Raw genomic sequence first — 91,303 nt, forward strand, 5'->3', positions numbered from 1 at the left:
TTACACCGGCTCCGTTCAGGGCAGCGAGCCCGCTGCCACGTCGCCGGGCGCGCCAGCCGCCAATGCGCAGCCCGCTTCGCAGGCGCGTCCATCGAGCTTGCAGCAGTTGCTGGCGCTGAAGAATCGTGTGCTGATGGAGTTGCAGAAGCACGGCATCGGCAAGCAGCCGGGCACGAATGAGAATCCCGCGGCGGGAACGGGCGCGACGCAGCCCTCGAACGCGGCTCCCGGCGCCAGCGCACCGGCTCACGCCGCGCCGTCGGCGGCCCCGTCCGCCAGTCCGGCAACGGGAATCCCGCAGGAATATCTGGGCGCTGCTGCTATCGCCGGCGCTGCGCTCGTGGCGCTGCTGGCCGGTTTGACGATGCGCCGACGCCGTAAGGCCAGGCGCGCGCAGGAAGCGGCGAGCGCGGAAATGGCGCACGAGGATGAAACACCGTCCGTCGCGCCGGTTGCCACTGAGCCGCGTGCGTTCGCACCGCGCGACGAAGTACCGTCGACGGAGAAGGAAGAGTCGGAAGCGCCCTCGCACGACGGCAGTGCGGCTGCCGGTGCTGCGGCTGCATACGAGGCTACCGCAAGCTCGCATGCAACCGAACACGAGGCCGAATCCAGAGCCGAGCCGGAAACGTTCCATGCCGCGTCCGCCGAAGCCGCACTCGATGCCGCTGCGACGCTCGGCGCCGACGCGCTGCCGCGCGAATCGCTCGATCCGGCGCGTGAAGAAGCACGTGCTGCCGAAGCCGCGGAGCTGGAACAGACCGCCCGCGAACAGGAACTGACGCCGGACGAAACCGCTGCCGACACACCCGTCGCCGATCTGTCGCTCGACGAAACGCCGATCCACGAGCCGGTCGAGCCGCATTTCGCCGAGCCGATCGAAGCCCCGCACGACGAATCGGAGGCAAAGCCCACGCCGTTCATGCTCAACCTCGGGCCGGCGCACGGTTCGGCGCAGATCGAGCCGACCTTCGAGCAGCCCATTGCGTCTGCCGCGCCGCCGATCCAGCTGAGCCACGTCGAGCCCGCTGCGCAGCACGAGCAACTGATCGAGCCGCTGCCCGAGGCGGTCGACGAAGCGCGTGCGGACTTCGAAGAAGACGAGGCGGAACAGAACATCCCGGCCTCGCTGCCGCTCGGCGCACCGCCGCCGCTTGAACCGGCCGTGCCGCACGAATTCCCACGCGAGGCCATGCGTGCGCTCGACAGCATCGACGACTTCGCGTTGCCGCCGCGCACCGAGTCGCATGCGTCGGCTGAATCAGCCGTGACGTCGCCGGGTTCACTGGCGACGCAACCCGTCGTCGCGCCCGAAATCACCGCGCAGCAGGCGGTGCCTTCGCATCTGCCGCAATCGCCTGCCGTCGCCGATCAGATCATCGCCGGCACAGCGGGCGCGGCGGCCGTCGCCGGGTTGGGTGCGTCGCGCTTCGGCGCGTTGAAGCTCGATTTCGATCTCGAACTGCCGCCGTCGCCGGCGCAGGTCGTGCCGTCGTTCTCGCCGGACGAGATCGCGCGCATCGCTCGCAACAAGCTCGATCTCGCGGCGGAGTACATCGATCTCGGCGACGTCGTCGGTGCACGGACGCTGATCAACGAAGTCATCGAATCGAACGATGCCGACACGCGCGCCGACGCACGCGCGTTGCTGTCGACGCTCGCGCCGCTTTCGTGATGACGCGGATCGCGCTTGGCATCCAGTACGACGGCGCTGCGTTTTGCGGCTGGCAGTCGCAGCCGCACGGCAAGACGGTTCAGGACGAACTCGAGCGGGCGCTGCGAAAGTTCGCGCTGACGCCGCTGCAGACGGTCGTGGCGGGACGTACGGATACGGGCGTGCACGGTCTCGGGCAAGTCGTGCATTTCGATACGGAACTCGACCGTGCGGAATTTTCGTGGGTGCGGGGTACCAACGCGTTCCTGCCGTCGACGGTCGCCGTGCAATGGGCCAAGCCGATGCCGGAAGCGTTCAACGCGCGCTTTTCGGCCTTCGAGCGCACGTACTACTACGCGCTGTACGTGCATCCCGTGCGCTCGCCGATGCTCGCGTCCCGCGCCGGCTGGATTCACACGCCGCTCGACGTCGACGCGATGCGCGAGGCGGCCGCCTGCCTGATCGGCGAGCACGATTTTTCGGCGTTCCGCTCGTCGGAATGCCAGGCCAAGACGCCCGTCAAGCACCTGTATCAGATCGACATCCGGCCGCAGGGCGATTTCATCCACTTCCGCTTCCGGGCCAACGCGTTCCTGCACCATATGGTGCGCAACCTGATGGGCTGCCTCGTGGCCGTGGGCCGCGGACGCTATCCGGCCGCCTGGCTCGCGGAAGTCCTGCAGGGCCGCGACCGGAAGCAAGCGGCGCCCACCTTCATGCCCGACGGGCTGTATCTTGCTCAAGTGGGCTATCCTGAGACGTTTGCCGTGCCTGCGCCGCAGGCGGGCAGCGTTCCGTGGAGCACCGTTTGGACCGACTCATGACTTCCGCCGACACACAAGCCGAAAGCGTTTCGTCCGCCGCCGACGCCTTGCCGCGCCGCACCCGCATCAAGCTGTGCGGGCTCGGCAATGCCGCCGACGTCGCCCATGCCATCGATCTCGGCGCCGATGCGATCGGCCTCGTGTTCTACCCGCCGAGCCCGCGCGCACTGAGCGTGGCGCAGGCGGTCGAGATGACGCGCGACGTGCCGCCGTTCGTGTCGGTGGTCGGCCTGTTCGTGAATCCCTCACCCGAGTGGTTCAGCGAAGTCATCTGCAACGTGCCGCTGACGATGCTCCAGTTCCACGGCGACGAAACGCCCGAGCAGTGCGAGAAACTGGCGGGCGTTGCGGGTTTGCCTTGGTTGCGCGCGTTGCGCGTTGCGGCTGATACTGAGCCGGCCGATTTGGTAAAATCGGCGCTTAACTATTCGGCCGCCAGTGGTCTCCTGTTCGACACGCATGTCGAAGGCTACGGCGGCGGCGGGAAGGTCTTCGATTGGTCACTTATTCCAGAAGAGCTCGCGCGTCGGGCCGTTTTGAGTGGTGGGTTGAACACGCAAAACGTCAGTGATGCGATTCATCGCGTGCGTCCGTACGCGGTCGATGTCTCGAGCGGCATCGAAGTGTCGGGCGCAAAGGGCGTGAAGGATCACGCCCGGATGGCGGCGTTCGTGCGCGCGGTGCGCGAAGCGGACGCCCGATGATTCCCTGGCCGCGCTGCGCATTCACGTGCGGGGCGGCAAGCTGAGAAGAGTGACGGAATATGTACAACTTACCCGATGAACGTGGCCATTTCGGCCAATATGGCGGCGTGTTCGTCGCTGAAACGCTTATGCATGCGCTGGATGAACTGCGCGAAGCGTACGAGAAATACTCCCAAGACCCGGACTTCATCGCCGAATACGAGCGCGAACTGAAGTATTTCGTCGGTCGTCCTTCCCCGGTTTATCACGCGCAACGCTGGAGCGAACTGCTCGGCGGCGCGCAGGTTTATCTGAAGCGCGAAGATCTGAACCACACGGGCGCGCATAAGGTGAACAACGTGATCGGCCAGGCGCTGCTGGCGAAGCGCATGGGCAAGCCGCGCGTGATCGCGGAGACGGGCGCGGGCCAGCACGGCGTGGCGACGGCGACCATCGCGGCGCGCTTCGGCATGGAGTGCATCGTGTACATGGGCGCGGAAGACGTGCGCCGCCAGGCCGCGAACGTCTACCGGATGAAGCTGCTCGGCGCGACCGTCGTGCCCGTCGAATCCGGCTCGCGCACGCTGAAGGACGCGCTGAACGAAGCAATGCGCGACTGGGTCACGAACGTGGAAAACACGTTCTACATCATCGGCACGGTGGCGGGTCCGCATCCGTATCCGATGATGGTGCGCGATTTCCAGCGCGTGATCGGCGACGAATGCAAGGTGCAGATGCCGGAACTGACGGGGCGTCAGCCGGATGCTGTGATCGCATGCGTTGGCGGTGGTTCGAATGCGATGGGGATCTTTTACCCGTACATTGACGACAAATCGGTGAAGCTGATCGGCGTAGAAGCGGCCGGCGACGGCATCGACACGGGCCGCCACGCGGCGTCCCTGATCGGCGGCAGCCCGGGTGTATTGCACGGCAACCGCACGTATCTGCTGCAGGACGAAAACGGCCAGATCATCGAGACGCACTCGGTGTCGGCGGGTCTCGACTATCCTGGCGTCGGTCCTGAGCACGCGTGGCTCAAGGACAGCGGCCGCGCCGAATACGTCGGCATCACTGACGAGGAAGCGCTCAAGGCGTTCCACGATTGCTGCCGCATCGAGGGCATCATTCCCGCGCTGGAGTCGAGCCACGCGCTCGCGTACGCGGCGAAGCTCGCGCCGACCTTGCCGAAGGACAAAATCCTTCTGGTGAACCTGTCGGGCCGCGGCGACAAGGACATGCACACGGTCGCCGAGCGATCGGGCATCCAGTTCTGAGCGCCGCGACGATGCGCGACGAGTTCGAGGAGCCGCAGCCGCCCGCGCTGAAGGGCGACGCCGAAGCCGGCGTCGCCGAGGCATTGCAACGGGCGGAAGCCGCGCCGTTGCTGGCCGTGCCGGCCGGCATACAGCTCCTGAACCGCGATTTTCTGACCGATGCAGCGAATCTGCCGGACGGCTCGATCGATCTGATCGTCGCCGATCCGCCTTACGGCCTCGGCAAGGACTACGGCAACGATTCCGACATGCGCTCGGGCGAGGATTTTCTCGCCTGGACGCGTGCCTGGCTCGATCTCGCTATTCCGAAGCTGAAGCCGTCGGGTTCGCTGTATATCTTCTGCACATGGCAGTACGCGCCGGAAATCTTCGTCTTTCTGAAGAGCAGGCTCATGATGATCAACGAGATCATCTGGGACCGGCGCGTGCCGAGCATGGGCGGCACGACGCGCCGTTTCACGTCGGTGCACGACAACATCGGTTATTTCGCGGTGTCGAAAGACTATTATTTCGACCTCGATCCCGTCCGCATCCCGTACGATGCCGTCACGAAGAAGGCGCGTTCGCGTAAGTTGTTCGAAGGAAGCAAGTGGCTGGAGCTCGGCTACAACCCGAAGGACGTCTGGTCGGTCTCCCGTCTGCACCGGCAGCACGCGGAGCGGGTTGATCATCCCACCCAGAAACCGCTCGAAATCGTCGAGCGGATGGTCCTTGCAAGTTGTCCGCCGGGCGGCCGCGTGCTCGATCCCTTCATGGGAAGCGGCACGACGGCGGTCGCTTGCGCCCGTCAGAAACGCGAATTCGTCGGCTATGAGATCAACGAAAGTTACTGCGCGATAGCGCGAGAACGCGTGAGTTTGGCGGCAAATCCGCCGCCGCCCGTTCCTCGTCGCAGCAAGGCCATCATTGCCGATCCAACGGCGCAGGCCTGATTGGCGCAGTCATCGACTTCGAGAAAAATTCCATGTCCCGTATTCAATCCACGTTCGCGGCGCTGGCCGCGCAAGGTAAGAAAGGTCTGATCCCGTTCATGACCGCCGGCGATCCCGATCCGGCGCGCACGGTCGAGTTCATGCATGCGCTCGCCGAGGGCGGCGCCGATGTCATCGAACTCGGCGTGCCGTTCTCCGATCCGATGGCCGATGGTCCGGTGATCCAGCAATCGTCGGAACGCGCGCTGGCGAAGGGCGTGTCGCTGAAACACGTGCTGGCCGACGTCAAGCGCTTCCGCGAAACGGACGACAAGACGCCTGTCGTGCTGATGGGCTATGCCAACCCGATCGAGCGCATGGGCGCCGATGCTTTCGCCGCGGCTGCGAAGGACGCCGGTGTCGACGGCGTGCTGGTCGTCGACTATCCGCCCGAAGAATCGGCGAACTTCGCCGAAACGATGAAGGCGGCGGGGATCGATCCGATTTTCCTGCTTGCGCCGACATCGACGGACGAGCGCATCGCGGAGGTTGGTAAAATCGCGTCCGGTTACGTCTACTATGTGTCGCTGAAGGGCGTCACGGGCGCTGCAAATCTGGACGTTTTGAGCATCGCGGGTAAAATCCCGGCCATCAAGTCGCGCGTACCGCTGCCGGTGGGCGTCGGTTTCGGCATTCGCGACGCGCAATCTGCGCGCGCGGTGGCCGAAGTGTCCGATGCCGTCGTGATCGGCAGCCGTATCGTGCAATTGCTCGAAGAAGCAGCACCCGAGTCCGCTGCCGGCAAACTGACGAATTTCATCAGCGAGATTCGCCAGGCGCTCGACAGCATCGGCGCGACTGCCCGATAAACAACATTTTTGTCGCGGTTAGCATGGCGACGCAGTATCTGCTGCGCCGTCGTGCGTATCGCGAATCCTGGAAGGAATCATCATGAGCTGGCTCGACAAACTGTTGCCGCCGAAAATCAAGCAAACCGACCCGAAGAGCCGCAAGGGCATTCCGGAAGGGCTGTGGATCAAGTGCCCGTCGTGCGAAGCGGTTCTGTACCGCAACGACGTCGAGGCTAATCTGCACGTCTGCCCGAAGTGCGACCACCATATGCGGATCGGCGCGCGCGAACGGCTCGACGGCTTGCTCGATCCGGAAGGTCGCTATGAGATCGGCCAGGAAATCCTGCCCGTCGACGCGCTCAAGTTCAAGGACAGCCGCAAGTATCCCGATCGTCTGAAAGAGGCGATGGACGAGACCGACGAAACCGACGCGATGGTGGTGATGGGCGGCGCGATCCACACGCTGCCTGTCGTCGTGGCGTGCTTCGAGTTCGCGTTCATGGGCGGCTCGATGGGTTCGGTGGTCGGCGAGCGCTTCGCGCGCGGCGCACAGAACGCGATCGAGCAAAATGTGCCGTTCATCTGCTTCACGGCGTCGGGCGGTGCGCGGATGCAGGAAAGCCTGTTGTCGCTGATGCAGATGGCGAAGACCACGGCCATGCTGACCAAGCTGTCCGAAGCCAAGCTGCCGTTCATTTCCGTGCTGACCGATCCGACGATGGGCGGTGTGTCGGCGAGTTTCGCTTTTCTCGGCGACGTCGTGATCGCCGAGCCGAAGGCGCTGATCGGCTTCGCCGGCCCGCGCGTGATCGAGCAGACCGTGCGCGAAAAGCTGCCGGAAGGCTTCCAGCGTGCCGAATTCCTGCTGCAAAAGGGCGCGATCGACATGATCGTCGACCGTCGCAAGCTGCGCGAAGAACTCGCGCAGCTGATGGCGCTGCTGACGCGCCAGCCGGCCGACGCCGTCGCCTGACACCGCTTTGGGCCGTGATGAACCATACGGCCAGCAGAAAAAGCCAACGCGCCGCGAGAGGTAATCAAGCGGCGCGTTGTCATTTCTAGGATAATTCCGGTCCGCACTGCCAGTTTTTCAGATGACCACTTTCCCCACTCTCGACGCGTGGCTCACGCACCTCGAATCCGCCCATCCTGTCGGAATCGACATGGGCCTTGCGCGCATCAGCAAGGTGCGCGACGCGTTGCAACTATCGTTCGCGTGCCCGGTGATTACGGTCGGCGGGACGAACGGCAAGGGTTCCACCTGCGCGATCCTCGAATCCGTCCTGCTGCGCGCGGGCTACAACGTCGGCTGCCACACGTCGCCGCATCTGCTGTCGTTCAACGAACGCGCGCGGATCAACGGCGAAATGGCGACGGACGCGGACTTGCTGCCGCATTTCGAAGCCGTCGAAAAGGCGCGCCAGTCGCTGCCTGAGCCCGTTTCGCTGACGTATTTCGAGTTCACGACGCTCGCGATCATGCATCTGTTCGCAGAGCGCGGCCTCGACGCGGTGATCTTCGAAGTGGGTCTGGGCGGCCGCCTCGACGCCGTGAACATCCTCGATACCGATTGCGCGATCATCACTAGCATCGACATCGATCACACCGACTTCCTCGGCGATACACGCGACAAAATTGCCTTCGAGAAAGCGGGCATCTTCCGCGCCGGCAAGCCGGCAATTTGCGCCGACCCGATTCCGCCGCAGACGCTGATCGACCATGCCGAGAAAATTGGCGCCGATTTGTGGCTATTTGGACGAGATTTCCGTTACGAAGCGCAACCGGGCAACGAGCGCCAGCAGTGGAGCTACATCGGCCCGACCATGCGCCGCTCCGCGCTGGCCTATCCCGCACTGCGCGGCGCGAATCAGTTGATCAATACGACTGCGGCGCTCGCCGGGCTCGAGGCATTGCGCGACCGTCTCCCCGTGTCGGCGCAGGACATCCGTCTCGGGCTCGCGAACGTCGAACTGGCGGGGCGCTTCCAGGTACTGCCGGGCAAGCCGTCGATCGTGCTGGACGTCGGCCACAATCCGCACGCTGCCGCCGTGCTGGGCCAGAACCTCGGCAACATGGGCTATTTTCCGTACACGTACGCGGTATTTGGCTCGATGCGAGACAAGGACATCGCGGGTGTACTGAGCCATCTGAAGGGCGAAATCGATCACTGGAACGTGACCGATCTGCCGACGCCGCGCGCCGCCAGCGCTGAAGAACTGGAAGCCGCGCTGCGTGATGCGGACGTCACCGATGGGCCGGACAGCGGCGTCAAGCGTTTCGCTACCCCGGCAGAAGCTTTCCAGGATGCGCTAAAACGAGCCTCCGACAATGATAGAATCGTGGTTTTCGGCAGTTTCTATACGGTTGCAGGCGTGATGGCCTACCGTAAATCGCAGCAACACTGAACGCGCGGGCCTCGAACCAAGCCATTCATGGGTATTTTCTCGTTCGGCAAGAAAGACGACGCACCTACGCGGCGCGGCGCAAACTCCAGTTCCAGTCGCAGTAGTCGTGCCGAGCGCGCTGAACGCGCGGAGCGGGTCGAACGGCGAAGCCGTCGCACGGAGCGTTCCGGCGACGCCGACGCGATGCTGCTCGATCCGACGCTTCCTGAAAAGCAGCGCGCGCGTCGCCGCCTCGTTGGCGCGATTGCGCTGGTGATCGCCGCCGTCGTGATTCTGCCGATGGTGCTGGATTCGCATCCGAAGCCCGTCACCGACGACATTTCCATCGACATTCCGAATCGCCCCGTGTCGAAATCGCGCGCGGCTGAAGACACCGATACACAAGCAGGCGTCGCGCCGGACAATCCGGCTGCGCCGGATGCCGCGCTGGCGGCTTCGGGTCTGGCTGCTACGGCATCGGGCACGGCGGCATCGGGTGCCGTGGCGTCGCAACGCGGCAGCGATAGCAAGAACGCGCCGATCGCGATGACGCCGGCCAAGCCGCAGGCGCCCGCCATCGTTGCAAACGACGCGCCCGCCAAGCCCGCGGCGAAACCGCAGGCCGAAGCAAAGCCCGCAGCAAAACCGGAACAGAAACCCGCAGCGGCTCAATCGACGCAGACTGCGCAGGCGGCCGCCTCCGGCACGGAAACGGGCACGCCCGCGACGCCTCCCGGCAGCCGGTTCGCGGTCCAGCTCGGCGCGTTCCAGGACGATGCGAGCGCGCACACGTGGGCGAACAAGTTGAAAGCGGCGGGCGTGCCCGCATATACGGAGCGTCGCAAGCAGGCTGACGGCTCTACCCGCACCCTGTTGCGCGCCGGTCCGTTTGCGGATCGTGCGGCGGCGTCGGCGGCCATCGCGAAGGTGCGCGAGGCCGGTCTGTCGTCGGGTGCGAACAACGGCACTGCGCAGTAATCCGGCGATGTTCACCGCGTTCGACTACGCTGTAATGGCGGTGATCGCGCTGTCGGCACTGCGCGGCGGCTGGCGCGGCTTTTTGTCCGAAGTGTTCGGGCTGATCGGCTGGGTGGTCGCGTTTCTGGTGGCGGCGCGCTTCGTGGGCCTGCTGGTGCCCTTTGTACCGGCGAACTGGCCGGGCGGCGCGCTGACGCAGTGGCTGATCGCGTTCGCAGCCATCGTCATCGGCGTGATTCTGGTGGCGAGCGTGGCAAACGCTTTGCTGCACCGGCTGGTGCAGGTGTCCGGCCTGGGCGGTGTGGATCGCTCGCTTGGACTGATGTTCGGCCTCGTACGCGGGGTCATATTGGTGCTGGTTCTGGTCGCCCTCTCTGGCTTGACCGAACTGCCCAAACAGGAATTCTGGCGCAACGCGCTGCTGCGGCCCTACGCCGAGCAGGGCGTGCGAGAGTTGAAGCCTCTGCTTCCCGAAACGCTCGCCGCCTACGTCCACGTGTAACGATCGCGTTGCACGCAAGGGGCGAAGGCGGATGACAAGGCGGGCCGTTGGTGAAGCATGCAGAACCACGGCGCGCGCGGCTGTCTCCCAGGCAGGCCGCACTGATCGAATTTCGTACCCTTTGAAGGACATGCCATGTGCGGCATCGTAGGCGTAGTTTCCCAGTCTCCCGTCAACCAGCTGCTGTATGACAGCCTGCTGCTGTTGCAGCACCGCGGCCAGGACGCAGCCGGCATCGCCACGGCGAACGGCAGCACTTTCCACATGCACAAGGCGAACGGCATGGTGCGCGACGTGTTCCGCACGCGCAACATGCGCAGCCTGCCCGGCACGAGCGGCATCGGCCAGGTGCGTTACCCGACGGCGGGTTCCGCGTCGAGCGAAGAGGAAGCCCAGCCGTTCTACGTGAACGCGCCGTTCGGCATCATCCTCGCGCACAACGGCAACCTGACCAACTGGCAGCAGCTGAAAGACGAGATGTTCCGCGTCGACCGCCGCCACATCAACACGAATTCCGACACCGAAGTCATGCTCAACGTGCTCGCGCACGAAGTGCAGACGGCAAGCTCGGGCCTGCAACTCGATCCGGCGGCGATGTTCAGGGCCGTGTCCGGCGTGCACCGCCGCGTGCGCGGCTCGTACGCGATCGTGTCGCTGATCTCCGGCTACGGTCTGCTTGGTTTCCGCGACCCGTTCGGCATTCGTCCGCTGTGTATCGGCAAGCTGGAAACGGCGTCGGGCACGGAATGGATGCTGGCGTCGGAATCGGTGGCGCTGGAAGGCATCGGATTCGAATTCGTGCGCGACGTTGCGCCGGGCGAAGCGATTTTCATCGACTTCGACGGCAACTTCCACGCGCAGCAGTGCGCGCAGAATGCGAGCCTGAACCCGTGCATTTTCGAGCTCGTGTATCTGGCCCGTCCGGATTCCGTGCTCGATGGCGTGCCCGTCTACAACGCTCGTCTGCGCATGGGCGACTATCTGGCCGAGAAGATCCTGCGCGAACTGCCGGAAGGCGTGAAGATCGACGTCGTGATGCCGATTCCGGACTCGTCGCGTCCCGCCGCGATGCAGGTCGCCGCGAAGCTCGGTGTCGAGTACCGCGAAGGCTTCTTCAAGAACCGTTACGTGGGCCGCACCTTTATCATGCCGGGGCAGGCGGTGCGCAAGAAGTCGGTGCGCCAGAAGCTGAACGCGATGGGCATCGAGTTCAAGGGCAAGAACGTGCTGATCGTCGACGACTCGATCGTGCGCGGCACCACCTCGCACGAAATCGTGCAGATGGCGCGCGATGCGGGCGCGAGCAAGGTGATCTTCGCTTCGGCGGCGCCGCCCGTGAAGTTCCCGAACGTGTACGGCATCGACATGCCGACGCGCAGCGAACTCGTCGCGCATGACCGCTCGGATGAAGAAGTGGCGCGCCTGATCGGCGCCGACTTCCTTGTCTATCAAGACGTCGACGCGCTGAAGAATGCAGTGCGCGACATCAACCCGGCGCTGAAGGACTTCGAGGCATCGTGCTTCGACGGCAACTACATCACGGGCGATGTGACGTCGGAATACCTCGACCGTATCGAATCCGCGCGTCTCGCGCCGTCCGCGCAATCGGACCGCGACGCTGCGAGTGAAGCGATCGATGGTGGCGCTGCACGTTCGCAACTGCACTTGCAGTTGTCGGTCGAGTAAGGCCGGAAGCATCGCGCGAAATACGGCTCAGCCGATTTCGCGCACACAAAGCCCGCTTATGCCGACGCAAAGCGGGCTTTTTTATTGCTCACGCGCGGACCTGAAAACGGAATAGAACGAACATGGACGACTCTCTCAACTTCGACACACTCGCGGTCCGCTCGGGCACGTTGCGCAGCGATTTCGGCGAACATTCCGAGGCACTCTTTTTGACGTCGAGTTTCGTCTTTGCGAGTGCCGCAGAAGCCGCCGAGCGCTTTAAGAATTCCGAAGACTATTACACGTACTCGCGCTTCACGAATCCGACCGTGACGATGTTCCAGGAACGTCTTGCGGCGCTCGAAGGCGGTGAGGCGTGCATGGCGACGGCGTCGGGGATGAGCGCGATCATGTCGGTGGTGATGTCCGCGTTGCAGGCGGGCGATCACCTCGTTAGTTCGCAGAGCCTGTTCGGCTCGACGCTCGGCATGTTCTCGCAGATATTCACCAGGTTCGGCATTACGACGACCTTCGTCGATCCGACCGATCTCGACGCTTGGAAGAACGCCGTGCGTCCCGAGACGAAGATGTTTTTCCTTGAAACGCCGTCGAACCCGCTGACGGAGATTGCGGATATCGAGGCGATCAGCAAGATCGCGAAGTCCGCGAATGCGCTGTTCGTCGTCGACAACTGTTTTTGCAGCCCGGCGCTGCAACAGCCGTTGAAACTGGGCGCGGACGTTGTGATGCACTCGGCGACCAAGTTCCTCGACGGACAAGGACGAGTGCTTGGCGGCGCGCTGGTCGGCTCGAAGCAGTTCATTATGGAAAAGGTGTTTCCGTTCGTGCGCAGCGCGGGTCCGACGCTGTCCGCGTTCAACGCGTGGATTTTGTTGAAGGGCATGGAGACGCTGTCGCTGCGTGTCGAGCGTCAGTCGGCGAATGCGCTCGAAATCGCGCGCTGGCTCGATCAGCATCCGGCTGTGAAGCGCGTGTTCTATCCGGGGCTCGAATCGCATCCGCAGTATGAGATCGCGAAGCGTCAGCAGAAGGCGGGTGGTGCGATCGTGTCGTTCGAAATGAAGGGCGACACGCCGGAGCAGATGCGCGCGAATGCGTGGCGTGTGATCGATGGCACGAAGATCTGTTCGATCACCGGAAACCTCGGCGACACGCGGACGACGATTACGCATCCTGCTACTACCACGCATGGGCGTCTTAGCGAGGAGGCCCGCGCGGCGGCGGGTATTACCGAAGGGTTGATTCGGCTTGCTGTTGGTTTGGAAGATCCTTCGGATATTCGCGGGGATCTCGCTAAGGGTTTGTAGTTTTGTCTGCGACGCAGTCGCCATGTTTGCCTTCTCGGCGCGGGCTACGCCTTTTGGCTCTTGCTCTGCGGTTTTGGTTTTGGTTTTGCTTTTGCTTTTGCTTTTGCTTTCGCTTTCGCTTTCGCTGGCATCCGCGTTGTGCTTCTGGTTTGCTGGCGTTGCCCCTGTGCGGGGCGGCACCTACTTTTCTTTGCAGCGGCAAAGAAAAGTAGGCAAAAGAAAGCCGCTCACACCGCCAGTGCTAGTTGTTGCCTGCGGGCCCTCAACGGGTCCTGCACTCCACGCGGCAATGTTCTATTTCAGGCGCGTTGCCAACGCCTTGAACCGGCGCATCACCCACTCCACTCACCCGTAGCACAACCAACGGCAGCGACTCGTCTACGCCGCCCAGGTGGCAAACTGTGTGTAGGCCGTCTCGACATAGATGCACCACTCCGGACTGAAAAGCGGATCGGTGTCGTAGGATCGCGAACGCATGCGGTGCGACACCCTACACACAGTTTGCCACCTGGGCGGCCGCGAACGTCTGGTAACGCGGTCCGTGACGTGGGAGTGTGAAGTGGGGGATGCGCGCAGTTAGCACGCTGGCAACGAGCGCAAACAAATGCGTTGCCGCGTGAAGTGTAAGAACTGTTGGGGGCCCGCAGGCAACGACTAGCACTGGCGGTGTGAGCCCGCTTTCTTTGCTTACTTTCTTTGCGGCGGCAAAGAAAGTGAGTGCCGCCCCGCACAGGGGCAACGCATGAAGCACAAAGGCAAAGCGCGGATGCCAGCGCAGACGCTAGCCAACCACGACAACCTTCACCGCATACGACCTTCCCGCCACTGCCCCGGCGCGACCCCGAACCGCCGCGTAAAAGCATGCGTAAAAGCGCTTTGATCACCGAACCCGACCGAGAGTGCAACATCGGTCAAAGACCGACGCGAATCGGCAAGCAAACTAACTGAAGTATCGAGCCGCAGCCGCTGCAAATACCGATGCGGCGTCTCACCGAACGCCTCGATAAACAACTGATGAAACCGCCGCATACCAAACCCGCAATGCGCAGCGAGATCCGCAATGCGCAGCGGCTCGCACAAATGCGCCCGCAACCATGCGTCGATCCGTGCGAAATCGAGACCGGCGCCCGGCACAGCATCCGCCGTGCCCATATCCTCGACGATCGCAGCACACAGCCTCGCAGCCGCATCCCAGTTGAAGCGCCGCCACGCGGCATCTCCATCGATATGCCCCGTCGCACGCCCCGCGATATGCGAAACGAGTTGCGTGAGCGACTCATCGATCAAGACCGCGCGCGCCCGATCGAACAAACGCTGCGGCACCGCCACGGAGGACGCCGGCAGATCGAGCACGAGCTGCCGGTTCTCGCCGACACCCGCATAGTCGTGCCGCGAACCCGCTGGAATGAGCCATGCGGCCGCCCGGTCGATTTCGTGTGCCACACCGTCCACGGCCATCACCATCGAGCCGTCCAGACCGAGCACGATCTGATGGAAATCGTGCACGTCCGACGCTTCCACCGCGCCGTAACGGCGCAGGGACACACTAGGCGCGTCGATAACGGCGTGGCTCATATCACAAAACGTCGATAAAACGCGGAAACGCTCAGACGCCGAGCAATTCGACTTCGAACACGAGCGTCGCATTCGGCGGAATCACGCCGCCTGCACCGCGCACGCCGTAGCCGAGTTGCGGCGGAATGGTCAGCTTGCGCACGCCACCGACCTTCATGCCCTGCACGCCTTCGTCCCAGCCCTTGATGACCATGCCGCCGCCCAGCACGAACGCAAACGGGTCGTTACGGTCCTTGCTCGAATCGAACTTCTGGCCGTCCGTCAGCCAGCCCGTGTAATGAACGCTGACGGTCTGGCCAGCCTTCGCTTCCGCACCCGTGCCTTCCTTCAGGTCTTCGTACTTGAGGCCCGACTCAGTGGTGACAGTAGTCATGCGCTTCTCCTTGTAATCGTTCGAAACCACTATTGTAGGCTGCTTGTCATACCTTCGCGAAGATTGGCCGAACGGCCATGCCTATAATGTCCAGACCGCAATCAACGATGAACCGTCAACAAGGATGTCGATCGTGACCCCGTCTACCCCGTCTTCTTCCGGCAGCAACGAGGAGATGCCTGCCGTCACCGAGCGAACCGCGCGACGCAGCGTCGAAACGGCGCTCTTCATGCGAGATCACGTGCTGTCGCTGGTGTCGCACGACTTGCGCAGCCCGTTGAACGCCATTCATAGCTGGGCTTATGTGCTCGACCGCAAGATCGATGCAAACGACGCCACCGCGCAACGCGCGCTCGAAGGCATCCGCAACGGTGTCGAGCAGCAGGTGAAGCTGCTCGAATCGATCGTCGATACGACCCGCGCCGAGACGAAGTCACTCGCACTGAAGCGCACGCCGTTCGCGTTGCGTCCTTTGCTCGACGAAACCACCAGCGATGTGCGCGAAGGACTCGCGGCGCAGCGGGGCGTCACGCTCGCACTGAACACGCCGCTCGCCGCGCAGCAGATGCACGGTGATCGCGAGCGTCTTGCCGCCGCGCTGTGGCTGCTCGTCACGTTCGCCGTGGAAGCGAGCGCGAGCGGCACAACGGTCACGCTCGACGCGGACGCCGATACGTCGACGTTCCGCGCCGCCGTTTCCTGGCAAGCAACGCCTGCCGCGCTGACCGACGCGGCGCTGCCTCATGTGCTCGAAAATTTTGCGCGTGCGCAAGCCATGCACCCGCGCGAAGCCGGCCGCATTTCGTGGGTGCTGGCGCTCTGCAAGCGCGTTGCGGAAGCGCACGACGGCGCGTTCGAGCAGGGCGAATTTGCCGACGGCCAACCTTCCACGCTCAAGCTGCGCGTGTCGCTCGCGGGCGCGTGAGCGCACATGTCAAAGCGCGCGTGACCTGGCCGGATGGCCAGTTCATGTGCGCACACCTCTTTCGCGTGCCTTTCGCACTCTATACTGACGGCTTTTGTTGCCGGAGTCCTTCGCTTTGATCCAGGTCGTCGCCCTCATTGGCGCGTTGTTCCTCGTTGCCCTCAACGGTTTCTTTGTCGCCGCCGAATTCGGTCTCGTGAAGCTGCGGCAGACGCGCGTGCAAACGCTCGCGGAGAAGCATGGCTTGCGCGGCAAGCTGCTTGCAAAGGTGCATGGCCGGCTCGATGCGTATCTATCTGCGTGTCAACTGGGCATTACGCTCGCGTCGCTGGGGCTTGGCTGGATCGGCGAGCCGGCATTTGCCGAACTGCTGAACCCGGTGTTCCATCTGCTCGGCATCCAGAACGAGCAGTTGATCCACGGCATTTCGCTGTTCTTCGCGTTCTCGTGCATTTCGTTCCTGCACATCGTGGTCGGCGAACTCGCGCCGAAGTCGCTGGCCATCCGTCAGGCCGAGCAGATTTCGCTGTGGTGCGCGATGCCGCTCTACGGTTTCTACTGGGCGATGTATCCCGCCATCTGGGTGCTCAACACGAGTGCAAACGCAGTGCTGCGCGTCGCGGGTCTGGCAGCCGATCACGGCGGCGACACGCATTACTCGACGGACGAACTCAAGCTGATTCTGCGTGGCCGCCACGCGAGCGTCACGAACGAACTCGACGCACCCAAGAACGCCTATTCGCAAGACGAATGGAACACGATCGCGCATTCGCTGGACTTCTCGCGCATGACTGTGTCGGATCTGATGCGGCCGGCGCATGAGCTCGTGAGCCTGCGCCGTGATCTGTCCTGGCGCGACAATATGCAGATCGTCGCGCGCCATCGTTTCAGCCGTTATCCGTTGCTCGAAGATGCGACGGGCGAACGCGTCGCGGGTACGATCCACCTGAAGGACCTGCTGCTCGCGCGCCATGCGGGCAGCACGCTCGACGACCTGTCGCGCTACGTGCGTCCCGTGCAGTACGTGAAGCCCGACATGCCCGCTCTCGAACTGTTCCGGCGCTTCCGCAAAGGCGCGCCGCATCTCGCGCTGGTCGGCAAGAAGAACGCGAAGCCGATCGGCTTTCTGACGCTCGACAACCTGCTTGGCGCGCTTGTCGGCCAGATTCACGACGAATTCCGCCAGGGCGATGCGGACTGGACGCGCATGGACGACGGCACGTTGATGGGCAAGGGCAGCCTGCCCGTCGTGTCGCTGGAACGCGCGCTCGGTATCGACATCGACGAAGGCAGCGCCGAGTCGGTCGGCGGTCTCGTGATCAACGCGCTCGCCGATTTGCCCGAAGAAGGGCAGCGCGTGGAGTTCGACCGTTTCGACGTGGTCGTCAAACGAATGAAGGGGCCGCGTATCGTGCTCGTACGCGTTTATCCGAAGACCTTCGACGACGAAGGCGGTTGACCCTCACGATTGACCTTCAAACACGCGGCACGCCGTCCTCGACGAGCACCGCGACGGGCATCGTCGTCAGTGCTTCGCGCAAATAAAGCAGCCCCGTATCCTCGACCTTCGGCGCGGCAGGGCTCAGCCAGTCGAATAACGCGCGCCCGAACAGCTCTTCGGGCATCTGCACAGCCGTGTCGTCCCACGCAATCGGATCGACCAGCGGCACATCGTTGGCGGGATCGAGCAGCGCCATCGAAAGCCGCGTCGCAATCAACACCGCCCAGCAGTTGCCCTGACGCCGCGCGAACGCGATCACATGCTCCGCGTGCTTGCCTTGCACCGTGAGCGGCAGATAGCTGCCGTTGCTCAGCAATTCCGGAATCTGCATCCGCAGCGCGAGCATTCGCTGGATGATCGCGAGCTTCACGCGGCCGTCGTGCCATTTGGCGAGATAGTCGGAAGGCCGGGCTTCGCCGAGCATCTTCTGACGCTGCGCGAAATCGACGGGCCGCCGGTTGTCGGGATCGACGAGGCTGAAGTCCCATAGTTCGGTGCCCTGATAGAGATCGGGCACGCCGGGCGACGCGAGACGCAACACCGTTTGCAGAAGACTGTTCACCACTCCCGCCCGGCCGATGCGCGCAACGAACTCGCTTAGCTCGCGCAGAAATCCGTCGCGACGCTGCGGCGCAAGAATGTCGAACAGAAACTCGCGGCAGCCGTTTTCGAAGGCTTCGTCGGGCGCGAGCCAGGTGGTGCGCAGCTTCGCTTCGCGCAGCGCCTTCAGCTGCCATTGCGCGACACGCTCCGCGAGCGCTTTGACGCCCGCTTCGTCGTCGGGCGAAAGTCCGGGCGGCCAGCAGCCGACCAGCGTTTGATACAGCATCGCCTCGGCGCCGGGGCCGGGCGCCCAGTCGTCGGCGTTGCCGTTCAGCGCGCGCCGGTGCGGTGTGTTCAACGTCGTCCATGCGCGCAGCGTCGCGATCCAGTCATCGGCGATTTCGCTGAGCACGGCAAGCCGCGCGCGCGTGTCCTCGCCGCGTTTGTGATCGTGGGTCGCCGTCGCCAGCATCGCGTGCGGAAAGCGTCGCGCGCGCTCCTGATTGCACGCGTGAAACTGCTCGACCGTCAGCGCGAATTCGCCCGGATCCGCGCCCACTTCGCAACGCGACAGCAGACGCCCATAGCGATAGCACGCCGTGTCTTCGATCGCCTTTGCGGCGACGGGCGCCGTCAGTTGCGAGAACAGTGTCTGCACCGTGCGGCGCGCCGACGCCGTGTGATTGAACGGATTCGCATTGCCGTTCTGCTGTGCGCTATACGCGGCGCCGCGTCCGTTGCCGTTCTCGTCCGCGCCGCTGCCGAGCCACGCATCGACGCGCGCGAGCGTGCCATGATCCGCTCGCGAAACCGTCTGCCTTGCGGCTTCCAGAGCGATGTCGAAATACACGTTGTCGGCCGCACTGCGCAAGCCGTTCTGCGGATAGATGCGATACACGGGAAAGTGCGCGGCAAGCTCATTGGTCACGCGGCGGATCGCGGTGTAAGTGAAATCGCGCGTGGTGATGCTGTCGCGCGCGAGCCGATGCAGCGCGCGCGACACGCGATCCAGTTCGGCGGGCAGATTCTCGGCGAGAATCTTGCGACGTGCGGGCTGTGCTTCGTCGGCGAAATTCGCGGCCCGGCCGCTCAGTTCGGCCCACGCTTCGGCGAGCGGCGCGGCGCCAGCCGGATCGTGCAGCAACGCGCCCGCATCGTTCATGAAGTCGTAGCCCGTCGTGCCGTCCACTGGCCAGTCGTCGCGCAGCGCTTCGCCGCGTCCGAGAATTTTCTCGACGACGATATACGGCGTCGTGCCCTCGCGCAGTTCTGCCAGCCGCTGACGCAACCGCTGCGTGTATTCGCGCGGCTCCGCGAGCCCGTCGACATGATCGACCCGCAAGCCGTCGATCACGCCTTCCGCATAGAGCCGGAAGACCAGCGCATGCACGGCGTCGAACACTTCGGCGCGCTCGACGCGCACAGCCGCGAGCGTGCTGATGTCGAAGAAGCGCCGCCAGTTCACTTCGTCCGATGCGGTGCGCCACCACGCGAGCCGGACATGCTGGCGCTCGATCAGCCGATGCAGGCGGTCGCGCGTGACGGGGTCGTTCGGCGAATACGCTTCGAGCACGAACTCGATGGCCGATGCGCCGTTCTGCCGCACGAATTCGCGCAGCGCTTCGCGGCCTTCGGCGGCGCGCGGATGATCGGCGGGCTGCGTCGTGACGGGCGCGAAGCGGTCGGCGAGCGCGCTCAGATCGGCACGATCCGCCGATTGCAGAATGGCCGCGTAATCGATCGGGCACACCGGGCACTCGTGCTCTGCATAGACGATATTGAAGCGACCGTTGTCGGCATCGAAGCGCAACGCGATGCGGCCCGCGAACAGCTCGTCGCCATACGGCGCGCCGAGCACGGGCATCAGCACCTTGCCGCGCAGTGCCGGGTCGGGCGAGTGCCAGTCGACATCGAAGTACCGCGCAAAGGCACTATGGCGGCCCCATTCGAGGATGTCCTGCCACCACGCGTTGTGTTTGCTCACGCCCATGTGGTTCGGCACGATGTCGACGATCAGACCCATGCCGAGTTCGTGAAGCTTGTCGGCGAGGCGTCGCAAGCCATGCTCGCCGCCGCATTCGGCGCTCACCTGGCCGTAATCGACCGTGTCATAGCCGTGCGTCGAGCCCGGCGTGGCTGTCGTGATCGGCGATGCATACAGATGGCTCACGCCGAGCGCGGCGAAATAGTCGACGTGCGCAAGCGCATCGTCGAACGTGAAGTCGCGATGAAACTGGAGTCGGAGCGTGGCGCGCGGAACGGTCATGGCGTATCGGACAACGAGGAAGCTGAGGTTGAGTCGGTGCGTGCCCGCTCGATCGCGAGCAGACGGTCGCAAAACGTTTCGTCGGCGAACAGCGCGTCGACGGGCTGGATCACGCGGCGGCGCCAGTTCGGATGCTCGTCGATCGAGCCAGGCAGATTCGGCTGATCCGCGAGACCGAGCAGGTCTTCGAGCGGATACGTGACGAGCGGCGACGGCGTGGCCGCGACGAACGCGAGCGCTTCGTCGACGGGTGCGTTGTCGGTTGGCGGCGGTTCGACATCGGGCGCGGCGATGCCTGCCTGCTGGAACGCACGCCACAACGCGGCGCGGTCGTCGTCGCGCTCGGCCTGCGCGAGCGCGACGGGATCGCGTCCGTCGGCCCGCGCCGCCGTTTGCCCGACGCGATTGCGCCACACGATGTCCTCGCCGCGCCACCAGCCGGTGACGGTCGGAAGATCATGCGTGGTCGTCGTGGCGACGGCGCCGCTGTCCCATTCGGACGGCGCCTTGAAGCCCTCGCCGTCCTTCGTGCGTTCGAACCACAGCACGCGGATGCCCGCGAGCCCATGTTCGCTGAGCCGCTCGCGGAAGCCCGGCGGTACGGTGCCGAGGTCTTCGCCGATCACGATCGCGCGATGCCGCCACGATTCGAGTGCGATGAGCCGCAGCATGTCTTCGAGCGGATAGCGCAGGTACGCGCCGTTCTTCGCGGGCTCGCCTTCGGGCACGAGCCACAGACGCCGCAACCCGAGAATGTGATCGATGCGGATGCCGCCCGCGCACGCGAATGCGGCGCGCAGCATGTCGATGAACGCCGAGAAGCCCTGGGTGCGCATCGCGCGCGGCGAAAAGGTAGTGAGGCCCCACGCCTGGCCCGCCTGGTTGAACAGATCGGGCGGCGCGCCGACGGACACGCCGTGCAGCATGTCGTCGCGATACGACCATGCATGCGAGCCCGCGCTATCGCAACCGACGGCGAGATCCGCGATCAGGCCGATCGCCATGCCCGCATCGCGCGCCGCATGCTGTGCGTGCGACAGTCCCTTCGATGCGAGCCATTGCAGGAACAGATGAAACTCGACTTCATGCCGATGCTCGTTCGCGAAGGCCTCGACTTCCGGGCTGCGCGGGTCTTGCAGCGCGTCGGGCCACTTGCGCCAGTAGCCTTCCCCGTCGTGCTGCAACTGGAACGCGTGCAATGCTTCGAAGCGCGCATGATCTTCCAGCGCGCGACCGCCGCGCTCGCAGAAGCCGTGGAATTCCAGCGCACGCGGCGAGTCCTGCGCGCGGTCGTTTGCGCAGAAGCGCTCGAACAGCACACGCAGCGTCTTGAGCTTCAACGGCGTGGCCGTCTTCCAGTCGATCAGCGGCTCTGCTTCGAGCTTCGTCCATGCCTCGATGCCACCCGCTGCATCGAGCGCGGCCTGTGCGGCTTGGGCACCGAACACGGCGGCGGGATCGATGTGCGCGACGTTGAGCCACAGACGCGACGACGGCGAATACGGACTGAACGATCCCGGCAACGCGCTGAACATCGCGTGCGTCGGGCTGATTGCGAGTGCATGCGCGCCGCGTTTCGCGCTTTCGATCGCGAGCGTGGTCAGGGCGGTGTAATCGCCGATGCCGCCGTCACCCACGCGCCGCAAGCCGTAGATCTGCGCGGCGATGCCCCATAGCGGCGGCGGCTGCTTGCCGTCGCCGTGCATTGCGTGCCACGCATCCGCGACGGTGTAGCACTTCGCGGGCGCGACGGCGAGCGTCATCCGGTGATCGTTGAGCACGAGCGTGTGATAGCCCGGTTCGTCGATCGGCGAGAGCAGGGCCGCTTCGCCTTTGGGCGCAGTGAAACGTCCGTCGATCAGCGAGCCGCCTTCCAGTTCGATCCGGTAATGACTACCCGATTTGATCGCGGCGGCAGGCAGCGCGATGCCGCGTCCGCATTCGACCGTCATCAACGGCGGCAGCCTGCGGCCGGACAGTTCGGCTTCGAGAGCCGCGGCGCTCTGGCGGATCTGCGTGGCGTTGCCGCACGGCAGGCCCATCCGTTCGAGCAGCGCGGCAAGCGTGCTGTCGGGCACGCGCTTCTTGTTGTGATGCGCGTCTTCCCATTCGACTTCGAAGCCCGCGCGCGCGGCGAGCGTGTCGATGGAAATACCGGGGCGTCGAGTGGTGGCCACGCGTGTCACTCCTCTTGAACGTGCTTGCGCGCGTCATGACCGACCGCGTATTCGCTGACGTCGCCCGTCAGCCACGCGACGAATGCGGTCGACGGCAACTCGCCCGTGTCCACGCGATCTCGCACACGCGGCGGCGTCTCGAAGATCACCTTGCCTGCGGGACGCTCGTCGAGCCGCACGGTGTCCTTGCCGAGATTCAGCGCGATCGACAGCGTCTCGCCGTCGGCGAGTTTCCAGCGCGCGACGAGCGCGTTAGTGTGCTGTGGGCCGGAGGCCTCCAGCACGCTCGCACCGAGCGGCTTGGCGTGCTTGAGACGCGGCGCGATCAGCTTGGCGCGCACGGCGAGCGCCGACTTGTAGAAATGCATCCAGTCGAGCGCGTCCTTGTACTCGGGCGAATCGCCGTGACGTTCGACAGGCGACGATTTGACGAGCGTCTGCGGATCGTTCGGATCGGGAATCAATGCGCGGCGTTTCTCGTCCGCGAACGCGGAAAAGCGCGCGAATTCCTTGCGGCGTCCTTCGCGCACGGCATTCGCGAGATCGCCGGTGTAGTCGGTGAAGAACAGGAACGGCTGTGTCGAGCCGTACTCTTCGTCCATGAACAGCAGCGGTATTTGCGGCGACAGCAGCAACAGGCCCGTCGCAGCGCGCAGTGCATCGTCGGAGCAGAGCGAGCGCAGACGCTCGCCCATTGCACGATTGCCGATCTGGTCGTGGTTCTGCAGAAACGCCACGAACGAAGCCGGTGACAGATGGCCGCTGGGCTGGCCGCGCGGCTTGCCGTCGTGGATCGGCGAAGGGTCGCCCTGATAGCCGAAACCGCTGCCGAGAATTTTCGCGAGCTTCTGTATCGGCTGGTCGGCGTAGGCGGCGTAATAGCCCTCGTGTTCGCCCGTCAGCAGCACGTGCAGCGTGTTGTGCGCGTCGTCGTTCCATTGCGCGGTGAAATGCGTGTCGAGCAGGTTCGCCGTGTTGCGCTCGTTTTCCAGCACGAGATGCACATGACGGCCATGTTGCACATGCGCGCGCACGTGATCGGAAAAACTGCGCAGCCAGTCGTCGTTGTCGATCGCATGCACGGCGTCGAGGCGCAGACCGTCGAAACGATACTCGTTGAGCCAGTACAGCGCGTTGTCGCAGAAGAACTCGCTTACCTCGCTGCGCGCGAAGTCGATTGCGGGCCCCCACGGCGTATGCGTGCCCTCGCGGAAGAAGGGCTTCGCGTACTGCTGCAGATAGTTGCCGTCCGGGCCGAAGTGGTTGTAGACGACGTCGAGAAACACCGCGAGACCATGACCGTGCGCGGCGTCGATCAGCGCTTTCAGATCGTCGGGGCGTCCGTATGCGGAATCGGGCGCATACGGCAGCACGCCGTCGTAGCCCCAGTTACGCGTGCCGGAGAAATCGTTGAGCGGCATCAGTTCGATTGCGGTGACGCCGAGCGCGGCGATCGCGGGCAGACGCTTCATCACGCCTGTATAACCGCCCAGCGCGCCGACGTGCAGCTCATACAGCACCGTTTCTTCCCACGGCCGGCCGCACCAGTTCGTGTGTTGCCACGTGTACGTGCGCGGATCGATCACTTCGCTCGGTCCGTGCACGTCTTGCGGCTGGAAGCGCGACGCGGGGTCGGGTATCAGCAGTGCCCCGTCGAGCTTGTAGCGATACAACGTGCCCGCGTTGCAGTCGATTTCTGCCTCGAACCAGCCATTGCCCGTCGGGCTCATGTCGTGCGTGCCGGATGCCTGCTGGCTCGGGCTGCTTTCGACGGCGACCTGCGCCTTCGCGCACGAAGGCGCCCACAGCCGGAAGCGCGTGCGCGGCTTCGCGCTCGCCGCGCCGAGCAACTGCGCGCCGAACGGCAGGCAGTGCGCGTAATGATGCGCGTGAGGGTCGATCGGACGTTCATGCATGTTTGTCACCATTCGTCGGCATGCTGACGGGTGTACTCATTCGTACAATCAGCATCGGCATTCATTCGATAGTCGGACGCACGCGCCTAGCCGGACTGCTCCGGATCCGGCATCGACGTGCCCGGGTCCGGCGGCAGCGCCGTCAACAGACGTGGACCGTACTGCGCGCCCGCGCGCCAGCTTGCCTGCCAATCCGCATCGCCCGTCGGCTGCGCGGCGAGCACGACCATGCTGTGCGCGGCAACTTCCAGATCGGGCGTCGCGAGCGGCGCGGGCGGCGCCTCCGGGTCCGCCGTATCCAGCAGCACATGCCATTCCAGGTGCGGCGGAGGCGGCGTAAAACGCAGCGCCGTCGCCGCTGCGTTCAACATCATCAACAATACTTCCGTTTCTCCATTGAGGCCTGCGCCTGCGCGCCGCAGCGTGAACGCCCGGCCTTCCGGGTCCTGCCAGGCTTCGATGGTCAGCGCTTCGCCGTGCTCGTCGAACCAGCCGACGTCGTAGAGGCCGGGCAACACTTCGCGATCGCCGAACAGGAAGCGGTTTTCGCGCAACAGTGGGTGCTGTTTTCGCAACGCGATGATGCGCGCGAAGAACATAGACATTTTGCGCCCGTGTGGGAGCGCGGCACGCTCCCAATCTACCCACGAAATTTCGTTGTCCTGGCAGTACGCGTTGTTGTTGCCGCGCTGCGTGCGGCCCATTTCGTCGCCGGCGAGCATCATCGGGGTGCCGAGCGCGACGAACAGCGTCGCGATCAGCGAACGCGACACGCGCTCGCGCGTTTCGGCGATGGCGGGTTCGTCGGTCGGGCCTTCGATGCCCCAGTTCGAGCCGAAATTCTCGTTGTGGCCGTCGTTATTGTTTTCGTTGTTGATCTCGTTGTGCTTCTGCGAGTACGACACGAGATCGGCCAGCGTGAAGCCGTCGTGCGAGGTGACGAAGTTGATCGACGCCGTGGGCTTGCGAAAGCGGCGGTTGAACAGATCCGCTGAGCCCGTCAGGCGCGCGGCGAGATCGGGCCGCATACCGGCATCGCCGCGCCAGAAGCGCCGCACGGAATCGCGGAAACGGTCGTTCCATTCGCTCACGCCGGGCGGATGATTGCCGAGCTGATAGCCGCCAGGGCCGATGTCCCACGGCTCGGAGATCAGCTTGCGCTGCGACAGGACAGGGTCTTGCCGGAGCGCGTCGAAGAAACCCGAACCGGGATCGAAGCCGGAATGCTCGCGCCCGAGCGTGACGCCGAGATCGAAACGGAAGCCGTCGATATTGAACGCCGTCGACCAGTAGCGCAGCGAGTCCATCACCATTTGCAGCACGCGCGGGTGGGGCACGTTGAGCGTATTGCCGCAGCCGGTGTCGTTGATGTGATGGCGTTCATCGCCTGGAATGAGGCGGTAATAGCTGGCGTTGTCGAGTCCTCGCCACGACACGGTGGGGCCCATTTCATTGCCTTCGCACGTGTGGTTGTAGACGACGTCGAGTATCACCTCGATTCCTGCCGCGTGCAGTTGACGGACGGCGATGCGCATTTCATCGAGCCGGTGTGCGGACAGATACGACGGCTCGGGTGCAAAGAACGCGGCCGTGTTGTAGCCCCAGTAGTTGCGCAGTCCGCGCTCGACGAGGAAGCGGTCGTTCAGGAATGCGTGCACGGGCAGCAGTTCGACGGCCGTGACGCCGAGTTTCAGCAGATGCTCGATGAATTCCGGCGATGCGAGTGCGGCGAACGTGCCGCGTTCGGGCGCGCGGAGATCCTTGCGCAACATCGATGCACCGCGCACGTGTGTCTCGTAGATAACGGTTTCGTTCCACGGCACGTTGGGGCGTGTGTCGTGCGACCAGTCGAAGGCTTCGTCGACGACGACGCATTTGGGCATGGCGGGTGCCGAGTCGCGACGGTCGATCGACAGATCCATTCTGTTCGAATGCACGCGATAGCTGAACAGCGCATCGGACCATCGGAACTGTCCGACGAGTTTTCGAGCGTACGGGTCGAGCAGCAGCTTGTGCGGATTGAAGCGATGCCCGTGTTGCGGTTGGTACGGGCCGTGGGCCCTGAAGGCGTAGACCGTGCCGGGATGCGCGTGCGGCAGGTAGCCGTGCCAGACTTCGTCGGTGCATTCGGGAAGCGCATAGCGCTTCAGTTCTTTTCTGCCTGTCGGTTCGAAGAGGCAGAGTTCTATACGGTGGGCGTTCGCCGAGAAGACGGCGAAGTTTACGCCTAAGCCGTCCCAGCTTGAACCCAGCGGGTAAGGGTTGCCCGGCAACAAACGGTCTGGAAGTACGTGCGGCATGGCAAATCCTGTTTTGTTTTTTAAGCTTTGCAAGCGGTCTTTTACTTTGCCCTCCTAGAGTTGGTTTGCCTTCTCGGCGCGGGCTACGCCTTTTGGCTCTTGCTCTGTGGTTTTGGTTTTGGTTTCGCTTTCGCTGGCATCCGCGTTTTGCCTTCGTACTTCATGCGTCGCCCCTGTGCGGGGCAGCACCTACTTTTCTTTGCAGCGGCAAAGAAAAGTAGGCAAAAGAAAGCCGCTCACACCGCCAGCACTTGTGCTTGCCTGCGGGCCCCCAACGGGTCCCGCACTTCACACGGCATCGCACTATCTTCCGCCGTTGCCATCGTGCTAACTGATGCATCACCCGCTTCACACTCCCGCGTCACGGCCTGAGTTACCAGAATTCGACCGCCGCCCAGGTGGCAAACTGTGTGTAGGTAGTCGCGCCGCATGCGTGGCGCTCTTACGACACCGATCCCGCTTTTCAGTCCGGAGTGGTGCACTTCGATCGGGACGGCCTACACACAGTTTGCCACCTGGGCTGCACAGACGAATCGCTGGCGCTGCTGCACTATGGGTGCGTGGAGCGGGTGATGCGCTTGCTCAGCGCGTTGGCAACGCGCACAAAACAATGTGTTGCCGTGTGGAGTGCGGGACCGGTTGGGGGCCCGCAGGCAAGCACAAGTGCTGGCGGTGTTAGCGGCTTTCTTTTGCCTACTTTTCTTTGCCGCTGCAAAGAAAAGTAGGTGCTGCCCCGCACAGGGGCGACGCCTGAACACCGACATGCAATCGCGGATGCCAGCGACAACAACAGCCAACCACACCCACCCACACCCACCCACACCCAACCTCAATCAGCCCTGAGCACAACAGTCCCTAAAGGCGGCAAAACCAAAGCGGCCGACTGCGGACGCCCATGCACCGCCACCTCATCTGTATAGATGACACCACCGTTACCAACATTAGATCCACCATAAACCCCGGCATCGGTATTAACAACTTCGACCCACCGCCCCGGCCGGGGCATCCCAACCCGATAGCCATGCCGTGGCACCGGCGTAAAGTTGCACACGGTGATCAACTCGCGCCCCGCGCCATCCACGCGCCGCCAGGCAAAAACGGAATTCGCGCTGTCGTCGCCGATGATCCACTCGAACCCGCCCGGCTCCGTATCGAGCCGATGCAACGCCGGTTCCTCGCGATACAGCCGGTTCAAATCGCGCACCAGACGTTGCACCCCATGGTGCAACTCATCGTCGAGCAGATGCCAATGCGGCGATCCGTCGTGATCGAACTCGGCCATCTGCCCGAACTCGCCGCCCATGAACATCAGCTTCTTGCCAGGATGCGTCCACATGAACGCAAAGTACGCACGCAGATTCGCAAACTTCTGCCAGCGATCGCCCGGCATCTTGCCCAGCAGCGATCCCTTTCCATGCACGACTTCATCGTGCGACAAAGGCAGCACGAACTTCTCCGAATACGCATACACCATCGCAAACGTCATGTTGTGGTGATGCCATTGCCGATTGATCGGGTCTTCATGCATGTAGTGCAGCGTGTCGTGCATCCAGCCCATGTTCCACTTGAACTGGAAGCCCAGTCCGCCATCCTCCGTGCGCGCCGTCACGCCCGGCCATGCGGTCGATTCCTCCGCGATCGTGATCGCGCCGTGCACGTCCGGCATGTGCTGCACTTCGTGATTCAGGCGCTTGAGGAACGCGATCGACTCGAGATTCTCGCGCCCGCCATACACGTTCGGCACCCACTCGCCCGCCGCGCGTGAATAGTCGCGATAAAGCATCGATGCGACAGCATCCACACGCAAGCCGTCGACGTGATAGCGCTTCAACCAGGCCAGCGCCGAAGCGATCAGGAACGCACTCACCTCGTTGCGGCCGAGGTTGTAGATCATCGTGTTCCAGTCCTGGTGATAGCCCTCGCGCGGATCGGCATGCTCGTAAAGCGGCGTGCCGTCGAACTCCACCAGCCCGTGCGAATCGTTCGGGAAGTGCGCGGGCACCCAGTCGAGAATCACGCCGAGTCCCGCTTCGTGCGCGCGGTTCACGAAGCCCGCGAACTGCTCCGGCGTGCCGAAGCGCGCGGACGGCGCGAACTGCGACAGCGGTTGATAACCCCATGATCCGCCGAACGGATGCTCGGCCACCGGCATGAACTCGATATGCGTGAAGCCCATTTCTTTCGCATATGGAATCAGGCGATCCGCCAGTTCCGACCAGTTCAGGCCGCGATGCCCTTCCTCCGCGATGCGCAGCCACGATTCCGCGTGTACCTCGTAAATCGAAATCGCCGATTGCGCCGTCTGCTTGCCCGCGCGCGTCTGCATCCAGTCGCCGTCCGTCCACGGGAAATGTTCGACCTCTTCCACATGCGCGACGATGGACGCCGTCGCGGGCGGCTTCTCCGTCTGCATCGCGCAAGGGTCGGCCTTGAGCGGCAACGGATGCCCGTCGCGCGTCAGCATCTCGTACTTGTATCGCGTGCCCGCACCGATGCGCGGCACGAACAGTTCCCACACACCCGCCTGATGACGCAGACGCATCGGATGCCGGCGGCCGTCCCACGAGTTGAAGTCGCCCACCACCGACACGCGCCGCGCATTCGGCGCCCACACGGCGAAGCGCACGCCCGGTACGCCGTCGGCCGTGTAGGGCCGCGAACCGAGGCATTCGAGCACCGCATACGGATCGCCCCACGCGACGCGCTGCAACGGCTCATCGCCGAGCACCGGACCGAACGAATAGGTGTCTTCGATCTCCTGAACGGAGCCATGCCAGTCGATCCGCAAGCGATAAGCCACGGCCTCGCTCACGGGCCCCGCGAACAGGCCGCCCGGATGCAGCTGTTCCAGTTCGCCGAGCAGCCGGCCATTGTCGCGCGCGATCACCGAGACGCGCGTCGCGTTCGGCAACATCACGCGAACGACGGGACCCGCGTCCGTCTGGTGCATGCCCAGTTGCGAAAACGGATCGTGATGGCGCGCATCGACGAGCGCATCCAGATCCACGCGATTCAGACCGGCAGCCTCAAGTTGAACGTTGTGATGCTCACTCATAGTCACCCTCTGATCCTTCTGGCGGCGTCGAGGCAGCCGATGGCGAATGCGGTGCGGCGCCCGTGTCGCCGAGCAGCCGGCTCGTCAGCGCGGCGAGTCCGCGCACCGGCAAGCTGAGCCACGTCGGCCGGTTGGCTGCCTCATAGCGGATTTCATAGGCGGCCTTCTCGATCAGGAACAGATCGAGCAGCGCCTGTTCGTGCTCAGGCGCGACGAGCGGCTGCGCTGCCGCCTGCGTCGCGGTGCGGTACTGATCGAGGAACGCCTCGGCGGCGGCGGCACGGAAGCGCTCGAACAACGCGCGCTTGCGGTCGGCCGTCATTTGCGGCGCGGCTTCCATCGTCGATTGCGCGGCGGCGCTTGCATACGACAGCGAACGCAGCAGCCCCGCGACGTCGCGCAGCGGGCTCGATTTCGCGCGCCGTTCTTCGAGTTCGCGCGCGGGCTCGCCTTCGAAGTCGATCAGGAACGCGTCGCCTTGCGACACCAGCACCTGGCCCAGATGGAAGTCGCCGTGAATGCGCGTGCGCAGCGCATGCGCATCGGGCGTCACAAGCTTCGACACCGCTTCGACGAGCTTGCCCTTGCGATCGAGAATGCTGTGTCCGAGCAGCGCCGCATCCTCGCCGAGGTGATCGACGTTCTTTGCGAGCAGTTCGAGCGCGGTGGCGAGCAACTTCTGCGTGCCGTCGATCCACGCCTGCACCTGCTTCGCGTCGGCGGGTTCGGGATCGAACGCGGGATTGTCCGAAGGCGTCGAGAGCGCCACGTGCAGCTCGCCGAGCCGCTTGCCGATGATGCCCATGTACGACGCGTAACCTTCGATCGCCTCTTCCTCGTTCACGCGATCCTGGTTCGCCTGGTTCGCATCGCTGCCGTCCATCACGAGCGCGAGCTCGTCGATCGAACGGCGCAGCGTGTCGAGCGCCCAGTTCCACGCATCGCCCTGGTTGTCGACGAAGCCTTGCAGGATGCACAGCGTATGCGGCACGTTCTCCGGATCGACGCGTACCACTTCGCCGATCAGCGGCGCCGTGTTCGCGTAGCCGAGCTGCGTCAGATAGCGGGTCATTTCCGCTTCCGGATGCACGCCCTTCAGCAGGCGCCGCACGAGCTTCAGCACCACCTTGTCGGCGATCACGAGCGAACTGTTGCTCTGCTCGGCTGCGAGCCAGCGGATTTCGGGCTGATCGTCCAGTTCGAGTTCGGCGAAACGGTCCGTCGGAATGAAGTGGATCGTGCTCTTCTGCACCGTCGGCACGGCGGCGCGCTCGCGCAGCTTGCGCAACGTGCCGTACGCGAACAGCGGCAGTGCGAACGCGTCCGTCAGATGCCCGACGTTGCGGCCGCGGCGCACGCGCGCGAGCGCGAGCTGCATGAAGAGCGGGGTGGTCGTGTCGGCACCCCACGAGATCGCAATGGGCAGCACATAACGTTCGGTGTGGCTGCCCACGTCCGCTTCGATTTCCGTGAAAGCAAAGCCCGCTTCGGGAATCGTGGTGAGCGCGGCGAGCCGCACGGCATGCATCTTCTGATCCTTCGATGCAAACCAGCGGCGGCGTCCCAGCCAAGACGGCAGCACTTCCGATTCGAGCAGCCGCACGTTCTCGGGCGTCGGACCCGTCTGGCCTTCGCGGATCACGATGGTCACGAAATCGGGCAGCGGCTCGGAAGGCGGCTGGCTCCATGTCGGACGGTCCTGGCCTTCGCAGAGAAGGAACCACAGGAAGCCATACGGCGGGAACGTCAGCAGATACGTCAACTGGCCGATGCGCGGGAAGATGGAATCGGCCGTCATTTCGATCGGCGTGGCGCCGTTGAATTCGGACAGATCGAGTTCGACCGCCTGCGGCGCGCGCGACAGGTTCGCGACGCACAGAATGGGCGGCTCGCCGGGCAGCTCGCGCAGATACGCGAGGATCTTGCGGTTGCTCGGCTTCAGGAAGCGGATCGTGCCGCGCCCGAACGTGTGCTTCGAGCGGCGCGTCGCGAGCATGCGGCGCGTCCAGTTCAGCAGCGAATGCGGATCGCGGCTCTGCGCTTCGACGTTGACGGCGTCGAAGCCGTACAGTGCGCCCATCACGGGCGGCAGCACGAGCTGCTCGGGGTCGGCGCGCGAGAAGCCGCCGTTCCGGTCCGACGACCACTGCATCGGCGTGCGCACGCCGTCGCGGTCGCCGAGGTGGATGTTGTCGCCCATGCCGAGTTCGTCGCCGTAATAGATGACGGGCGTGCCCGGCATCGACAGCAGCAGCGAATTGATCAGTTCGATGCGGCGGCGGTCGCGTTCCATCAGCGGTGCGAGGCGTCGGCGGATGCCGAGATTCAGGCGCGCGCGGCGGTCGCTCGCATAGGTGTTCCACAAGTAGTCGCGCTCGGAGTCGGTGACCATTTCGAGCGTGAGTTCATCGTGATTGCGCAGGAAGATCGCCCACTGATTCGTTTCGGGGAGATCCGGCGTCTGCTTCATGATGTCGGTGATCGGGAAGCGGTCCTCGCTCGCGATCGACATGTAGATGCGCGGCATCAGCGGGAAGTGGAACGCCATATGGCATTCGTCTTCGTTGCCGAAATATTCCTGCACGTCTTCCGGCCACTGGTTCGCCTCGGCGAGCAGCATCCGGTTCGGATACTCGGCGTCGATGGTCGCGCGAATCTTCTTCAAAATAGCGTGCGTTTCCGGCAGGTTCTCGTTGTTCGTGCCTTCGCGTTCGACGAGGTACGGCACGGCATCGAGCCGCAGACCGTCGATACCCATGTCGAGCCAGAAGCGCATCACCTGCAGCACTTCGCGCATCACGGCGGGGTTGTCGAAGTTCAGGTCGGGCTGATGCGAATAGAAGCGGTGCCAATAGTACTGACCCGCGACGGGATCGTGGGTCCAGTTCGACGGCTCCGTGTCGATGAAGATGATGCGCGTCTGTTCGTACTTCTTGTCTGTGTCCGACCACACGTAGTAGTTGCGATGATTCGAGCCCGGCTTCGCGCGCCGCGCGCGCTGGAACCACGGATGCTGATCCGACGTGTGGTTGATGACGAGCTCCGTGATCACATGCAACCCGCGTGCGTGCGCTTCCTGAATGAAGCGCTTGACGTCGCCGAGCGAGCCGTAGTCCGGGTGTACGTTGCGATAGTCGGCGATGTCGTAGCCGTCGTCGCGGCGCGGCGACGGATAGAACGGCAGCAGCCAGATCGCGCTCACGCCCAGTTCCGCGATGTAGTCGAGCTTCGCGATCAAGCCGGGGAAATCGCCGACGCCGTCGTTGTTCGCATCGAAGAACGACTTGATGTGCACCTGGTAGATGATCGCGTCCTTGTACCAGAGCGGATCGTCCGAGAGCGTCGACACTTTGCCGCGCCGTGCCGCATGCGGCTTCGATGGCGCGGCTGCCGTCGTGTCGGTGATATGGGCCTGCGACGTGCTTTCTGCGGGATCGTCACGTTTCATATCGCACCTTCATTCATTGAATGTCGTGTCATGGGCGGCCCGATGAGCGTCGGCTTCGTCGGGAACGGCCTCGCGCGGCAGCCCGCCCGCGGGCGCAATGCGCCAGATCGCGAACGGCCGCGTGCCGGGATCGAGCCGCACGTGTTGCCATCGGCTCTGCCATTGAAACCGCTCGCCCGTCATCTGGTCGATCACGTCGATGGTGCTGTGATCGTGCAGCCCCCAGCGGTTGAACGTCGACCACGACAACTCGATATCCGCGCCCTGCTCGTTGTGCGGATCGAGATTGATCGCGACGATGATTACGTTGTCGCGCGCTTCCGTGGCCTTTTCGAAGAACAGGATGTGATCGTTGTGCGCCGGCAGGAACGTGAGGTTCAGATGCGTGTGCAGCGCCGGATTCGTGCGGCGGATGCGGTTCAGCTCCGTGATCTCGCGCACGATGTTGCCGGGCCGGTTCCAGTCCCACGCTCGGATCTGATACTTCTCCGAATCCAGATACTCTTCGCTGTTCGGCAACGCGGCGGCTTCGCACAGTTCGAAACCGCTATACACGCCCCACAGTCCCGACAGCATCGTCGCGAGCGCCGCGCGAATCAGGAAACCCGGACGTCCTTGCCTTTGCAGATGACGCGGGTTGATGTCCGGCGTGTTCACGAAGAAGTTAGGCCGGAAGAAGTCGCGCAGATTGGTCTGCGTGAGTTCCGTCAGATACTCGGTGAAGTCGCGCTTCGATTCGCGCCACGTGAAGTACGTGTACGACTGCGAGAAACCGAGCTTCGCGAGCCGCGCCATCACGCGCGGACGCGTGAACGCTTCCGACAGGAAGATCACGTCGGGGTGCCGCGCGCGCACGTCGTTGATCATCCATTCCCAGAACGGGAAGGGTTTCGTATGCGGATTGTCGACGCGGAAAATGCGCACGCCCGCGTCGATCCAGAACAGGATCACGTCGCGCAGCGAGATCCACAACTCGGGCTTCGCGTCGCGCGCATAGAAGTCCGGATTCACGATGTCCTGATACTTCTTCGGCGGATTCTCCGCGTAGCGCAGCGTGCCGTCGGGGCGCCATGCGAACCATGTCGGGTGCTGCTTCAGCCATGGGTGATCGGGCGAACATTGAATCGCGAAGTCGAGTGCGATTTCCAGGCCATGATCGTGCGCGGCGGCGAGCATGCGTTTGAAGTCGTCGAGCGTGCCGAGCTGCGGATGCACTGCATCGTGGCCGCCTGCTGCGCCGCCGATCGCATACGGACTGCCCACGTCATCCGGTCCCGGCGTGAGCGTGTTGTTGCGGCCCTTGCGGTTGGCAATGCCGATGGGATGAATGGGCGGGAAGTACAGCACGTCGAAACCCATGTCGCGGATGCGCGGCAGTTTGGCCGTAACGTCGTCGAAGTTGCCGTGCCGATGCTCGTCGTCGCTCATCGAGCGCGGGAAGATCTCGTACCAGCTGCCGAAGCGCGCGCCCGCGCGTTCGGCGTCGATGCGATAGACGATCGGATCGCGCGACAGCCCCGGACGATGGCGCGCGGCGGCGAACGCTTCAGCCGTGGTCGGCGCGAGAACGATCGCGAGACGCTCGCCGATGTCGGCTTTCATGAACTCCTTGACGATCGCTTCGAGCTGCTGCGGCTCCGAACCTTCGGCGGTTTCCGCTTCGGCCAGTGCGAGCGCGAACAGATGCTTCGCCTCCTCGACTTCGAGATCGACCGATTGATCCGCCTTCAGCTTCTTCTGCATGTGATCGACCAGCGACGCGAAATCGTCGCGCCACGCGATCACAGTGAACTCGTGACGCCCGAGGCGTTCGAGCGCAATGCGTGCCTCCCAGATGTCGTTGCCGGCCGGCTGCGCGGGCGTCATCGGCGTTTCGTGCCACGCGGTTTCGTCGGCGGCGCGCCAGATCACCGCAGCCGCGATCTTGTCGTGGCCTTCCGCGAACACGGAGGCCGTCACGTGCACCCGTTCGCCGACGATGCGCTTGGCGGGAAAGCGCCCGTGATCGACGGAAGGCGACACGCTTTCGATCGCCACGCGCGAAGTCGCGATCGCATCGAGCACGCTCTTGTGGCCGGAGGTCTTCGTGTTCTGCTTGTCGATGGGCGGTGCGAGCACGACCGGCTTTTCGGCGACCGCGCGGAACAGGCGGCATGCGCCCGGCGGCAGCGTGAACGGCGTGAGCGGTTGCGGCGCGCTGTGCGTTTCCGTGCCGAGCGCGACGAAGCGCGTGAAGCCGCCCGGCACGCCGTCGAGAAAGCGCGCGGGATCGATACGCACGGGCGTGCCCAGTTCGGGATTGATCGCGATCAGCACGGCTTCGTCCGCATCGCGCAGATCGCGCTGGTCGCCGCGCAGCAGCAGCGCGGCATGCGTGTCGGGACCGGACAGCGAACGCAGCTCGCCATTCGTTTGCAACGACCACGTGTCGCGCGCAATCGCATTTGCATGACGAACGCGCTCGGTGAGATCGAAGCGCGCCGCGCCACGCAGGCTCGCGTAATGGCCGGCGTCGCCGAGCGTATGCGAGATCGGCTCGGCGATACCGTATTCGAAGCCCATCGGCATCAGCCAACCTGTGCCCGTCGACACGGCCGTCAGCAACGCACGGCGATACGCGCGCTCGACGATGGCGGAGTCGTGCACCTGTTCGAGGTCCGCCGCGAGGCGCGTGCCGTACGGCGCTTCGGGAAAGGCGATGGGCGAGCCGGCGCACGTCAGCGCGGTACGCTCGTCGAGCATCCACGGCGCGCGGAAGTCCCACCAGCGCGACGACGAGAACACGGCATCGAAGCCCACGCCTTCGAGCGCAACGATGTCCGAACGCACCAGACCGGGGGTGGCGGCGAGAAAGCGCGTCGACGGATGGCGCGACGCGCGCACGGTATCCAGCAGCCGCCGCCACGCGAACACGGGTACGCGATGCGGCGAGTCGAACCGGAAGCCGCCGATGCCCGCGTCGGCGAGCGCATCGAGCGTGTGCGCCCACCAGTCGATCAACGGCGCAGCCACATGCTCGGTGCTGAAATTCGCATACGCGACGTTGTCTTCATGACGCGCATGACGCGGATCGAGCCGCGCTTCTTCCGGCTCGAACGGATGAAACCAGTCGCGATGCTCGCGATAGAGCTGACCGTCGGCGGCGGCGCGGTCGATCACGAGATCGACGAGCAAGGTGAGGCCATGCTGACTCGCTGTTTCGGCGAGACGTTGCAGCACGTCGTGCGCGGGTTGGTCGGTGGCGAGCGCGGGATGCAGCCGCGCATGATCGCTGACGATCTGCGCATGGCCTGCCTGCCCCGGCTGGAACAGCCCGCCGATCAACACATGATCGAAACCGAGCGCGGCCGCATGCGCGAATTGCGCGGGCCACGCATCCAACCGTCCGACGAGGGGAGAATGAACGAAGTAAATCCGCGGCGCATAGGCGTGAGGAGCTTCCATCGGTCGTTTCCAGATTCGTCCTGCTTTGCGGCGTGGATGCATATTCATGCGATCACGACCGCCTATTAGGCTTCAGAGCCGGATGCCGCGCGATGCGTCCTGCGACGGCGCGTACTGCTCAATGTAGTGCATTGATCGACATGCGGCGCGTCAGTTCAAAGTCAGTTCAAACTGTCTGCGAACTGTCCGATAAGGACGACGGTTCGGGCGGGTTCGCGCTGCATGTCATCGGTCAGAAACCAGGTCGACAGGCGGGTAAGGAGCAAGCGTTATGCCAGAAGGTAAGACAGGACAGGCTCAACTGAAACGCAGACATGCGGACGGCGACGGCTGGCTAGCCCGATACGGCACGATGCAGCGGATGCATACGCGGCGTCGTTCATACGAATGACGCCGCGAAAAGAGAGGAAGACGTGTAATTCGGGCGTGTCGCCGGGCGGCTGTTACATGGCATGTTGCCATAGCCGCGCATCGGAGGCAGCAAAGCGTTGGGCTAGGACCCGAGCAGGCCCGCGGCCATGTTGATGCACAGCCCGAGCACGGCCACGTTGAAGTAGAACGACAGCACCGACTGCGCGAGCGCCGCGCGGCGCACCTCGCGTGAGCGCAGCACGACGTCCGACGTCTGCGACGCGACGGCGATCGTGAACGAGAAATACAGAAAGTCCCAGTAGTTCGGATCGAGCTTGTGGTCGGGAAACTTGAGCGCCGTTTCCTGCTGGCCCGCGGCGAAGTGCAGGCGGGCGTAGTGCAGCGTGAAGATGGTCGGTATCAGGAACCACGCGCCGATCAACGTGACGCCCGTCACGACGTAGTGCGACAGGCCCGTACTGCCTTTCGACGACGCCAGTTCCAGCACGATTGCGACGATGCTCGCCACCGTCGCGAGACAGACGATGGCCAGTACGACGACGGCATTTTCGTCTTCACGCTGGGCGATGTCGCGCACGCGTTCGTGATCGGCGCGCGCCATCTCGATCCACATCAGCGCGAGATAGGTCCACACGGCGAAGTCCCACGAGACGAGCACGCGGATCATCGGACGCATGTGCACGCCGGCGAGCAGCACGCCCATCAGCACGCCGATGAAGAGTCCGGTGACCATGCGCGGGCGGTTGCGCAGTACCTGCGGATAGACACTCATTGGCGCGCGCTCCTGGCAGCATGTTGTGACAACGGTATGTCGCGATGCGACTCGGAAGGTTGCGGCGATTCTACGTCTGTATGCTGCATGATTTGTCGAAATGGGTGCCTGGACGTTATAGTTTTCCCGCAGTTTTGCTCATTGGCCTTGCATGCGGCTTTCACGGTTGCTTCGTTCTCGCGCGTGGCACCCGGCGAGCATGCAAGAGCGGCAGGACTTTCGACAACCGGGCTTCGACGGTCGTGCGGCGCAACCGCTGGCGCCGCGCACGTGCCGCGCCCGCAGACTAGAGACCGCAAGACAGCGGCGCAAGACCAGTATTGGGGCGGACGCCCCGCGTGCTCGCATGGTCCTGCCAACAGCCGGACGCGAGACGCGCAGGGCGAATACAAACATCATCTGGAGCCCCCATGACAGATGTTGATCGACACGCTGCGCGCACCGATGCCGCGCACGCCGGCAATGCCGCTCACGAGGCGGCATACGCGGCGGGCATCGACGAAGCGCGAGCCGGCGTGCCGTCGGATGGCGCATGCCAGGATAGTCGGCCCGACATGCGATGCCGCGCGCGTCTGCCACGCCGCCGGGCATGGATGCTTGGCGCGTTTGCTTCGGCAGCCGGCCTCGCGTTTGCGTCGGCGGCACGCTACCGCGCGCTACCGGATCTCTTCGCCCGTGTCGCGGGTATTGCGCCCGCGTTCGCCGACACACCGCCGCCCACCGGCGGCGGATTCGACGCGTTTCTCGCGCTCTCGGGCAAGCTCACGGGACACACCAGCTTCGACACGGTGCAGGGCAAGCGCGCCTATGACGCGCTGTCACGGGCGGATAACCAGTTCGCGCAGAACGTCGCCGCGCTCAACAGCTGGATTCAGACGCACGGCGGCGTGCCGTCCGACATCGTCACGCAGGCCTTGCAGGCCGAGCAGCCGCATCTCGCGAAGACCGTCAGCGCGATCACGCGCGCGTGGTATCTCGGGGTCGTCGGCGAGATGCCGAACGTGCAGGTGATCGCGTACGAGCGCGCGCTGATGTTCGAGCCTGTGAAAGACATTCTCACGATCCCGTCGTATTGCCGCGACGTGCCGTTTTACTGGACCCGAAAGCCTGCGAATGCATAGCCGCTGCGCGCGCGGCGCGGCTGGTCGTCGATGCGCGATGCAGTGCATGAAGAGCACAAAAGAAGGCGCAAAGCCTGGGGCAAACAAGAGGCAAGAATGGCAAACGCAAATTCCGCCGACGTCGTCGTAGTCGGCTCGGGCGTGGCGGGCAGCCTCGTCGCGCATCAGATGGCGCTCGCGGGCGCGTCGGTGATCCTGCTCGAAGCAGGGCCGCGCATGCAGCGCGGACAGATCGTCGAGAACTTCCGCAATTCGCCGGCGAAAGCGGACTTCGCGACGCCGTATCCGTCGACGCCTTACGCGCCGCATCCGCAGTACTCGCCCGCGAACAACTATCTGATTCAGAAGGGCGACTATCCGTACAACTCGCAGTACGTGCGGCTGGTCGGAGGCACGACATGGCACTGGGCAGCGGCGACGTGGCGTCTGTTGCCGTCGGACTTCCAGTTGAAGAAGCTGTACGGCGTGGGCCGCGACTGGCCTTATCCGTACGAGACGCTCGAGCCGTGGTACTACGCGGCGGAAGTGCAGCTGGGCGTGTCCGGGCCCGATGCGCCCGTCGATCTGGGCTCGCCGCGCTCGAAGCCGTATCCGATGAAAGGGCTGCCGCTGTCGTACATGGATCAACGCTTCTCCGATGTGCTGAACGCGAACGGCTTCAAGGTCGTGCCCGAGCCCGTCGCGCGCAACAGCCGTTCCTACGATGCGCGACCCACCTGCTGCGGCAACAACAACTGCATGCCGATCTGCCCGATCGGCGCGATGTACAACGGCATCGTGCATGTCGACAAGGCCGAGCGCGCGGGCGCGAAGCTGATTGCGCAGGCCGTCGTCTACCGGATCGAAGCGGACAACAAAGGGCTCGTCACGGCCGTTCACTACAAGGATCCGAACGGCAACAGCACGCGCGTGACGGCCAAGCTGTTCGTGCTCGCGGCGAACGGCATCGAGACGCCAAAGCTGATGCTGATGTCGACCTCCGACGTGTTTCCACACGGCATCGGCAACCGCTCCGATCAGGTGGGGCGCAATCTGATGGATCATCCCGGCACGGGCATCGCGTTTCTCGCGAACGAATCGTTGTGGCCGGGACGCGGGCCGATGGAGATGACGTCGGTGGTGAACTTCCGCGATGGCGCGTTCCGCTCGGAGTACGCGGCGAAGAAGCTGCATGTGTCGAACGGCGTGCAGACGATGGCGATCGCGTCCGCGCTGCTCAGGAGCGGGATGACGGGCGCCGAACTCGACCGGCAGATTCGCGACCGCGCCGCGCGCATGGTGGTGATCAACAGCTTCCACGAGCATTTGCCCGAGCCGCAGAACCGCATCGTGCCTTCCGCCGATCACAAGGACGCGCTGGGCATTCCACAACCCGAGATCTACTACTCGATCAACGACTACGTGAAGAAAAGCGCCGCGCACACGCACGAACTCTACGCGCAGATCGCCGGTCTGTTCGAAGGCACGGAGGTGTCGTTCGACGACAACTTCGCACCGAACAACCACATCATGGGCACGACGATCATGGGCACCGACGCCGCCGATTCCGTCGTCGATGCCGACTGCCGCACGCACGATCATCAGAACCTGTTCATCGCGGGCAGCAGCGTGATGCCGGGCGCGGCGTCGGTGAACTGCACGCTGACCATCGCGGCGCTGTCGCTGAAGCTTGCCGACAAGCTCAAGAGCGAGATCTGACGATGAACGAGCACATGTCCCGCGCGAAACGGTCGGACGGACACGGCGGCAATCTCGATGCGACGGTGTTCGCGACGAGCCGGCGTCTGGCGCTCAAGAGCCGCCGGCGCGTCTGGAAGATGGCGGCGCTTGCGGCGGTGTTTTCGATGTTCGCGCTGTATCTCGCGTGGCTCGAAGCGTACGACGCCGAGCCGCATCACAACGACGAATCGCCGCTGGGCGAAGCCATTGCGCAGGCCACGTCGGTTGCCGGCGGCGTCCCGGGACCGGGTCCCGATCTCGTCAAGCGAGGCGAGTACCTGGCGCGAGCGGGCGACTGCATTGCCTGCCACACGTCGGACAAGGGGCGTCCGTTCGCGGGCGGCCTCGCGATCGACACGCCGTTCGGCACGATCTATACGCCGAACATCACGCCCGATCCGGACACGGGCATCGGCCGCTGGACGGACGCCGACTTCATGCGCGCGATGCACGAAGGCATTGGCAAGGAAGGCGAGCGGCTTTATCCGGCGTTTCCGTATGTCGAGTACACGAAGGTCACCGATCAGGACGTGCAGGCGATCCGCGCCTACCTGAACACGGTGGTGCCCGTGCATTACACGCCGCCGTCGAACAAGCTGCGCTTCCCGTTCAACCAGCGCTGGCTGATGGTCTTCTGGAACATGTTCAACTTCGACGAAGGGCGCTTCGTACCCGATCCGAAGCAGAGCGCCGAATGGAATCGCGGTGCGTATCTGGTCGAAGGGCTCGCGCATTGCGAGGAGTGCCATACGCCGCGCAATTTCACACAGGGCCTCAAAACCAGCGAACGATTCTCAGGTGCAATTCAGTCTGGGTGGCATGCGTATAACATCACGCCGCACAAGACGAGCGGCATCGGCAATTGGTCCGATCAGGATGTGATCGGCTATCTGTCGACGGGCGTTGTGCATGGGCGCGCGAATGCGGCTGGACCGATGGCCGACGTGGTATCCGACAGCACGCAGTATCTGAACCGTGAAGACTTGCGGTCGATCGCGACGTATCTGCGTTCCTTGAAGGCGATCGACCGGGGCGAGTCGCGGATGCGGGCCGATTGGGGCTCGCCTGCCAGCGATGTCGTTGCGATGCGGGGCATGCGGGTGAGTGGCGTCAATGGTGCGCAGCTGTTTCTCGCGAACTGTGCGAGTTGTCATCACTGGACGGGTGAGGGTGTCGGTGCCAGCGCGCCCGGGGCTTATCCGTCGTTGATACATAACAGTGTCGTGGGTGCCAGCGATGCGAATAATCTCGCGATGGTGATTTTGCATGGCGTGCGCCGCACGACTCAGGATGTCGATGTGCTGATGCCCGCGTTCGAGGGGGATTTGAGCGATGAACAGATCGCTGCTGTTGCCAACTACGTGACGACCCAGTTTGGGAACCCGCGTGCGCGGGTGAGTGTTGAAGAGGTGAGTCGGTTACGGGGTGTGCCGCAGTGAGCGGTGTTGGCTGTTGCTGTTGCTGCTTTGCTGCTTTGCTGCTGTTGTTTATCGCTGGCATCCGCGTTTTGGTGTTGGTCGTTCATGCGTTGCCCCTGTGCGGGGCGGCACCTACTTTTCTTTGCAGCGGCAAAGAAAAGTAGGCAAAAGAAAGCCGCTCACACCGCTAGCTTTTGTATTTGCCTGCGGGCCCCCAACGGGTCCCGCACTCCACACGGCAACACATTGTTTTGCGCCCGTTGCCAGCGCCTCGAACAGGCGCATCACCCACTCCAGTCACCCGCAGCCCAGCCAGCGGCAGCGATCCGTCTGCGCCGCCCAGGTGGCAAACGGTGTGTAGGTTGTCGCACCCTATGCGTTCGCGCCCCTACGACACCGATCCGCTTTTCAGTCCGGAGTGGTGCACTTCCGTCGCGATGGCCTACACACCGTTTGCCACCTGGGCGGCGGTGGACTTTCGGTAACGCGATCCGTGACGTGGGAGTGTGAAGCGGGTGATGCGTGAGTTAGCACGCTGGCAACGGGCGCAAAACAATGTGTTGCCGTGTGGAGTGCGGGACCCGTTGGGGGCCCGCAGGCAACGACTAGCACTGGCGGTGTGAGCCCGCTTTCTTTGCTTACTTTCTTTGCGGCGGCAAAGAAAGTAAGTGCCGCCCCGCACAGGGGCAACGCATGAAGTACGAAGGCAAAACGCGGATGCCGACGACAAGCAAAGCAGACCGAAGAAGCACGACGCGAACGTAAGTGCCGCCCCGCACAGGGGCAACGCCTACGAACCGATTACAAACCGCGGATGCCAGCAGCGCAGCAAAGCAGACCGAAGAAGCACAACGCAAACCGCAAAACACCAAAACCAACACCAAAACAAAAAAACCGCCAACCATTTGGCGCCCAAACGCGAGATGCCCCGCATACAGCGCTTGCGGACCCGCACTATCATGCAGTTATGGATTCCACACTTTTCACCCTCGTCCAACATCATCCCGCGAATCGCGCGGGACGCGACTTCGTCGTCGGCGATCTGCACGGCTGCCTCGATGCGTTGCGCTTCCTGTTGCGCGAGATCGAATTCGATCCTTCACGCGATCGGCTGTTCTCGGTCGGCGATCTCGTCGATCGCGGCTCGCAGTCGGAAGAAGCCCTGGCCTTGCTCGACAAGCCCTGGTTCCACGCGGTGCTCGGCAATCACGAGGACACGCTCTGCGCCGTTGCTGAAGGCAAGCTTAAGAAGCAATGGTGGTACGGCATAGGTGGATTGTGGAGCGCGCATCTGCCGGCCGAAAAGCTGCGCGAATACGCGCAGCGTCTGCGCACACTGCCGCTCGTGCGCGTCATCGGCTCGGGCAGCGAGCGCTTCAACGTGCTGCACGCAGAGTTTCTCGGCACAGACGTCGAACTCGACGCCGACGATTTCTCCGCCGACATGCGCCAGCAACTGCTGTGGGGCCGCAGCCTCGCAATGGGCACAGGCGACCCGATGTCCCAACTCGGTCTCTCGCTGACGTATTGCGGACACACGCCGATGCGCGAAGTGCAGCAGATCGGCGCGCAAGTGTTCATCGATACGGGCGCGTTCGGCCCCGGCGGCAAGCTGACGATCGTCGAGGCGCGCACGACGAACCGCTGGTCGGTGACCGTCGACGTCGCGCGCGCGGTCGGCGCCTCAGCAATGGCCCTTCCGTAGACGCCGCAACCATCAGCCCACCTGATTCAACTCGAAGACCATATCGACGGCGCTGCCGTTCCAGTTGTATTCCAGATACGCCGCGTGATGACAGTCGCGCAATAGCGTCGTCTTGAACGCGGCGAGGCATTCGCCAGCCGTGTCCCGCACCGACGGATACACGATGCCCGGCGCACCCGCCTCGCGCGCCGCACGGCCGAGCGCCTGGCCGGGCGCGTAGTCGTTCGGCGACAGCACCGAGGCATCGACCGAATCCGCGCCGCGCAGATCCACCACGTCACCATGCGCCATCACCGTGTAGAGACGCATCTGCTGACGCATCGGCGGCTCTTGCGTTGCGGCGAGGAACAGACCCGAGTGATAACGCGTCTCGGCGATCGCAGTTTCGCGTGAACGCGCGCAGTAGAACACGCCATACGTGCCGTCCGAGAAGCGGCTGCCCTGCGGATTCAGATGCGTGAGCGCGGCCATGATCGGCCCGTAGCCCGAACCGAAACGCCTTTCTTCGCGCGGCACGAGATCGAGATCGCCGACTTCGGTGCGCACCCGGTCATTGGTCATCGCCTCGAGCGCGTACAGCGCCTCGAAGTCTTCGGGCGACGCCACGCGGTCGAACAGATTGACGGCGGGAAAGCGAGTGGGAATCACACGATACGCCGGCGTCCAGGCCAGCGACGTCACGCGCCAATTGTCTTGCCATTGCGGTTCCGTCACGCCCAGCCGCCTCGCATTGCATCGAGATACTGGCGCACGGCCACGAGGTCGCTGATGTTGCCCGCCAGCATGCGGTCGAGCGCGCGACGGCCGCCGAACGGCGGAGCGCTGTTGGGGCGCTTCACCCACGCGTCCGCGGCGGCGGATTGCGGCAGCAGGATTTGCAGCGCCTTGTAGATGCCGAGCAAAAGCGAGAGCCGCTCCAGCGTATCGCGGCCGAGGCGCGCGGTTTGCGGCTCCTGCTTCCATTTGAAGAAGGTGGATCGGCCGGGCGAGCCGAGCAGGGTGATCTGCTCGTCAGTGCTCAACTCCCAGTCGCGCGCGATGTTGAAGAACGCGCGCAGACCGGCGGCGGACATGTCCGCCACGGAAGGTTCGGCGGGAGGGCGTCGCAGCGGTCGTTCAGCGCTCGAATAGTGGGCAGCGGAAGACATGATGTGAGTCCTTAGTTGAACTTTTTCAAAATATTAGTCTATCTATGGATTAATGCAAGTGCAGTTGTATAATCCGCGCCTCGAGTTTTTGCACGGAGACTGCGGTGTCGCTGCGTTCCAAGGTGTGGGTGACGGTGGGCTTGTTGTGCGCGTCGATGGCGGCGCAGGCAGAGTACAAGGAAGTGTGGAATCCGCCCGAGGCGGCGCGCGGCGCTCAGCACGCCCATCACGCGCAGCATGCGAAAGCGGCAGCGCCGCACGCAAAGGTTGCTGCGGCGAAGCCCGTTGCTCCTGTGAAGGCGAAAGCGAAGGTAAAGGCGAGCGCGCCGCACGGCGTTGCCACCCAAACGGCACACGCGACGGGCGCCAAAACGGCGCACGCCAAACCGGCTGAAGCGGCAGCGAAACCTGGTCCGGCGGCAGCGAAACCGGCGCAGGCCCAGGCAAGTCCGGCCGTTCAAGCTGGTAACGGCTCGACCCCGCGCGAACTCCCGCCCATCCTCCACTAAACCTGCAGCGGTGCGCTCACTGGGCGCACAGTCCGTTCGTCACGAGCCGCAGCGACTCGATCGAGCGCGCGTCGCGCACCCGTGAATGCAGCGTTACACGCGATTCCGGCAACGCCGGCAATCCGAACCGCGCGCCTGAATCCACGAGGCCGCGCGGGGCAACGCGCCTTGCCAGCGGCGCCACGGCCAGTCCAGCCGCCGCCGCTGCCCCCACTGCCTGCACGCCACCGCCGACGAATGCCTCGCGCCAGGCGATGCCCGCGCCGTCTAGCGTGCGCAGCGCAATCGAGCGCACGTTGCAGGGCGCAGCGAGCAGCGCGAGCGGCAAAGGTTCGCCCGGGCGTGGCTGCCATTCGGGCGTGGCGAGCCATGACAGCGGTTCGGTAAAGAGGAGCGCGCCGTCGTCGCGCGGCACGTCGTCCGGTTCGTAGCGCACGACCACGGCGTCGAGCCGCCGTTCGTCGAACTGTTGCAGCAGCGCCGCCGACAGCCCCATGTGCAACTCCAGCACCAGCGCGGGATCGTGCGCATTCACGCGCGCAAGCAGCGCCGCGAGATCGGTTCCTGCTACATGCTCGCTCAAACCCAGCGCGAGCCGCCGCTTTTCCGCCGATAACGCGCCGAGCGCCCGGTCGTGCGCGCTCAGCAAGTCGCGCGCGCCGTCGAGAAACGCGTCGCCATCCGCCGACAGCCGCACGACGCGCGGCGTGCGCTCCAGCAACTGCTTGCCGATATGCGCTTCCAGCCGCTTCAGCTTGAGGCTGACGGCGGATTGCGTGGTATCGAGCGCATCGGCGGCGCGCGTGAAACTGCGCAGGTCGGCGACGAGCACGAACGCGCGCACGGCATCGAGATCTAGCACTTTCATTTCAGATGAAAATAGATGAAATATCCAGCCATATCTGTTCAATATGATAGTCGCGAACTAATCTGAATGCACTGCCTCTTCATTCACAGGAGTTCGACATGCCGTTCACACGCATCGCACTTCGCGCCGGCAAGCCGGCCGCTTATCGTCAGGCGCTCACGGAAGGCATCCAGCGCGCGCTGGTCGCCGAGTTCAACGTGCCCGAGGACGACATCTTCATGGTCATCACCGAGCACGACGAGAGCAACTTCGTCTACAACCGCAACTATCTCGGCATCGAGCGCAGCGACGATTTCGTGCTGATCCAGCTCACCGTGACCAACTCGCGCACGCAGGAGCAGAAGAAGGCGCTCTACAAGCACATCGTGGACAACCTCGCCGAACATCCGGGCGTGCGGCGAGAGGACGTGTTCATCAATCTCGTCGAGGTGCTGAAGGAGAACTGGTCGTTCGGCAACGGGATCGCGCAGTACGCGTCATGAGCGTTTGCGCGAGGGGGGTGAAGGTAGCGGAAAGTGGCGTCGCTATAATGGCCCACACCTTCATCCGTTCGTCAGTCGACGCGCACGCGAGCCATGACATCCGATAACAACGACACATCCCACGACCCTTTGCAGTTTGGCGGCTCCGTCTGGTTCCGCTCCGGCGAGCAGGCGCTCGGCGGCGCGCAGCGCATCGCGCTGCTGGCGGCGATCGGCGAGACGGGCTCGATCACGGCAGGCGCAAAAGCTGTCGGCATGAGCTACAAGGCCGCGTGGGATGCCGTCGATGCGATGAACAACCTCGCGGGCGAAACGCTCGTCGTCCGTTCGACGGGCGGCAAGGGTGGCGGCGGCACGACGCTGACGCCGCGCGCGTTGACGCTGATCGACACGTTTCGCGCGGTCGACCGCGAGCATCGGCTGTTTCTGGAGCGCGCGGGCGCGGCGATCGCCGGTTTTTCCGCCGACTGGCAACTGATCGGCCGCATCGGCATGAAGACGAGTGCGCGCAACCAGCTGTACGGCAAGGTCAGCGCGATCCAGCGCGGCACCGTCAACGACGAGATCGCGCTGGCGCTGCCGGGCGGACAGAGCGTTGTGGCCATCGTCACGCATGAAAGCACGGAGACGCTCGGGCTGGCGGTCGGCGCGGAGGCCGTGGCGCTCGTGAAGGCATCGTCGGTGCTGCTGGTTGCCGACGACGGCACATCGGACCGGCTATCGACGCGTAACCGCCTGCGCGGAACCGTGTCGGCCGTGCAGCGTGGCGCGGTGAATGCGGAGGTGTCGTTGACACTGGAAGGCGGCGCCGTCGTGACAGCCGTGGTCACGAACGAAAGCGTCGCTGAACTGGGCATTGCCGAGGGACAGGCGCTCGTGGCCGCGTTCAAGGCATCAAGCGTGATTCTGGGCGTCACCGCCTGAGAGCCTGATGGCCTGAGAACCGCTACGAAACCGTGCGCGGATAGCCTTTGAACGGCACGTTCTGACGCACGCTGCCGTCATACACCTGCACGACCTGATCGCCGAACGCGGCGACATCGTCGGGATCGTGCGTGATCAACAGCATCGGAATATCGAGCCGCGTCTGCAGGTCCGACAGTTCGCGCCGCATGCGCGCGCGCAGCGCGTGATCGAGCGCGGAAAACGGCTCGTCGAGCAGCAGCAGGCGCGGCTGCGCGACCAGCGCCCGCGCGAGCGCGACGCGCTGCTTCTGTCCGCCCGAAAGCTGCGCCGGATGATGACCCGCAACGGTCTTCAGATCGAGCGCATCGAGCCAGTAGTCGATCTGCGGATGCGAAAAGCGCCGCCCCGGATTCAGCCAGCCCGTGTGCATCCCGAAACCGATGTTCTGCCGCACGTTCAGATGCGGAAACAGCGCGTAGTCCTGAAACAGATACGCGAGACGGCGCGCCTGCGGCTTCTGGTCGATGCCGCGCGCGCTGTCGAACAGCGCGTCGCCGTGCAGCAGAATCTGGCCTTCGTCGGGACGCAGCAGCCCGGCGATTGCCTGCAGCGTCAGGCTCTTGCCCGCGCCCGACGGGCCGAACAGCACCATGCGCTGCGAGTTTGCCGTGAACGACACGTCGAGCCGGAACTCGCGTTCGGCGGTGCGCAGCGTTTTGCGGATATCGACGGTGAGCGGCATGTCAGCGGGACGTCATCAGCGAATGTTGCGGCACGAGCCGGCCGGCGAGCACCAGGATCACGACGCAGGTGACCGAGGTCACGAGCACGAGGAAATTGGCCGTGCTGTCGTCGCCCGCCTGCACGGCGGCGTAGACCGCCACGGAAAGCGTCTGCGTGCGGCCGGGCAGATTGCCCGCGATCATCAGCGTCGCGCCGAATTCGCCGAGCGCACGCGCAAACGCGAGCAGAGCGCCCGCGAGAATGCCGCGCGACGCGAGCGGCAGCGTCACGCGAAAGAAGATTGCCATTTCGCTGACGCCGAGCGTGCGAGCGGCGCGCTCCAGTTGAGGATCGACGGATTCGAACGCGGCCCGTGCGGACTTCAGCACGAGCGGAAACGCGACGACCATCGACGCGATCACCGCGCCTTGCCAGGTGAACACCAGCTGGATATCGAAACGGTCGAGCCACGCGCCGAACACGCCGCGCCGGCCGAGCAGCACCAGCAGGTAATAGCCGAGCACCGTCGGCGGCATCACGAGCGGCAGCGTCAGCAGCGAGTCGATCAGATCGCGCGCGCCCGAGCGCCAGCGCGACAGGCCGAAGCCCGCCGCGACGCCGAACACGATGTTCAGCGCGGTCGCCCAGCCCGCGACTTTCAGCGACAGCATCAACGGGATCCAGGCCTGTTCCATGTTGGCGATCGTGCGCGTAGGTCGGCGAACGGCTTAGTGCGCCGGCTTGAAGCCGTACTTCGCCAGCACGGCCTGGCCAGCCGGCGACAGCACGAAGCTGATGAACGATTGCGCGTCGGCGGCGTGCTTGCTGCCTTCGACCTGCGCGATCGGGTAGCTGATCGGCGTCGTCGTCGGCACGGTCAGCGCGACCTTGACCTTGTCGGGCATCACGGCGGCATCGGTGCCGAACACGAAGCCGGCGTCGACTTCGCCGCGCGACACATAATCGAGGCTCTGGCGCACGTTCGACGCGAGCACGCCCTTGGTGCTGACGGCATCCCACACGCCCGCTGCCTTCAGCGCGCCTTCGGTGTAGCGGCCGACGGGCACGGATGCCGGGTCGCCGTACGCAATACGCTTGACGCTCGCCGAAGTCAGCTCGCTCAGGTTCGACGGCGCGAGCTTGCTGTCCGCCGGCACGATCAGCACGAGCGAGTTCGCGGCGAAGTCCTTGCGCGTCGACGGCACGATCACTTTCTGCTCGGCGGCCTTGTCCATCGCTTTCTGGTCGGCGGACGCGAAGACGTCAGCGGGCGCGCCCTTCACGATCTGCTGCATCAGCACGTCGGACGCGCCGAAGTTGAACAGCAGCCTGGTACCCGGATGTTCCTTCTCATACGCATCGCCGACGGCCTTGAACGCGTTGGTCAGGCTGGCGGCCGCCGACACGACGAGCTCGCCGGCGCGTGCCTGCGCGCCGAAGGCAAACGAAATCGCGCTCGCGACGAGCAGGGCAGGTTTCAGAAAGCGAAGCATCGACGGAAGAGACATGGGAAGGTGGCGCCGGATCGACCGGAAGGAAGTTGAAAACGCCATCGTAATATATGTAGGGTTACAGCGGTCGACATGTTGAACATGTGGCACGCAAGATTGCCTGTTTCGTGTGATTTATGCGTCGGAATCGGGCAACGGCACCGCGACGTTGCGTGTTTTCTGCAACGGCGCGACGGGTGAAGCAGGTGAAGCCGGAGTCTTGTTGTCGTGCAGCACCTTCCAGCGTGCGCGGACATACGGCCGGTCGTGGCCGGACACTTTCAGCGCGATGTGCGTGACCCAGCGCTGGGTCGGCAGGTGCAGCTTGTGGAGGCCGAGCATAAGAATCATCAGGCTCAGCACGACGGGCGCGACGGGCAGGCGCCCCGGCGGCGTGGCGTTCCACGCGATGCGAACGAAGACGAGCGCCGCCAGCGCACCGACGATGCAGCCGGTAATCGCTTCCGAAGGCGAATGCGCCTCGATGATGACGCGCGAAAGACCGACTGCCGCGCCGCCCAGCAGCGCGAGCACCACGCCGGCGATGCGCACGGCAGGCGGTGCGGACAGCAGCACGAGAAATGCTGCCACCGGGAAGACGGCCGTTGCGAACATCGCGTGTCCGCTCAGGCCTGTGAAATCCCAGACGCGCACGCCGATGCCCCAGCCGAGGAAGGCGATCTTCGTCGCCGTGACCAGAGCGACCGCTACGCCGAGCAAAAACAGCCAGCCAGCCGCGAGCCGCCACGAATAGCCGACGGCCAGCCACAGGGCGATTGCAAAGGCGAGCGGCAGCGTCAGTCCGGCACCGCCGAAGTTCGTAATCAGATACCAGAGGTGAGAGGGCAGGTGAGACATGGGCAATTCGATTGACGACGTGTGCTGGATGCGATCGTGTTCGACTCGCGCGTATTCTATAAGTATAGGGGTAGCGGTTCCGTCGCAGACGCCAACCAAAAGCGCGAAAACTGACAGATGCTAGGACAATTCGGAAATCGTCAGATGGAACGCCCGTTGCGGCGGGCTTTCTCTGAAATCGGGCTCTGTTGATGTCAGCATCGCATGGAGATTGATGTTATTGTGCATTGCACAAGTCTGCCGAAAGGGCAGAGAGCATCGATCCCTATTTGCGAGAAAATCCTATGCCAAAAAGTCTCACGAAGATCTGGCTAGGCGGCCTGAAACGCCTGTTTGCGATTCAATCGGAACACGTCCAGGCGACGCTGAAGCGCAAGCCCAAGCGATCTTCGACCCGCAACGCGACGCGCCCGGCGCAGACGGTCGCGAAGCCGTCTGCGAAGGTCCGTCCAACGGTCACCCGCGACGTGCCGCAGCGCGGCGCGCGCGAATCGCGCGTGCGGCCGCGCGCCGCCGCCTGGGCGAGCGGTTCGTGGACGCGTTCGTTCCACTCCGCGCCCGCAGCGCCGGGCAGCCTCGTCAATCACCTGCAATACGGGCTGTATCTGCCCGCCGGCAAGCCCGTGAAACATGCGCCGCTGATCGTGATGCTGCACGGCTGTACGCAATCCATCGACGAATTCGCCGAAGGCACGCGCATGAACCTGCTGGCCGACCGCTATGGTTTTGCCGTCGTATATCCGGAGCAGTCGAAGCACGCGCACGCGCATCGCTGCTGGCATTGGTACGACGATACCGACCGCGCGGGCCGTGCGGAAGCGCGCGCCGTGGTGTCGCTCGTCGATGCGCTCGTCGAAACGTATGGATTCGACCGCGAGCGCATTTATGTAGCGGGCATTTCGGCTGGCGCGGGGCTCACGTCGCTACTGGCGCTGCACTTCCCGGAGCACTTCGCGGCTGTCGCGCTGCATTCGGGGCCGGCATTCGGCGAAGCGCACTCCGGCATCACCGCCATGGACGTAATGCGGCGCGGCACGCGACAGGACCCTGTTTCGCTCGTCGATACCGTGGCGGACGTCACCGCCTATCCCGGTATGCCGGCCATCATTCTGCAAGGCGAGGCGGATCGCGTGGTGGCGCCCGTCAACGCCGAGCAGTTGACCGAACAGTTCCTGCGGCTGAACGGTATCGTCGATGCGCAAGGCGTGCGCAAAGTCGGCGACGTCAAGGAAGACCGCAAGGCAACCGTCACGACCCGCGATTACACGCGCGGCGGACGGCGCGTCGTGCGCCTTTGCCGCGTACAGGGGCTCGGCCACGCATGGAGCGGCGGCGATGACGCAGTACCGTTCCACTCGTCGAAGGGGCCGGATGCGTCGAGTTTGTTGTGGGACTTTTTCCGGCATCAGCGCCGGACCGAGTCGGCGCGGCCCGCTTCACGCACGACAGAAAGCGCCCGGCAACGCGCCAGTTGACAAATTGCCACACTTCGAATTTAGCGCTGGTGCTAGCCTAGGGTTTTCCCTATAATAGGGGTTATCCCTAGGTGTCAGTCGCCTAACGCCAAATCCGAGGTTCACCATGTATCTGATCAGCCGCTTTTTCCTGTTTCTGACGAAGTCCTACGACGAGCGCGTCAAAGCACACAATGACGCCTACCTGGCCGAAGCGACGGACCTGTACGACTTGGAATTCCGCATGCGCAAGATCGACCGCGAAGCGCAACTGCGTCAGCCGTCGTGGATGAGCCAGCACTAATCGGCAGTAAGGGCCGGCGTTCCAGCCGGCCATGAAAGTCGCTCAACGCGAGCGCAACACGCCGTAGCGCGCCAGTGCCTGCTGGCGCGCTACGGCGTGATCGACGACAGGCTGCGGGTAATCCTGTCCCAGCACGACGCCCCAATCCTTCAGGTCGTCGGGATCCGCCTGCCACGGCGCGTGAATCCACTTCGCGGGCACCGTCTCCAGCTCTGGCAAGAAGCGCTTGATAAAGAGCCCTTGCGGATCGAACTTCTCCGATTGCGTTACCGGGTTGAAAATCCGGAACCACGGTTGCGCGTCGCAGCCCGTCGATGCCGCCCATTGCCAGCCGCCGTTATTCGCCGAAAAGTCGAAGTCGTTGAGCTTTTCCTCGAAGTAGCGCTCGCCGCGCCGCCAGTCGATGCCCAGATCCTTCGCCAGAAAGCTGGCCGTCACCATCCGCAGACGGTTGTGCATGAAGCCGGTCCGGTTCAGTTGCAGCATTGCGGCGTCGACGAGCGGATAGCCCGTGCGTCCTTCGCACCACGCTGCGAACAGCGCGTCGGCGTCTTTGCCTGTTTCCCAGCGCAACCTGTCGAACTCGCGCCTGAACGACTCGCCCTTCGCGATATGCGGATGATGCGCGAGGATCATGAAGTAGAAGTCCCGCCAGATCAGTTCCGACAGCCACGTCGCCGCGCCCTGTCCGTCGGGTTGCAGCGACGTTTCATGCGCGAGCCGTGCGAGCGTGCGGATCGAAACCGTGCCGAAGCGCAAATGCACCGAAAGGTGACTCGTGCCGCGCGCGGCGGGAAAGTCGCGCCGCTCGGCGTAGCTGTCGATGCGAGTCAGAAAATCTTCGAGTCGCGCCTGCGCGCCGCTCATGCCTGCCTGTAGTTCCGTCTCGGCCAGCTTGCCGGGCGCGAAGCCCATTTTTGCGAGTGTCGGCCATGCGTGATCGAGCGTGCGCGGCGGTCGCGCGAGACTTTCCGAATAGCGTTCGACGGGATAGGGCTTGAGATCGAACGGCGTCAGCTGCTTGAGCCACGCGTTCTTGTACGGCGTAAACACGGCGAAAGGCTTGCGCTGGCCGTTGAGCAGTTCGTCGCGCTCGAAAATCACCTGATCCTTGAACGTAAGCAAACGGCGTCCATCGTCGCGCAGATGATCGGCGACCGTCTCATCGCGCTCGATGGCGACCGGCTCGTAGTCGTGATTGGTGAAAATCGCGTCGACTTCGAGTTGCGCGGCAAGCTTCGGGATCGCGTCGACGGGATCGTCGTGCAGCACGATCAGTCCGCCGCCGCCTTCCTTCAGCGACCGGTCGAGTTCCTCGAGCGACGCGAGAATGAACTCGATCCGCGCGTCCTGCACCTTGCCCACGTGCGGATCGCGCTGGTGTGCCCAATCGATCAGCGGCTGAAGAATGGTCGTGTCGAACACGAACACGCACCAGACCCGCTCGCAATGCCGAAGCGCGTAATACAGCGCCGCGTTGTCGCCTGTGCGCAGATCGCGGCGAAACCAGACGAGTCCGTTCTTGAAGTGTGCGTCGAGTGGGTAGGCGCGGGTCATGTGATGGCGGCGAGGACGAAGGACCGTCGATGATAGTGTCCGTGGGCCGCAAACCCAATGCCCGGCGCGTCGTGAATCGACGCAAAAATGAAGCAGCGACCGCCTTTCGCGCGAAAGGCGGTCGCTGCTCCAGAACTAACAGAAAGTCGAGGCCGGGAATATCAGACGATCTTCACGCGCACGTCGACATTACCGCGCGTCGCGTTCGAGTACGGGCAGACCTGATGCGCGGCGCTGACGAGATCCTGTGCGGCTGCCGCATCGAGGCCCGGCAGTGAGACGCGCAGTTCGACGTCCAGCGCGAAGCCGCCCTTGTCGTTCGGACCGACGCCGACGTCGGCCGTCACGGTCGTTTCGGCGGGCACGGGCTGCTTGCGCTGGCCCGCGACGAACTTCATCGCGCTCAGAAAACACGCCGAGTAGCCAGCCGCGAACAGCTGTTCCGGGTTTGTGCCTTGCGCGCCGTTGCCGCCGAGTTCGCGCGGCGCGGCCAGCTTCACGTCGAGCGCGTTATCCGACGACACCGCGCGACCATCGCGACCGCCGTTGCTCGTTGCCGTTGCCTTGTACAGTACGTTCATCTTGACGCTCCTTGATCGGATCCAGTGATTGGTTCAGTGCTTGCCAGTGCTTGCCAGTGCTTGCCAGTGCTTCGCGCAATCGCTGTCGAACTGGCATGGACGTAAATGTATCGCACTAATTATTAGTGTGCAAACTAAATTGCAAGTCGATGCGCCAGGCGCGAACGCACGCGATTCAGTCTCGTTCGAGGTAGTCGTTCAGCGTGCCGCGCAATTGCTGGAGATCGTCGCGCAGCCGCACGAGAAATTCATGCGGTTGCTGGGTTGCACAGAAGATTTCTTTCGGCACGTCGCGGGCGGTGCGCTTGAGCGTGACGCCCGATTTCGTCAGCCGGATGAACACGAGCCGCTCGTCTTCGGTGCCGCGCACGCGCTCGATATAACCCTGCGCTTCGAGCCGCTTCAGCAGCGGCGTCACCGTGGCCGAATCGAGGTTCAGGCGCGCGGCGATGTCCTTCACCGTGACGTCGTCGCTTTCCCACAGGATGAGCATCGTCAGATACTGCGGGTAGGTGAGGCCGAGCCGGTCCAGAATCGGCTTGTAGGCTTTCGTCATCGCAAGGGACGTCGAATAGAGCGCGAAGCAGAGTTGCTGGTCGAGCGTGACGGGAAAGGCGGTGCGCTGGGTCATGGGCGTCCCCTTGAAGCGATGCGTGCGAATGGATTGCGTGCAAACTATTGTGCCGAAAAACTCGGCGCGTGGCATCTATGCTTCACCTCGTCGTGCGCGAAGCGCGCGCCGCCTGCACGGCGCGGACCCAACTGACGTAGCCGGCGCAGCCGCTCAGGGCGAGGGTGACGAGGATGAGTCGGAAGTGAGCGGCTGACCAGGCGATTGCACGCCGAAGCAGCCGCGGTATGTGGCGTAGAACGAGCAATAGAGCATCGTGGTGACGATGATCGACGCGGGCATGAGAATCACGAGCGCGAGATCGCCCGCGCCCAGTGCCTGAAGCAGCGCGGACAGTCCGATCGAAACCGTGGTTGCGACGGCGAACCACAATGCGCCGTAGACGAGGAACGCGCCGCGATTGCGCCAGCAACTGACGATGCTGAAGAACATCGCCTTGATGGTCGGCACGTCGTGCCACGCGGTGAGAACGGGCGCGAACCAGAACAGCATCGCGACGGGCACGTAGAACGCCAGCGCTGTCAGCACGGCAAGCGGAATGTCGCTATTGGCGACGGCTTCCGGCTGCATCGACTCGCCGCTGATCATCAGATGCAGCAGCATGCCGCCGTCCGCGAGCGCGGAGCCTGTCAATACGACGGCCATCGCGATGATGTACAGCACGCCGAGCAGCAGCAGGCGCTTCGCGACCTGGCTGCCGTAAGAGCGGAAGCCGTCGACGAGAATGGTGGGCAGCACCGGCTTGCCCGCGATCGTGTCGCGGCACGCCGCCATGAAGCCGACGGCGACGCCCGGAATCAGCATGAGCGGCAGCACGCCGCCGATGATGGGAATCAGCGAGATTGCCGTCATCGCGAGCAGGTACGCGAAGAACAGCGTCAGAAACGCGAGCGGATTCCTGCGAAAAAGCCAGATGCCTTGCCGGAACCACACGTAGCCGGTTTTCGCCGGAACTTCGATCAGTTGCATGAGCTGTGAGTGCTTAGAGTGCGGCGCTCGCGAGACGCTCGCGGAGAATGCGCTCGAAATGACCGGGGTCGTGTGGCTTGAGCAGTTCGGCGGCGCGCGGCATATGGAAATCATACAGGCGCGAGACCCAGAAACGATACGCGCCCGCGCGCAACATGTCGCCCCAGTGCCGGGTTTCGGCGGGCGTGAACGGACGAACCGTCTGATAGGCGCGCAACATGCCTTCGACGCGCGCTTCGTCGAGCTTGCCCGTGGCCAGGTCGACGCACCAGTCGTTCACGGTGACGGCGACGTCGAACAGCCACTTGTCGCAGCCCGCGAAGTAGAAATCGAAGAAGCCGCCCAGTTCGACTTCATGATGCGTGCCGGGCGCCGCGTGCGCGAACAGCACGTTGTCGCGGAACAGGTCGCAATGGCACGGGCCTTCGGGCAGCGACGCGTAATCGGCCGACGCGAAGAACGCTTGCTGATGCGCGAGTTCTTCTGTGAGCAGCGCGCGCTGCGCGTTCGACAGAAACGGCACGATGCTCGGCACCGTGTCCTGCCACCACGGCAGGCTGCGCAGATTCGGCTGATGATGCGCGAAGTCGCGTCCAGCAAGGTGCAGGCGCGCGAGCATCTGCCCCACTTCGACGCAGTGCGCGACGCCTGGCGCCAGCTCAGGCGCGCCGTCGAGCTTCGTGACGATGGTCGCGGGCTTGCCGTTGAGCATGCCGAACAGCGCGCCGTCGTCGCGCGGCATCGGGTCCGGCACGGGCACGCGGTGCGAGGCCAGATGGCGCATCAGATCGAGATAGAAAGGCAACTGCTGCGCAGTCAGCTTTTCGAAGATCGTGAGGACGTACTCGCCGCGCGTGGTCGTCAGAAAGAAATTGCTGTTCTCGATACCGGATGTAATGCCGCGAAATTCGACGACTTCGCCGAGATCGTAGTGGCGCATCCAATCTGCGAGTTGGGCTTCGGTGACAGCGGTGAAAACGGCCATGCGTGGGGACGTCGAATCAGGTTGATCGGCTGGCGTAATGCCAGTGGCAAGTGGAACCAAGCGGGTTGAAAGCGTCGTGAGGGCGCTTCGGCTTGACGCAAAACCGGCGCGCGTCTTGCGACGGCGCGCCGGCTCGGGTGGATCAGTAATGCAGGTTCACGGACGGCAGTCGCGCGGGCGGCTTGCCGGATTCGTAGACGCGCGGCGACGTGTCGGCGGGCGCGCTCATCTGGTAGCGCGTGCCGAAGTTCGAGCGCACGTCGATTTCGACGGGCTTGCCCTTGTCGCGGTATTCGGTGATTTCGGTGCCGTTGCCGCTGCGTTCGTAGTAGCTCGGCGTGCGCGGCTGGTTGATCTCGACTTTCGAGCTGACTTCGGCCGCGGGACGGTTGATCGCTCTCAGATCCGGCAGGCCGGCCCGTTCGTTGGCTTCGGCTTGAGCGTCTGCGGCTGCCTTGTCTTGTGCGGACGGGGCAGGCTGGGCAGCCATCGCGACGCCGCTGACGGCCAGCATCAGCGCAACTGCGACGGGGAAGAGCGGCTTCATGGTGTTTCTCCGATTAGGTGGCCCAATTCTAGCAAATCCACTGCTGCCCACGGGCATGAGTCACGGGCGATCGCCTTATTTTGCGCGCTTCCCGCGCGGCCTGCAGAAAGCGCGCTGCTGCGTGGGAGCCACCGCGCAAAAACTGTCGATACGTGGGCACCACGTCATCGGCAGGCAGGGGTTCCGTGGTAATGTCGTTGCATCAATCGAGGCGAACGAAGATGAACTACGAGACCAATCAACGCGCGGTGCACGTGCCCGCCAATGCGTTCCCGACCGAGGCCTTCGACGACGCAGCTGACGCCGTCACGCGCCTGTCCGCCATCTATGAAGCGAACACGTCGTTCCTGCGCGACGCGTTCGCGCGCTACCGCCGCAACGAGCCGTTCGACCGGCGCGTGCGCGCGTGCTATCCGTTCGTGCGGGTGCGCACGGAGACCAACACGCATGTCGACTCGCGCCGCTCGTATGGCTTCGTCGCGGGTCCGGGCGTGTTCGAGACGACGGTCACGCGGCCCGATCTGTTCGGCAATTACTATCGCGAGCAACTGCGCCTGCTGGTGAAGAACCATCATGTGTCGGTGGAAGTGGGTGTGTCCGACCAGCCCATTCCCATTCACTTCGCATTCGCGGAAGGCATTCACCTCGAAGGCGATCTGGACCGCGAGCGCCTGCTCGCGATGCGCGACGTGTTCGATGCGCCCGATCTCGCGCTGCTCGACGACCGCATCGTCAACGGCACGTACGAGCCGCTGCCGGGCGAGCCGCATCCGCTCGCGCTGTTCACGGCGGCGCGCGTCGACTTCTCGCTGCACCGGCTCAAGCACTACACGGCGACGTCGCCGACGCATTGCCAGAACTACGTGCTGTACACGAACTATCAGTTCTATATCGACGAATTCGTGAAGCTCGGTCGCACGATGATGACGAAGACCGACGACGCCGATCTGCGCGCGTACCGCAGCGAGTACACGTCGTTCGTCGAACCGGGCGACGTGATCACGTACAACGCGAATCTCGGCGAGCAGGAAGACGAGGGCCACGCGCCGCCGCGCCTGCCGCAGATGCCCGCGTATCACCTGAAGCGCGCGGACGGCAGCGGCATCACGATGGTCAACATCGGCGTCGGTCCGTCGAATGCGAAGACGATCACCGATCACATCGCGGTGCTGCGTCCGCATGCGTGGATCATGCTCGGCCACTGCGCGGGGCTGCGCAATACGCAACGTCTCGGCGACTACGTGCTGGCGCACGGCTATGTGCGCGAGGATCACGTGCTCGACGACGATTTGCCGTTGTGGGTGCCGATTCCGGCGCTCGCCGAAGTGCAGGTCGCGCTCGAGCGGGCCGTGGCGCAGGTCACGCAGCTCGACGGCGCCGAACTCAAGCGCGTGATGCGCACGGGCACGGTCGCGAGCGTCGATAACCGCAACTGGGAGCTGCGCGATCATCGCGAGCCGGTGCTGCGTCTGTCGCAAAGCCGCGCCATCGCGCTCGACATGGAAAGCGCGACCATCGCGGCGAACGGCTTCCGGTTTCGCGTGCCGTACGGCACGCTGCTATGCGTGTCGGACAAGCCCTTGCACGGCGAGTTGAAGTTGCCGGGCATGGCGGACCAGTTCTATCGCGCGCAAGTCGATCAGCATCTGCAGATCGGCGTGAAAGCGATGGAGATTCTGCGCACCAACGGCTTGCATAAGCTGCATAGCCGGAAGCTGCGCAGCTTTGCAGAGGTAGCGTTCCAGTAAGCGTTCGGGCACGTTAAACGTACGGGAGTGCGACAAGCCCCGCCAACGCTCCGCCTCCCAGCAGCCACAACGGGTGAATGCGCGTCTTGAATCCAAGCGCCGCGCACGCACCCGTGATCGCCCACGCGAGCCACGACGCATCCGACGACAGAGCGATCAGCAATGCGCTCGATGCGACGAGCCCGGCCGTCACGGGCACGAGCCCTTTCTGCGCGACGCGCCGCCACGGGCGATCCTTGAAGCGGTTCCACGCATGCATCGCGAGTATCGTGACGACGGACGACGGTCCGAATTTCGCCAGCGACGTCACCAGCATCCCCGCCCAGCCGGCCACGTGCCAGCCGACCAGTGTGACGACCATCATGTTCGGTCCGGGCGCGGCCTGCGCCAGCGCGAAGAGCGCGCTGAACTCGCTGGCGGGCATCCAGTGATGCACTTCGACGACCTGCCGCTGCATCTCCGGCAGGATCGTATTGCCGCCGCCGAAGGCGAGCAGCGAGAGCTGGCTGAAAATGACGGCGAGCGCGATCAGCGTTTCGATCATTTCGACACCTCGTTTTGACGCGCATTCGCGCTTGCCGCCTTCGTCCGTTCCACACGCGATGCAACGAAGATGCTGAGCGGCGTCAGCACGAGCATCGTCGGCAATAGCGGGAAGCGCAGCAGCGCAATCGCGACGAAACCGAGCGCGGCGATCGTCGCGGCGCGCGGGTCGTGGCGCAGCGGCATCAGAATCTTGATGGCCATCGCGACCAGCAGCCCCGCCGCCGCGGCGGCCAGGCCGGCGAACAGATGCTTGATGTGCGGATCGTTCTGCGTGTGTTCGTACAGCACGCCGAGTGCGATCACGACCAGCGAAGGCCCGGCGATCAGGCCGAGTATGCCCGCCAGCGCGCCGCGCAAACCGCGAAACTTCATGCCGAGCGCCACGGACAGATTGATCACGTTGCCGCCCGGCAGGAATTGGCACAGGCCGAGCAGATCGGTGAATTCGGCGGCGCTCAGCCAGCGCCGCTGGTCGACGATGGTTCGCCGCGCCAGCGGCAGCGCGCCGCCGAACGACGTGAGCCCCAGGCCCAGAAAGCCCATGAAGATTTCGCGCGTGGTCGGAGCGGGCGTGTGCTCCGGCGCGTCGGGGTGCTGATCCATGACGTTCACTATCCGGTACAAGGCGTGAAGATTAGCGCTGTTCGACCCGCGTTCAAAACGATTTCTTGGGCAAGTCTTTGTGATCTAGAATCACAAGGATGAACCGCAAGCTTCCTCCCTTTCCGGCGCTGCGCGCCTTCGAAGCCGCGGCGCGGCACGACAGCTTCACGGCCGCCGCCGACGAACTCCATGTGACGCACGGTGCAATCAGCCGGCAGGTTGCCGCGTTCGAGGCGTGGGTCGGCGTGCAGGTGTTTCATCGCAACGGCAAGCGCGTGCGGCTCACGGAAGACGGCCGGCGTTATCTGTCGAAGATTCAGGCCGCGTTCGACAGCATCGCGGCCGCGACCGATCAGCTGCGCGACACGGGCGTCGTGCATGTGCTGCGCGTCAATGCGCTGCCTACGTTCGCGATGAAGTGGCTGCTGCCGAGGCTGTCGCAGTTTCAGCGGATGGCGCCGAACGTCGAGTTGCGGCTCGCGACCTCGAATGCGCCCGTCGAGACATTGGAGAGCTTCGACGTCGCCGTGCGACGCGGGCCCGCGCACTGGCCCAATTGCGTGAGCGGACAGTTTCTGGAAGAAATCGAAATTCCGGTGTGCAGTCCGGCGCTGCTGCAACGCATGCCGATTCATAACGCTGACGATCTCGCGCGGCACGTATTGCTGCATTCGGATACGCGCCCCGATGCATGGCATCACTGGCTGCAGGCCGCGGGCGTCAAGGCGAAGTGCCGCAAGAAACAGTCGTTCGACCATTTCTATCTGGCGTTGCAGGCAGCCGTGGACGGATTGGGCGTCGCGCTCGGTCCGTTGCCGCTCGTCGACGAGGAGTTGAAATCCGGGCGGCTCGTCACGCCGCTCGATGGGCCGCGCATCGACGTGCGTGGCTATTGGTGGGTCGCGCGGCGCGAAGTAGCGAATGCGCCGCTCGTCGAGCAGTTCTGCCGCTGGCTCGAAGCGCAGGCGGCGAACGATGCGCGTGCACCGTTCGCCGCCCGCCCATCAGATAGTCACAGATAGAACATCCGGTCTTCGTCCGACTTCGACGGATGCGCTTCCGGCTCTTCGCGCTCTTCGTAGAACGCGAGCACCGCTTCGAGCACCTGGTCGGGATCGTCGATCACCTGCATCAGGTTCATGTCGTCGGGATTGATGAGGCCCATCGGCACCAGTTGCGATTCGAACCACGCGAGCAGGCCCTTCCAGAACTCCGCGCCGACGAGAATGATGGGCACATGGCGCGACTTCTTCGTCTGAATGAGCGTGAGCACTTCGGCCAGTTCGTCGAGCGTGCCGAAGCCGCCCGGCATCACGATCACGGCATCCGAGTTCTTCACGAACGTGACTTTGCGCGTGAAGAAGTGACGGAAGCGCAACGAGATATCTTGCCACTGGTTGCCCGATTGCTCGTGCGGCAGCTCGATGTTCAGACCGACGGACGGCGCCTTGCCGGCATGCGCGCCTTTATTGGCCGCTTCCATGATGCCGGGGCCGCCGCCGGAGATCACGGCGAAGCCCGCGTCGGAGAGCTTGCGCGCGATCGTCGTGGCCAGTTTGTAGTACGGCGAGTTCGGTTTCAGACGCGCCGAACCATAGATGCTCACGGCCGGGCGGATCTCCGACAGGTACTCGGTCGCCTCGATAAACTCTGCCATAATCGTGAACATCTGCCACGATGCGCGGGCCTTCTTGGCTGTTGCGCGCTCTTGATCTGCGAGCGATCGCAGACTCGGAATCACTTTTCTCTTAGTCATAATGCCTGAAGAACAGAACCTGGAAGGTAAGACCCTGCTATTGGTTGACGGTTCGAGTTATCTGTACCGGGCCTACCATGCGATGCCTGATTTGCGCGGTCCCGATGGCGGGCCAACCGGGGCGCTCTACGGGATCATCAACATGCTGCGCCGTATGCGCAAGGAGGTTACGGCAGAGTATAGCGCGTGCGTGTTCGATGCCAAAGGCAAGACGTTTCGCGACGACTGGTATCCGCAGTACAAGGCGAACCGTCCGTCGATGCCCGAAGATCTCGCGAAGCAGATCGAGCCGATTCACGTCGCCGTGCGCTCGCTCGGCTGGCCGCTCCTGATGATCGACGGCGTCGAGGCCGACGACGTGATCGGCACGCTTGCCAAGCGCGCCGAGGCGCGTGGCATGAACGTGATCGTATCCACAGGGGACAAGGATCTGGCTCAGCTCGTGACGGATCATGTCACCCTCATCAATACGATGACGAACGAGAAGCTCGACCGCGAAGGCGTCGTGGCGAAGTTCGGCGTGCCGCCCGAGCGCATCGTCGATTATCTGTCGCTGATCGGCGATACCGTCGACAACGTGCCCGGCGTCGAGAAATGCGGCCCGAAAACGGCGATCAAATGGCTCACGCAATTTGACACCCTCGATGGCATCGTCGCACACGCAGACGAGATCAAAGGTGCGGTAGGAGACAATCTGCGACGTGCGCTCGACTTTCTGCCGATGGCGCGAAAGCTCGTCACGGTCGAAACGGATTGCGACCTGACGGAGCACGTGATCTCGTTCGAGGACACGCTTCCCACCCGGCCCGAAGCGCGCGAAGAACTGCGCGACGTGTTCACGCGTCATGGCTTCAAGACGTGGCTGCGCGAAGTCGAAATCGCAGATGCGGTCGAAGGGCCCGAAACCGACGTGCCGCCCGCGCCCACTGTCGAAGGCGACGGCGCGCGCGAGTACGACACCGTGCAGACGTGGGAGCAGTTCGACGCATGGCTCGCGAAGATCGACGCGGCCGGGATCACGTCGTTCGATACGGAAACGACGTCACTCGATCCGATGGTCGCGCAGATCGTCGGCATTTCGATTGCGGTCGAAGCGGGCAAGGCGGCCTATATTCCCGTCGCGCATCGCGGGCCGGACGCACCCGTTCAGTTGCCGCGCGACGAAGTGCTCGCAAAGCTCAAACCGTGGCTCGAAAGCCGCGACAAAAAGAAAGTCGGCCAGCATCTGAAGTACGACGAGCAGGTGCTCGCGAACTACGGCATTACGATGGACGGCATCGAGCACGACACGCTGTTGCAGTCGTACGTGCTCGAATCGCATCGTCCGCACGACATGGACAACCTCGCGCTGCGTCATCTCGGCCTGAAGACGATCAAGTACGAGGACGTGGCGGGCAAGGGCGCATCGCAGATCGGTTTCGATGAAGTGGCGCTGGACAAGGCCTCCGAATACGCAGCCGAAGATGCCGACATCACGTTGCGCCTGCATCAGGCGCTGTATCCGCAGATCGCTGCCGAAGTGCCGCTCGATCACGTGTACCGCAACATCGAAGTGCCGACGTCGCGTGTCCTGCGCAAGATGGAGCGCAACGGCGTGCTGATCGACGTCGAAAAGCTGCGCGTGCAAAGCAACGAGATCGCGACGCGTCTCGTCGAACTGGAACGCGAGGCGTATGAACTCGCGGGCGGCGAATTCAATCTCGGCTCGCCCAAACAGATCGGCCAGATTTTCTTCGAGAAGCTCGAACTGCCCGTCGTCAAGAAGACGCCGAGCGGCGCGCCATCCACTGATGAAGAGGTGTTGCAGAAGCTCGCCGAAGACTATCCGCTGCCGAAGACGATTCTCGAGCATCGCGGTCTGTCGAAGCTGAAGTCGACCTACACCGACAAGTTGCCGCGCATGGTCAACGCGAGCACAGGCCGCGTGCATACGAACTATGCGCAGGCCGTCGCGGTGACGGGGCGTCTCGCATCGAACGATCCGAATCTGCAGAACATTCCCGTGCGCACGGGCGAAGGCCGGCGCATTCGCGAGGCGTTCATCGCGCCGCCGGGACATAAGCTCGTGTCGGCGGATTACTCGCAGATCGAGTTGCGCATCATGGCGCATATTTCCGGCGACGAAGCGCTCCTGCGCGCGTTCAAGCAGGGCGAGGACATTCACCGCGCCACGGCTTCGGAAGTGTTCAGCGTGACGCCGCTCGAAGTGTCGAACGATCAGCGGCGCATTGCGAAGGTGATCAACTTCGGGCTGATCTATGGCATGAGTTCGTTCGGCCTCGCGTCGAACCTGGGCATCACGCGCGATGCCGCGAAGCTGTACATCGACCGCTATTTCGCGCGTTATCCGGGCGTTGCCGCGTATATGGAGAACACCCGCACCAGCGCGAAGATGAAGGGCTACGTCGAAACCGTGTTCGGCCGCCGCCTGTGGCTGCCCGAGATCAACGGCGGCAACGGTCCGCGCCGCCAGGCCGCGGAGCGTGCAGCGATCAACGCGCCGATGCAGGGCACGGCCGCCGACCTGATCAAGCTGTCGATGATCGCGGTGCAGAAGTGGATCGAAGAGTCGCGCATCGGCACGCGCATGATCATGCAGGTGCACGACGAACTGATCCTCGAAGTGCCGGACGACGAACTCTCCGATGTACGCAAACGCTTGCCGGAACTGATGTGCGGCGTTGCGCAGTTGAAGGTGCCGCTCGTCGCCGAAGTGGGCGCGGGTGCGAACTGGGAGGAAGCGCATTAAGAAAGCGCGCTGAGCTGGCGACAGGCGTCAGCGAGGCGCTCGCTGGCATGTCAGTTGGGTATGTCATGCCACACTGACACAGCATTGTTGCTTCTTCAGGTCAATGGGATAACGTCGCTCGCATGTCACAGTTTGGTTTTGACAGGCTTGTGACTTGTCCCCTTGCTCGCCGACAATCGACAGAACGCGAATAAAAACAAAAAAGCGGCCGCACTCGCGCGACGCGTGCCGCATCGACGCACAACTTTATCGGTCAATACGGAGAGTTCTGATGCATCGTTTTGTCGTCGTAGGTGGAGGCGCGGGAGGCCTGGAACTGGCCACGCGGCTCGGCGATCGTTACGCACGCAGGAAGAGCGACGGCGCGCCGCTCGCGCAGGTGACGCTGGTCGATCGTTATCCGACCCATATCTGGAAGCCGTTGTTGCACGAAGTCGCGGCGGGCAGCATGGACCCCTTTACGCAAGAACTCGAATACGCGGCGCAAGCGCGCTGGCATGGCTTCGAATTCCAGCAGGGCGAACTGACCGGCATCGACCGTACGGCGAAGACCATCACGCTCGGCCGCGTGCTCGACGACGACGGCGCCGAACTGCTGCCCGAACGTGTTCTGGAATACGACACGCTCGTCGTCGCGATCGGCAGTACGACGCATTTCTTCGGCGTCAAAGGCGCGCCGGAATATTCGCTTGCGCTCGATACCGTGCAACAGGCCGAGCGCTTTCGCAAACGTCTGATCGCTGCCTGCATGCGTGCCGAGCATCAGGCACACGAGCCCGTCGAATCGAATCCTGGCGTGGCGTCGACTGAGCCGCGCATTCAGGTCGCGATTGTCGGCGGCGGCGCGACGGGCGTCGAACTATCGGCCGAACTGCGCAATACCGCGCAGGTGTTGTCCGCATATGGGCTGCACAAGCTCGATCCGCGCCATGACGTGGGCATCGTGCTGATCGAAGCGGGGCCGCGCATTCTGCCGGCGCTTCAGGAGCGTGTGTCGACCGCGACGGCGGAGCTGCTGCAGAAGCTCGGCGTCAAGCTGATGGTCGGCGAGACGGTTGCGGAGGTCGCGCCGGGCGTGGTTCGCACGGCGAGCGGCAAGGCCGTGCGTGCCGACCTGACCGTGTGGGCGGCGGGCATCAAGGCGCCGCCCGTGCTTGGTCAGCTCGACGGCTTGCCTGTGAACCGGCTTGGCCAGCTCGAAGTGCGGCGCACGCTGCAAACCACCCTCGACGACAACGTCTTCGCGCTCGGCGATTGCGCTGCTTGCCCGTGGCCCGGCAACGAACGCAACGTGCCGCCGCGCGCGCAGGCCGCGCACCAGCAGGCGAGCTTCCTGTTGCGGGCGCTGAGCAACCGACTCGAAGGCCGGCCGCTGCCGGAGTTCACCTATCGCGACTTCGGTTCGCTCGTGTCGCTCGGGCACTTCAGCGCCGTCGGCAATTTGATGGGCGGCGTGATCGGCGGCAACATGCTGATCGAAGGGCTGTTTGCGCGCTTCATGTACATGTCGCTGTACCGGCTGCATATTGCGGCGCTGCACGGCTATGCGCGGATGGTGCTCGATACCTTCGCGCACTGGCTGCGGCGCACGACGCTGCCGCGTGTCAAATTGCACTGATCGATTTCGATGCTTCTGCAACAGGATGCGCTTTGCGCGTATCCTGTGGCCTTCCTTGCCGTTCACCCTTGTCATTTCTCCAAGGAGCAGCGCATGTTGAAGCCTGAAGTCGACAGTCTCGTTCCCCATGTTCCTTTCGACCGGCGCACGTTCATCAAGGCGACGCTCGGCAGCGGCTTCGCGGCGTGCGTGCTGCCTGTGTCCGCGCAGACCATCCACACGGACAGCGATGGACTCGAGGCTGGCGAGGTCAGCATCAAGTCGGGCGATACGCAGGTGCCGGCTTACCGTGCGCAGCCGAAGGGCAAGAAGCATCTTCCTGTGATCCTTGTGGTTCACGAGATTTTCGGTGTGCACGAGCATATCGCCGACGTGTGCCGGCGCTTCGCGAAGCAGGGCTATCTGGCGATCGCGCCGAATCTTTACGTGCGGCAGGGCGATCCGACCAAATATCAGTCGATGCAGCAGCTCAACGAGGAGCTCGTAAGCAAGGTGCCCGATTCACAGGTGCTCGCCGATCTCGACGCGACGTTCAAGTGGGCGGGCGAGCATGGTGGCGACGTGAACAAGGTGGGGATCAACGGTTTCTGCTGGGGCGGGCGGATCACGTGGCTGTATGCGGAGCACAATCCGCGGCTGAAGGCGGCTGTCGCGTGGTACGGGCGCGTGGTTGGCAATCAGACGCCGATGACGCCGGCCAATCCGATCGATCGTGTGTCCGATCTTCAAGTGCCTGTGTTGGGGTTGTATGGTCGGCAGGACCAGAGCATTCCGCAGGATTCGCTCGAACAGATGAAGCAGGCGATTGCGCAGGGTCCGCAGGCGGGGCGCGGGGCGCAGTTCGTCGTGTATGACGATGCGGGGCATGCGTTTTTTGCCGATTATCGGCCGAGTTATCGGCAGGCCGATGCCGAAGATGGATGGAGGCGGGCGCTCGCGTGGTTTCGCGAGCATGGGGTGAGGTAGTTTTTTTGTCTGCGACGTAGTCGTCATTCTTGCCTTCTCGGCGCGGGCTTCGCCTTTTGGTTTTCGCTCTGCGTTTTCGCTGGCATCCGCGCTTTCGTAGTGGTTGTTCAGGCGTTGCCCCTGTGCGGGGCGGCACTTACTTTCTTTGCCGCCGCAAAGAAAGTAAGCAAAGAAAGCGGGCTCACACCGCCAGCCCGTGTTCTTGCCTGCGGGCCCCCAACGGGTCCCGCACTCCACACGGCATCACGCTGATTTGCGCCCGTTGCCAGCGCCTTGAACAGACGCATCACCCACTCCAATCACCCGCAGGCAGCCCGCGGCAGCGACTCGTCTGCGCCGCCCAGGTGGCAAACGGTGTGTAGCTTGTCGCACCCTATGCGTTGACGATCCTACGACACCGATCCCGCTTTTAGTCCGGAGTGGTGCATTTCCGTCCAGACGGCCTACACACAGTTTGCCACCTGGGCGGCAGTCGAATTCTGGCAACGCGATCGATGACGCGGGAGTGTGAAGTGGGTGATGCGTGCCTTAGCGCGTTGGCAACGCGCGAAAACGAGTGCGTTGCCGCGTGAAGCGTAAGAACTGTTGGGGGCCCGCAGGCAAGAACAAGGATTGGCGGTGTGAGCCCGCTTTCTTTGCTTACTTTCTTTGCGGCGGCAAAGAAAGTAAGTGCCGCCCCGCACAGGGGCAACGCATGAGCAACCACTACGAAAGCGCGGATGCCAGCGACCACAAGGCGCTCGCCAGTAAAAAAAACCAGGATGGCGACTGCGTCGCAGACAAAAAAACCCGCACCCGCAGAACAAATAGGGTTTCCCCTCATAACCAAAGCCGAAGGCAAATTTGTATGATGACCCTATCACATGGCAACTCGCGAAGCGAAAAAGCACACCCATGTTTGAAAAAATCCCAAACAAAGCGCTCAGCGACACCGTCGCGCAACAGCTGCTGGCGCAGATCGACAAAGGCACCTTCGCCCGAGGCGGCAAGCTGCCGACAGAAGCCGTGCTGGCGCAAGAATTCGGCGTCAGCAGAACCGTCATCCGCGAGGCGATCTCGCGTCTGAAGAACGAAGGCGTCGTCGAGCCGCGTCAGGGCAGTGGCGTCTACGTCGCTGCTCACGGCGCGATCCGCCCGCTGCGTATCGACTACGCCGAAGCGATGGAAGGCGGCTCCGTGCTGCAAATCCTCGCGGTGCGCCGCGCAATCGAAGCCGAAGTCGCCGCGGAAGCCGCCATGCGCCGCACCGACGCCGACATGATGTCGATCGACGCCGCGCTCAGGAAGATCGACGAAGCCGTCGCCGAAGGCCGCGACGGCGTCGCCGAGGACGTCGCGTTTCATCGCGCGATTGCCGCCGTGACGGGCAATCCGTACTTCCTGAAGACGCTGTCGTTCCTCAACCAGTATCTCGAAGCGGGCACCGTCGTCACGCGCCGCAACGAGGCGCTGCGCGAAGACTTCTCGCGCCAGGTGCGCGACGAGCACGCCGCCATCGCCGCGGCGATTCGCGCGGGCGATCCGATGGCCGCGCGCAACGCCGCGCAGACCCACATGTACAACGCGGCGCGTCGGCTGGGCGAAGCGGGAATCTGCTGATCCCCGTCGCGCAAGTCACCGCCTGAAGCACTGTTCGTAGAGGAAAGGTATGTCCAGAAATGTCGGAGTGATCGGTCTTGGCGCGATGGGAATGGGCGTCGCGCGCTCGCTGCTACGCGGTGGCTTCAACGTGCATGCGTGCGACGTGCGGCGCGACGTGCTCGACCAGTTCGTCGCCGATGGCGGCAAGGCCTGCGCAAATCCCGCCGAACTCGGCGCGCAGTGCGATGTGGTCGTCACGCTCGTCGTCAACGCGGCGCAGACGGAAACCGTACTGTTCGGTGAACAGGGCGCCGTCAAGTCGATGAAGCCGGGCGGCGTCGTGATCGCCTGTGCGACCGTTGCGCCCGATTTCGCCATCGACCTCGGCCGCCGCATCGAATCAGCCGGCCTGCAAATGCTCGATGCGCCCGTATCGGGTGGCGCAGCGCGCGCGGCATCGGGTGAGATGACGATGATGACGTCCGGTCCCGCTGCCACCTATGCCGCATGCGAAGACGTGCTCGCGGCGATGGCGGGCAAGGTGTATCGCCTCGGTGACGCGCACGGCGCGGGCTCGAAGGTGAAGATCATCAACCAGCTGCTCGCGGGCGTGCACATCGCGGCCGCCGCGGAAGCGATGGCGCTCGGGCTGCGCGAAGGCGTCGACGCCGATGCGCTCTACGACGTGATCACGCACAGCGCAGGCAACTCGTGGATGTTCGAGAACCGTGTGCCGCACATTCTCAATGGCGATTACACGCCGCTGTCCGCCGTCGATATCTTCGTCAAGGATCTGGGGCTCGTGCTCGATACCGCGCGACGTTCGAAGTTTCCACTGCCGTTGTCGGCGGCTGCGCATCAGATGTTCATGATGGCGTCGACGGCCGGACACGGCGGTGAAGACGATTCCGCCGTCATCAAGATTTTCCCCGGCATCGACGTGCCGGCGAAGCGCTAAAACAGAGGAGCACGACCACATGACGACCTCTGCGAGCAAACCGCTGCTCGGCTGCATTGCGGACGACTTCACGGGCGCGACCGATCTCGCGAACATGCTGGTGCGCGGCGGCATGCGCACCGTCCAGACCATCGGCGTGCCCGCTGCCGATACGCGCATCGAAGCCGACGCGTTGGTGGTTGCGCTGAAGTCGCGCACCATCGATGCCGCCGATGCCGTCGCACAATCGCTCGCCGCGCTCGAATGGCTGCGCGCGCAAGGCTGTCGCCAGTTCTTCTTCAAGTACTGTTCGACCTTCGATTCGACCGACAAGGGCAACATCGGCCCCGTCGCCGATGCGCTGCTCAATGCGCTGTCGCCGATCGGCGGCGGCACGCCGTTCACGATCGCGTGTCCGGCGTTTCCGGAGAATGGCCGCACGATCTATCGCGGGCATCTATTCGTCGGTGACGTGCTGTTGAACGAGTCAGGCATGGAGCATCATCCGCTCACACCGATGACGGACGCGAACCTCGTGCGCGTGCTGCAACGGCAGACGCGCTCGACGGTCGGTCTCGTGCGCTACGACGCGGTTGCGCGCGGCGCCGAAGCCGTGCGCGCGTCGATCGATGCATTGCGCCATGACGGCGTGCGCATGGCGATCGCCGATGCCGTATCGGATGCCGATCTCTATACGCTCGGCGAAGCGTGCGCCGATCTGCCGCTGATCACGGGCGGCTCGGGTGTCGCGCTCGGCTTGCCGGCCAATTTCCGCCGCGCCGGTCTGCTCGCGGATTCGGCCGATGCAGGCGAGTTGCCCCGAATCGAAGGCGCGTCGGTGGTGCTGGCGGGCAGTGCATCGAAGGCGACCAATGCACAGGTTGCCGCGTGGCGCGAAACGCGGCCCGCGTTTCGTATCGATCCATTAGCGGCGGCGCGCGGCGAGCCCGTCGTCGAACAGGCGCTCGCGTTTGCTCGCGAGCATATGAACGCGAGCGTGCATTTGAAAACGGCGCAACCCGTGCTGATCTACGCAACGGCATCGCCGGACGAAGTGAAGGCGACGCAACGCGAACTCGGCGTCGCACAAGCCGGCGAACTCGTCGAACGCACGCTGGCTGCGATCGCGCGAGGGCTGCGTGAGATGGGCGTGCGCAAGTTCGTCGTCGCGGGCGGCGAGACGTCGGGTGCCGTCGTGCAGGCACTCGATGTCCGCATGCTGCGCATCGGCAAACAGATCGATCCCGGCGTGCCCGCGACCGCGACAATCGGTGCCGAGCCGCTCGCGCTTGCCCTCAAGTCCGGCAACTTCGGCACCGTCGATTTCTTCGAGAAAGCGCTGCGTCATCTCGAAGGAGACGCGCAATGACGCTCGCCATCCACACAAGCAGCGAAGCGAAAATCCGTGAAGAAATCTGCGTGACGGGCGCGAGTCTGTACGAGCGCGGTTACACCGTCGGCAGCGCGGGCAACATCAGCGCGCGGCTCGACGACGGCTGGCTGATCACGCCAACTGACGCATGTCTCGGCCGGCTCGATCCCGCGCAGATCGCGAAGGTCGATCTCGACGGCAACGCTGTATCAGGCGGCAAACCGTCGAAGACGCTCGCACTGCATCGCGGTGTCTACGAACGCAACCGCGACGCGCGCGGCATCGTGCATACGCATTCGACGCATCTCGTCGCGCTGACGCTCGCGGGCGTCTGGCACGACGCCGACGTGCTGCCGCCCATCACGCCGTACTACGTGATGAAGGTCGGCCATATTCCGCTGATTCGCTACAAGCGTCCCGGCGATCCGCAAGTCGCACAACAGATCGCATCGCTCGCCGACAGCGTGCGCGGCGTGCTGCTCGAGCGTCTTGGCCCCGTCGTGTGGGAGCGTTCCGTGTCGCAGGCTTCGTACGTGATCGAAGAACTGGAAGAGACGGCGCGCTTGTGGCTGATGACAAACCCGCGTCCCGCACCGCTCGATGCGGCCGCGCTCGACGAGTTGCGCACCGTGTTCGGCGCGCGCTGGTAAGTCGCCCGCCATCCGTATCACCAACCCAGGCCAAAAAGCCGGAGGACCGTCCGATATGAAACGGACGGTCTACAACCGGCGCCATTCGAAGGAGACAATGCATGAGTAGCTATCAGGCGACATCCGCTCGCCCTGCATCCACCGCTGACGCCGCCGGGCAACCCGGCGCGGCCGAAATCGAACGCACCTACGGCAAGGTGTTCTGGCGCATCGTGCCGTTCCTGATGCTGTGCTACGTGGTCGCTTATCTGGATCGCGTGAACGTCGGCTTTGCCAAGTTGCAGATGTCGCAAGACCTCGCGTTCAGCGAGACCGTGTTCGGCCTCGGCGCGGGCGTGTTCTTCGTCGGTTACTTCCTGTTCGAATTGCCGAGCAACATCCTGATGCACAAACTCGGCGCGCGCATCTGGATCGCGCGGATCATGATCACGTGGGGCGTGATGTCCGCGCTGTTCGTGTTCGTGCAGACGCCCATGCAGTTCTATGCGCTGCGCTTTCTGCTCGGTCTCGCCGAAGCGGGCTTCTATCCGGGCGTGATTCTGTACCTGACCTACTGGTTTCCGTCGCATCGCCGCGCGAAGATCATCGCGGTGTTCATGTCGGCGATTCCCGTGTCGGGCATCTTCGGCAATCCGCTGTCGGGCTGGATCATGCAGACCTTCGATGCGCATCACGGCTTCGCCGGCTGGCAATGGATGTTCGTGATCGAAGCGGTGCCCGCGATCGCCGTCGGCATTGCGACGATCCTGTATCTCGACAACGGCATCGCCGGCGCGAAGTGGCTGACGCCGCGCGAAAAGAAACTGCTCGCCGACGAAATCGCTGCACAGCCGCAAGAAAAGACGCAGTCGCATTCGCTGGGCGCCGTGTTCCGCGATCCGCGCACGTGGTGGATGTCGCTGATCTACTTCGCGTTTGTCACGGGCCAGTACGGCCTCACGTTCTGGATGCCGACCCTCGTCAAGTCGACGGGCGTGACGGGTGCATTCCAGATCGGTCTGCTGAGCGCGATTCCGTTCCTCGTAGCGATCGTCGTGATGAACGTGATGGGCCACAGCGCGGACAAGCGCCGCGAGCGCCGCTGGCATCTGATCGGGCCGGCGCTGGCGGGCGCCGTCGGCTTCAGCGTCGCGGCTTCGTACGCGAACAACACGGCCGTATCGATCGCGTTTCTGTCGATCGCCGCAGCGGGCGTGCTGACCTGCGCGCCGCTCTTCTGGTCGCTGCCGACAGCCTTCATGTCGGGCGCGACGGCGGCCGCGGGCATCGCGATCATCAATTCGATCGGCAATCTGGCGGGCTTCGCGAGCCCGTACATGATCGGCTATCTTAAGGATCTCACGCACAGCACGCAGTCCGGCATGTACGTGCTCGCCGCGATGCTCGTGATCGGCGCGCTTGCCGTCTGGCTGACGCCCGCGCGGCTCGTGAACCGCTAAACGCGTTATTAAGGAGTTGCTTCGATGCCTCGCTTCGCCGCCAATCTGACGATGATGTACAACGAACACACGTTCCTCGACCGTTTCGCGGCCGCTGCGCGCGACGGCTTCCAGGCCGTGGAGTTTCTGTTCCCTTATGACTTTCCTGCCGCTGACCTGAAGTCGCGTCTGACGGAACACGGCCTCACGCAGGCGCTCTTCAATGCGCCGCCGGGCGACTGGGCGGCGGGCGAGCGCGGCATCGCGTCGTTGCCGGGTCGCGAAGAAGAGTTTCGCCGCAGCGTCGACACCGCACTCGAGTACGCGCGCGTGCTCGGCAACGACAAGTTGCATGTGATGGCCGGTCTGATCAAGCCCGAGCAGTCGCGTGCCGCGCATCGCGAGGTGTATCTGAAGAACCTGGCGTATGCCGCGCAGACTGCGCAGGCTGAAGGCATCACCGTCGTCATCGAGCCGATCAATACACGCGACATCCCCGCCTTCTTTCTGAACCGGCAAGACGACGCACAGGCGATCTGCGCGGAAGTGGGCGCACCGAATCTGAAAGTGCAGTTCGATCTTTACCACTGCCAGATCGTCGAAGGCGATCTCGCCGTGAAGCTCAAGCGCGACATGAAGGGCATCGGCCATATCCAGATCGCCGGCGTGCCGGAGCGGCACGAGCCCGATATCGGCGAAGTGAACTATCCGTATCTGTTCGCGCTGATCGACGAGCTTGGCTATGACGGCTGGATCGGTTGCGAATACCGGCCGCGCGCGGGCACGTCGGACGGGCTGGGATGGATCAGGCCGTATGTGAAGGCGCGTGCTTGAGCGTATTCGACAGACACACTGAGGAACACGGAAACATGAAAGTACTGATCACGGGCGGCGCGGGATTTCTCGGCCAGCGTCTCGCGCGCGAACTGCTCGCGCGCGGTGAATTGAAGGGCGCGGACGGACAGCGTCAGCCGATCACCGAACTGGTGCTGCTCGACGTCGTCGCGGCGCCCGGTCCGCAAGACGATCGCGTGCGCGTCGAAGTCGGCGACATTGCCGAGCGTAGCGTGCTCGAACGTTTGATCGACGAGAAGACGGCGGCGATCTTCCATCTCGCGGCGATCGTCAGCGGCCAGGCAGAGGCGGACTTCGAGCTGGGCATGCGCATCAATCTCGATGCGTCGCGCCTGCTGCTCGATGTGTGCCGTGCGCGCGGGCATCGTCCGCGCGTCGTGTTCACGAGTTCCGTCGCCGTGTATGGCGGCGACTTGCCCGATACCGTGCTCGATGAAACGGCGCTGAATCCGCAATCGTCGTATGGTGCGCAGAAGGCGATCGCCGAATTGCTGCTCAACGATTATGCGCGGCGCGGTTTCGTCGACGGCCGCGTGCTGCGCTTGCCGACCATCAGCGTGCGGCCGGGCAAGCCGAATGCAGCGGCGTCGTCGTTCGCGAGCGGCATCATTCGCGAGCCGCTCAATGGCGAGCCGTCCGTGTGTCCCGTGAATGGCTCGATGCGTCTGTGGCTGCTGTCGCCGCGCAAGGCAATCGAGTGTCTCGTTGCGGGATGCGAGATCGACAGCGCCGCGCTCGGCAACAAGCGGACGATCAATCTGCCGGGCGTGTCGGTGACGGTCGACGAGATGATCGCCGCGCTCCGCGAAGTGGCGGGCGATGCCGTTGCGGCGCGGATCGAATGGAAGGCGGACGAGCGGGTCGAGAAAATCGTCGGCAGTTGGCCTGCGCAGTGGGACGTCGCGCGCGCGAAGCAGCTCGGGTTGCAGGGCGACGCGACGTTCGCGGACATCGTGCGTGCGTTTATCGACGATGAATTGGGTGGGAAAATTCCGCAGCGCTGATCCGCTGTATTGAACGGGAGCGTGCGTTCGCTCCCGTTTTGCGCGTGCGCCGGCTTCTATAATCGGACGATCCATCCGTCATCGAGGGGACGTCATGCGGCGCAGCGCGATTCTCCTGATCGTTTGTCTTGCCGGTTGCGGCGCGACCGTGAAGCCGACGCCCATGACGAACGGTCGCGATGGCGCCGTGATTTCCTGCGACGGGCTGCTCTACAACTGGAAGATCTGCGACAGGGCGGCCCGAAAGACATGCCCTAACGGCTACGACGTGGTGGATCGCCAGGAAAAGAAGAACTACACCGACTACGGCAGCTACACCACGCGCAAGCTCGTGGTGAGTTGCAGGTAGTGTCGTGTCGCGTTATGCGTCGTTCGATTGCTGCTGGTTCGTCAGAGCGCCCGCACGCACCGGAAGCCCGCATACACGTGCTGATACCTGGGCTGAAACCAGTTGCGGAACGTCGGCCGCAGCATGCATTGCGCGGTGCGCGCCGAGCCGCCCTTTAGCACGTAATGCTGACCGTCAAAGAAGTTGGCCGAGTAGCCGAGATAGAACGGGAACGCATCGAAGCCAGGCAGCGCTTCGAATAGCGACGACGTCCATTCCCAGCCATTGCCGTAAAGTCCTTCGACGCCGAACGCGCTGACATTGTCGGGTGCGGCATCGACGGCCTGCGGATCCCAACTGCGGAAATCGTAGTTGCCCGATGGCCCGTGCGGTACGCCTTGCGCGGCGTGCTGCCATTGCGCTTCCGTCGGTAACGTCTTGCCGGTCCAGCGCGCGTACGCGGATGCTTCGGCGTGGCTCACATAGACGGGCCAGTCGGGCGGCAGCGGGATGTCGTCGAACATGGTGCGCAACATCCACTTGCCATCGGCATCGTGCGACCACGTGACAGGATGCGCGACGTTCTCCGCTTCCTTCCACGCCCAGTCCTTGTCGTTCCAGTACGCGCGATTCCCGTAGCCTCCGGCGTCGATGAACGCCTGGAACTGCGCGTTCGTCACCATATAGCGGTCGATCTCGAACGCATCGACCTGCACGCGTTGCTCGCCGAATTCGTTGTCCCAACCGAAGCGCCCGTCTTCCTTCTTCATGCCGAGCACTGCCTCGCCTGCGGGCACGGGCATCATCGGCGAGGTTTCGACATTGCGTGCCGATCCCGCTTTCGATATCGCGTCCTGAGGCGCGGCCTTCATCTCGAGCGGCAACTGATGCAGCATGTACGCGAGCGTTTCCGCATGCATCAGCCGGTGTTCGATGGCCACGTGCATCAGCTGCTCGGGCGAGCCCGTCGACATGCCGCCGCTGCCGAATTCGAATTCGGCGAGACGCTCGTCGATCTGCTCGCGCGCCTTCTTTGCGTAGTCGTGCACGGCGTCGAGCGAGGGCCAGTCGGAAGGTTGATCCGTCGGAAAGCCGCCGTCGACGGGGTCGATGCCGAACGCGAAGAGTTGGTCGAGTTCCGGCGCGAACGCGGGCAGCGGACAGAGCCGCTCGTCGAAAAGATTGCGGTCGAAGGCTTCGAGATGGCCGATGTAGAACACGATCCGGTGACGTTCGCGGATCGGACGCTCATACAGGTATTCGGGTTTGACGACCGAGAACAGGGCGTCGGTGACGCGGCGCGCGTCGATGAGCCGTTGAACCAGCGGGTGGTGCGGAGCAGGGTCGCGATTCATTCGCCGGGTCTCCTCGTGAGGCTGCAAGCTTCTTGCATGGAACGGGACAGTCTTAAACTGTACCGCAGCCGCAGGAGACGTGCCAGGCGGATGCGCATCGGCGTCGCACGATGCGACGCCGCGCTTCAGACCTCGAGAGATAGACAGAATCAGGCGTTCGTAGCCGCGCCGACCTGGCGCAAGGCGTCGGCATCGACGATGTGAATGAAGCGGCCTTGTGCGTCGATCAGTCCGCGCTTTTGAAATCTTGACAGGGTGCGGCTCACGGTTTCGAGCGTCATGCCGAGATAGCTGCCCATGTCTTCGCGCGTCATCCGCAGATTGAATTCCGCCGATGAATAGCCGCGCTGCGCGTTGCGTTCGGAGATGTCGAGCAGGAATGCCGCGACGCGCTCGTCGGCGCTCAGCGAGCCGAGCACCATCATCTGGCCGGCTTCGCGGACGATCTGCTCGCCCATCAGCTTGTGCAGCCGATCCTGCATCGAGCTGATTTCGCGGCACAGATGCTTGAGCGCCGGGTAGGGAATGATGCACACCGAGCTGTCTTCGAGCGCCACCGCGCTGCACGCGTGCTGGTCGCTGCTGATACCGTCGAGTCCCAGCGCTTCGCCCGCGAGCCGCAGCCCCGTGACCTGTTCGCGACCATCGCGATGGGCCATTACCGTCTTCAGCGATCCCGACCGTACGGCGTACAGATTGTCGAAGGAATCGCCCGCGCGGTAGAGCGACTCGCCGCGACGCACCGCGCGCGCCGAGCAGATGAGCGCTTCGAGCTGCGGCATTTCATTGGCGGCGACGCCTTGCGGCATGCACAGATGGCGCATGGCGCAGGACGAACAGCGCGCGGTGCTGCGCGCGCCGCGCTGCGTGGAAGAGACCGGCGTGCGGCGGGTGCCGCGAACGGGAGCAACAGCGGTGGGATTGAGCATGGTACCAACCGGCGTAAAAGAGGTGACAACCGATTGTCCCACTCGATGCGCGCGCAACCTGGCGACAAAATGACGCGTCGACCCGAAAGTTGCCGTTGAGCGACGTCATCTTTCGCTCACCCGCGCCGTTCGGGCGCATGGACGGCTCAGGCCTTCGCCTCGCCTGCCTCATCACCGCCGCCTGCCGCGGACGGAATCAGCAACACAGGCAGCGTCGACTGGCGCACGCAGCGCTCGGCCACGCTGCCGAGAATCAGCCGCTGCATGCCGCGTCGGCCATGCGTGCCCATCACGATCAGGTCTGCGTTGAAATCGGCGGCGGCGCGCAGCACGAGCGTCGGCACGTCGTCGAGCGAGGACGCTTCGCCCACCGCGATATCGCCCGACACGCCGCGCTCGCGCATCGCCGCCGACAGCTCCGCCGTCAGTTCCTTGCCCTGCTCGACCAGCCGGTTGCGCAGGACGGATGGATCGTAGCCCGGCGCGTCGAAGTACATCGGCGTGTTTTCGACCGCGTAGAACGCGCGCAGTGTCGCGCCGAGCTTGCTGGCCATATTCAGGGCGCCGTCGAACGCGCGGCGCGAGGTGTTGCTGCCGTCGACTGCAACGAGGATGCGTGTGTACATGAAGCCTCCGTGCCGTGGAGCGCGGTGCGCCGCCGTATTCCGCCTGCGCGGGCCGCGGGTGATGAGCGGTAAATTCGTCCGGATTGCGCTTGCAGCTTAAATGATCGTCGAAAAATGCGGGTTTTCGTCGGCAAACGCACAGATGTCAATCAATGATTTGTCAAATTTTGCTGTTGGGCGCGCGGTCGTTCATACTGGCGGCACGCTCGACAAATCGGCGTTTCGGACCAGAAAATGGTCGCGATTTCGTCCGGTTGAGCGCATTATTTGCCTTACAATTCAAATCTATTCTGACAAGCCGCTTTTCTCGACGATGAACGAGCGCAAACCGACCGGTCTGCCGGACAAGATCTACGGCGACATCCTCAACCGCATTCTCGAAGGCGAGTACAAGGAAGGCGAGCGTTTGCCGACCGAGCATGCGCTAGCCGAACGTTTCGAGACGTCGCGGCCCACGGTGCGCGAGGCGCTCGCGCGGCTGCGCGCGGACGGCATCATCGTCACGCGGCATGGCTCGGGCACGACCGTCGCGCGCCGTCCCGACCCGGACGTGCGCCGCTTCGCGCCGCTGGAAACGCTGTCCGACATTCGCCGCTGCTACGACTTCCGGATTGTGACGGAATCGGGCGCAGCGGAACTGGCCGCGCAGATGGCCGAGGCCGACGACATCGCTGCGATCCAGCACGCGTGGGACGAACTGGAACGCATCATCGAAACCCAGGGCATCGGCGCGAAGGATGACTTCGCGTTCCACCTTGCTGTCGCGCGCGCGTCGAAGAACCAGTTCTTCATCACGATGATGTCGTTCATCGAAGAGCAGATCGTGTTCAGCATGAATCTGTCGCGCAACCTGTCGCTGGTGAAGACGCTCGAACGTCAGCGGCTCGTGCAGGCGGAGCATCTGGCCGTGCTCGAAGCGATTCGCCGCAAGGACGCGGCGGCCGCCGGGCAGGCCATGCGCCTGCATCTTGAGCACGCGCGCGACCGGATGTTCGGGTCCTGACGTTTTTTCCTGCCTTGCCGGGCCGCGTTGCTTCACTCGCGGCCCTGTTCGTTTTTCCCCTCATCTGACAATGCGGCGCGCCACGCGCCGTCTCGCAAAGAAGTGAATCCTTCCCGTCCTCTGCCTTTTCGCGACGCACTCCTGGCCATGCTCGGCATCGGTCTCGTCAACATGCTGGTCGCGCTCGACCAGACGGTGGTCAGCACGGCGTTGCCGTCGATCGTCGTCGAACTGCATGGTTTCGAGTACTACGCGTGGATCGCGAGCGCGTATCTGCTCGCTTCCGTGGTCACGGTGCCCGTCTTCGGGCGGCTCGGCGATTACTTCGGCCGCAAGTATTTCGTGATCACCGCTGTGATTGTCTTCACTGTCGCGTCGGCGCTGTGCGGCCTCGCGAGCAGCATGCCGTTTCTGGTGTTCGCGCGCGGGCTGCAGGGTGTCGGCGGCGGCATGATGGTCGGCACGGCGTTCGCGTCGATTCCCGATCTTTTTCCCGATCCGCGCACGCGCGTGCGCTGGCAGGTCGTGCTGGCGGCAGCGTACGGGATCGGCACGGCAGCGGGACCGTCGCTGGGCGGCTGGCTGAGCCAGAACTTCGGCTGGCGCTCGACGTTTCTCGTGAATCTGCCCGTCGGCGCGCTCGCGCTGTACTTCATCTGGGCGCATCTGCCGTATTACCGGCGCGAGCGCACGGGCGACGTGCGCATCGACTGGGCGGGCGCAGCGCTCGTCGCGCTGGTGCTCGGCGGCTTGCAGACCTTCATCGAAGCGGTGCCGAAGGACGGTCTGACGACGGCCAACCTGATACTCGCCGCGCTGGTGGTGGTCGGTGCGGCGGCGCTGCTGATATGCGAGCGGCGCGCGACGCATCCCATCGTGCCGCTCGATCTGTTCAAGGACCCGCAGCTCGTCACGCTTTTCACGTTGTCGGTGCTGTCGGGTTTCGTGATGTTTTCGCTGATTTTTTTCGCGCCGCTGCTCCTGCAGGGCGGTTTCGGGCTGTCGCCTCAGCAGGCCGGACTGCTCGCGACGCCGATCGCCGCCTGCATCGCGCTCGGCAGCCTGATCAACACGCGCATCGTGATCCACATGTCGCGGCCGACCGCGATTCTGACGATCGGCTTCAGCCTGCTCGTGGCCGCGTCGGCCGGTCTCGCGCTCGCGACGCCCGCGACGCCGCACCTCTATCTCGAACTGTCGATGGCGGCCGTCGGTATCGGCCTCGGCTTCATTCTCAACAACCTGAACGTGTTCGGGCAGGAGATCGCCGGCCGCGAACGCTTCGGCATCACGACGGCGTTGCTCCAGTCGACGCGGATGGTGGGCGGCATGCTTGGCACCAGCATCGTCGCGACGATCGTGAACCGCCGCTACGCGTCGGGCGTCGAGGAGTCGCTGCGCGTGCTCGGCGAATCCGTCTCATCGACGTGGCGTCCAAAGCTCGCCGATCCGCGCATTCTCGTCGACGAAAGTTTGCGCGACTCGCTGTTGATCGAAATGAAGCGCGCGGGCCTCGAAGGCCCGGCGCTGTTCGACGCCGCGCGTCACGTGCTCGTGCAATCGATTCACATCGGCGTCGTGCTGACGGGCTGCGCCGCGCTGGCGGCCGCGCTTCTCGTGCGCCGGATTTCGCACATCACGTTCCGGCGCGGTTAAAGCGCTTCGCCTCGCCGTGCGCGGCGCGGACCGTCAGGCCGCCACGGGCATCGGCTTGCACACCGCCGCGCGGATCGCGTCGACGGTGATGTCGAGCGCAATGGTCCGCTCGACGCCGATCTTCACGGGCGGCCCCAGCCGCGTCACTTCGATGCCCGCGCGCCGCAGCATCCGCTCGATCGCCGTCGTCGTGACCGTCACGTAGCGGGTAATGCCCATCCGGTCCGCGAAAGTCACCAGTTCGTGAATCGCGTGCATCGTCAGATCTGCAAAGCCAAACGTTTGCGTGCCATCCGTTTCGATAGCGAAGCGGCTCAATTCCCAAATATGCCGTCCGAGTGGCGCCTCTTGCCCGTCGAGCAACTGCGGGAAGGTGTCCTTCAGCATGTTCGGGCCTTCCGTCGGCATCAGCCGCCAGCAGCCGCGCACCTGCCGATCGCCGTCCTGAATGAGCATGTAGTACGGCCCGAGCGCGTCGTAGCCGTCGATCTCCATGCCCGCGATGGTCGGAACGTCCCAACCCATCCGGTCCCGAAAGACCCGGGCGCGCAGTCGATACATCTCGTTGATGTGCGTGTTGTCGAACTCTTGCCGTGTGCCAATCCGAATCGCCGTATGCATGGTGTGCTCCTTACGTGGTCGCGGTACGCAGGAAAACGTATGCATTGCGGATAAAAAAAACACCTACTCACCTGGATAGGTGGCGTTTGCGTCTGAAGATTACAAAATTGAGATGAGGGCAGCCAATCACAGGAAAACATCATGGAACTTCAAAATCATTGGCAAGCGGGCGTTCACGCAAACGTTCAACCTAACGCGCAGAGCCGCAATCCGGACATGTCGTCCGGGGTGGATCGCGTTCTGATCATCGCGTACCGCAAGAAAAAGAAGGAAAGCCAGCGTCAGTTCTGGGCGCGTTTCGGCGTGACGCAGTCGCGCGGCAGCCGCTTCGAATCGGGCGCGGAGATTCCGGCACCTGTTTCGATCCTGCTGGGCCTCTACTTCACGAAGACGGTCACGGACGGCGATCTGGGCAGGGCAGAGAAGGTGCTGCACAACCCGGAAGCGCGTGAGCTCATCAACCTGGATCAATAAGGCCGAGCTGCGTTGCAATCACGGCGGCTGCGCGCCGTGAGTTCACGCCGAATTTCGTGCGAATGTTCTTGAGGTGGAAGTTCACCACGGCTTCGGAGCAATTGAGAATGTGCGAAATTTCCCACGTGGATTTACCGCGCGCGGTCCATTTCAGGCACTCCTGCTCTCGCGGCGTGAGCTTTGGCACCAAAGCCTGCGTGTGCGTATTCAGGTGAGGCTGGCTCGTGTCGATGACGAGGTCGCGCAACAGCACCAGGTTGGGCAGCACGACATCGAGATGACGCCAGAAGTCATCGCTCGGGTTGTGATCGTTGACGAAGCAGATCAGACCCGATTCCTGTCTCGGCCCGTGAATGGGCAGGCTCACACCTGCGCGCAAGCCATGCGCGCGGGCTTCCTCATACATGGTTTGCGCCGGATTGGTGTCGAACAGATCCGGCGACCAGATCAGCGGTGACGACTTCGTCATGCAGTGCGTGACGGTCGGATCGATGTGCGCGAACCCCTGCTCGTTGTAGAACTGCCGCCAGGTGGGCGAATACGTGCTGCGGATGAACGCGTCTTCGAGCCGCATCCCCGGCCGCGGCAGAATGCCGACCAGCACGCGATCAAAGCCCCAGCCGTCTGCCAGTCGGGCGACTTCGCGGAACCAGGTGACATCGTTCTCCGCTTCCAGCAACGGCGACATCTGCTCAATGAAATGTTGCGGCAAGGTGCTATCTCTCGAGGTTCGCAGCGGAGCGGGCGATGGCCATGCCGATGCTGCGGTGACTCATTATCCTGTTTGCGCATCAATCTATCACTATTATTCGCCGGATAATACGAAATGGCGAGACAGAATTTTTGCCTGTTTCATTTTCTGGCTCAAAATCGAGGCGCGCCGGCCAGCTATTTAATTGCATTCGCGCAATTCTGCACCAAATGCCGCAAATCCGCTCCTGCTCTGCCAGGCAGCGCTTCAATTAAACCTGCGTTTCGAAAGGTTATTGTGCGATTTTGAATCGGTATTAAATACGGCTGGGTCTTGAAAATCGGAATGGATTACGAAACGTTTGATTCAAACCGATCGCTTTTCGATTCGTTGTCATACGAGCTTTTTTAAAAGCGCGATTCGCAGCGCAGCACGCCGCGCCTTCATTCATATGAAGAAAATCGTTTTCATGCGTGCTGCATCGACTGACGCAGCACGTCAGGTTGTTTGACAACATTGGCGGCGCGGTGCTAACTTGCCTGAGTGGTCGTGACGAGGCTCACGACGTTCGAACGTGTCGCGAGAAGGGCACGCTGGTTGCTGCGAGGTACGCGGTCGCGCTGCGTCCTTGCGCGCGTTCCGTCATCGTCTCGTTCCGTGCGGCCAAAGCGAACGGCGGCGCAGCGAACGAAGGGCAGATCATGCGAAGATCAACGTAGCGACGCCGGCTTTGCTCGAGTGCGAGCACCGTCTCGCGGAATCGTCCGCCCATTTGTGACGTCGCACATTACTCATTATTTGGATTCCAGGCCGCGCGACGCAACGGCGTTCCGCACGGCCATCGACAGGAGCTGGACATGCAGATTACCGGAGACATGTTGATCGGTGCGTCCGAGGTGCGTGGCACCAAAGGCACGCTGCGCGCGTTCGACCCGGCGCACAACATGGAAATCGAACCGGAGTTCGGCGCCGGCGGTGCGGTTGAAGTGGACCGCGCGTGCACGCTGGCCGCGCTTGCGTTCGACGCATATCGTCAAACGCCGCTCGAAATCCGCGCGCATTTTCTCGAAACCATCGCAGAGAACATTCTCGGCCTCGGCGATACGTTGATCGAGCGCGCCCAGGCTGAATCGGCGCTGCCGAAGGCACGCCTCGAAGGCGAACGCGCGCGCACGGTCGGGCAACTCAAGCTATTCGCTTCGCTGGTGCGCGAAGGCCGCTGGCTCGACGCGACACTCGATTCCGCTCAGCCGGATCGTAAGCCGCTGCCGCGTCCCGATCTGCGTTTGCAGAAGATTCCCGTTGGTCCCGTCGGTGTGTTCGGCGCGAGCAATTTTCCGCTGGCCTTTTCCGTGGCGGGCGGCGATACGGCGTCGGCGCTCGCAGCGGGTTGTCCTGTAGTCGTGAAGGCGCATCCGGCCCATCTGGGTACGTCCGAACTGGTAGGCCGCGCCATTCAGAAAGCGGTTGCCGATTGCGGTCTGCACGAAGGCGTGTTCTCGCTCGTGGTCGGCGCGGGCAATGAGATCGGCGAAGCGCTGGTCCAGCATCCCGCCATCAAATCGGTCGGATTCACCGGTTCGCGCGCGGGCGGTCTCGCGCTCGTGAATCTCGCGCAGAAGCGACGCGAGCCGATTCCCGTGTTCGCCGAGATGAGCAGCGTCAATCCGTTCTTCGTGTTGCCCGGCGCGCTCGCGAAGCGAGCGGAGCAGATCGCGACGGGCTTCGTCGAATCGGTGACGCTCGGCGTCGGACAGTTCTGTACGAATCCCGGCATCGTGCTGATTCTCGACGGACCGAACAAGCAGACGTTCATCGACACCGCCGCAAAGGCGCTCGCGCAAAAGAGCGCGCAGACGATGCTGACGCCTGGCATCGCCAACGCCTATCAGGACGGCATTTCCCGTCGCACCGAACAGCGCGGCGTGCAGAGCATTGCACGCGGCACGTCGTCGGATGCGACCTGCGCGGCGCTGCCCGCGTTGTTCCAGACTTCCGCGATACAGTTCCTGACTTCCGCCGAACTCGAAGACGAGATTTTCGGCCCGACGTCGCTGATCGTGACGTGTGCCGATATCGACGAAATGGTGAAGGTGGCCGAATACCTCGAAGGCCAGTTGACGGCGACGCTGCAGATCGAACCCGAAGACTACGACATCGCGCGTCGCCTGCTGCCTACGCTCGAACGCAAGGCGGGCCGCATTCTGGCCAACGGGTTTCCGACGGGCGTCGAAGTGTCGTACGCGATGGTGCACGGCGGCCCGTTTCCGGCTACTTCGGATCCACGCGCGACGTCGGTCGGCGCGACGGCGATCGAGCGTTTCCTGCGCCCCGTCTGCTACCAGGACTTGCCCGCCGATCTGCTGCCGCAGTCGCTGCGCGACGAGAATCCGTTGAAGCTCTGGCGTCTGAGCGACGGCAAGCCTGCGCAGGCTTGACGCTCGTGTCACGAGCAGCGCCTATAACAGCGTAACCAACAATAACCAGTAACGACAGCAACACGCCGGACGTCGATCGAATCGACGCCCGGCGTTTGCACTGACAGCGCCATGACCGAACTCAGCCACCTGAACCCGAGACGCTACCCCGATCCCGCCATTCGCAGTTTCGATCCACGCTTCGATGCATTGCGCCTCGCCTCGGCTTCCGTCGAATGCCTGTATCAGGGCGCGCGCTGGTCAGAAGGGCCCATCTGGTTCGGCGACGGCCGCTATGTGCTGTGGAGCGACATCCCGAACAACCGCATCCTGCGCTGGGACGAGGAGACGGGCACGGTGACGCCGTTTCGCCGTCCATCGAACAACGCGAACGGCAATACGCGCGATCGCGAAGGCCGGCTCGTGACCTGCGAGCATTTGACGCGGCGTGTCACACGCACCGAATACGATGGTTCGATCACGGTGATCGCCGACCGTTACCAGGGCAAGCGCTTCAATTCGCCGAACGACATCGTCGTCAAATCGGATGGCTCGATCTGGTTCACCGATCCGTCGTTCGGCATCGACAGCTTCTACGAGGGCGAGAAGCAGGAGCCGGAACTGCCGCAAAACGTATATCGCGTGGACGGGCAGACGGGCGAAGTCACGATGGTGTGCGACGAGGTGATCGGACCGAACGGGCTGGCGTTCTCGCCGGATGAATCCGTGCTGTACATCGTCGAGTCGCGTTCGAAGCCGCGCACGATCCGCGCATTCGATGTCGCCGGCGACGGGCGGTCGTTGACGAACAACCGCGTGCTGATCGATGCCCAGCAGGGCACGCCTGACGGCTTTCGGGTCGATATCCACGGCAACCTGTGGTGCGGCTGGGGCATGGGCACCGACGAACTCGACGGCGTGCGCGTGTTTTCGCCGCAAGGCGAGGCGCTCGGCCATATCGCCTTGCCGGAGCGCTGCGCGAACGTATGCTTCGGCGGCAGGCATCGCAATCGTCTTTTCATGGCAGCGAGCCACGGCCTGTATTCGCTCTATGTGAACACGCAAGGCGTGCGCGGCGGTTGACACCGGATACGGGAAAGTTGCCTAACAAGTGGGCTCTCGGTGTTCTCCCCAGGGCGCGCGGGCGGAGCAGGAAAAATCGCTGAAATCCTTACCATAAAAGGACTTGAGGAATCTGAAAGGCCACATCACAATGTGCGCGCCGCACCAGAATTTGCTTGACATCATGTGCGCCCGTTCGTTATGTTTCAGTCACTAGCAGCCCGTAGTGCGTCACCGCCGCATCCCGTCGGCGGACGTTCCATACCAAGAGGCGAGGAGACGAAATGGCTTTTTCTGGCAAGTTGTCAGTAAGGGTAGCGGCAGTGTGCGTGGCAGTCGGTGCTGCCGTCGCAGGGTTCGCACAAACGGCACGAGCGGCCGATCCAGTCACGCTCAATATCGTCGACGTCGCCGGCGATCTTCAATTGACGCAAAAGGGCTTTGAAGCCTTCAAGGCCAAATACCCGACTCTCGTCTCCAATATCACTTTCACGAACGCGCCCGCGCCGCAACTGCCCGGCAAGATCAAGGCGATGCAGGCGGCCGGCCGTTCCGACATCGATCTCGTTCTGACGGGCACCGACGCGCTCGCGGCCGGTATCGAGCAGAACCTGTGGGTCAAGCTGCTGCCCGAGAACAACGCCGCGTTCCCCGGCGTGCTCGACAAGTACGCGCCCGGCCCGCGCAAGATGCAGGACCTCGCGCAGGGCTTCGGTCTCGAAGTCGCCTATATGCCGGCCGGCCCGCTGATCGAATACAACCCCGCCAAGGTCAGCGATCCGCCCAAGACGCCGGATCAACTGCTGCAATGGTGCAAGGCGCATCCGAACAAGCTGATCTACGCGCGCCCCGCCAACTCCGGTCCGGGCCGCACGTTCCTGATGGGCCTGCCGTACGTGCTCGGCGACAAAGACCCGAAAGACCCCGTCAACGGCTGGGACAAGACCTGGGCATTCCTCAAGCAGCTGAACGACTGCATTCCTTACTATCCGGGCGGCACGTCGGCTGTCATGAAGGAGCTGGGTGAAGGCACGCGCGACATGACCGTGACCGTGACGGGCTGGGATATCAACCCGCGCGCGCTCGGCATCGTGCCGGCCGAATTCAAGGTGCAGGCGTTCGACAACATGACGTGGGTGAACGACGCGCACTATATGGTGATCCCGAAGGGCGTTCCGAAGGAAAAGCTCGACGTGCTCTACAAGCTGATGAACTTCATGCTCGAGCCGGCGCAGCAGGCCATGACCTATGACGACGGCTACTTCTATCCGGGCCCGGCCATCAAGGGCGTGACGGAAGCGCAGGCGCCCGAGCACAGCCAGGATGTGCTGAAGAAATTCGGCCGCCCGGAATACGCGAAGCTGCTGGCCGATCGTCCGCATGTTCAGCCGCTGAGCGCAGCGGCCATGGTGGCGGCGTTCCAGAAGTGGGACCGCGAAGTCGGCGCGCAAAAGACCAAGTAAGCGCAAACCAACGCGTACCCGTCGCCGCGCGATGCGGAAAGCCGATGCCACCTCGTGTGGGCATCGGCGCTTCACGCCGCGCGCAAGACGGCGATTGTGACGGCGCGCCGCCTGTCGGCGCGGCCATGCAACATCGTAGGGAAGCGATCATGAAGCATCAATTTGAACAGTTGCGCCTCGAATCGGTCTGCCGCAGTTTCGTGAACACGGAAGGGCAATCGGTCGCCGCGCTGCAGGGCCTCGACCTGAACATCCGTCGTGGCGAATTCATCGCGCTGCTCGGGCCTTCTGGTTGTGGCAAGTCGACGGCGCTCAACTGCATCGCCGGTTTGCAGCCGCTGTCGGGCGGCGGCATCTGGCTCGACGAAAAACGTATCGACGTGCTGCCGCCCGAAAAGCGCGGCTTCGGCATGGTGTTCCAGAACTACGCGCTGTTTCCGCACATGTCGGTGCTCGACAACGTCGGCTTCGGCCTGAAGATGCGCGGCGTCTCCAAGGCGGAAACGGTCAAACGCGCACGGGAAGCGCTGCAACTCGTGCAGCTGGTCGGTCATGAGAAGAAGCTGCCGGGCCAGCTGTCGGGCGGCCAGCAGCAGCGCGTCGCGATTGCGCGCGCAATCGTGATCGAGCCGCCGCTCATTCTGATGGACGAGCCGCTGTCGAATCTCGACACGAAGCTGCGCATCGAAATGCGCGCCGAGATTCGCCGCATTCATACGCAACTGGATCGCGCGACCATTTATGTGACGCACGACCAGGACGAAGCGCTGTCGATGGCCGACCGCATCGTCGTGATGAAAGAAGGTGTTGTGCAGCAGGTCGCGACGCCGAAGGAAGTCTACGGCCGGCCGAAGAATCTGCACGTCGCGCGCTTCATGGGGTATCGCAACGTGCTGCCGTTCACGCTCGAAGGCACGCAGGGCGAAGGCGTGGCCGTCGAGGCAAATGGCGTGCGCATGATCGGCATGGCGATGGACGGCTTCGACAGCAAGCGCGTGTCCGTTGCACTGCGCCCCGAGGACATGGAGCGCGCCGCGCCCGGCTCCGAGAATGCGTTCGACGCGCAGGTCACGGCGGTCGAATACGGCGGCCGCGATTCGCTGATTCGTGTGAAGAGCGCGTTCGGCGAACTGTGGGCGCGCGTCGCAGGCGAGTTTGCAGAAGGCGAGCGCGTCACGCTGCGCGTGCCGCCGTCGCGCACGCTGGTCTACGACGGAGAGCCGTCATGAGCACGCTGACGCCCTCCGCAGCCGCGACGACGCCCGCCGCGCCGCGCGACGGCAAGGCGTGGCTCGTGTCGCCCGCCTTGCTGTTCATCCTCGCGCTGTTCGTCTATCCGTTCGTCTATGGCCTCGGGCTGTCGTTCAGCCCGATGGAGGGCGGCGGCATGTGGGCGAACTACGCGAAGTTCTTCAGCGACACCTCGATGTGGCCGACCATCATCGTCACGCTGAAGCTCGCCGTGCCCGCTACGTTGATCAACGTCGGCGTGTCGGTGCCCGTCGCGTTCGCACTGCGTCGTCCATCGCCGTACCAGAAGTTCGTGACGACGCTGCTCGTGATTCCCGTCACGCTCGGCACCGTGCTGATCGCCGACGGCATGCTCACATACTTCGGTCCGAACGGCTGGTTTCCGCAAGCGCTGCAAGGTCTGCATCTCTATACCGACGAAGTGCGCCTCACGCACAACTTCTGGGGCGTGCTGATCTCACTGATCGTGTCGGGCTTTCCGTTCGCGTTCCTGCTCACGCTGTCGTACGTGACGGGCATCGATCCGACGCTCGCCAGCGCGGCGGCCACGCTCGGCGCGAATCCGTGGCAGCAGTTCCGGCGCATCTATCTGCCGCTGCTGGTGCCGGGGCTGACGATGGCCGCGTGTCTGTCGTTCGTGCAGGCGTTTTCGGTGTTTCCTTCGGCGGTGCTGTTAGGGGCGCCGGCAGGACCGACGCGCGTGATGTCGATCGCCGCCGCCGAGGCCGCGTTCGAGAACTACGATTACTCGCTGGCTTCGGCGATCGCGATCGTGATGGGATTCGTGCAACTGGTGATCGTCGCCGCGATGCTCGGCGCGCGCCGCTTCTTCTACACTGGACCGGCGACGGGAGGTAAGGGCTGATGGCTACCGATCATCAAGTCGCGCATCCCTGGCCCGCTGCGCCGCAAGGGCAAACGGTGAAATCGATGAAACCGCACGTCAGTTTGCGCGATCGTGTGTATAAGGCGCTCGTCTGGGGCGCGATGATTTTCTTCCTGCTCAATATCGTGCTGCTGATCGCGACGGTCGCGGTCAACTCGATTGCGACGCGCTGGTTCGGCACGCTGCTGCCGCAGGGTTTCACGCTGCACTGGTATGCGCAGGCATGGAGCGATTTCCAGCTTGCGGCCGTGTTGTGGGTGACGGTCGAAGTGGTCGGCGCCGTCGTGCTGCTGTCCATTCTGCTGGGCGTGCCCGCCGCGTATGCGCTTGCGCGCGTGCAGTTCCGCGGCAAGCGTTTCGCGATGCTCGTGTTCCTGCTGCCGCTGATGGTGCCGCCCGTCACGTACGGCATTCCAATGGCGACGGTGATGTACAAGATCGGGCTGGCAGGCACGTTGAGCGGCGTGATTCTCGCGAATCTCGTGCCCGCATTGCCGTTCGTGATCCTCGTGATGACGCCGTTCATCGAACAGATCGATCCGAACCTGGAATCGGCGGCGCGCATCTTCGGCGCGAACACGTTCCGCTATTTCCGCTACATCCTGCTGCCGTTGCTGGTACCGGGCATGCTTGCTGCGGGTCTGCTGGTGCTGGTGCGCACGATCGGCATGTTCGAACTGACGTTCTTCACGGCGGGACCGGCGACGCAGACGCTCGTCGTCGCGTTGTACTACGCTGTATTCTCTACGGGCGTGCGTGCGCCGCAGTCGATCGACGCGATGGCGATGATCTACATGGCGATCACGCTGATCTGGGTATTGATCGCGCTGCAATTCGTGAGCCCGACGCAAATCGTGTCGCGGGTGAAGGAGCAGCGCCGGTAGGGAGAAGTTGTGTCGAACCATCAGACGAAGAAACGCAAGACGCCCGAAGAACTGCGCAGTCACCGCTGGTATGGCGTGAACGATCTGCGGTCGTTCGGCCATCGCTCGCGCACTGCGCAGATGGGCTACAGCCGTGAGGAATATGCGGGCAAGCCGGT

At 63.8% G+C, this 91,303-nt stretch carries 76 protein-coding genes; 45 read left to right on the top strand and 31 right to left on the bottom strand.

What is annotated here, in order from left to right:
• The 12 genes from G3N95_RS31860 to G3N95_RS31915 form a co-directional block, all read left to right on the top strand.
• Positions 1-1,675: FimV/HubP family polar landmark protein (locus tag G3N95_RS31860; protein ID WP_205974067.1), on the top strand; the 1,675-nt coding region annotated here is incomplete at its 5' end.
• Positions 1,675-2,478, top strand: a complete 804-nt coding sequence (truA, locus tag G3N95_RS31865) for a tRNA pseudouridine(38-40) synthase TruA (RefSeq protein WP_205974144.1) — start codon at positions 1,675-1,677, stop codon at positions 2,476-2,478. The genes G3N95_RS31860 and truA, both read left to right, overlap by 1 nt.
• Complete coding sequence (locus G3N95_RS31870; protein ID WP_205974068.1) at positions 2,475-3,182, top strand: phosphoribosylanthranilate isomerase; 708 nt, start codon at positions 2,475-2,477, stop codon at positions 3,180-3,182. Before truA ends, G3N95_RS31870 begins: the two co-directional genes overlap by 4 nt.
• A 59-nt stretch (positions 3,183-3,241) precedes the next feature.
• Entirely contained in the window at positions 3,242-4,435 is a 1,194-nt protein-coding gene (gene trpB, locus G3N95_RS31875) for a tryptophan synthase subunit beta (protein ID WP_205974069.1), read from the top strand.
• Between the two features lie 11 nt (positions 4,436-4,446).
• A complete protein-coding gene (locus G3N95_RS31880) occupies positions 4,447-5,367 on the top strand; it encodes a site-specific DNA-methyltransferase (protein ID WP_205974070.1) in 921 nt (306 codons plus the stop codon).
• Between the two features lie 32 nt (positions 5,368-5,399).
• Positions 5,400-6,215 (top strand): tryptophan synthase subunit alpha, encoded by an 816-nt coding sequence (gene trpA, locus G3N95_RS31885; protein ID WP_205974071.1) that lies wholly within the window; start codon positions 5,400-5,402, stop codon positions 6,213-6,215.
• Positions 6,216-6,297: 82 nt separating this feature from the next.
• Positions 6,298-7,170, top strand: a complete 873-nt coding sequence (gene accD / locus G3N95_RS31890; protein WP_205974072.1) for an acetyl-CoA carboxylase, carboxyltransferase subunit beta — start codon at positions 6,298-6,300, stop codon at positions 7,168-7,170.
• 121 nt (positions 7,171-7,291) lie between these two features.
• Positions 7,292-8,602, top strand: a complete 1,311-nt coding sequence (folC, locus tag G3N95_RS31895; RefSeq protein WP_205974073.1) for a bifunctional tetrahydrofolate synthase/dihydrofolate synthase — start codon at positions 7,292-7,294, stop codon at positions 8,600-8,602.
• A gap of 27 nt (positions 8,603-8,629) precedes the next feature.
• A complete protein-coding gene (locus G3N95_RS31900) occupies positions 8,630-9,559 on the top strand; it encodes an SPOR domain-containing protein (protein WP_205974074.1) in 930 nt (309 codons plus the stop codon).
• A gap of 7 nt (positions 9,560-9,566) precedes the next feature.
• Positions 9,567-10,061: a CvpA family protein gene (locus G3N95_RS31905; protein ID WP_205974075.1), complete on the top strand. Its 495-nt coding sequence runs from the start codon at positions 9,567-9,569 to the stop codon at positions 10,059-10,061.
• A 135-nt stretch (positions 10,062-10,196) separates the two neighbouring features.
• On the top strand, positions 10,197-11,747 hold the full coding sequence (gene purF, locus G3N95_RS31910) for an amidophosphoribosyltransferase (RefSeq protein ID WP_205974076.1): 1,551 nt from the start codon (positions 10,197-10,199) through the stop codon (positions 11,745-11,747).
• 122 nt (positions 11,748-11,869) lie between these two features.
• Positions 11,870-13,054 (top strand): O-succinylhomoserine sulfhydrylase, encoded by a 1,185-nt coding sequence (locus G3N95_RS31915; RefSeq protein WP_205974077.1) that lies wholly within the window; start codon positions 11,870-11,872, stop codon positions 13,052-13,054.
• 801 nt (positions 13,055-13,855) lie between these two features.
• Here the strand turns inward: G3N95_RS31915 and G3N95_RS31920 are convergent.
• Entirely contained in the window at positions 13,856-14,629 is a 774-nt protein-coding gene (locus G3N95_RS31920) for an AraC family transcriptional regulator (protein WP_205974078.1), read from the bottom strand.
• A gap of 31 nt (positions 14,630-14,660) precedes the next feature.
• A complete protein-coding gene (locus G3N95_RS31925; protein ID WP_205974079.1) occupies positions 14,661-15,002 on the bottom strand; it encodes an FKBP-type peptidyl-prolyl cis-trans isomerase in 342 nt (113 codons plus the stop codon).
• 124 nt (positions 15,003-15,126) lie between these two features.
• Here G3N95_RS31925 and G3N95_RS31930 point away from each other — a divergent pair, with 124 nt between their 5' ends.
• Complete coding sequence (locus tag G3N95_RS31930; RefSeq protein WP_205974080.1) at positions 15,127-15,927, top strand: HAMP domain-containing sensor histidine kinase; 801 nt, start codon at positions 15,127-15,129, stop codon at positions 15,925-15,927.
• A gap of 115 nt (positions 15,928-16,042) precedes the next feature.
• The gene (locus G3N95_RS31935; RefSeq protein WP_205974081.1) at positions 16,043-17,386 is read left to right on the top strand and encodes a hemolysin family protein; all 1,344 of its coding nucleotides are present in this window, start codon (positions 16,043-16,045) and stop codon (positions 17,384-17,386) included.
• 16 nt (positions 17,387-17,402) lie between these two features.
• On the opposite strand, the gene treY is transcribed toward G3N95_RS31935, so the two are convergent.
• From treY to G3N95_RS31975, 8 genes are all read right to left on the bottom strand, one after another.
• Positions 17,403-20,237 carry a malto-oligosyltrehalose synthase gene (gene treY, locus G3N95_RS31940; RefSeq protein ID WP_205974082.1) on the bottom strand — a complete coding sequence of 945 codons (2,835 nt, stop codon included), beginning with the start codon at positions 20,235-20,237 and terminating at the stop codon, positions 17,403-17,405.
• Positions 20,234-22,414, bottom strand: a complete 2,181-nt coding sequence (gene malQ / locus G3N95_RS31945; protein WP_205974083.1) for a 4-alpha-glucanotransferase — start codon at positions 22,412-22,414, stop codon at positions 20,234-20,236. Before malQ ends, treY begins: the two co-directional genes overlap by 4 nt.
• A 5-nt stretch (positions 22,415-22,419) precedes the next feature.
• Positions 22,420-24,330 carry a malto-oligosyltrehalose trehalohydrolase gene (gene treZ, locus G3N95_RS31950; RefSeq protein WP_205974084.1) on the bottom strand — a complete coding sequence of 637 codons (1,911 nt, stop codon included), beginning with the start codon at positions 24,328-24,330 and terminating at the stop codon, positions 22,420-22,422.
• A gap of 86 nt (positions 24,331-24,416) precedes the next feature.
• Entirely contained in the window at positions 24,417-26,630 is a 2,214-nt protein-coding gene (gene glgX / locus G3N95_RS31955; protein WP_205974085.1) for a glycogen debranching protein GlgX, read from the bottom strand.
• 829 nt (positions 26,631-27,459) lie between these two features.
• On the bottom strand, positions 27,460-29,685 hold the full coding sequence (gene glgB / locus G3N95_RS31960; RefSeq protein WP_205974086.1) for a 1,4-alpha-glucan branching protein GlgB: 2,226 nt from the start codon (positions 29,683-29,685) through the stop codon (positions 27,460-27,462).
• Entirely contained in the window at positions 29,678-33,133 is a 3,456-nt protein-coding gene (gene treS, locus G3N95_RS31965) for a maltose alpha-D-glucosyltransferase (protein WP_205974087.1), read from the bottom strand. The genes glgB and treS overlap by 8 nt, the downstream gene beginning before the upstream one ends.
• A 9-nt stretch (positions 33,134-33,142) precedes the next feature.
• Positions 33,143-36,577, bottom strand: coding sequence for a maltotransferase domain-containing protein (locus tag G3N95_RS31970; RefSeq protein ID WP_205974088.1), 3,435 nt, complete (start codon positions 36,575-36,577; stop codon positions 33,143-33,145).
• 493 nt (positions 36,578-37,070) lie between these two features.
• The gene (locus G3N95_RS31975; RefSeq protein WP_205974089.1) at positions 37,071-37,721 is read right to left on the bottom strand and encodes a DUF1345 domain-containing protein; all 651 of its coding nucleotides are present in this window, start codon (positions 37,719-37,721) and stop codon (positions 37,071-37,073) included.
• A 410-nt stretch (positions 37,722-38,131) separates the two neighbouring features.
• On the opposite strand from G3N95_RS31975, the gene G3N95_RS31980 reads away from it, so the two are divergent.
• The 4 genes from G3N95_RS31980 to G3N95_RS31995 all read left to right on the top strand — a co-directional run bounded on the left by G3N95_RS31980 (position 38,132) and on the right by G3N95_RS31995 (position 43,684).
• A complete protein-coding gene (locus G3N95_RS31980) occupies positions 38,132-38,842 on the top strand; it encodes a sorbitol dehydrogenase family protein (RefSeq protein ID WP_241019067.1) in 711 nt (236 codons plus the stop codon).
• A 96-nt stretch (positions 38,843-38,938) separates the two neighbouring features.
• On the top strand, positions 38,939-40,540 hold the full coding sequence (locus G3N95_RS31985; RefSeq protein ID WP_205974090.1) for a GMC family oxidoreductase: 1,602 nt from the start codon (positions 38,939-38,941) through the stop codon (positions 40,538-40,540).
• Between the two features lie 2 nt (positions 40,541-40,542).
• Positions 40,543-42,000, top strand: a complete 1,458-nt coding sequence (locus G3N95_RS31990; RefSeq protein ID WP_241019068.1) for a cytochrome c — start codon at positions 40,543-40,545, stop codon at positions 41,998-42,000.
• Positions 42,001-42,946: 946 nt separating this feature from the next.
• Entirely contained in the window at positions 42,947-43,684 is a 738-nt protein-coding gene (locus G3N95_RS31995; protein WP_205974091.1) for a metallophosphoesterase, read from the top strand.
• 12 nt (positions 43,685-43,696) lie between these two features.
• Here the strand turns inward: G3N95_RS31995 and G3N95_RS32000 are convergent, their stop codons facing one another.
• Both G3N95_RS32000 and G3N95_RS32005 read right to left on the bottom strand, forming a co-directional pair.
• Complete coding sequence (locus tag G3N95_RS32000) at positions 43,697-44,398, bottom strand: RES family NAD+ phosphorylase (protein ID WP_205974092.1); 702 nt, start codon at positions 44,396-44,398, stop codon at positions 43,697-43,699.
• Positions 44,395-44,832 carry an MbcA/ParS/Xre antitoxin family protein gene (locus G3N95_RS32005; protein WP_205974093.1) on the bottom strand — a complete coding sequence of 146 codons (438 nt, stop codon included), beginning with the start codon at positions 44,830-44,832 and terminating at the stop codon, positions 44,395-44,397. Before G3N95_RS32005 ends, G3N95_RS32000 begins: the two co-directional genes overlap by 4 nt.
• A 104-nt stretch (positions 44,833-44,936) precedes the next feature.
• On the opposite strand from G3N95_RS32005, the gene G3N95_RS32010 reads away from it, so the two are divergent.
• Positions 44,937-45,341: a hypothetical protein gene (locus tag G3N95_RS32010; RefSeq protein ID WP_205974094.1), complete on the top strand. Its 405-nt coding sequence runs from the start codon at positions 44,937-44,939 to the stop codon at positions 45,339-45,341.
• A 16-nt stretch (positions 45,342-45,357) separates the two neighbouring features.
• On the opposite strand, the gene G3N95_RS32015 is transcribed toward G3N95_RS32010, so the two are convergent.
• Positions 45,358-46,209, bottom strand: coding sequence for a LysR family transcriptional regulator (locus G3N95_RS32015; RefSeq protein ID WP_205974095.1), 852 nt, complete (start codon positions 46,207-46,209; stop codon positions 45,358-45,360).
• A 98-nt stretch (positions 46,210-46,307) separates the two neighbouring features.
• On the opposite strand from G3N95_RS32015, the gene G3N95_RS32020 reads away from it, so the two are divergent.
• Positions 46,308-46,691, top strand: a complete 384-nt coding sequence (locus G3N95_RS32020) for a tautomerase family protein (protein ID WP_205974096.1) — start codon at positions 46,308-46,310, stop codon at positions 46,689-46,691.
• Positions 46,692-46,784: 93 nt separating this feature from the next.
• The gene (locus G3N95_RS32025) at positions 46,785-47,615 is read left to right on the top strand and encodes a TOBE domain-containing protein (RefSeq protein ID WP_205974097.1); all 831 of its coding nucleotides are present in this window, start codon (positions 46,785-46,787) and stop codon (positions 47,613-47,615) included.
• 22 nt (positions 47,616-47,637) lie between these two features.
• On the opposite strand, the gene G3N95_RS32030 is transcribed toward G3N95_RS32025, so the two are convergent.
• The 4 genes from G3N95_RS32030 to G3N95_RS32045 all read right to left on the bottom strand — a co-directional run bounded on the left by G3N95_RS32030 (position 47,638) and on the right by G3N95_RS32045 (position 50,668).
• On the bottom strand, positions 47,638-48,339 hold the full coding sequence (locus G3N95_RS32030) for an ATP-binding cassette domain-containing protein (RefSeq protein WP_205974098.1): 702 nt from the start codon (positions 48,337-48,339) through the stop codon (positions 47,638-47,640).
• A 1-nt stretch (position 48,340) separates the two neighbouring features.
• Entirely contained in the window at positions 48,341-49,015 is a 675-nt protein-coding gene (gene modB, locus G3N95_RS32035) for a molybdate ABC transporter permease subunit (RefSeq protein ID WP_205974099.1), read from the bottom strand.
• A 33-nt stretch (positions 49,016-49,048) separates the two neighbouring features.
• The gene (gene modA, locus G3N95_RS32040; RefSeq protein WP_205974100.1) at positions 49,049-49,828 is read right to left on the bottom strand and encodes a molybdate ABC transporter substrate-binding protein; all 780 of its coding nucleotides are present in this window, start codon (positions 49,826-49,828) and stop codon (positions 49,049-49,051) included.
• Between the two features lie 117 nt (positions 49,829-49,945).
• Positions 49,946-50,668: a phosphatase PAP2 family protein gene (locus G3N95_RS32045; RefSeq protein ID WP_205974101.1), complete on the bottom strand. Its 723-nt coding sequence runs from the start codon at positions 50,666-50,668 to the stop codon at positions 49,946-49,948.
• A gap of 284 nt (positions 50,669-50,952) precedes the next feature.
• On the opposite strand from G3N95_RS32045, the gene G3N95_RS32050 reads away from it, so the two are divergent.
• Both G3N95_RS32050 and G3N95_RS32055 read left to right on the top strand, forming a co-directional pair.
• Entirely contained in the window at positions 50,953-52,143 is a 1,191-nt protein-coding gene (locus tag G3N95_RS32050; protein ID WP_205974102.1) for a PHB depolymerase family esterase, read from the top strand.
• 106 nt (positions 52,144-52,249) lie between these two features.
• Positions 52,250-52,426 carry a DUF3563 family protein gene (locus G3N95_RS32055; protein WP_205974103.1) on the top strand — a complete coding sequence of 59 codons (177 nt, stop codon included), beginning with the start codon at positions 52,250-52,252 and terminating at the stop codon, positions 52,424-52,426.
• A gap of 42 nt (positions 52,427-52,468) precedes the next feature.
• Here G3N95_RS32055 and G3N95_RS32060 read toward each other — a convergent pair whose 3' ends face one another.
• From G3N95_RS32060 to G3N95_RS32085, 6 genes are all read right to left on the bottom strand, one after another.
• Entirely contained in the window at positions 52,469-53,983 is a 1,515-nt protein-coding gene (locus G3N95_RS32060) for a deoxyribodipyrimidine photo-lyase (RefSeq protein ID WP_205974104.1), read from the bottom strand.
• Between the two features lie 161 nt (positions 53,984-54,144).
• On the bottom strand, positions 54,145-54,564 hold the full coding sequence (locus G3N95_RS32065) for an organic hydroperoxide resistance protein (RefSeq protein WP_205974105.1): 420 nt from the start codon (positions 54,562-54,564) through the stop codon (positions 54,145-54,147).
• A gap of 175 nt (positions 54,565-54,739) precedes the next feature.
• Entirely contained in the window at positions 54,740-55,195 is a 456-nt protein-coding gene (locus tag G3N95_RS32070) for a MarR family transcriptional regulator (RefSeq protein ID WP_205974106.1), read from the bottom strand.
• A gap of 153 nt (positions 55,196-55,348) precedes the next feature.
• A complete protein-coding gene (locus tag G3N95_RS32075; protein ID WP_205974107.1) occupies positions 55,349-56,164 on the bottom strand; it encodes a BPSS1780 family membrane protein in 816 nt (271 codons plus the stop codon).
• A 13-nt stretch (positions 56,165-56,177) separates the two neighbouring features.
• On the bottom strand, positions 56,178-57,149 hold the full coding sequence (locus tag G3N95_RS32080) for a homoserine kinase (protein WP_205974108.1): 972 nt from the start codon (positions 57,147-57,149) through the stop codon (positions 56,178-56,180).
• 142 nt (positions 57,150-57,291) lie between these two features.
• Positions 57,292-57,696: a hypothetical protein gene (locus G3N95_RS32085; RefSeq protein WP_205974109.1), complete on the bottom strand. Its 405-nt coding sequence runs from the start codon at positions 57,694-57,696 to the stop codon at positions 57,292-57,294.
• A gap of 221 nt (positions 57,697-57,917) precedes the next feature.
• Here G3N95_RS32085 and G3N95_RS32090 point away from each other — a divergent pair, with 221 nt between their 5' ends.
• Positions 57,918-59,444, top strand: coding sequence for an AMP nucleosidase (locus G3N95_RS32090; RefSeq protein ID WP_201659868.1), 1,527 nt, complete (start codon positions 57,918-57,920; stop codon positions 59,442-59,444).
• Between the two features lie 13 nt (positions 59,445-59,457).
• Here the strand turns inward: G3N95_RS32090 and G3N95_RS32095 are convergent, their stop codons facing one another.
• Both G3N95_RS32095 and G3N95_RS32100 read right to left on the bottom strand, forming a co-directional pair.
• Entirely contained in the window at positions 59,458-59,988 is a 531-nt protein-coding gene (locus tag G3N95_RS32095; RefSeq protein WP_205974110.1) for a chromate transporter, read from the bottom strand.
• Entirely contained in the window at positions 59,985-60,593 is a 609-nt protein-coding gene (locus G3N95_RS32100; RefSeq protein ID WP_205974112.1) for a chromate transporter, read from the bottom strand. The genes G3N95_RS32095 and G3N95_RS32100 overlap by 4 nt, the downstream gene beginning before the upstream one ends.
• A 98-nt stretch (positions 60,594-60,691) precedes the next feature.
• Between G3N95_RS32100 and G3N95_RS32105 the strand changes: the two genes are divergently transcribed.
• Positions 60,692-61,615, top strand: a complete 924-nt coding sequence (locus G3N95_RS32105) for a transcriptional regulator GcvA (protein WP_205974113.1) — start codon at positions 60,692-60,694, stop codon at positions 61,613-61,615.
• Here G3N95_RS32105 and G3N95_RS32110 read toward each other — a convergent pair.
• A complete protein-coding gene (locus tag G3N95_RS32110; protein ID WP_205974114.1) occupies positions 61,606-62,349 on the bottom strand; it encodes a TIGR00730 family Rossman fold protein in 744 nt (247 codons plus the stop codon). The two genes, G3N95_RS32105 and G3N95_RS32110, sit on opposite strands and share 10 nt — an antisense overlap.
• Before the next feature lies 1 nt (position 62,350).
• Here G3N95_RS32110 and polA point away from each other — a divergent pair, with 1 nt between their 5' ends.
• The 11 genes from polA (at position 62,351) to G3N95_RS32165 (ending at position 75,848) form a co-directional block, all read left to right on the top strand.
• Positions 62,351-65,098 carry a DNA polymerase I gene (gene polA, locus G3N95_RS32115; RefSeq protein WP_205974115.1) on the top strand — a complete coding sequence of 916 codons (2,748 nt, stop codon included), beginning with the start codon at positions 62,351-62,353 and terminating at the stop codon, positions 65,096-65,098.
• Between the two features lie 271 nt (positions 65,099-65,369).
• Positions 65,370-66,716 (top strand): NAD(P)/FAD-dependent oxidoreductase, encoded by a 1,347-nt coding sequence (locus tag G3N95_RS32120; protein ID WP_205974117.1) that lies wholly within the window; start codon positions 65,370-65,372, stop codon positions 66,714-66,716.
• 93 nt (positions 66,717-66,809) lie between these two features.
• Positions 66,810-67,682, top strand: coding sequence for a dienelactone hydrolase family protein (locus G3N95_RS32125; protein WP_205974118.1), 873 nt, complete (start codon positions 66,810-66,812; stop codon positions 67,680-67,682).
• Between the two features lie 894 nt (positions 67,683-68,576).
• A complete protein-coding gene (locus G3N95_RS32130; RefSeq protein ID WP_205974119.1) occupies positions 68,577-69,281 on the top strand; it encodes a FadR/GntR family transcriptional regulator in 705 nt (234 codons plus the stop codon).
• A gap of 49 nt (positions 69,282-69,330) precedes the next feature.
• Positions 69,331-70,221: an L-threonate dehydrogenase gene (gene ltnD / locus G3N95_RS32135; protein ID WP_205974120.1), complete on the top strand. Its 891-nt coding sequence runs from the start codon at positions 69,331-69,333 to the stop codon at positions 70,219-70,221.
• A 19-nt stretch (positions 70,222-70,240) separates the two neighbouring features.
• Positions 70,241-71,569: a 3-oxo-tetronate kinase gene (gene otnK / locus G3N95_RS32140; protein ID WP_205974122.1), complete on the top strand. Its 1,329-nt coding sequence runs from the start codon at positions 70,241-70,243 to the stop codon at positions 71,567-71,569.
• Positions 71,566-72,222 (top strand): aldolase, encoded by a 657-nt coding sequence (locus G3N95_RS32145; protein WP_205974123.1) that lies wholly within the window; start codon positions 71,566-71,568, stop codon positions 72,220-72,222. The genes otnK and G3N95_RS32145 overlap by 4 nt, the downstream gene beginning before the upstream one ends.
• Before the next feature lie 101 nt (positions 72,223-72,323).
• Positions 72,324-73,661: an MFS transporter gene (locus tag G3N95_RS32150; RefSeq protein ID WP_205974124.1), complete on the top strand. Its 1,338-nt coding sequence runs from the start codon at positions 72,324-72,326 to the stop codon at positions 73,659-73,661.
• Positions 73,662-73,685: 24 nt separating this feature from the next.
• Complete coding sequence (gene otnI / locus G3N95_RS32155) at positions 73,686-74,474, top strand: 2-oxo-tetronate isomerase (RefSeq protein ID WP_205974125.1); 789 nt, start codon at positions 73,686-73,688, stop codon at positions 74,472-74,474.
• A gap of 35 nt (positions 74,475-74,509) precedes the next feature.
• Positions 74,510-75,499, top strand: coding sequence for a D-erythronate dehydrogenase (denD, locus tag G3N95_RS32160; protein ID WP_205974127.1), 990 nt, complete (start codon positions 74,510-74,512; stop codon positions 75,497-75,499).
• 94 nt (positions 75,500-75,593) lie between these two features.
• Positions 75,594-75,848 carry a hypothetical protein gene (locus tag G3N95_RS32165; RefSeq protein WP_205974129.1) on the top strand — a complete coding sequence of 85 codons (255 nt, stop codon included), beginning with the start codon at positions 75,594-75,596 and terminating at the stop codon, positions 75,846-75,848.
• Between the two features lie 41 nt (positions 75,849-75,889).
• Here the strand turns inward: G3N95_RS32165 and G3N95_RS32170 are convergent, their stop codons facing one another.
• From G3N95_RS32170 to G3N95_RS32180, 3 genes are all read right to left on the bottom strand, one after another.
• The gene (locus G3N95_RS32170; protein WP_205974131.1) at positions 75,890-77,182 is read right to left on the bottom strand and encodes an SUMF1/EgtB/PvdO family nonheme iron enzyme; all 1,293 of its coding nucleotides are present in this window, start codon (positions 77,180-77,182) and stop codon (positions 75,890-75,892) included.
• A 149-nt stretch (positions 77,183-77,331) separates the two neighbouring features.
• Positions 77,332-78,111: a fumarate/nitrate reduction transcriptional regulator Fnr gene (fnr, locus tag G3N95_RS32175; RefSeq protein ID WP_205974133.1), complete on the bottom strand. Its 780-nt coding sequence runs from the start codon at positions 78,109-78,111 to the stop codon at positions 77,332-77,334.
• A 146-nt stretch (positions 78,112-78,257) separates the two neighbouring features.
• Positions 78,258-78,737, bottom strand: a complete 480-nt coding sequence (locus G3N95_RS32180; protein WP_205974134.1) for a universal stress protein — start codon at positions 78,735-78,737, stop codon at positions 78,258-78,260.
• A 313-nt stretch (positions 78,738-79,050) separates the two neighbouring features.
• On the opposite strand from G3N95_RS32180, the gene G3N95_RS32185 reads away from it, so the two are divergent.
• Both G3N95_RS32185 and G3N95_RS32190 read left to right on the top strand, forming a co-directional pair.
• Positions 79,051-79,740: a FadR/GntR family transcriptional regulator gene (locus G3N95_RS32185; protein WP_205974135.1), complete on the top strand. Its 690-nt coding sequence runs from the start codon at positions 79,051-79,053 to the stop codon at positions 79,738-79,740.
• Between the two features lie 147 nt (positions 79,741-79,887).
• Positions 79,888-81,396 (top strand): MFS transporter, encoded by a 1,509-nt coding sequence (locus G3N95_RS32190; protein WP_205974136.1) that lies wholly within the window; start codon positions 79,888-79,890, stop codon positions 81,394-81,396.
• Positions 81,397-81,429: 33 nt separating this feature from the next.
• Here the strand turns inward: G3N95_RS32190 and G3N95_RS32195 are convergent, their stop codons facing one another.
• Positions 81,430-82,017 (bottom strand): acyl-homoserine-lactone synthase, encoded by a 588-nt coding sequence (locus G3N95_RS32195; protein WP_205974137.1) that lies wholly within the window; start codon positions 82,015-82,017, stop codon positions 81,430-81,432.
• Between the two features lie 216 nt (positions 82,018-82,233).
• Here G3N95_RS32195 and G3N95_RS32200 point away from each other — a divergent pair, with 216 nt between their 5' ends.
• Positions 82,234-82,491 (top strand): XRE family transcriptional regulator, encoded by a 258-nt coding sequence (locus G3N95_RS32200; protein WP_241019071.1) that lies wholly within the window; start codon positions 82,234-82,236, stop codon positions 82,489-82,491.
• Here G3N95_RS32200 and G3N95_RS32205 read toward each other — a convergent pair.
• Positions 82,475-83,179, bottom strand: a complete 705-nt coding sequence (locus G3N95_RS32205; RefSeq protein WP_205974147.1) for a LuxR family transcriptional regulator — start codon at positions 83,177-83,179, stop codon at positions 82,475-82,477. The two genes, G3N95_RS32200 and G3N95_RS32205, sit on opposite strands and share 17 nt — an antisense overlap.
• A gap of 860 nt (positions 83,180-84,039) precedes the next feature.
• Between G3N95_RS32205 and G3N95_RS32210 the strand changes: the two genes are divergently transcribed.
• The 6 genes from G3N95_RS32210 to G3N95_RS32235 all read left to right on the top strand — a co-directional run bounded on the left by G3N95_RS32210 (position 84,040) and on the right by G3N95_RS32235 (position 91,145).
• On the top strand, positions 84,040-85,620 hold the full coding sequence (locus G3N95_RS32210; protein ID WP_205974139.1) for an aldehyde dehydrogenase (NADP(+)): 1,581 nt from the start codon (positions 84,040-84,042) through the stop codon (positions 85,618-85,620).
• A gap of 111 nt (positions 85,621-85,731) precedes the next feature.
• Positions 85,732-86,682, top strand: a complete 951-nt coding sequence (locus G3N95_RS32215) for an SMP-30/gluconolactonase/LRE family protein (protein WP_205974140.1) — start codon at positions 85,732-85,734, stop codon at positions 86,680-86,682.
• 263 nt (positions 86,683-86,945) lie between these two features.
• Entirely contained in the window at positions 86,946-88,124 is a 1,179-nt protein-coding gene (locus G3N95_RS32220) for an extracellular solute-binding protein (RefSeq protein ID WP_205974141.1), read from the top strand.
• A gap of 149 nt (positions 88,125-88,273) precedes the next feature.
• Positions 88,274-89,353, top strand: coding sequence for an ABC transporter ATP-binding protein (locus G3N95_RS32225; RefSeq protein WP_205974142.1), 1,080 nt, complete (start codon positions 88,274-88,276; stop codon positions 89,351-89,353).
• The gene (locus G3N95_RS32230; RefSeq protein WP_205974143.1) at positions 89,350-90,240 is read left to right on the top strand and encodes a sugar ABC transporter permease; all 891 of its coding nucleotides are present in this window, start codon (positions 89,350-89,352) and stop codon (positions 90,238-90,240) included. Before G3N95_RS32225 ends, G3N95_RS32230 begins: the two co-directional genes overlap by 4 nt.
• The gene (locus G3N95_RS32235; RefSeq protein ID WP_007739999.1) at positions 90,240-91,145 is read left to right on the top strand and encodes an ABC transporter permease; all 906 of its coding nucleotides are present in this window, start codon (positions 90,240-90,242) and stop codon (positions 91,143-91,145) included. The genes G3N95_RS32230 and G3N95_RS32235 overlap by 1 nt, the downstream gene beginning before the upstream one ends.
• Positions 91,146-91,303: the final 158 nt, after the last annotated feature.

It is taken from the genome of Paraburkholderia sp. Tr-20389, from assembly GCF_017104565.1.
Classification (GTDB): domain Bacteria; phylum Pseudomonadota; class Gammaproteobacteria; order Burkholderiales; family Burkholderiaceae; genus Paraburkholderia.

Bases quoted from the DNA above. Each gene is read 5' to 3' on its own strand.
- G3N95_RS32205 (WP_205974147.1), bottom strand. From the start codon at position 83,179: ATGTCGCCGTTGCTGGAAGCGGAGAACGATGTCACCTGGTTCCGCGAA.
- G3N95_RS32025 (WP_205974097.1), top strand. From the start codon at position 46,785: ATGACATCCGATAACAACGACACATCCCACGACCCTTTGCAGTTTGGC.
- otnK (WP_205974122.1), top strand. From the start codon at position 70,241: ATGACGACCTCTGCGAGCAAACCGCTGCTCGGCTGCATTGCGGACGAC.
- G3N95_RS32125 (WP_205974118.1), top strand. From the start codon at position 66,810: ATGTTGAAGCCTGAAGTCGACAGTCTCGTTCCCCATGTTCCTTTCGAC.
- G3N95_RS31995 (WP_205974091.1), top strand. From the start codon at position 42,947: ATGGATTCCACACTTTTCACCCTCGTCCAACATCATCCCGCGAATCGC.
- G3N95_RS32020 (WP_205974096.1), top strand. From the start codon at position 46,308: ATGCCGTTCACACGCATCGCACTTCGCGCCGGCAAGCCGGCCGCTTAT.
- G3N95_RS32065 (WP_205974105.1), bottom strand. From the start codon at position 54,564: ATGAACGTACTGTACAAGGCAACGGCAACGAGCAACGGCGGTCGCGAT.
- G3N95_RS32100 (WP_205974112.1), bottom strand. From the start codon at position 60,593: ATGGATCAGCACCCCGACGCGCCGGAGCACACGCCCGCTCCGACCACG.
- G3N95_RS32180 (WP_205974134.1), bottom strand. From the start codon at position 78,737: ATGTACACACGCATCCTCGTTGCAGTCGACGGCAGCAACACCTCGCGC.
- trpA (WP_205974071.1), top strand. From the start codon at position 5,400: ATGTCCCGTATTCAATCCACGTTCGCGGCGCTGGCCGCGCAAGGTAAG.
- G3N95_RS32190 (WP_205974136.1), top strand. From the start codon at position 79,888: ATGCTCGGCATCGGTCTCGTCAACATGCTGGTCGCGCTCGACCAGACG.
- G3N95_RS32170 (WP_205974131.1), bottom strand. From the start codon at position 77,182: ATGAATCGCGACCCTGCTCCGCACCACCCGCTGGTTCAACGGCTCATC.
- G3N95_RS32195 (WP_205974137.1), bottom strand. From the start codon at position 82,017: ATGCATACGGCGATTCGGATTGGCACACGGCAAGAGTTCGACAACACG.
- G3N95_RS32185 (WP_205974135.1), top strand. From the start codon at position 79,051: ATGAACGAGCGCAAACCGACCGGTCTGCCGGACAAGATCTACGGCGAC.
- G3N95_RS32120 (WP_205974117.1), top strand. From the start codon at position 65,370: ATGCATCGTTTTGTCGTCGTAGGTGGAGGCGCGGGAGGCCTGGAACTG.
- G3N95_RS31970 (WP_205974088.1), bottom strand. From the start codon at position 36,577: ATGGAAGCTCCTCACGCCTATGCGCCGCGGATTTACTTCGTTCATTCT.
- G3N95_RS31915 (WP_205974077.1), top strand. From the start codon at position 11,870: ATGGACGACTCTCTCAACTTCGACACACTCGCGGTCCGCTCGGGCACG.
- G3N95_RS32005 (WP_205974093.1), bottom strand. From the start codon at position 44,832: ATGTCTTCCGCTGCCCACTATTCGAGCGCTGAACGACCGCTGCGACGC.
- G3N95_RS32220 (WP_205974141.1), top strand. From the start codon at position 86,946: ATGGCTTTTTCTGGCAAGTTGTCAGTAAGGGTAGCGGCAGTGTGCGTG.
- G3N95_RS32070 (WP_205974106.1), bottom strand. From the start codon at position 55,195: ATGACCCAGCGCACCGCCTTTCCCGTCACGCTCGACCAGCAACTCTGC.
- G3N95_RS32110 (WP_205974114.1), bottom strand. From the start codon at position 62,349: ATGACTAAGAGAAAAGTGATTCCGAGTCTGCGATCGCTCGCAGATCAA.
- G3N95_RS32015 (WP_205974095.1), bottom strand. From the start codon at position 46,209: ATGAAAGTGCTAGATCTCGATGCCGTGCGCGCGTTCGTGCTCGTCGCC.
- ltnD (WP_205974120.1), top strand. From the start codon at position 69,331: ATGTCCAGAAATGTCGGAGTGATCGGTCTTGGCGCGATGGGAATGGGC.
- treZ (WP_205974084.1), bottom strand. From the start codon at position 24,330: ATGCATGAACGTCCGATCGACCCTCACGCGCATCATTACGCGCACTGC.
- G3N95_RS32030 (WP_205974098.1), bottom strand. From the start codon at position 48,339: ATGCCGCTCACCGTCGATATCCGCAAAACGCTGCGCACCGCCGAACGC.
- G3N95_RS31905 (WP_205974075.1), top strand. From the start codon at position 9,567: ATGTTCACCGCGTTCGACTACGCTGTAATGGCGGTGATCGCGCTGTCG.
- G3N95_RS31900 (WP_205974074.1), top strand. From the start codon at position 8,630: ATGGGTATTTTCTCGTTCGGCAAGAAAGACGACGCACCTACGCGGCGC.
- treS (WP_205974087.1), bottom strand. From the start codon at position 33,133: ATGAAACGTGACGATCCCGCAGAAAGCACGTCGCAGGCCCATATCACC.
- G3N95_RS32060 (WP_205974104.1), bottom strand. From the start codon at position 53,983: ATGACCCGCGCCTACCCACTCGACGCACACTTCAAGAACGGACTCGTC.
- G3N95_RS32055 (WP_205974103.1), top strand. From the start codon at position 52,250: ATGTATCTGATCAGCCGCTTTTTCCTGTTTCTGACGAAGTCCTACGAC.
- G3N95_RS31870 (WP_205974068.1), top strand. From the start codon at position 2,475: ATGACTTCCGCCGACACACAAGCCGAAAGCGTTTCGTCCGCCGCCGAC.
- G3N95_RS32210 (WP_205974139.1), top strand. From the start codon at position 84,040: ATGCAGATTACCGGAGACATGTTGATCGGTGCGTCCGAGGTGCGTGGC.
- fnr (WP_205974133.1), bottom strand. From the start codon at position 78,111: ATGCTCAATCCCACCGCTGTTGCTCCCGTTCGCGGCACCCGCCGCACG.
- G3N95_RS32105 (WP_205974113.1), top strand. From the start codon at position 60,692: ATGAACCGCAAGCTTCCTCCCTTTCCGGCGCTGCGCGCCTTCGAAGCC.
- accD (WP_205974072.1), top strand. From the start codon at position 6,298: ATGAGCTGGCTCGACAAACTGTTGCCGCCGAAAATCAAGCAAACCGAC.
- otnI (WP_205974125.1), top strand. From the start codon at position 73,686: ATGCCTCGCTTCGCCGCCAATCTGACGATGATGTACAACGAACACACG.
- G3N95_RS32145 (WP_205974123.1), top strand. From the start codon at position 71,566: ATGACGCTCGCCATCCACACAAGCAGCGAAGCGAAAATCCGTGAAGAA.
- G3N95_RS31920 (WP_205974078.1), bottom strand. From the start codon at position 14,629: ATGAGCCACGCCGTTATCGACGCGCCTAGTGTGTCCCTGCGCCGTTAC.
- purF (WP_205974076.1), top strand. From the start codon at position 10,197: ATGTGCGGCATCGTAGGCGTAGTTTCCCAGTCTCCCGTCAACCAGCTG.
- G3N95_RS32150 (WP_205974124.1), top strand. From the start codon at position 72,324: ATGAGTAGCTATCAGGCGACATCCGCTCGCCCTGCATCCACCGCTGAC.
- G3N95_RS31930 (WP_205974080.1), top strand. From the start codon at position 15,127: ATGTCGATCGTGACCCCGTCTACCCCGTCTTCTTCCGGCAGCAACGAG.
- G3N95_RS32075 (WP_205974107.1), bottom strand. From the start codon at position 56,164: ATGCAACTGATCGAAGTTCCGGCGAAAACCGGCTACGTGTGGTTCCGG.
- polA (WP_205974115.1), top strand. From the start codon at position 62,351: ATGCCTGAAGAACAGAACCTGGAAGGTAAGACCCTGCTATTGGTTGAC.
- G3N95_RS32215 (WP_205974140.1), top strand. From the start codon at position 85,732: ATGACCGAACTCAGCCACCTGAACCCGAGACGCTACCCCGATCCCGCC.
- G3N95_RS32130 (WP_205974119.1), top strand. From the start codon at position 68,577: ATGTTTGAAAAAATCCCAAACAAAGCGCTCAGCGACACCGTCGCGCAA.
- G3N95_RS32090 (WP_201659868.1), top strand. From the start codon at position 57,918: ATGAACTACGAGACCAATCAACGCGCGGTGCACGTGCCCGCCAATGCG.
- G3N95_RS31975 (WP_205974089.1), bottom strand. From the start codon at position 37,721: ATGAGTGTCTATCCGCAGGTACTGCGCAACCGCCCGCGCATGGTCACC.
- G3N95_RS31980 (WP_241019067.1), top strand. From the start codon at position 38,132: ATGACAGATGTTGATCGACACGCTGCGCGCACCGATGCCGCGCACGCC.
- modB (WP_205974099.1), bottom strand. From the start codon at position 49,015: ATGGAACAGGCCTGGATCCCGTTGATGCTGTCGCTGAAAGTCGCGGGC.
- G3N95_RS32050 (WP_205974102.1), top strand. From the start codon at position 50,953: ATGCCAAAAAGTCTCACGAAGATCTGGCTAGGCGGCCTGAAACGCCTG.
- G3N95_RS31880 (WP_205974070.1), top strand. From the start codon at position 4,447: ATGCGCGACGAGTTCGAGGAGCCGCAGCCGCCCGCGCTGAAGGGCGAC.
- G3N95_RS32230 (WP_205974143.1), top strand. From the start codon at position 89,350: ATGAGCACGCTGACGCCCTCCGCAGCCGCGACGACGCCCGCCGCGCCG.
- glgX (WP_205974085.1), bottom strand. From the start codon at position 26,630: ATGCCGCACGTACTTCCAGACCGTTTGTTGCCGGGCAACCCTTACCCG.
- G3N95_RS32200 (WP_241019071.1), top strand. From the start codon at position 82,234: ATGTCGTCCGGGGTGGATCGCGTTCTGATCATCGCGTACCGCAAGAAA.
- truA (WP_205974144.1), top strand. From the start codon at position 1,675: ATGACGCGGATCGCGCTTGGCATCCAGTACGACGGCGCTGCGTTTTGC.
- treY (WP_205974082.1), bottom strand. From the start codon at position 20,237: ATGACCGTTCCGCGCGCCACGCTCCGACTCCAGTTTCATCGCGACTTC.
- G3N95_RS32165 (WP_205974129.1), top strand. From the start codon at position 75,594: ATGCGGCGCAGCGCGATTCTCCTGATCGTTTGTCTTGCCGGTTGCGGC.
- G3N95_RS31925 (WP_205974079.1), bottom strand. From the start codon at position 15,002: ATGACTACTGTCACCACTGAGTCGGGCCTCAAGTACGAAGACCTGAAG.
- G3N95_RS32225 (WP_205974142.1), top strand. From the start codon at position 88,274: ATGAAGCATCAATTTGAACAGTTGCGCCTCGAATCGGTCTGCCGCAGT.
- glgB (WP_205974086.1), bottom strand. From the start codon at position 29,685: ATGAGTGAGCATCACAACGTTCAACTTGAGGCTGCCGGTCTGAATCGC.
- G3N95_RS32085 (WP_205974109.1), bottom strand. From the start codon at position 57,696: ATGAAGCCGCTCTTCCCCGTCGCAGTTGCGCTGATGCTGGCCGTCAGC.
- G3N95_RS32235 (WP_007739999.1), top strand. From the start codon at position 90,240: ATGGCTACCGATCATCAAGTCGCGCATCCCTGGCCCGCTGCGCCGCAA.
- G3N95_RS32080 (WP_205974108.1), bottom strand. From the start codon at position 57,149: ATGGCCGTTTTCACCGCTGTCACCGAAGCCCAACTCGCAGATTGGATG.
- G3N95_RS32045 (WP_205974101.1), bottom strand. From the start codon at position 50,668: ATGTCTCACCTGCCCTCTCACCTCTGGTATCTGATTACGAACTTCGGC.
- modA (WP_205974100.1), bottom strand. From the start codon at position 49,828: ATGTCTCTTCCGTCGATGCTTCGCTTTCTGAAACCTGCCCTGCTCGTC.
- denD (WP_205974127.1), top strand. From the start codon at position 74,510: ATGAAAGTACTGATCACGGGCGGCGCGGGATTTCTCGGCCAGCGTCTC.
- G3N95_RS32095 (WP_205974110.1), bottom strand. From the start codon at position 59,988: ATGATCGAAACGCTGATCGCGCTCGCCGTCATTTTCAGCCAGCTCTCG.
- folC (WP_205974073.1), top strand. From the start codon at position 7,292: ATGACCACTTTCCCCACTCTCGACGCGTGGCTCACGCACCTCGAATCC.
- G3N95_RS31985 (WP_205974090.1), top strand. From the start codon at position 38,939: ATGGCAAACGCAAATTCCGCCGACGTCGTCGTAGTCGGCTCGGGCGTG.
- trpB (WP_205974069.1), top strand. From the start codon at position 3,242: ATGTACAACTTACCCGATGAACGTGGCCATTTCGGCCAATATGGCGGC.
- G3N95_RS31990 (WP_241019068.1), top strand. From the start codon at position 40,543: ATGAACGAGCACATGTCCCGCGCGAAACGGTCGGACGGACACGGCGGC.